This window comes from Dyella mobilis (assembly GCF_016904945.1).
Taxonomy (GTDB): domain Bacteria; phylum Pseudomonadota; class Gammaproteobacteria; order Xanthomonadales; family Rhodanobacteraceae; genus Dyella_B; species Dyella_B mobilis.
In genome coordinates this window covers 1,135,179-1,250,521 of record NZ_JADIKF010000040.1, presented here as the reverse complement: position 1 = coordinate 1,250,521, position 115,343 = coordinate 1,135,179, and the positions used below count along the sequence as shown (strand labels likewise).

The following is a 115,343-nucleotide window of genomic DNA, read 5'->3' as shown; positions in this document are numbered from 1 at the left end:
AAAAGCCGACATCGGGATCGAACAAATTGACGTAGTTCAATGAACGGTTGCGGAAATAGGTGGCGTCTTCCGTGTAATGCGTGGAGTAGGGGTCGGAAGCGTCGTGCATTGTAGCCAGTGCCTGGGCCAGATTGCCGATCGCAAAATCCGCGATATACCCATCCATCGACCACGACAAGCCTTCATCGATGCCGGTATCGGTATAGCCATTGAAGATCGAGCGCTCCAGCCCTTTGCGTCCGGTGCCTTTAAGCGGGCTGACTACGGTGGCGTCTTTCAATGCGGCTTGATAGAACGAACGGACATCAAAGTTGTGAACGCCCTTCAACCAGGCGTCGGAAAAAGCCACGTCCGCGCTGGTGCCCACCATCAGGTCGGCATAGCCGGGTGACGACCAGCGTGCGATCCAGCCGCCGTCGCGATATTCCTGCACGAAGCCGTCGATCATTTCACCAGCGAAGTGGGGCATCAGCAGCACATAGGCCGGCCACGCCGTTCGATAGGTATCCCAGAAGCCGTTATTCACGTACACCTTGCCGGCCATCACGCGCGCACCAGTTTGCGTGGGTGTGTCTGTGCCGGTCGCAGGCGAGAAAGGGCTGGCGTATTGGTAGACGGGGTTGGCTGCTGCACCCGTGTTTTCAAAGGCTGAATTGGGATACATCGAAAGGCGGTACAAGTTGGAATACAGCGTCACTCGTTCGCCATAGCTGGCACCTTGCACCTGCACGATGCCGAGCTGTTTATCCCAGATTTTTTGCGCCCGCTCACGCACGTCGTCGAAGCTTTCGCCGGGCGTGATTTCCAGTTGAAGATTGTGCTTGGCTTGCTCAAGGCTGATCAGTGAAGTCGCGATGCGCACATTCACCGTCTTGTTGCGCGAGGTATCGAAACCCAGCCACGCGGTGACGTGGTCGCGTCCTTCGCCGGTAAGGCGGCCGCTTTCGCTGACTGGCTGATCCACCTGTCCGTAGAAAAACAGCCGGGTGGCACCGGCCGACAATCTGCTCTTTACGTCGGAGTAGCCGCTGAAACTTTGATGAGCTGGATCCAGCGTGACCGCGCCTTCATCCGTGCGATTGTCGAACACCAATTGACCGCGCTGGCCGGGGAAAGAAAAGCGCAGCATCGCTGCATGGTCGGTGGGCGTCATTTCGCCGGTGATGCCGTTGTCGAACGCCACCTTGTAGTAGTGTGCGTGGGCTATTTCATGATCGTGAGTGAAGCTGAGTGCGCGCTGCTCGCGATTCGCACTGGGCGCGCCGTGGGTCGCAGCTGCCGGCATGATTTGCAATGTCTGCCGGTCGCCCATCCACGGGCTGGGTTCGTGCGATAGCGAGAAGGCTTCCAGTCGTGGGTGATTCTGCGCGTCGTTACGTTGTTGATACTGGTACATCCAGTCGGAACCGGCGTCCGTTACTGGCACCCAGAAGTTGAAGCCATGCGGCAGCGTCACGGCAGGGATATTGTTGCCGCGCGAAAACACATAGCCGGAGTTGGTGCCGCGCAAGATGGAAACGTAGTCGCTGGGGCGGAGATTCAGCGGCTCCGCGGGCGCCGGGCCAATGCGCACATCATCGAGAAAGCCCTCGAATTTCGCCGCCGGGCCATCGTGTATCAACACAATGTGCCGGATACGCTTGCCGGCTGCCACCTTGCCTACGTCAATGGCCAGGCGATTCCATTGGTTGATGTAAACCGTACGGCTTGCACCCAGTGCACGTGCATTGGCGGCAATACGATGTTGATCGCGTGCGGCTGTCGTGGAAAGCCGAGTGCCGTCATCGAAGATAAGGTCAACCGACACGTACGTGGCTGGATCGGCCAGGTCGTTGACCACGATGCAGGGAAACAGCAGGTAGGAAAGCTGCGTATCTGCGTGCACCGGCAGATCGACGTTGAACAGTGTGGCGTCCTGCTTCCCACCTTCGGTGCCCAGATAGTGCAGCGAGTGCAGGCCGGTAAAGCCGACGCCGGGCTTGGCGCTATAGGCATCCTGCGCAGACGGACCGCCGGCCAAGTCGATGTGAAAGGTCGCGTTTGCGGTGCTGGTGACCAGCGCCGGGTCGCCGGGCTCGAAGGAGCTGTAGAACGCAGGGCTTTGTGTCGCGCTGACGCCAGTGGTGGTGAACGCCAGTGCTAAGCAAAGCAGCTTGCGCTGAAATACAGTTGCGCAGGAGCTTGGCAGCTTGTCCATCGGGAATCCCTGTAACGCCGGCAAGCCTCGATTTAAATCGATCTAAACTTAAAGTGTCAAACCGCATCGCAGCAAGCTTTGCTCCCTCTCCCCGAAGGGGCGAGGGAGAAAGGCTGATCGACGCAAGATTTATCTCTCCACCATCGTCCGCATCCGCCGACATACAGAAAGCCGCTGACGCGAGATATTGAGCATGCCGGGCGAGCCTTCGTGCACGCGATCCACGCACGCCCGGCGTATGAAGTGAAAGAGCGCGAGCCGCATGGGCCGGTAACCCACACGGCTCGCTACCACAACCAACTGACTAAGGAGTTGATCATGGGTCCCCGGATCATACGGCACCTGCACGCATGCGTGCCCCCGCTGTGCCAGCTTTCGCTCACTTCACGTTCGTGCCTCACGCACGAAGCCGGGTCTTAGCGGATATCGGCCGACTGGGCGTAGGCATACGCTTACACGGCTTGCAGATTTTTCTCTGTTATCCCTCACGCCGCGCGCAATGCGCGGCGTGTCTAACGGTGTGGAGTGAAGGTATGAAAGCGATCAAGCCTGCGGCCATGACGCTGCGCGGATATGTCTTGCACGAAGAGCAATATCGGAAACTGGAGCAGTTGCGCGATCAGTTGTTTCTGATGGCGAAAGTGATTTATGCGTCGACCGAGGAAGAGGAAGACGTGTTGCTGGAAGTGCGTCGCTCCAATCTCGGGCAGTTGCTGGAAGATTTCGGCCTGCGCGTGGATGAAGTGGTGACGGCGTTGAACTGCGACGGGCATCGGTTGCAGACACCGTCACAATGGCATTGATGAAGGATTCGCGTGGCCATTCCCTCCCAGCCTCCCCCTGCTTGCAGGGGGAGGAGCCGAGTGCACCCGAGCGCCGATGCTTCTGATTTATGCGCTGCAAAGCCAATGCCGTCCACGTACCGATTGCGAATACCAACGCAGGCGTATTGAGAAAATATTGATAAGGCTAAATCGCCTCCCGCCGAACGTCCGAACTGAGGCTAGTCCTATTCTTCGTCATGCGAGCAGCACCTACTCTCAATGCCGTACCCCATAACGGGTGCGCGCACGTGTCACGCGTTGATGTGTGCGAGGGACCGCAGGCACGTGCGTTATCGCAGTCATAGATCATCTGTATCTGCTGACAACGGCGGTAATGATGGAGCGCGAATCGCATCTGCGTGCTTGTGGGTCTGAATTATCGAGCGGGCCGTATGCCCCCTTTATTTTCCTATCCGCCTATTGCGCAAATACGGCACGGCGGACCGACAGACGAGGTAGCGACATGTCCTTGAAGAGCGGTAAGCGCCGGTTGCGGCGATTGCCTTTGTCCCTGGCTGTAACGGGCGCGATGTCCACGTGGGTGATGTGTGCCACGGCGGTGGCTGGTGCGGCACCTACTAGCGATAGCATTGAAATTCGGTGCGACAGCGACGTTGCTGAATGCAAAGAGACAGGTTTTACCCGCGCTTCGAATCGCTCGTCGAGCGGCGGAGCCATTTTCAACGCAGGTTACTTTGGCAATGGGGATGGTGTTTCCATGGGTGTGCCTGGCTACACAGCCACGGCCACCCTGGTCGGCGACATCGCGCTGGGTTCTAGTGCCTACGCTGCCGGATCGGAGACGATGTCTGCCATTGCGATGGGAAATTCAGCGGACGCTAGTGCAAGCAACGCGGCTTACGGTTGGGGGAGTGTGGCGAATGCCGCTGGAATGACCGATGGTGTGGCACTTGGTGATTTCTCGACCGTAAATCGCAGCCATGCGATTTCAGTCGGCTCAGCGTCACTTCAGCGCCGCATCCAGAATGTTGCCTATGGCGTGAAAGACACCGACGCGATCAATGTCAACCAATTGACGGCGCTGGTGAATACGCTGGGTGCAGATATCGACAGCGGCACGGGCGCCGTGATCGCTCCAACTTTCACCGTCGGTGGCGCAACGCAAGCCAACTTTTCCACGGCCGTGGGAACGCTGGATAGCTCCATCACAGCGACCAACGCTGCCATTGCTAAATTTGCAAGCGATTTCAGCGATGGTGCCGCGGGTCTGGTACAGCAGGTGTCGGCCGGCGCGCCGATCACGGTAGGTGCGAACATCGACGGAGAGCTGGTGAATTTCGTCAACAATGGATTTGCGACGCGCACGCTGACCGGCGTGAGCGCTGGCGAGCTGAGCAACACCAGCACCGATGCCGTGAACGGATCACAGCTGTTTGCGACCAACCAACAGGTTGGCACGAATACTTCCAACATCAATAACCAGACTCAGCGTCTGGTGGATATCAGCAACGGCGCCGCGGGTCTGGTACTACAGAATGCCGATACCGGTGCGCTGAGCGTGGGCACGGACACCGCGGGCATCCTGGTGGATGTCGCTGGTACGGCTGGCGGACGTGTATTGACTGGCGTTGCCAAGGGCAATGTGGCATCGGGTAGCACCGATCTGGTAAACGGTGCGCAGCTGTATGCGATCAACCAGCAGATCAGTTCGCTCGATGTGCGTGCAACTAGCGTTATAGGCAATATCAGCGACATCCAGAATGACCTTGCCGATCTCTCTCCGGGCTTCGCTGACTTCATCACCTATGACGATGCCAGCAAGAGTCGCCTTACGCTGGCGGGTGCCGATGGCACTTTGCTGAGCAACGTATCCGCGGGCCTGATCGCGGCGGGAAGCATGGATGCCGTGAACGGCGGCCAGCTGTTCGATTTCAATGCGCTGTTTGAAGGGGAATTGGGAGATCTGAGCGATCGTGCAGACGATCTGGCGTCGCAGTGGGATGGTGTGGAGAAGGGCATCGCCGACGGTACGCTGCAGCCGGGTCATTTCGATGGCGACGCGGGCGGAAAGGTGATCAGCGGCGTAGCACCGGGTATTGCCGACACGGATGGCGTGAATGTAGGCCAGATGACCGACATGTTGGCGAATGCTGTGCAGCAGGCGCAGAACTACACAGATCAGCAGGCAGCGGCATTCAGCGGTTCGCTGAACAGCTTCAAGCAGGAAGTGGATCAGCGTTTCAAGAAACAGGATGAGCGCCTGGATCGTATTGGCGCGATGAACGCCGCCAGCACCCACATGGTCATTAATGCCTCCGGTGCCACCACCACGAGCGGCCGTGCCGCGATCGGTGCGGGTATGCAGAACGGAAAGGGAGCTGTAGCTCTAGGTTATGCCCGGCCGATTGGCGAGCGCACGAGCGTGAGCATCGGCGGTACGTTCAGCGGCCCCGAGAAGCAAGCCGGTGTTGGTGTTTCTGTTTCCCTTTAATTCCCCTGCCGTCGATGACGGCATTACCCATCGAATCAAGCAGAGGTTTTTGAGCTTATGAACGTGAAGAATGAAAAGCGCCGAATCGGCCGTTTACCCTTGTATGTTGCGATGCTCGCGGCGTTGCCGATGAGCAGCCTTAGTATGTCGGCGGTTGCCACGGATGTTGGCAATGAGGCGCGTTGCAGTGCAGAGACGTCGGACGATCAATGCAGCGGCGATACGCTTTCCAGCGGCGGTTTTCGCGCGAACAGCGGGGCCATTGCTCCCATTGGCATCAATGGCGGAGGCTTCGACGGTAGGGGCACTGGTATCGCCATTGATGCAGACGGTGGAACTTCATCCACTAACACTGCGGCGGATATCGCTATTGGCAATGGCGCTACGGCAGTGGGTGTCAACGGGAGTGGTTCTGCCATTGCCATAGGTGCGAATGCCAATGCGGGGGCCCTTTTCTCCGTCGCGCTGGGCGAAAACGCATCCGCAACGGCCGAGTACAGTGTGGCGTTGGGGTCCAATTCGGTCGCCGATTCCAATAATACGGTGTCAGTCGGTGACGCTGGCTCGGATCTGTACCGCCAGATCGTGAATATGGCCGCTGGTGTGGAGGCAAACGATGCGGTGAATGTGAGCCAGCTGACGCCCGTCATAACCTCCATCGGCGGCAGCATCGATAGCGCCACGGGTGAAGTGACGATGCCGACCTTTACCGTGCAGGACGATAACGGTATCTCCACAGTGGCTGACGCAGTGACGGCACTCGATAGCGCCGTTTCGGCCAGCAACGCCAGCATCACCAGCCTTACCGATCAGGTCAACGACGGTACGCTGGGTCTGGTGCGGCAGTCTGCGGCAGGTGCACCGATCACGGTGGCCGGCAGCAAGGACGGTACGGTGGTGGATTTCACCAACAATGCCAATGCAACCCGGACGCTGACCGGCGTGAGCGCGGGTAATCTGGCGGCGAACAGCACCGATGTGGTGAACGGCTCGCAGCTGTTTACAACCAACGGGAACGTGCTGACCAATACCACCAATATAGCCAGCCTGCAGTCGCAGATCGACAACCTGGGTAGTGGCGAGACCGGCCTGGTGCAGCAAGTTCCCTCCACCAACATCATTACGGTGGGGGCGGGGACCGGCGGTACGGTGGTGAGCTTTGCCAACAATGCGGGCAACGGGCGCGTGGTGACGGGCGTGGCCGATGGCGCCCTGGACGGGAGCAGCGTCCAGGCTGTGAACGGTTCGCAGCTCAATGACACCAACCAGGCAGTGACTGCGCTGGACACGCGCGTGAGCGCTGCCGAAGGCGATATCACCAACATCAAGGACACGTTGAAGAACCTGGGCGACGGCCTGGCTTCGGGTATCCAGTACGACGATGCGACCACCAAGTCGCAAGTGACCTTGGGTGGTGCAAGCGGTACGGTCATCGGCAACGTGGCGGCCGGTTCGATTGCTTCGGGCAGCATGGAAGCGATCAACGGCGGCCAGCTGTCGGCAATCCAGGACAACCTGCAGAGCCAGATTGGCGGTTTGAATGATCGTATGAACGATATCGCCGATGGCCTGGGTAACGTGGGCAGTGGCTTCGATGGCGATTTGAACAACGAGCGCATCACCAACCTGGCGCCGGGCATTGCCGATACGGATGCCGCGAACCTGGGGCAGGTCAAAGAAGCCGCAGCGAACGCCGTATCCACGGCCAATGCCTACACCGATACCAAGTTCAATGCCTTGAACCAGGACCTGCAGAACTTCAAAGGCGAAGTGAACGATCGCTTCAACCGTCAAGACCAGCGTATCGATCGTATTGGCGCGATGTCGGCGGCCAACACGCAGATGGCGATCAACGCTGGCGGAGTGGAAAGCACCGGCAAGGGTCGCCTGGCCGTGGGCGTGGGCCTGCAGAACAGCAGGGCTGCCTTGGCGGTGGGCTATGCCAACAAGGTCAGCGATCGCGTGCGCATGAGCTTCGGAGCTGCGGTGAGCGGTTCGGAAGCCTCGGTCGGCGCGGGTGCGGGTTTCGATCTGTAAGCTTTGCTGGATACAACCTGGTTGTTTCAAGCCGGCGTCCCAGGGCGCCGGCTTTTTTGCTTTGCACCCTCTCCCCTTCGGGGAGAGGGCCGGGGTGAGGGGCGGGGCTCGTGCCGGACTTCATCATCGTGGAAGAGCGTTTGCAAAGGGATTCGCGATACTTAGGAATACGAGTCGCAAGAGTGGCCCCTCACCCTAACCCTCTCCCCGGAGGGGCGAGGGAGCAAATCGCGGGCTCGTGTCGATTTCATGCGGTATCGTTCGACGCATCAGTTGCAACGCAGTCATCTCGCCACAGGAATCAGCATGTCCGACGCATCGCAAGCTCCCGCATCCCTGCACCCCGACCGCCGATGGCTGGCGCTGATCGTGCTGTGCATGGGTGTGCTGATGATCGTGCTGGATACCACCATCGTTAACGTGGCGCTGCCGTCCATCAAGGCTGACCTTCGTTTCGGCGACACCGAGCTGGCCTGGGTGGTGAATGCCTACATGCTTACCTACGGCGGCTTTCTGCTGCTGGGCGGACGCCTGGGTGATCTGTATGGGCATCGCCGATTGTTTCTGATCGGTATCGGCGTGTTCACGCTGGCCTCGCTGGCTTGCGGCTTGTCGACCAGCCAGTTCGCGCTGGTGATCGCGCGCAGCGTGCAAGGTTTGGGCGGTGCCGTGGTGACGGCGGTGGCGCTGTCGCTGATCATGGATTTGTTTACCGAGCCAGCGGATCGCGCCAAGGCGATGGGCGTCTATGGCTTTGTCTGCGCGGGCGGCGGCAGCCTGGGCGCGATGCTTGGGGGTGTGTTGACCAGCAGCTTGAGTTGGCATTGGGTATTTCTGGTCAATCTGCCGATCGGTATCGGTGTGGTGCTCGCGTCGTGGCGGCTATTGCCTGCGTCGTCGGGTACGTCGGCCTCGCGCCACCTGGATATGTGGGGAGCGTTGACCGTAACGGCGGCGTTGATGCTGGCGGTCTACGCCATCATCAATGGCAATCAGGTGGGCTGGCTCGCCCAGCGCACACTTGCCCAGCTTGTCGTTGCGCTGGTGTTGCTCGGCGCGTTCTTCGGCATTGAGGCGCGCGTACAGGTGCCGTTGATGCCCTTGCGTCTGTTTCGGCTGCGCAACCTGATGGTATCGAACGCGGTGGGCGTGCTGTGGGCAGCGGCGATGTTTGCCTGGTTCTTTTTGTCTGCACTCTATATGCAGCTGGTGCTGAGGTATGGGCCGATGGAGGTAGGCTTGGCCTTTTTGCCGGCTAATCTGATCATGGCGCTGTTTTCCCTGGGCATCTCGGCACGGCTGGTGACACGCTTCGGCATTCGCCGCCCGCTGGCGATGGGTCTGGCCCTGGCGGCGTGCGGGTTGCTGTTGTTTTCACGTGCATCCGTGCATGGCGATTTTGTCACTGATATTCTTCCGGGGATGGTCTTGCTCGGCATCGGTGCCGGCGTGGCGTTCAATCCCGTTCTGCTCGCGGCGATGAGCGATGTGAGGCCGTCGGAATCCGGCTTGGCTTCCGGCGTGGTCAATACCGCTTTCATGATGGGCGGTTCATTGGGGTTGGCCGTGCTGGCCAGCCTGGCTTCGTGGCGTACGCGGGGATTATTGCTGAGTGGAAGCGCGAACGTTGAAGCGTTGACCGGTGGCTATCAGTGGGCCTTTTTGGCCGGAGCGTGCTTTGCCGCGCTGGGTGCGCTGTTGGGTGCCTTGTTGTTGCGCGTGTCGCCGTCGTTCGCGCAAGACGGGATGGATGCAGCGCACTGAGCGCTTCAAATTTTCGCGTGGCCGCTGTAGGTTGGGTTAGCGCAGCGTAACCCAGCGGCCTCGCGCCTTTGCGCTACAGAATTAAAGAGCCAAAGGCCGTTGGGTTACGCTGCGCTAACCCAACCTACATCTACGACTTCGTTGAGTTCCAGTGATGTGGAATAGTGCTCTTCCTTGTGAAAGGGAGGCAAGCCACTTCGGTGTTCTGCAGGAGCAAGTACAGAGCACGTGGGTGTTTTGGATTACACGCCGGTGCTTGCCACGCTGCCGTAAATCCCGGAATAGTTGCGGGCCGCTTGTGCACTGGCTGACCGCTGCATGCCATCCAATTGCCACCACGCTGATTCCTTGATCGTATTGCGCGTTGCTGCGGGCTTGGCCGGTGCATGGGCGACAGGTGCCGTCGTGGTGGGTTTGGAGGCCGCAGTCGGTGCAACGGTATCCAGGTTCCACCAGGCGGCTTCATTGATCGTGTTGCGCGACGCCGTAGGTTTGACAGGCTGAGAGGGCGTTTCGGTCAGCGGCGTGATGGTGACGGGCTCAAAGTTGGTGGGCTTGGAATCGGCCGGTGTGGGTGCATTGGGCGACGCAACGCAGACCCCCGGCAGGACAGTGGCATTGGTTGAGCCCTTCTCTTGAGGCGGTAGCTGATACTGCACGTAACATTGCTCAGCCGCGGTATCGCCCCATTTCACCTGCAACGTGCCGTTGTCAGTCACTCCACGCACAAAGATCTTGCTGCCCTGGCCCACGGAGCCGACGCTATCGCCCTTCTCGTTGAGTACGTCGGCAGCGAAGGGGAGCGGTTGTCCATCCTTGCGGCGTGCCTTGATGATCACCGAGCGACCTTCGTCGGTCTGGTACTTGAGCTTGACGACGGCACCCAGGCGCGGCGCTACGGTCTTGGTGGTGTCCTTGAGTTCGACGTTTTCAGACATGCCTTGCGGATTGATGCCCACCGTATTGCTCTGATACGGCGTGAGGTAAGGCACCGCGGCGTAGCCCGAATTATTGATGCGCACGTTGGTGGCATTGGTGACCAACGCGCCCTTGGCACCCGGTGCTTCGACGATGCCGATCGTGCTGCCCAGCTGCGGGGTGAGCAGCACGCCGCCGGAATGCACCACCACACCGCCGCTGGCGGAGGCCGAAATCTGGTTGGTGTTGCCGGAGCGGCTGTAACCGCCCTGCACGCTGCCCGCCGCACCCTGGTAGCCGAGCGAGGTATTGAAGTAGCTGCTGCCGCCGCCCTGACTGATATTGCGATTAGCCGACACGCCGTAGGTGATGGCGCGATTTTCGCCAGCACTGCCGTTGACGCCGACCTGCACGCCCTTGTTGGAATTGCTGCCGTTGTCGCGCGACAAATAGGTGTAGAGCGATGGTGCGTTGGAGCTGCTGCCCAACGGCACCGAGATGTTCAGCATGATGCGGTTGTCGGTGCGACCAGGAATGTTGACGCCGGGGCCTGGGATGCGGCCTGGGCCATAGAACACGTCGTCCGCTTGATCCTGCTGCGACTCGAGCGGACTCTGGTAAGGGTTGTATGCCTGGGTGCGCGTGCGTTGCGCCGAGAGGCTCCAGGTTACCGACTTGAACGTATTGCTATAGCCGGCCGAGTACGACGTAGTGCGACCGGCGCCGCCCCAGTAGTCGCTGGTGCTGCCGCTGAAGAACAGTTGGCCATTGCCGACCTTTTGGTTGACGGTGAGGTCCAGTCGGCTGCGTTGGCGAGTCTGGGTGCCGAGTCCTTGACCGTACCGCACGTAATCACGGGCGTTGACGGCATCGAGCAAGCCGTAATAGCCGCTGCTGGAAAAGCGGTACGCCGCCAAAGAGAAGTTGGTGCCGGAGCCGATGACATTCTTGCTGTAGGTAACACCAAGACTCTGGCCGTTGCGCGTGCGCTGGCCTTCGGGGAATTGGGTGACCGACGCGGCAAGGTTGACCGCCACGGCGCCCACCGGCGTATTGATCGCGGTGCCGACCAGGGCTTGCGTATAGCCAGTGCTGGCTGTGCCTGCGGCATAGCCAGTAAAGGTGTTGTTGAAACCGTGCTGCCAAGTCGCCTGCGCGACCCAGGGTTTGTTGTTGCCGGTACCCGTCTGTTGCAGCTGGCCGGCCGTGGCGCTGTATTGGGTGATGCCCGGACGCAACAGCTGTGGCACGGCGGCGTACGGTACGAGAAAGGTATTCTGGCGACCGTCGGTCTCCGTCACGGTAACTTCCAGGTCGCCGCCGTAGCCGGTGGGGAACAGATCGTTGATCTCGAACGGGCCAGGTGCGACCGTGGTTTCGTAGAGGACGTAGCCGCGCTGGCGAATGGTGACGCGGGCATTGGTTTCCGCTACGCCGCGTACCGTCGGCGCGTAACCCTGCTGCGACTGCGGGTACATGGTCGGGTCGCTGAACAAGCTGACGCCACGCACGCGGAAACTGTCTGCGATCTGCCCGCTGGTAAAGGTGTCGCCCACCACCAGCTGGGACTTGATCGACGGAATATCGCGCTGCACGTAGCTGGCGATATTGGTGTAGTTCTTGCGGCCGGAGGAACTCCAGTTGAGCGAGCCCTGGTGGCGAAGATGCCAGTCTCCCAGGTTGAAGCCGGCGTTGAGACCAAGGTAGGCCTGGCTCCCGTGATATGCACCGGTGCTTCTCGAGGCGCTGAAGTTGTAGCCAAGCGTGCCGGCATTGATGCCGCTGTCCCACTGCGACGGATCGACGTAGCCGCGCGCGCTGTTGTTCATGTACAGCTGCGGCACGCTGATGGCGAGTGATTGCGTTTGTTCGTTGAAGGCGATCGAGGCGCCGGGAATGTACTTGCCGAGGTCGCCGCACAACTCGCCTTCGGGAATGGTGTGGGCAGCGACTTCTTCCGGACTGCGCTTGCCGTCGCCGCGCGCTACTTTGTCCAGGTCCACGCCAAAACGGCGCAGCGATTCACGATCGAAACAGGGTGCTGCGCTCGTCTGGCCATCGATGAGCTTGAAGACGATATCCTCGCGGCCGATCCAGGTCTGGTTGATGGAGACGTCTGCACGATAGGTGCCCGGCAACACAACGTTGCCCTTGGCGAAGCGCGAAAGGTCGACGTCGGTGCCGGTGGACAGAAAGTTTGTTTCAAATTCGGCCTCTGCCGGTGCGACAGGTGACGCAGGCGAGGCGGGAGATGCAGGAGCCACGAGCGCAGCCGGCGCTGCCGCGAAGGCCGCTGCCGGTGCAAGCGAAGCGACAATCAATGCGCTCAGAAGCTTGGGCGCCGGCCCAGTCCCGTTTTGTCTCTCTTTGTTCGCGACGTGTTGCGTGGTCATGATGACTTTTGTCCTAAAAATCGTCGGCGGGATCGGTTGAGCGCAGTGGGTACAAAGGTGCAGTTACCTCCCCGGCACACGGTGCTGGGGAAGGTCGCGGAGCGAAAAGAACAGAGGTCTGCGAATTACGGTTTGATCGATGACGTAAACGGTACAAAGCCACCGAAGTCGTTGATCGTCTTGAACTGGACTTGCGTACCGGCACCCGCAGCGACTTCCTGCTTCAGCGCAATATTGAGTGAGGCGCCTGGTGCCACCATCAAACCCTTCTCGATAGACTCGTTGAGATTGTTGGTGTCATTGCCGACACCGACGTTCTGAAACGATATGTAATACGGAGTGGGGTTCTGCACGGTCAGCGTGCTCTTGCCACTCTGGTTGCCCAGCGTCCAGATCAACTGTTTGGGTGCGTCTTCCACTTTGCCCCTCAGCCCATCCGGACGGAAAAACATCTTGATGCGGATGCGGAAGGCAAACTGCAACGTATTGGTGTCGGCGGCTTCCGCCGGCTTCGGCGGCACTTCCAGGACGTTCAGCCAGAACAGCGACTCCTTGTCGGCGGGCAAGGGTTCCTTGGTATACACGATGCGCAGCGACTGGCTGGAGCCCGGTTCCATGCGGAACACCGGTGGCGTCACGTTGAACGGCACATCGACCTGGTCAGGGGAAAGCTTTTCGTTGCCGTTGTCGATCCAGGTTTGGACCAGCCGCGGCGTTTTCTTGTCGTCATTGGTCAGGCCGACGGTGACTTCACGCGATTGCGCGGGATAGATCACGCGTGTGCCGGTAATCACTACGCCAGCATGAGCGGCGGTACCGAATAACCCCGCAAGGCACAGGCTAGCGACGGAGAGACAGCGAGTCAGGTGGCGCATAGGATGTCATCCTGATGAGGTTGGCGATAAATGGAATCGCTTTTGTTATCAGGCGAATTCCACGTGAATGTGTGATTTTGTAAGGAGATTTTTGGGTCAGGGTCGAACGCGCCGCCAGGTAGCGGCGCGTTCGCGGAACCGATCAGTTGTAAGCGATCGTGTAGAGCACTGAGCTGTTGGCCGGACCGGCGGTGACCGCAGCGGCGGTCGAGATGTACTGCGCGAAGAACGGAATGGTCGCGGTGTTGGAGGCGACAGTCACCGAACTGGAATCCGGAGCCGTGGCGAGATTGATCGCAGCTCGGGTGGCACCGTCCAGGATCTGGATCTGCACGCCCGTGGCGACACCTGTACCCGGGTCGAGCTGCAGATTACCGGTGGTCAGATCAACGCGCGGGCTGGTCGATTCATAGTGCACGCTGACGTTGGTGCCATCGGTGCAGCCGGTATCGCCAGTGCCGCCCACGATGATGTTGTAACCGGTAGAGCCGGCAACGGCGGCCACGGCGCCGAACGCCGAGCTGGCAACGGTGGGCAGGGTGACCGTGAAGTTACCACTGGTACCGCCCGGGGTGTCGCCGTGAACCGTGCAGGTGACGGCGGAGATCTGGCCATTGAAGGTAATGGTGCCGTCGGCAGCCATGGCGGAGTTGGCCGCGAAGACGCCCAGGCCGGCGATCAGTGCAGCAGAAAGAATCAGCTTCTTCATGAAAAAACTTCCTTGGTGGGTTGAGTTTATGGCCCTCCGCGGCCCGGCTTGCGGGAAGCGCAAGCCAGTCTCAATCCAAAGCATGGGGAACCAATCGGAGGGTCCGCATAGGTTGCGGCGCTGCGGTATTGGTGTCCGTAGTGCTATCCCTAATTGCGCTTCGTACAAATCAGAAAAGCATTTTGGTCCGTCATGGGCGTCGCCCAAAGCGCCGCATCATGGTGGTGTGCAGCACTAGCTTCACCGTGTTAGCAGGCAATTCGTGGGTGGGTGTTCATCACGTTAAACCCCAGTTAGGGCGTGGGCTGTTTAGATTGGCTTGATTTTGCGTTTGAAGGATGCGTGCTTTTGCACAATGGCACGTCACCTCAACACGAAAGGCCGCTTCGCAAGCGCGCCCTAATCTCCATGGCGATGAATCGACGTCCGTGCTCAGTGATGCGCGGCGGCGACAAATCATGACACGCGAGAACTCAGGTCACATCGATGAACAGACAGAAAGAAAATTACATACGACTGATGTTGTTGGATGATCACCCAGTGGTCCGCTTCGGCCTGCGTGCGCAGTTGGAGACCGCATCGGATATCGATCTGGTTGGCGACTACGAATCTACGCACGAGCTTCTGTCGGCACTTGCCGTGCGCGGTACCGATGTGTTGGTGATGGATTATGCGCTTGGGCCGCGAGAAATCGATGGCCTCAGCTTGCTGCGCATGTTGCGCTCGCGCCATCCGAACCTTCGTATTTTGGTGGTATCCGGCCACTACAACGTGGCCACGGTGGCGATGGTGATGCGTATCGGCGCGCGAGGGTTCGTAGGCAAGAATAAGTCGATGGACGAGTTTGTCGACGCAGTACGTACGGTCGCCGCGGGGCAGCGCTATGTGGATGCCGGTATGCGCTATGAGCTGGAGCAAGTGGCCGGTGATGAAGTCAGCGAGTCGAGCGGTGTGCCGATGTTTACCACGCATGCGGCACTGTCACCGCGCGAGCGCGAGGTGTTGCGTTGTGTGCTAGATGGAATGGCGGTGACGGCGATTGCGGCCAAGTTTTCGCGTAGCGTCAACACGATCAGCACGCAGAAGCAGGCAGCTTACCGAAAATTGGGTATCCGTACGGATACGGAGCTGTTCAAGATCCAGCATCAGTTGAATGGTGTGGCGCATTGAGCGTTGGTGGTGCTGAGGTTTGCTTTTCGAAAAATGGGGCGGGCCATGGCAACTAAATTTCGCTTTTTTCTTTGTGTGCAATTTCAATGAGATCAGCAAGTCATCAGGATGGCTAAAGTCATTTCTGGTTCACGCCGTCATCCCCGCGAAGGCGGGGATCCAGCGTGGTTGCCGCATCGAAGTCACTGGATCCCCGCCTTCGCGGGGATGACGAGCAAGAGGCGGAGGTGGCCTCAAGCCGCAGCGCATTTGTCAGGTACGAGCGGCAAGATGCCGCTTATTTCTCGATCCGGTAATTCAAGCTCGCGCGGTTGAATTCGGTGGCGTTCTGCGCCTCGAAGCTCCAGCGCCGGCTCAACCTATAACGCAAAGTGATCACCTGTCCCGGGTCAAAGATGCCCACGCCGTAGCTGAGATAAAGCCGCGGCGAAAGGTATTTGCCAACGGTGAAAGCAGAACTGCCATTCAGTGCATCGTTGCTGGATACGCCAATATCGTCGATGCCGAGTTTGCTGCCCACGTTCTTGGCCAGCATATTGCCCGCCGCGGAACCCAATGCCTGCGCCGCGGCATTCACCGTGCTACCTTCGCCGCCTTTTACCTGTGAAATCGGCTTGCCGGTGATTAAATAGGAAAGCGCGTCGGATTGATCCATTACCGGATTGGAAAATATCGTGGCGATCGGGCGCTGCGCCGTACCGCTGATCTGCAAACCCACCTGCTGACCTTCATCGATCGTGGCATTGGGGTTGAGGCTGCGCAGCGCGCGGATATTCAGGCCGGGGTTGTCGATTGGCGTGCTGGCGAACAACAGCTTGCCTTGCTGGATGTTGAGGTTCTGGCCGTAGGCCTTGTAGGTGCCGTTGACGGTGATCTGGCCCTGGCCGGTGGTGGCGCGCCCTGGTCGCTCATCAACGGTCAGTACGCCGCTGAGGTGACCATCCAGCCCCATGCCGACCAGATGGGCCTTGGGGCCGAGGTCGACCTTGATTGAGGCAAAGATGGGCGTGGGGCCGCTGTTGGCAGGTTGCTGCGGCTGATCGGCAATCACGATATCGGAAGATGCACTGCTTACGCCGCCACCAGGGAGTTTGTCCAGGTTGACGTCGGCGCTGTCCATACGCACGGTGCCGGTGGCGTTGATGCCTTGCGCATCGCGACGCACCAGCAGGTCTGGCGAGATCACCACTTTGGCCGCGGGAATGTCGGCCGCGGTGAACTGGCTGCCCTTAAGCGTGAGATTGGACTGGGTCTGCGCATCCAGGCCCAGCACGCCGCCGATCGTTACGGAACCCTTGCCCGATTGCACGCTGCCGCTGATGTTCAGCGCCTGCGTGTTTGTCGCGCTTAGCGCGAGTTTGCCGTTCGTCAATTTGAGCCCGGCGTCCGGCACTTCGGCGGCGAAGCCGTCAACGCCAGCCTGGCCGGTAATGCTTGGCTGGGTCAGGGTCCCGCCGAATTGAAAGTTGCCGTCGACGGCTCCCTTGACGTTGGCCAAGGCATCGGTAAACAGACTGATGAAACCCAGGTCGCCCAGATGCAAGGAGAGCTGGCCGGAGAGTGCCTGCTGTGCACCGACGATGCTGGCCTGGCCATCCAGTTTTCCATTGCCGTTGAGTGAAGCACGCACGGTGACTTGCTGGTTGTCCGGTGCCAGGCTCGCATTTACCGCGAGGCCTTCGTAAGTGAGTGCCGGCTGATCGGGATGTTCGCGGTAGATGAAGCGCCCTTGCGGCGAGGTGATCGAAGCGTTGCCGGTCAATGCGCCGGCCGCACTGCGATGAATCTTGCCGTTACCTTCCAACATGCCCTCGGCGCTGAACGGTAGATCCGCGCTGCCGGCGGCGTCGACAACCAGGGCGAGTGGTACGGCATGCAAGCGATAGCTGGCGTCGAGGTTGCCGGCCTTGTCGTAGTTGCCGCTGACGCAAAGCAGTGGATCACCTGCCGTGAGGCAGAGTTCGCCCAGGCGCGCTTGCCCGTCGTTCCATCCCAGCTGGGTGGATTGCTGCAGACGCCAACGCGGCAGGCCGTGCACATCCAGCGTGAGCGTGGAGAGCGTGCCGTTCCAATTCTGGCCTTTCAATGCACCGCTAAGCGCCAGTTCGGTGGAGAGCTGGTCGCCTTGTGCGTCGAACGTCAACTCGTGTTGCGCCGACGTGCCTTGTCCGTTCAAACGTATCTGTCGGAATGCGAGGCCGCCGAGTTGCGCGCCGCCTGCATCCAGTTGCAGTTTTCCGCCGGGGTTGCTGATGTCGGGGATGTTTGCCTGCAACTGCAATTGCTGGATGCTTTGTTCCTGCCAGGCCAGGGACTGGCCGTGCAGGCTGCCATTGATGGCGAGTTTGGGCAGCGTGCCGCGCACCTGGAACTGGCCATTCAATTGGCCGCCTGCTTGCGGCAGCCAATCGCCGAGCGAGGCGATGGCGAGTGTGATGTCGGCGTCGTTGCGGTCGCCCGGACGCGCCAACAGCTTGATGGTGCTGTTGCCGGAAGCGAGATCTAGCGTGCCGTCGAGCACGTTGTTGGGCGACAGGTGCAGGTGGCCGCTGCCGCGCAGCGGACGCTGCCGTAATTGTCCATCGAGCCGCTTGAGTTCGAGCGTGACGTCAGGATTGTTCTTGGTCAGTTTGCCTTGCGTGTTCAACTCAGCGTTGAGCATGCCTTGCCAGTCGGCGAACAGCAGGCCGGGATCGAATTTGTCGACCTGAGCTTGCAGTTGCCAGGCCACATCCGGTTGCAGTGTCAGCGAACCATTGGCGGTGAAGCTGCCTTGCGGTTGCAGCAGGCTGAGTGTGTGCAACTGGATCTGCTGCGGCGTGCCATCGAGGTTGAGCGCAAGTTTCACCGGCTTGCCGGGCGGCCCGATGCGGATATCGCCTTCGGCGTGATAGCGGTCCGCGCTGCCGTCGGCGGCGAGATGTCCCTGGCTGTCCAGTACCTGCCCGGCGAGATCTGCGGGCAGTTCGAGATTTCGCCAGTCGATGGCCAGCTTGGCGTCCACCGGATTCGCATTGACGTGCACGATGCCCGAGGCATTCACCATGCCCTTGATCTGCGGCGAAGCCAGTTGCAATTGTTCAAGAGTGAGCGTGGTGAAGTTCTTATCGAAGCTCGCCTGCAAGGGTTGCAGTTGCAGCTGATAGGCGTTGAGCCCCAGTTGCCCGGTCACGCTGCCGCTGTACTGATCGCCGCTGCCTTGCAGATGCGCAGAGAGTTGCGTCAGCGAGCTGCTGCCGAGCAGGGGTTTGGGATCGAAGGTCGGTACATCCAGCTTGGCTGTCCACGCATTGTTCTTGCGTTGGTCCAGGCCGAGCTGAAGCTGCGCGGCCATCGGTTGCGACAGTGTCAGCTGGAGTTGCGCGTTGCGGCCGTCGCTTTGCGCGCTAAGTGCACCGGCATAGGTGGTATCGCCCAACTTCCACAGCACGTCTGCCTGACCTTTGCCGCGATAGCGCCTGCCGATGCCGAGCTGGCCGGATAAATCGACGTGACCATCCGGCGCGCGCAGCGCCAGCCGACTGACGTCAAAGCCGCGGTTGGTCCAGCCGCCGGCCAGGTCGAGCTGGTTGGAGGCGAACAGCGGCTTGCCTTCCTGGGTGACGGCGACTGGGCCGATGTGTACTTGGTCCAGTACCAGCGCAATCGGCGGCTTCAGCGAGAAGCTGCCGGAAGATGAATTGGTTTCCTGTGATTTGGGCAGGGCCACATCGATGCGTTGCACCTGCAGATTGGCAATGTGCAGACGCTTGTACAGCAGCGGTGCGACGTGCCAATCCAGATGCACGCCTTCGATGCGTACATCGGTACCCGCGCCGTCGTCATATCGCAGTGCGGCCAGATCGATCGGCCCGATCAAACGCCCCTGCGCCTGCTGCACTTGCAGGGCGCCATGGGTGAGGCTTTGCGCTTGCGCGAGCGCAAAGCGCAACCCCGCGCCGGTACCCAGCAACCAGCCGATGCCGCCAGCGAGCAGCACGACGATGAGCAGCAACACGAGCGCGACGATGCGCCACCAGCGGCGGCGTGGACGAGGCGTGGAGGATGCGGGCGTATTCACGGCATGAGTCTCATAAGTCCGGCCCGATCACCAGGTGAAGTTCCACGCCATGGCGCTGCGCGTCGTTGATCGGCGTGCCGAGGTCGACGCGGATCAGCCCCACCGGCGAGCGCCAGCGCACCCCAAGGCCGGTGCCGACTTTGGGATGCACGTTCGTACCGTTGAAGGCATTGCCGGCATCGACAAAGGTGGCGATACCCCACTTGGGCGTGAAGTAGTGCTCCACGGTGGCGCTGGCGATCGCCATGCTGTTGCCGCCGATGACGCGCCCGTAACTGTTTTCAGGGCCGATCGACTGGAACGAGTAACCGCGGATCGACTGGTCGCCACCGGCGAAAAAGCGCAGTTGAGGCGGGAGCGCCTCGAAATCGTCGGTCCACACGTGGCCGAAGCTGCCGCGCAGGATCAGGCGGTTGTTGCGCCAGAAGGCGCGGATCCAGCGTGCATCGGCCGTGATTTCACTGAAGCGCGCTGAGGACAGCAGGTCGCCCGCCGTGCTGCGCGCATCGATGCTCACCGACCAGCCGCGCCGCACGAAGTCGATGTTGTCGGCTTGCTTGCGCACCAGTGAGCCTTCGGCATAGACCAGGGTGCTGCTACCGTGTTCCACGCCGGGTGTGCTTTCCGGTTCGTTGGGTGTCTTGCCCACGTCGAAGGTGCCGGTGAGTGCATGCAGGCCGACCGTGCGTACCCAGTTGTGCCACAGCTCGCTTTCGTTGGCGACGAGCTCCAGCGTGCGCGACTGCGAGGTCACGGTATTGGCGTCGCGGTAGTTGGCGCCGAAGTTGAGGCTGCGGTCGTTGTCGCCGGAAAGCGGAATGGTGTACTGGCTGGAAACGGTCTTCAACCGCTGCGCTAGCACGATGTCGTTCTTCCATTTGTGGCCGTAGCGATTCACCCAGCGCCGCTCCATGCCGCCGCGCACGCCGGCGCCGGTATCGGTGCCGAAGAACACGCCGCCGGTATAGATGGTGCGCTTGGCCGGGGCGAGCTCAACGAGAATGTCGACCACGCCGTTCTTGGCGCTGTCGGTTTGCGGCATCACATTGACGGCGGAGAAGTAATCGGCGCCGTTGAGGGCCTGCTGCAGTTTCAGCAGTTGGTCCTGATCGTAGTAGTCGCCGGATTTGAAGGGCAGGTAGCGGTAGAGAAAATCCGGCGCGAACTGCGAACCCTCGAAATGCACCTGGCCGTAGCGGTAGCGCGTGCCGACATCCCAGGCCAGTTGCACGGCGGCGCTGTGTGCGGCGCGGTTGACCACCACCCGATGCGTGGTGAGCTTCGCATCGAGATAGCCGCTGGCCGTCAATGCGTTGCTCAGGGCGTCGCGTGCCGAATCATAGGTGGCATCGTCGAGACGCTGCCCCTTGAGTTTCTCGATGCCGTGCCTGGCGGCGCGGATGGGTTTGAGTTTTGCCGCGGCGGCATCAAGCTGAATGTCTACCGAAGTGACCTTGACCGGTTCGCCGGGGACGACGTGCAGCGTGACCTTCCAGCCTTTGGCGGTTTTCTCCAGCTTGCCGGTGGTGCGTGCGTCGTAATAGCCGTAAGGCTGCAGCGCGGTACCCACTTGCGCATCCGCGCGGTCGTAGAGGCGCCGCACCTGGGCTTCGCTGGCATCACGCGTGGCGTATTGCGAGAGGCTGACGCCGGCAACCACCGCGGCCTTGAGTGGGTCATCCACGCCGTCCACGACCAACTGCACCCCGGCATGGCTCAATGCGGGGACGAGCAGCAACAGCAGGATCAGGCAGCGGCGAATGCGGCGCATGCGGTAGGGTTCCATCCTTGAATCGGCATCGCAAGTCGCAGCTTAGCGAGTTGCAGGTGCACAACACATTAAGCCAGCTCTTATTTCATAACGCGCTCCTCGCGTTCGCCTCCTCTCCCCTGCGGGGAGAGGATTGAGGTGAGGGGCCACGCTGGCGAGACGCAACATCGAAGCGAGCTCTGCTTCCTCTCCCCTTTGGGGAGAGGATTGAGGAGAGGGGGCGCTCTTGCGAAGAAGCCGCATCAAAGCACGCTTCGAGCGAGGCGCCGCGCAAGACCGGCCCCTCACCCCGGCCCTCTCCCCGGAGGGGAGAGGGAGAAAAGCTATCAGCCGGCCTTGTCGCCGGATCGATGCGCAATCCACGCGCCCAGCAGCGCCGAGACATACGGAATCGACTGCGCAGCCAGGATGAAGATCCACAACTGGCCTTCGGTGAAATGTGCCGCGGTGCTGCGCGCCATGCCGATGATGCACAGCACGAGCGCACACAGCATCAGCATTTCTTCGCGCACCGGTGCGAAGGCGGCGAAATTGCTGCCGCCCAGGCGACGGCTCTTGGCGGTGACCACGAACGAGGTTTTCTCGCGCGTGAGGCCGTGCAGGATGCCGCGTGCGATGGCGTGGCTGAGGCCCATGCTGGCGATGGAAGCCATGATGGTGTCGTACCAGCCGCAGGGAACCCGGGCGCGGTACAGCACGATGCCGAAGATCGCCTTGGCAAAGAAGAAGCCGATGATCGGAATCAGGAACAGCTGCATTGGCAGGCTGAAGAGCTGCGGCATGCCCACCATGCCGGCGGTCCAGAAGATCGCCATCAAGGTGAAGAGCAGATGCAGAGCGTCGGCGAACCAGCTGAACCAGCCGGTGAGGAAGTGAAAGCGTTGGCCGGCGCTGAGCGGGCCTTTCTTGGTCATCCAGCTCCAGCGACCCTTCAGGATCTGCATCGCACCGAATGCCCAGCGATAGCGCTGGCTCTTGTATGCCTTGAAGTCGGCCGGGGTGAGGCCCTTGCCCATCAGTTCGTCGACGTAGACCAACTCGTAGCCGGCGTGCATCAGGCGCAGGCCGAGTTCGGCGTCTTCGCAGATGGTCCATTCCGACCAGCCGCCGGTACCTTCCAGCGCCGAGCGGCGCACCATGGTCATGGTGCCGTGCTGGATGATGGCGTTGCGTTCGTTGCGGTGATGCATGCCGATGCGGAAGAAGCCGTCGTATTCCCACGCGGTCATGCGGCGGAAGCGGTTGTGCTCGAACTCGCGGTGCGCCTGCGGACACTGCACCACCGCCACCTTCGGATCGTGGAAGTAGCCGGTGAGGGTGGACAGCCAGTCGGCGCGCACTTCGTAGTCGGCATCGATCACCGCCACCACGTCGGCGCGCGGGTTGGTTTCCTTCAGGCCGAAGTTGAGCGCGCCGGCCTTGAAGCCCGGCCACGGTTCCAGGTGGAAGAAGCGGAATTTTTCGCCGAGCTTCTCGCAGTATTCCTGCACCGGCTTCCAGATCGCCGGATCCTTGGTGTTGTTGTCGATCACCAGCACTTCGAAGTTCTGGTAATCCAGCGCGGCCAGGGAATCGAGCGTGATGATCACCATCTCCGGCGGCTCGTTGTAGCAGGCCAGGTGGATGGAGACGAACGGCTGCTTCTCCACCGGATCAGGCGGCAGCATGCTGGCGTGGCGCACCCAGCTGCGCCGCCACAGCACTTCGGTGAACTCGAAGCCGTTGATCAAAAGGATCGCCAGGATCGCCACCTGGGCCGGGAACAGCAGCACCAGCATGCTCCAGTCGATCCAGTCCAGGTAGAAATTGAAGGGCAGGGTGACCGACCACACGATCAGGCCGCAGGCGAGCTGGATCAGCACGTCGAAGAACAGCCGCCCGGTCAGCTTGAAGCGGGTGAAGCGGATGCCGAACCAGATCATCGGGATGATCGCCAGCAGGCTGGCTGCCAGCGCCTTCCACGGCCAACTGGTGTCTTCCACCACCGGGCCGGTGAAGGGGAACTTGAGCTGGCGGTCGGCGTTGAAGATGCCCCAGTACGCACCGGTGCGGCCTTCGCCGAGGTTTTCCTTGAAGGGCTGGTCGAAGGCTTCGAACAGGTAGTAGTCGACGTCGTTGGCCTTGGCCCAGATCATCCACTCGCGGTCGAAGATCGCCTCGTTGGAGATGGAGGGGTAGGCGCGCTCCCGGTGATCGCCATTGGACGGCCAGCCAATCTCGCCCACCACCACGTGCTTGTTCGGGAAGCGCTGCTTGATCGCCTGATAGGCGCCTTCGGCCTGCCCGATGGCATCCTTGCGGTCCACCCCGTTCCAGAACGGGAACAGGTGGATGGTGATGAAATCGACGTGATCGGCCAGTTCCGGGTACTTCAGCCAGATGTAGTCCGGCTCGGCGATCGTCACCGGCTGGCGGATGTGCGCCCGAGCCCGGTCGAGGTAGCTCATCATCTTGTCGACCGGCATGTCGTTGCGGAACAGCGCCTCGTTGCCGATCACCACCCGCTCGATGGTGTTGGGATAGCGGTTGGCCAGCGCCACCAGCGCATCCATCTCCTTCTCGTTGTTCTGCAGGCGGGTGTCGATCCAGGCACCGGCCATCACCTTCAGGCCCTCTTTCTGGGCCAGCCGGTAGACCTGGGGGTTCTCCAGGGTGGAATAGGTGCGGATGCGGCCGGTGTACTGGCGCAGCAGCTTCATGTCCGCGTCGATCTGGTCGTCGCTGGGGAAGTCCTGCTTGAACGGGTTCTGGTAGCGCTGGAAGAAGGACACCGAGAAACCGCTGATCTGGCCGTGCCAGTCCTCCGGGCCCTTGGGCCGGTTGCCCCACCACCACAGGCCGATATTCAGGGCTGCGACCAGCAGAGCCAGCAGAATGGCAGTGAAAATCGACGGTTTAGGCTGAGTTTGGGTCGGTGTGGCGCTCAAGAAAATCCCCGTTACGGTGCCTCTTTCGAGGAATGTGAAGCTCGGGGAGCTTAACCAATTAACGGTAGTGGGCTCAATAAATTGCGCCGGGAACGGTCAGCGCGAGGTCAGGGCATGCCAGCGGGGGCAGGGGCGGGAGCTCCCATCGAAGGGTGGCATGGTGGGCGGTCATGCCTCCGTCGACGAGTTGGTCGACGCGTTACTCGGGTGACGGTGCGAATTTCGTGCACCGCCTTGGACGGGTGCTTTGTCCGCTAGCGATTCGTCTACGACACGTGCAAGCCGCGTGATGTTTGTCGAATGGAAGATCGCTCGTTCGTCGTACTGGCGAACCCGCGGTAACGGGTCGCGTGGCGTGATGTCGTAGATGCGCAGGCTTCGCAACGAATTGCGTTTTGCTTCGCAATGAATTGCGCACATCGCATGACAGGTAGAGGGCACTACACGAATCTGTATATTTGTCGTTATCTTCGATTCGGGGGAGGGCGCCGGACTTCTTCGTCAACGGATTTGTTGATACCGGCGATGCAGCGCAGGCAATGGGGTGCTTGCGCGAAACTTACAACGAGGAAATGTCATGAAGGCTCAGCAGAGGAAACTGTTGTACGTCTTGATGGTGGGTGCATTGGCAGGGGCTCTGGGATATACCGATACCGCTCTGGCGCAATCCACGGACCCGACGGCGGCGCAAACATCCGGCCCGTCGCCGCAATCCGCTCCCGCACCGCAGGCGCAAAGCGCCAATCCGCAGCAGACCAAGACCTTGCAGGGCGTGACGGTTACCGGCTCGTTGATTCGCAGCGTGGACGTGGAGCTTGCGCAGCCAGTCGTCACCATTACCTCTCAGGACATCCAGCGCCAGGGTTTTGCGACCGTGGGCCAGTTGCTGGCCAACCTCACCTCGGCGTCCACGCCGGACATCAGCAAGTCCGACCCTTATGAGGGCGGGCCCGATGTCGGCGGTACCTACATCGACCTGCGCAACCTTGGCGCGACGCGCACCCTGATCCTGCTTGACGGCAAGCGCGTGGGCACCTCCTTCGACGGCCTTACCAACCTGGATACGATCCCCACGGCCATCGTCGACCACATCGACGTGCTGGCCGACGGTGCGTCGGCCACCTACGGCTCCGATGCGATCGGCGGCGTGGTGAATATCGTCACCAAGCAGAATTTCAACGGCGGCGAACTGGATACCTACGACGGCAAATACATGCCGCACGGCGATGGCGACCAGGGGCAGTACAGCCTGTTGCTGGGCAAGACCTACGCGCACGGCTCGATCGAACTGGCCGCGCAATACCAGAAGCAGGATGCCTTGAGCGCAGCCGATCGTCCTTATAGTGCGTATCCGGAAACCAGCAATTACCCCCTCAACAATTACGTTCCGTTCGGCTCGCAAGGCCAGTACGCGGTGGATGGCGTCACCTGGAACGTGCTCAATAACGGCGGCAATCCGCAAAACATCAACGACTACCATCCGTTGATCCAGCCTTCGGGCGTCAATGGCGTGATTACCAATCCGGGCGATTACGTCAACATCAACCCCCTGCAAAGCCTGATGAGCGCGACCAGCATGAAAAACCTGTTCGCGCAGGGGCATTACGACATCAACAGCAACATCACGGCGGATTTCACCGCCAGCTTCAACCAGCAGGCCAATACGGCCCAGATGGCTGGGTTTCCGCTGACTTCTGCGGGCCTGTTCTCGCAGCAGTACCCGCAATACACCGACATGACGCTGGCGCCGGACAGCTACTACAACCCGACCAACGCGGCAGGCCAGACGCCGACTGCGCTGTACTTCCAGCGCAACGTATTGGAGGTGCCGCGCCTGAACGTCAACAAGGTGGAGAACTTCCGTTTCAGCCTTGGCGTGGAAGGCAACTTCAGCATTGGCGAGCATCTGTTCAACTGGGATGCCTATTACTGGGATACCCGTTATCAGGGCACCATTCTCAATACCGGCAATTTCGATCTGCCTAATCTGAGCAATGCGCTAGGCGCTTCCTTCCAGGGTGCAAACGGCGCCATCCAGTGCGGTACGCCCGGCGACGTCATCGCCGGTTGCGTGCCGTTGAATGTGCTGGCGCCGCAGTACAGCCAGGCGATGCTCAATTACATCCTGGTCGACAGCTACGAGCACTACGGCAGTTCGGAAAAAGGCCCGCAGTTCGATTTGAGCGGCGACCTGGTGGAATTGCCTGCCGGCGACCTGACTTTCGCCGTGGGCGCGTCGCATCGCAATCTGCATGGCTATGACACGCCGGACCTGCTGTCTGCGGAAGGCTTGACCACCAACCTCGCCGGGCAACCTACCGCCGGTGGGTACAACGTCTCCGAAGGCTGGCTCGAAGTGAACGTGCCGATACTGAAGGACTTGCCGCTGGTGCAATCCTTGAGCCTGGACGTAGCCGACCGCTTTTCCCACTACAGCAACTTCGGCGGCACCAACAACCGGCAGTTCAAGGTCACCTGGAAGCCGTTTGACGATCTGATGATTCGCGGCAGTTACGGCACCGGCTTCCGCGCGCCGACCGTGGGCGATCTCTATGGCGGTGTCACCACCACCTACCCCGGATTCAGCGATCCCTGCGACGTGGTTTACGGCCTGGCGCGCACCAACTCGACCGTGGCGAAGAACTGCGCCAACGGTATCGGCGGTTTGCCCGGGTTGAATCAGGCGGCCTTGAATGCGGCCGGGCTCGGCGGCGAATTTCCCAATGGTTTCATGCAGGAGACCGCACCCGGCGCCACGGTAACCAGCGCCGGCGGCGCAGGTCCCGTGTATGCGCCGTTCACCCAGGGTGGCAACCCCAACCTCAAGCCGGAAACGTCCAGAAGCACGCAGTTCGGCTTTGTCTACAGCCCCAGCTTTTTCACCGGCTTCAACGCCACGGTGGATTACTTCCACGCCACGGTGCACAACGTCATTTCGACCATTGGCGACAACCAGGTGCTGAACAACTGCTACGCGCTCGGCGTTCTCAGCGATTGCCAAGAGTTCCAGCGCACCCAGGCGGACAACTTCCAGGTCAGCAGCCTGTTCATGGGCGAGGAGAACCAGGGCTGGATGAACGTGGCCGGCTACGACGTGGACCTGTCGTACAAACTGCCCAAGTTCTCCTTCGGCCAGTTCACCCTGGACTCCAAATCCACCTATTACACGCACAACAACAGCGAGCAGTATCTCGGTGCGCCGGTTTCCTACAACAACGGCCTGAGTTCCTACTGGCGGCTGCGCTCCAACTTCACCATCGGCTGGTCATTCCGCGACTTCGGCGCGCAGTGGACCCTGCGCTACTACTCGCCGCTGAAAGAACCGTGCTATGACGCGCAGTCCACGGCCTTCCCGTGCACGCTGCCGAACTACTACATGACGGGCGTAGGTGTCGTGCCGGTGACGCAGATGCCGTCGGTGACGTTCAACGACCTGCAGGTGTATTGGAATGCGCCGTGGAACGGCACGATCGCGCTGGGTGCCAACAATATCTTCAACCGCGTCGGGCCGTATTCCTACGGCGGGTTCGTGGTCGCTTCCGTCAACAACACCGACTATCAGTACAACTACAACCCGTCCTACGACTATGGGCGGTTTGTGTATCTGCGGTATACGCAGAAGTTCTGATGGCAGATTCTCAGCTGTGAATCGATTTGCCCCTCCCCTGTAAGCAGGGGGAGGGGCAGTTTGCCGCACGTGGGGAGCAACTCCCCGATCACTTCAGCAGCGAACGCAACATCCACGCCGTCTTTTCGTGTTCCTTCAGGCGGCCGGTCACCATGTCGGCCGTGCCTTCGTCTCCCGCCACGTCGGCTGCCTTGATGGTGGCGCGGGAGGTGGCGGCGGCAATCTCGTGGCCGGCGACCAGTTGCTCCACCATTTCCTTCCAATCCGGCACGCCGGCTTCTTCCTTGATGGTGGTGAGCTTGCCGAACTGGCTGTAGGAGCCAGGGGCGAATACGTCCAGCACGCGGATGCGCTCGGCGATCTCGTCTGCGGCCAGCCACAATTCGTTGTATTGGGTCTCGAACATGGTGTGCAGGCTGTTGAAATGCGGCCCGGTGACGTTCCAATGGAAGCTGTGCGTCTTCAGATATAGCGAATAGGTGTCGGCCAGCAGCTTGGAGAGCTGCTTGGCGATGGTTTCGCGGTCCTTCTTGGCGATGCCGATGCTGGTGGCCATAGTTCGCTCCGTTCCTGGGGTGAGTCTTGAGTGTTTGAGCTTACCCAACCGAATTCGGCGGTGGAAATGGATAATGCAGATACTTTTGATAGTCCCGGGCTATCATGTAGGGCTGCATGAACGATACGAAACCCCTTCCTCATTCCGGTCCGCAGGATGCCCGCCTGCGTGTTCTGCGCAAATCGCTGGACACGGTTTGCAGCCGCGATTTCGGCCGGCTGCTGGGACGCTGGCGCGGTCTCTCGCGGCGCCCGGATGAAAAAAAGCTCGAGGCGCTGACCGCCGATATCGCCGCCTCCGTTGCGCGGAGGCAGCGTCGTGCGCAAGCCAAGCCCGAAATCCGGCTGGACGAATCCCTGCCCATCACCGCGCGCGCCGACGAGATCGTCAAGCTGATCCGCGAGCACCAGGTGGTGGTGATCGCCGGCGAAACCGGTTCCGGCAAAACCACCCAGTTGCCCAAGCTGTGCCTGGCCGCCGGGCGGGGCGAAGCCGGCCTGATCGGGTGCACCCAGCCTCGCCGCCTGGCTGCGCGTTCGGTGGCGCGCCGCGTGGCCGAGGAACTCGGTACCCAGATTGGCGACAAGGTGGGTTTCCAGGTGCGTTTCAACGATCAGGTGTCCGAGCAGAGCCTGATCAAGTTCATGACCGACGGCATCCTGCTGGCCGAGACCCAGGGCGATCCCTGGCTGTCCACCTATGACACGCTGATCATCGACGAAGCGCACGAGCGCAGCCTCAACATCGATTTTCTGCTGGGCTACCTCAAGCGCCTGGCCGTAAAGCGGCCGGATCTGAAGATCATCGTCACCTCCGCCACCATCGACACTGCGCGTTTTGCCGAACACTTCAGCGGCGCGCCGGTGGTGTCGGTGGAAGGGCGTGCCTATCCGGTGGAAGTGCGCTGGCGCGGCACGGATGAAGTCGCTGCCCGGCGCAACCAGCGCAGCGGCGAGATGCAGCAGGGCAGCGCCGAGCACGTGACGGCGGTGCTGGACGAAATCACCCACGACGATCCCCTTGGCGACGTGCTGGTGTTCATGCCCGGCGAACGCGAGATCCGCGATGCGCACTTGATGCTGTCGCGCCGGCAATACCGCGAGACGGAAATTTTGCCGTTGTATGCGCGCCTTTCCGCGACGGACCAGGATCGCGTCTTCAAGCCGGGACCCAAGCGCCGCGTGGTGTTGGCCACCAACGTGGCCGAAACCTCGCTTACCGTGCCGCGCATCCGCTACGTGATCGATACCGGTACGGCGCGTGTCAAACGCTACAGTCAGCGCAGCCAGCTCGAGCGCCTGCACGTGGAGCCGGTATCGCAAGCGGCGGCCGATCAGCGCAAAGGCCGCTGTGGTCGTGTCGGTCCGGGCATTTGCTATCGCCTGTACGACGAGGCCGACTACGCATCGCGTGCCGCCTATACCGATCCGGAACTGCTGCGTTCCTCGCTGGCCAACGTGATCCTGCGCATGCTGTCGCTGCAACTGGGCGAGGTGGACGAATTCCCGTTCCTGGAGTCGCCGGATCCGCGCGTGGTGGCCGACGGCTATCGCCGGCTGGCCGAGATCGGCGCGATCGACGATGCGCGGCAGCTCACGGCCATTGGTCGCACGCTGGCGCGCCTGCCGATCGACGTGCAGCTGGCGCGCATGCTGGTGGAGGCCGAAAAGCTGGGCAGCCTGCGCGAATTGCTGACGATCGTGGCGTTTCTCAGTATCCAGGACCCGCGCGAACGGCCTGCCGACGCACGCCAGCAGGCCGACCAGGCGCATGCGGCGTTTGCCGATCCCAAATCCGACCTGGTGGGCGTGCTCAACCTGTGGCGCGAGTACGACACCGCGCACGAAGAGCTGACCCAATCGAAATTGCGCGACTGGTGCTCGCGGCATTTCCTGAGTTTCCTGCGCATGCGCGAGTGGCGCGAGTTGCATCGGCAGTTGTTGCTGGTGGTGCAGGAGCTGGGATGGAAATTCACTGCTTCTTCTACCCTTCGGGGAGAGCCTTCTCTTTCTCCCTCTCCCCTCCGGGGAGAACTTCCTCATTCTCCCTCTCCCCTCCGGGGAGAACTTCCTCATTCTCCCTCTCCCCTCCGGGGAGAACTTCCTCATTCTCCCTCTCCCCCCCGGGGAGAGGGGCGGGGTGAGGGGACACGTTCGCGCGGCGCTGCTAGTGCGAAAGCAAACGCTTCCAGCAAAACTCGGGTTGAACAAGCGTCGCGCAAGCCCCGGCCCCTCACCCCAATCCTCTCCCCAGAGGGGAGAGGGAGTGAAGGCGAGGCCGAGCGCAGCTACGAATCCGTGCACCGCAGCCTGCTTGCCGGACTGCCCACCCAAGTCGGCCACAAGGACGAAAAGGGTGTGTATCGCGGAACGCGCGAGCGGCGTTTCCAGGTGTTTCCGGGTTCTTCGCTGTCCAAGACGCCGCCCAACTGGATCTTCGCTGCGCAGATCCTCGATATCGGCGGGCGCGTGTGGGGCATGATGTGTGCGCGCATCGAGCCCACGTGGATCGAGCAGCAGGCAGCGCACTTGTTGCGCAGCACGTGCCGCGATGCGCACTGGTCGCGCAAGCGCGGCACGGTGGTGGCCTATGAACAGGTCAGCCTGTTCGGGCTGGTGCTGGTCGAACGGCGCGCGGTGACCTTCCAGTTGCAGGACCCCGCACTCGCACACGAGATTTTTTTGCGCGAGGCGCTGGCTCGCGGCGACATCGACGCGCGTGCCGACTTCGTGCGTGCCAACCAGCGCGTGCTGGAAGACGCGCAGGGTATCGAAGCACGCCAGCGGCGCGAGGGATTGATTCGCCACGAAGACGAGCTGGTCGACTTTTTCCGCGGCAAGCTGCCCGAATCGGTGGCCAGCAGTCGTGCGCTGGATGCCTGGTATCGCAACGCGCGTCCGGCGGAACAGGCAGCGCTGCGCTGGTCGATCAACGACGTGATGGTGGGCGGCGCGGGGCTCGACCCGAAGGCGTTCCCGGCGGCGCTCGATATCCAGCCACAACGTTACCGTCTGGAATACCGCTTCGTGCCCGGCGATGACGCCGATGGTGTAACGCTGCATCTGCCGCTGGCCATGCTCAACGCATTGCCCACGGAGCGCTGCGAATGGCTAGTGCCGGGACTGCTCGGCGACAAGGTGGCCGAACTGATTCGCGGCCTGCCCAAGGTGCTGCGACGCAACTTCGTGCCCGCGCCGGACTTTGCGCGTGCGTTTGTGGAAGCCGAAGCGTCGCGTGACGAAGCCTTGGCAAAAGTGCTCGCTGCGTTCCTGCGCCGCACGACGGGTGTGGCCATCGATGCGGAGGATTTCGCGCCGGTCGAGCTTGCGCCGCATTTCTCCATGCGCTTCCGCCTGCACGACGAAAGCGGGCGCACGCTGGCCGCCGGGCGTGACCTTGCTGTATTGCGCGGGCAGTGGGAGGGACAGGCGCGCGAAGCCTTTTCGCGCAAGACGGATATCGAGCTGACCCGCGAAAACGTCACCAGCTGGGATTTCGAAGAGATTCCCGAGCAGGTGCGTTCGGATGGCGGCCTGCTCGCGTTTCCTGCACTGGTCGATCTTGGCGAAGCCGTGGCGCTGCGTGTGTTTGAGCGTCGCGATGAAGCGAAGGCCGCGCACGCAAAGGGCGTGGAACGCCTGTTGCGCAACGCGCTGGCTACGGACGTGAAGCAGGCGCGGCGACGCCTGCCGATCGCCAGTGCCATGTCGCTCAAATATGCTCCGTTGGGCAGCGTCGACGGATTGCGCGAGGATCTGGTCGAAGGCGGCTTTGCCGACTTGCTCGCCACCCAGGATTTGAACGCGCGCAGCGCCGCCGGCTTCGAAGTATTGCGCACGCACGCCGCACGCGAGTTGTTTGCGGCAGCGGTGGAGCGGCTCAAATTGGCCGAGCCGATCATCGAGGCGCAAGCCGAGCTCAAGCCGTGGCTGCAGCCGCCGCTGATGGGCTTTGCGCGGGCCAACTACGACGATCTTGGCGAACAGCTCGAATCGTTGCTGGCGGCGGGTTTTCTGCGCGAACTTTCCACCTCGCGGTTGGCACACTTCCCGCGCTATCTGAAAGCCATGCGCCTGCGTGCCGAGCGTTTGCGCCAGGACCCCGCCAAAGACCAGCAACGCATGTTGCAAGTGCTGCCGTATTGGCGTGAATACCTGCAGCATAGAGCTGCCGGTGATGACGGGCTGGATGAATTGCGCTGGTTGATCGAGGAGTGGCGCGTGTCGCTGTTCGCGCAGGAGCTGAAAACTGCCGAGCCGGTGTCGGCCAAGCGGCTGGTGAAAGCGCTGGAAGCCGTCAAGTAATGCAGTAGCAGTGCCCACGGACGGCTCCCCGGCGGGTTGCGCTATGCTGGTTTCCCTTCGTCACACACCCTGTCAGGAATCGCCGCAACATGGTTCACGCCACCACCAACGCTGTGGGACATCTGGCGGAATGGCAGGCGCGCGCCGGTACCTTGCCAGCGATACTGGCCGACGTGCTCGCGGTCTGTGCCCAGAACGGCGTGAACGAGCGCGAATGTGGCGACGTGCTCGATCTGCTGGCCATGCTCGGCTGCGATGCGCATACCCAGGCCGCGGCATTGTGGTTTGAAATCGCACGCACGCATCCGTTGGCGTGGGAGCAGCGCGCCAGTGCATTGCCGGAGGAGCTGCAACGACTGGTTGCCGGCCAGATGGCCGCTGAGCGCGTATGGGCGCTGCATGCGCAACGCCAGCCGGAAGGCGGCTCGGAAGGGTTGCGCCGCTTGCTGCTGGCGATCATCCGCGACTTGCGCGTGGTATTCATTCTGCTTGCACGGCAGCTGGCGCGGATGCGCGCCGCGAGCACGCTGCCGGAAAGCGAACGGCAGGAGCTGGCGCGGCTGACCCGCGATATCCACTCGCCGCTGGCCAACCGGCTGGGTATCTGGCAGTTGAAGTGGGAGCTGGAAGACCTCGCGTTCCGCTATCTGCAGCCGGACACCTACAAGCGCATCGCCAAGCTGCTGGACGAGCGGCGCGGCGACCGCGAAACCTTTATCCGCGAAGCGCTGGCGGAGCTGGGGCAGGCATTGCAGGCTGCCGAGATCCGCGCCGACCTGGCCGGACGCCCCAAGCACATCTACTCCATCTGGAAAAAAATGCAGCGCAAGGCGCTGGAGTTTTCCGATCTCTACGACATCCGCGCGGTGCGCGTGCTGGTCGACAGCGTGGGCGATTGCTATGCCGCCCTCGGTGTGGTGCATGCGCTGTGGCCGCACCTGCCCGGCGAGTTCGACGACTACGTGGCACGCCCCAAGAGCAACGGTTATCGCTCGTTGCACACCGCGGTGATCGGCCCATTCGGCAAGACGCTGGAAGTGCAGATACGCACGCACGAGATGCACCGCGCCAACGAACTGGGCGTGGCGGCGCACTGGCGCTACAAGGAAGGCGGCAGCGGCGACGCGGAGTTCGAGGCGAAGATCGCCTGGATGCGCAAACTGCTGGAGCCGCGCCACGACGAAGGCGAACTGGCTAAGGAACTGCAGACCGAGTTGCTGGAAGATCGCGTCTACGTGCTTACGCCCAAGGGCGAAGTGGTGGATATGCCGCACGGTGCCACGGTGCTGGATTTTGCCTACCACGTGCACACCGAGGTAGGGCATCGCTGCCGCGGTGCCAAGGTCAACGGCCGCATCGTGCCGCTGACCCATCAACCGCACAGCGGCGATCGCATCGAGATCCTTACGGCGAAACTGGCCGAGCCCAGCCGCGACTGGCTGTCGACACACCACGGCTATCTGCATACCAGCCGAGCGCGCGACAAAGTGCGTGCGTGGTTCCGCCGCAGTGCGCACGAAGCGAACCTGGCCGCCGGGCGCGCCCTGTTTGAGCGCGAGCTGAAGCGCCTGGCGATTCCGGAAGCCGACTTCGCCAAGCTTCCGGCGCTGTTCAATCTGCAGACGCACGATGAGCTGCTGGTGGCGCTTGCGCTGGGCGAGATCAGCCCTGGGCAGGTTTCCCGCGTATTGCAGGAGTCCCAGCAACCGGCGGAGCCGCCCGGCGTTCCGCTCGCCACGGCGCGCCCCACGGTCTTCGACCACAGTGCGATCAGCATCGAGGGCGTGGGTAACTTGCTGACGGTACTGGCGCGCTGCTGCCAGCCTTTGCCGGGCGATCCGGTGCGCGGCTTCATCACCCGCACCAAGGGCGTCTCGGTGCACCGTGCGAACTGCGCCAGCCTGGCGCGTCTGGCACGGCGCGATCCGGACCGGGTGATCGACGTCAGCTGGGGCCAGGCCGCTGCCCAGGCCTATGAGGTCACCATCCAGCTCAACGGCTACGACCGCAAAGGGCTGCAAAAAGACGTGGTCGGGCTGATCAGCAACGCCAATATCGGCATCATTGCCTCGTCCAGCCGCCTGTTCGCCCGTACCGGCGAGGTTGAGATGCGCTACACCTTGCGCGTAAGGGATTTCGAGCAATTGTCGGCGCTGCTGGACCGCCTAGCGGCCTTGCCTAACGTGGTGGAGGCAAGGCGTGTGGGGGCGGGCTGACCCCTTGCCGCCAGTTGAACGCAACATCCTGCTTTCAGCGCACCTAGCGGGTGCAATGTTAAGCTGCGCGCGTTAACCCACCTGCCTTGAGCCATGAGCGGAACCCGCAACCCGCACGATCCCTACAACGGACGCACCGAACCGAAACTGGGTGATTTGGATCACCTGGATAAGCCGCATGCGCCGACCGAGCCGACCGACGGCCTGCCACGCATGAACGTGGAGCCCGATTTTCGCCGCAACGCTGGTGCGCCGAACCGGCACAAGCGCAAGCGCGGTCCAAGCTGGCTGATGCCGGCGATCATCGTGGTTTTGCTGGTGGTGATCGGCGGCTTGTGGTTCAACCAGGGCCGTCTGCGCGGCCTGGTGCCACGCACCGATTTCGACGACGTGTTGCATCGTGCGCAAATTGCTTTGCAGCAAGGGCATCTGGACGGCACCGACGGCACCAGTGCGCGCGAGTTGTTCGAAGCCGCGCGAGCACTGGAGCCCGACAATGATGCCGCCCGGCAAGGCTTGAACGACGTCGGTCGTGCGGAGATATCGCGTGCGGATGCCGCCTTGCAGGCGGGCCACGTGGATGAAGCGCAACAGGCTTTGACCGTTGCACGCGAATTGCTCGGCGGCGGCAGCGATGTCGATCGCCTGACCCAGGCTCTCGCCAAGGCGCAAGCCCCTAGCGGTCAATCGGCCACGCTGATCGCGCAGGCGCAATTGGCCATGAGCGAAGGCAAGCTGGAGGGCCCCGATGGCGCGGCGGCACTGTATCAGCGCGTGCTTGCAGCCGAGCCCGACAATGCCGTTGCGCGCCACGGCATGGACCAGGTCGGCGATGCGATGGGCGCGCAGATTCAAAAAGCGCTCGCTGCCAACGATGCGGCCACTGCATCGGCCGGCATCGATCGCCTGTCCGCCTTGCTGCCCAACTATGCGCAGCTGCCGACGTTGCGCGCGTCCTTGTCGACCTTGCAGGCGCAGCAGGGCGCCGCGCTGACCGATGCCCTCAACCAGGGCAACGATGCGCTGCGCGCCGGGCATATCGCGGGCGATGGCCCGGATACCGCGCTCGCCCATTTCAAGGCGGCGCTGGCGATCGATCCCAACAATGCGCAGGCCAAGGCCGGCTTGGGGCAGGTCGCCGAAGCGCTGGTGGTGCAGGCCAATGCCGCCATCGACGGCGGCGATTCCGATCACGCACGGCAGTTGCTCGACCAGGCGCAAACCCTGGCGCCCGGTTCGGCCGATCTGGTAGCGGCGCGGGCGCGCCTGGGGCAACCGGCAGCGACGCCGGCCAAGTCGGACGGTGTTGCCACCGTCAATGCCGACAACGGCGACGATTCGACAGCGCCCCAGCAGGCAATGCTGTCACCGCAACAACAGTTGCAGGTGGCGAACATGGTGCAGCGTGCGCAGGCCGCCGCGCAGCGCGGCGACATCATGTCGCCGCCGGGGGATTGTGCCTATGACCTTTATCGCGGCGCACTCGCCATCGATGGCAACAACCCGATGGCGCTGTCCGGATTGCAAGCGTTGCCGGGCATGGTGCGCCAGCAATTCAGCCAGGCGCTGACCAGCGGCAATCTCAACAAGGCCGATCACTTGTACGACGCGCTGGGCAATCTATCGCCGGGCGATGCGGGCCTGCTGGCAGAACGTCAGCGCCTGGTGGACGCCTGGTTGGATCAGGCCGAGCAACAACTGGACAGCGGCGATCGCAACAATGCGGCGCAATCGCTGGAGCATGGACGCGCGTTGTCACCTAACGATATACGCGTGCAGCAACTTTCGATGCGCATGCAAGGTGGTCGATGACCGTATTGGTGTTTGGCGGTAGCAGTCAGATCGGGCATTACCTGTTGCCGCTGCTTGCCGCACGCGGTGAATCGGTTGTCGCAGTGAGCCGCGCTGCGCGTTCACCATCGCCAGGCATCGCCTGGCTGCCCGGTCAACTTCCCAGCCAGGTGCCTGCGCTCGCCGGCGTCTCAGCCGTTTTCAGCTTCGGCCCTTTGCAGCCTTTCGCCGACTGGTTGCGCGACGTGGAGCTGCCTCATGCGCCACGCGTGATCGCTACCAGTTCGATGAGTGCGGAAACCAAGCGCGATTCCGAAGTACCAGCCGAGCGCGCCATCTCGCAGCAACTGCGCGACGGCGAAAACGCCTTGGCGTCGGCTTGCGCGCAACACGGCAGCGACTGGACTGTGCTGCGCCCCACACTGGTCTACGGTGCCGGTCTGGACAAAAGCCTTACGCCGATCGCGCGCCGCGCGATGCGCACACGGGTGTTTCCGTTGCCGGCCGGGCGGGGCATGCGCCAACCGGTGCATGCGCAGGATCTGGCGCTGGCCGCACTGGCTGCGCTGGATACGTCGACCGCGGCGTCGAAGATCCTCTCCATCGGCGGCGGTGAACGCCTGTCGGCGGGCGAGATGTTTGCGCGCGTGCGGCGCAGCCTGCCGGTGGACACCCTGCCCATACCGATTCCCGCGTGGTGCTTGCGTCTGGCTCGTCGCGGCGTAGGTCGGCTGCGCGGACCGCTGAGTCGTCTGGAAGCCGATCTGATTGCCGACAATGCCGAAGTGATGCAACTGCTCGGGGTGAATCCGCGTCCGTTCCGGCCGGATGTGGAATGCTGGCAGCCACACCCCCTCGGATGATCGACGCGATGGCGTCATAGGTAATCCCCCTGGATGCCCGTGTTATGCCATTTCTGCAGGGGCTGCGTTCATCCGGCCGCCGGGTGCCGCGCCCTATGATCGCTGAACTCTGTCACCGGACACCCCCACGTTGGACTTCCTGAGCCGACTTCGATCCATCGCAAGCGCATGCTGGCCCTGGCTGCGCATTCCTTTTTGGGTCTGCACGGGCCTGCTTTTCGGTTTCGTGCTGCCGTACTCGCTGATCCTGAACAAGCGCGTGCAAAACCGGTTCAACGACCTGGTCTTTGCCGTGCCCACGCGCGTTTATTCGCAGCCGCTGCGCCTTGCCGCCGGCGTGCCGATGAACCCGGCCACGCTGGAGGTGGAGTTGACCTTCTCCGGCTATGTCTCCGACGGCCACGGCGACGTGCCTGGTTCCTGGGCCAAACGGGGCAGCACTTACTACATTTCCTCGCGCGGCTACGCCGGCCCGGATGGCGGCGAATTGCCCAAGCACATCCGCGTGGTGTTGGGACAGGGCTTGGTGGAGTCGGTCACTGACCTGCTTTCCAATAAAGAGATCCAGTCCACGCACCTGGACCCGGCGCGCATCGCCACCGTATACGGCGCCGAGCAGGAAGACCGCAGCATCGTGCAGCTGAGCGACGTGCCGCCGCTGCTGATCGGCGGCTTGCAAGCGGTCGAGGATCGTGACTTCAAGCACCACATCGGTATCGATTTCACCGCCATCTTGCGCGCGGCGTTTGCCGACCTGCGCGCCGGCCACACGGTGCAGGGTGCGTCGACCATTACCCAGCAGCTGGTGCGCAACCTGTTCCTGAGTCGTGACCAGACGATGGGGCGCAAGTTGAACGAAGCGCTGATGTCGATCCTGCTGGAAATGCACTACGACAAAGCGCGCATTCTCGATGCGTATATCAACGAGGTATTCCTCGGTCAGCAAGGCAGTCAGGCCGTGCGCGGATTCGCTGCGGCATCAGAGTTCTATTTCGGGCGTCGCCTGGAATTTCTGCGACCGCAGGAAATCGCCTTGCTGGTCGGCCTGGTAAAGGGCCCCAGCCAGTTGGACCCGCGCCGCTATCCCGATCGCGCGCTGGCGCGCCGCAACCTGGTGCTGGATCAATTTGCCAGCACTGGCCTGATTACACCGGAACAGGCGAAGGCTGCGCAGGCCACGCCGCTGGGTGTGATCGAAAACGGGCAGTTGCCGCATGACCGCTTCCCGGCCTTCATGCAGCTGGTGCGCGCGCAGATCACCAACGATTTCGACGAAGAAACGCTGCAGCAGGGCAATCTGTCGATCTTCACTACGCTCGATCCTGCTACTCAGCTGTTTACCGAGCAGGCGATCGACACCACCATCAAGAGCCTGGGCAAGCGCGGCGAGGATACGCAGTCCGCGGCAGTGATCACCGATGCGAAGACCGGCAGCGTGCTTGCCGTGGTCGGCAGCAAGGTGCCCGGCGACCAAGGTTTCAACCGCGCGCTGGACGCGCAACGGCCGATCGGCTCCACCATCAAGCCGTTCGTGTACCTGGTGGCGCTGACCCAACCCGGTCGCTGGAACCTGGCGACCGAGCTGGACGATTCGCCGATCAGCATGCGCCAGCCCGACGGCACGCCGTGGACGCCGCACAACGACGACAACCAGAGCCATGGCATGGTGCCGATGGTGGATGCGCTGGCGCATTCGTGGAACCTGGCCACCATCCACATGGGCCTGGAAGTGGGCGTGCCGCGCATCAAGGCCTTCCTGGATTCGTTCGGCCTGACCAAGATCCAGCCGGGCCCTTCGCTGCTGATCGGCGCGATCGACCTGGCGCCGATCCAGGTGGCGCAGCTCTATCAATACCTCGCTTCCGATGGCCATGCCTTGCCCTTGCTGGCGGTCAGCGGCGTGGTCGACGGCAATGGCCACACCATCAAGCGCTATGAAGTGCAGAGCGGGCAGGGCGAATATCAGCCGGCTGTGCGACTGGTGACCTGGGCCATGCAGCAGGTGGCGATCTACGGCACGGCGCATACGCTGGCGGAGATCCCCAGCCTGTCCTGGCTGCACGTAGCCGGCAAAACCGGCACCAGCAACGATCTGCGCGACAGCTGGTTCGCCGGCTTCACCGCGGACCGCCTGGGCGTGTTCTGGATGGGCCGCGACGACAACAAGCCCAGCCACCTGTTCGGCGCCACCGGCGCGCTGCGCGAATGGCAGGAGCTGTTCCGCAAGCTGCCGGCCCAGCCGTTGTCGGCGGCCCCGGGCGAGGGCCTGGAAATGGCCTGGATCAACCCGGCTGACGGCAAGCGCAGCGACCCGCAGTGCGAGGGCGCCAAGCAGGTGCCGGTGATCGCCGGTTCGCTGTCCAGCGATTCGGAGGGGTGTTTCTGGCAAAAGGTGGGTAATCTGTTCGGCTCCGGCTCCAGTACCCCGGCGCCGGCCGACGCCAATCCAGCCACCGCCCATTAATTGCTGAGAATGATCATGCCGTTCCGCTCGTTTCGCGCCTTTCCGCTCGTGCCCGCCGCCCTGGCGGGTGTCCTGCTTGCCGCCTGCGGCCAGCCGGTGCCAGAAGCACCCAAGCAGCCGCCGGGAAAATCCAACGCCACGATGGTGGCCGAGATCCACGCTGCCGGCGATCGCGACAAATCGGTGATCAACGTGCATCCGCTGGTCGATCCCGGCGTGGTTGCCCTGCAGCAGGGCGCGCGCGACGACGAGCGCAGCGGCCAATTCGATGCGGCGCAGACCAAGCTGGACATGGCGCTGAAGCGCAGCTCCAATTCGCCGGACGTACTGCAGGACCGGGCCGAACTGGCCATCTACATGGGCAACTATGACCTGGCCGAAAAGCTGGCGCAGCAATCCTGGTCGCTCGGCTCCAAGCAAGGTCCGCTGTGCGCACGTAACTGGCAGACCGTCGTGGAGATCCGCCAGCACGCCAATGATGCCGCCGGCGCCGCTGCCGCCAGCAAGAGCGTCAGCGATTGCCGCGAAGCCGGCATCCAGCGTTTCTAAATCCCGTGCAACAGCCACGGATCGGTCTGGTCGGAAGCCAGGGCTCTTACGGGCGCTGGCTGCGCACTTTTTTTGAGCAGCGCATGGGGCTGCGCGTGCATGGCCGCGATCCGGTCGGCGATACCGGTTTATCCGAGCGGGAGCTGATCGAAACCGTCGACGTGCTGGTGTTTTGTGCGCCGATTCGCCACACGCCCGCCGTGATCCGTCATTACGTGGAGCAGGCGGCGGGCATCGAACGCGATCAGTTGTGGCTGGACATCACTTCCACCAAGGTGGCCCCGGTGGCCGCCATGCTGACTTCGCTAGCGGAAGTCGTCGGCCTGCATCCGATGAGCGCGGCGCCGAAATCCGCCACCTTGCGCGGTCGCGCGATGGTGGTGTGCGAAGCGCGCCTGGATCGCTGGCGTCCGTGGCTGGAACGTTTCCTCGTCGCCAGCGAAGCCGACTGCGTGCGCGCCGAGGCCGAGCAGCACGACCGCGTGATGGCGATTGTGCAAGGCATGGTGCATGCGTCGCACGTAGCGCAGGGCGCGGTATTGCGCGAGCTGGCTCCGGCGGTCGGCGGCCTGGACGGCATACGCCCTTTCAGTTCGGTGGGTTATGAGCTGGACATGGCCGTTACGCGGCGCATCCTCGCCGGCAATCCGGCGATCTATCAGGACATCCAGTTCGAGAATCCCTACGTCGCGCCGATGCTGGAGCGATTGTCCGGGCATTTGAATACGCTCTGCGATCTGGTGCGCAACGGCGATGACGCCGCCCGCGACCGGATGCGCGAGCAATTGCTGGACCGCAGCCGCAGCTACGTCGGTGAACGGGCCGCGGCAGAAGGCAGTTATGCGTTCGAGCGTCTGGGCTATCTGCTTGCGGACCTGCACGAACCGCGATTTATCAGCGTGTTCCTGCCGATGGACAAGCCAGGATCGTTGCGCGCCTTGCTCTCGGTATTCGAGCAGCGCGGCATCAACCTGGACTCCATCCATTCTTCGCGCAGCGCCGAAGGCGAGTTGCTGTTTCGGATCGGGGTGGACCGGGCATGCGATGCGTCGACTCTGCGGGAAGCAATGAAGGCGATCGAGGCAGAAGGGATTGGCCGCGTAGTGGAAGCTTCCGAGGGCGTTGCGTCCAACTCGTAATCAGGCACTAGTACGTGCGAAAGAGCACGGGCTGCCGGCGAGTTTGTTTTGCAGGCAGGATGGGCTCGACCAAGCGCGTTCCCCTGCGCATCGCGGTAGGCGATACTCTGCGGCATGACCGAATCCGATGACATCGGCGCGCTGCTCGGCGCCGACGGCCCGTTTGCCCGCGAACTACCGAATTTTGCGCCGCGGCCTGCCCAGCAGGCGATGGCGAAGGCGGTGGAGCATGCGATTGCCGAATGTGAAACGCTGATTGCTGAGGCCGGCACCGGTACCGGCAAGACCTACGCTTATCTGGTGCCGGCGATGCTTTCCGGCCAGCGGGTGATCGTTTCCACCGGCACCAAGGCCTTGCAGGATCAGCTGTTCTTTCGCGATCTGCCGAAAGTGCGCTCAGTGCTGGGCGCGCGACTGAAGGCGGCACTGTTGAAGGGGCGCGCCAATTATCTATGCCTGTACCGGCTGGATCAGACGGTGCGCGAGGGCGCCAGTTTCGATCGCACGCAAGCGACGCAGCTTGCCGCGATTCGTGCATGGTCGGCGCGCACGCGCCGTGGCGATCGTATGGAACTGGCGGAAGTGCCGGAGGATTCGCCGCTGTGGCCGCGCGTTACCTCCACGCCGGAAAATTGCCTTGGCGTGGAATGTCCGTTTTACGACGACTGCCACGTGGTCACCGCGCGCCGCGAAGCGCAAGAAGCGGATCTGGTGGTGGTCAATCACCATTTGCTGTTTGCCGATCTTGCTTTGAAACAGGAAGGATTCGGTGAAATCCTGCCTGGCGCGCAGGCCTTCATCCTGGACGAGGCGCACCAGATTCCCGAACTCGCGGGTCAGTTTTTTTCGCAGAGCCTCAGCGCGCGGCAACTGACGGAGCTGGCGCAGGATGCCCTGGGCGAATGCAACGGCATTACCGGCGCGATCGGTTTGCTGCTGGAGCCGATCGAGGCATTGCAGGAAGCGGTGCGGAAATTGCGCCTGGCCTTGGAGCCCTTGCCCGCACGCGGACCTTTCCACGAGTTGCTCAAGCGCGAAGGTGTGCCGGATCTGCTGCGCGACGTGAGCGAACTGCTCGCGGCGCTCACCGATGTGCTCGCTTCACAGGCGGAGCGTTCGCGCGGTTTCATGAATGTGCACGAGCGCGCCGGCAGCCTGACCGAGCGTCTGGATCGCATCATCGAGGAACATTCCGAACAGGACGTGCGCTGGTACGAATTGTTTCCGCGCGGGTTCGCCTTGCACGCCACGCCGCTGGATCTGGCGGCGCCCTTGCGCACCATGCGCGAGCGCACACGTGCGGCGTGGATCCACACCTCGGCCACCTTGTCGGTAGCGGGCCACTTCGAGCATTTCGCGCGTCAGCTCGGCCTGGACGATCCGCAGACGATGAGTCTGGAAAGTCCGTTCGATTACGCGAAGCAGGCGTTGTGCTACCTGCCTGAAGGATTGCCTGACCCTGCTGCACGCGATTACACCGAACGCGTGATCGATGCCGTGATGCCGGTGCTGGAAGCCTCCAACGGCCGCGCCTTCCTGTTGTTCACCTCGCATCGCGCGTTGCGCCGCGCGGCTGAGTTGCTGGCCGATCGTGTGCCTTGGCCGTTGTTCGTGCAGGGCACCGCGCCGCGTCATCAGTTGCTGGAAGAATTTCGCGCCAGCGGCCATGGCGTGCTGCTGGGCGCTGCGAGTTTCTGGGAAGGTGTGGATGTGGCCGGCGAAGCGCTGTCGGTAGTGGTGATCGACAAGCTGCCGTTCGCCGCGCCGGACGATCCGGTGCTGCAAGCACGGCTGGAGGCGCTGGAGCAGGCGGGCATCAACCCGTTCATGGGTTGGCAGGTGCCGACGGCGGTGATTGCGCTGAAGCAGGGTGCCGGGCGCCTGATCCGCGACGTGCACGACCGCGGCGTGCTGGTGCTGTGCGATCCGCGCCTGACCACCAAGGGCTATGGCAAGCTGTTTCTCGCCAGCCTGCCGCCGATGCCGCGCACGCGCGAGTTGAAGCAGGTGCGGGGGTTCTTTGAGCAGGCAGCCGGAAGTGCTGAAGAGTGAGACGGGAGAGAAGGGCGTGAGCGGCCAAGAATCGGGCTTTCTCTCACTTCTCACTCATCTCCACTCACTCTCGCCTCCTCCATGCATACGTATTCAACCGGACAACCCGCGCACTCCTGAGCAGAATCGATCCACTTCTGAAACCATCATGCGGGGAGCATGATTGCCATGAATCTCAATAAAGACACATCCGCCGATGCGGCGCTTGGGGAAGCGTCGCGAACCACGGCGCGGGTCGTGCTGATCGCGGCCGCAGCGGCCATCGGCGGTTTCCTGTTCGGCTTCGATACCGCGGTGATCAACGGCGCCGTCGACGCGGTACGCGCGGGTTTTGGCCTGGGCGTGGCGCAGATCGGCTTTGCCGTGTCCTGTGCATTGCTGGGTTCGGCGCTGGGTGCCTGGTATGCCGGCCCGCTGGCCGACCGCATGGGCCGCGTGCGCACCATGCAGGTAGCGGCGTTGTTCCTCTTGCTCAGTGCGCTGGGTGCCGGGTTGGCGCACAACGTGTGGCAGCTGGCGATCTGGCGCGTAGTGGGCGGCATCGGTGTGGGCATGGCTTCGGTGATCGCGCCGGCGTATATCGCGGAAGTATCGCCGGCCAACGTGCGCGGGCGGTTGGGTTCGATGCAGCAGCTGGCGATCGTGCTGGGCATTTTCGTGGCGCTGCTCAGCGATGCATGGCTGGCGAGCACGGCCGGGGGCGAATCCCGCGTGTTGTGGCTGGGGTTGGAGGCGTGGCGCTGGATGTTCCTGGTCGCATCGGTGCCTGCGCTGATCTACGGCGTGCTGGTGCTGGGTGTGCCGGAGTCGCCGCGTTACCTGGTGGCGCGCGGGCGCCTGCCGGAAGCGAAAATAGTGCTGGCCAAAGTGCTGGACATGCACAGCGATGCTTCGCTGGATGCGAAAATCAGCGATATCGCGCATAGCTTGCGCGCCGAATACCGTCCCAGCCTGCGCGATCTGCGCGGCCCCAAGGGTGGATTGTTACCGATCGTGTGGGTCGGCATTTTGCTGTCGGTGTTTCAACAGTTTGTCGGCATCAACGTCATCTTTTATTACTCCAAGACGCTGTGGCATTCGGTCGGTTTCAGCGATGCCGATTCGTTCACCATTTCGGTGGCCACCTCGATCCTCAATGTGCTGGTGACCCTGGTCGCTATTGCCCTGGTCGACAGGATCGGTCGCAAGCCGTTGCTGCTGATCGGCTCGGCCGGCATGACCGTTACGCTCGGCATGATGGCCTGGTGTTTCTCACAGGCAGCCGGCAGCGGTGCAGCGCTGAGTCTTCCTGCGCCTTGGAACATCGTTGCACTGGTGGCGGCCAATGCCTACGTGGTGTGCTTCGGCCTGAGCTGGGGGCCGATGGTGTGGGTATTGCTGGGCGAGATGTTCCCCAACAGCATTCGCGCGATCGCACTGGCAGTGGCGGCAGCCGCGCAATGGGTGGCCAACTTCGCCATCACCAGTACCTTTCCCTGGCTGGCGGAAGTCGGTCTCAGCTTTGCCTATGGACTGTATGCGCTGTTTGCCTTCCTTTCCTTGTTGTTCGTGATGAAGGCCGTGCGCGAAACGCGCGGTATCGAGCTGGAAGACATGCGTGCGTGACGATGTCATCGCCGTGACGTGAGCGAGGTGTGAAACGGGGGCGAAAACGCTCCCGTTTTTTTATGTATTAACACGGTTGCATTTGTGCATTAACACGTTCGCGATGGATCACCAGAAGGCCTGTTTTTGGCTGATTTTCCGGGCAATGCAGAGTTTCGGCCCTCACGTATTCACGTCGACATCACCCCGGCGAGAGCACATCTGCGCATCGCCATGCGTACGCGTACGTATGTGCGTCACGTCACGCTTGTCTGGTCCTGTCTCGGAGGGTGATATGCGACATGCAGCGGTCTCGTTCGTTTTGTTGGCATCGATGTTCGTGTTGGGGGCTCCGGCGCAGGCGCAGAGTCTTCCCGGTACGCTGACTTCCATTTCCACGCCCGATGGTTATCAGCTCCAGGCGTATGTCGCAGTGCCCAGCGGGCAAGGCGGCGGGCCGTTTCCGTTGGTGGTGATGCCGTCGAGCTGGGCCTCCTCGTATACGGAATACGTGGGCGAGGCCAATGTGCTTGCCAATGACGGCTACGTGGTAATCAGCTACAGCTCGCGCGGTTTCGGTACGGGCTGCGCGGCGAATCCGCAATGCGGCTATATCGACATTGCCGGGCCGCTTACGGTGGGTGACGTCAGCACGGTGATCACCTGGGCGTTGAACAACACGCCATCCAATCCGAATGAAATCGGCGTATCCGGGATCTCTTACGGTGCGGGTACCAGCCTGCTCGCGGCGGAGCACGATCCGCGCATCAAGGCGGTAGCGTCGATGAGCACGTGGGCGGACTTGCTGGCCTCGCTCGATGCCAACCAGACGCCCAGCCTGCAGGGCATCGGCGTGCTGTCGCTGGCCAGCTATCTCGGCAAGCCGGGCGCACTGATGGCGCAGGTCAATCAGGATGTGCTTGCCGGCAACTATGCCGGTTCCGTGCAGGCGGTGCTGGGCGATCCCAATACGCCGGCGCGCTCGCCGATCAATGATGTGGCGCAGATCAACGCGAACGGTACGGCCGTCTTCGTGGCCAACGATTTCGAAGACAGCCTGTTCGTGCCGAGCCAGGTTGTCAATTTCTAGAACCAGCTCACCGTGCCGAAGATGATGATGCTCTCGCATGGTGATCACACCACGGCGGAGCTGCTGGGCGCCTACGGTTTTCCCAATGAAATCTATACCGCCGTCAACCAGTGGTTTGATCATTACCTCAAGGGGGTGAACAACGGCATCGATAGTCAACAATCGGTTCAGCTGAAATCGCAGACCGGTACGTGGAGCACGTTTGCGGACTGGAGTGCCGTGCAGCAGGGCGCCGTGACGTACAACCTCACGCGGCCGGTTTCTTGCGGCCTGCTGTATCAATGCACGGGCAGTCTGGCGACAGGTACTGCCAGCGGCTGGCAATACGGCATCACCGGCGGTTACCTGACCGCGGCGACGACTGGCGTGGCTTTTGTCAGCGGTGCTTTGACCGGCTTTTTGAATCTGCCGCCTGCCGTGGCCCTACCGCTGGTCAATCGCTGGAATGCGGGTGTGTGGGTGGGTCAGCCGGCTACGCAGGCACAAAATCTGACGGGCATGCCGTCATTGCAGGTAACCGTAACGCCGACCAGCAACCAGCTCACGCTGGTGGCATATCTCTACGACGTCAACGCCTCGGGTATCGGCCAGCTGATGACGTGGAAGCCGTATACGATCGGCAACGCCATGGTTGGCGTTCCGCAGACCATCGCCATGAATCTTGAAGCGACCGACTGGCAGATCAATCCGGGTGATCAGCTGGCGCTGGTGATCGATACGGCGGATCTGCGCTATGCGGGTGTGACGCCGTTGAACAGGGATGTGACGTTCAGCGCCTCGACGGCGGTGCCTTCCACGCTGACGGTGTCGCTGCATTGATCCATGCTCCCTCCCTCTGCTTGGGCAGGGGGAGGGAGCAATCAGGCAGCGTGAAGCGTGCGGCTGTACGCGTGTACTTCGTCCACCAGCACCTTTACGTGCTCCGGATCGACTTCCGGCGTCACGCCGTGGCCGAGGTTGAATACGTGTCCCGGATGCTTGCCGTAGCTGTCGAGCACTTTGCGCGCTTCGCGGCGGATGATTTCCGGGCTGGCGCGCAATACGGCCGGATCGAGGTTGCCCTGCAACGCCACTTTGCCGTTCACGGCGACACGCGCATCACCGATATCGATGGTCCAGTCCACGCCAAGCCCGGCGCAGCCGGTGTCGGCCATCGCGGCCAGATGACTGTTGGCGCCCTTGGAGAACAGGATTATCGGCAGATGACGTGCGTGTTCGTCCGCTTTCAACGCGTCGACCACTTGCTCCAGATAGCGCAGTGAAAACTCGCGAAACGCAGCGGGCCCCAGCATGCCGCCCCAGGTGTCGAACACCATCAGCGCTTGCGCGCCCGCGGCGGCTTGCGCACACAGATAAGCAGCGACGGAGCGTGCCAGCGTGCCGAGCAGCGCATGGGCGGTGGTCGGCTCGTTCCAGCACATCGCCTTGAGTGTGGCGAAGTCTCGCGAGCCCTGGCCTTCGACCATGTAGCAGGCGAGCGTCCAGGGGCTGCCGGAGAAACCGATCAACGGCACGCTGCCGTCCAGTTCGCGCCGAATCACGCGCACCGCATCCATCACGTAGCGCAACTCGGTTTCCATGTCGGGGACGCCGAGTTTGTCGACATCGGCGCGCGTACGCACCGGATGCGCAAATTGCGGACCTTCGCCTTGCGCGAACGAGAGGCCAAGCCCCATCGCATCGGGAATGGTGAGGATGTCGGAGAACAGGATCGCCGCGTCCAAATCGAAACGCCGCAGCGGTTGCAGGGTGACTTCGCAAGCCAGTTCGGGGTTCTGCGCCAGCGCCATGAAGCTGCCGGCCTTGGCGCGGGTGGCACGGTATTCCGGGAGGTAGCGGCCGGCCTGGCGCATGATCCACACGGGCGTGGTGTCGACGGGCTCGCGGCGCAAGGCGCGCAACAAGCGATCGTTCTTCAGGGGAGTTTGCATTTATCGGCGTCCGTAAGGGCCATCCAGCCCTTGGGCAAACATCACGCGAAAGCCGCGCTTGAGCTGGGCGTCGCGCATTTTCTCGAAGGCGGCGATGGCTTCGTCGCGTTCCAGGTATTGGTCGCGCTTGAGGGTGGCACGGCCGCCCTGTACGCCTGATTCGCGGTACAGCGTCCAGCCGCCAAGCAGATCCTCTTCCAGCACGATCTGGACGTAGCGCGGCGGCTCGGCCGAGGCGGGCATGGTTTGCAGGTAGAGGCGCATAGCGGCACGGATAAGCGGCATGTGTGCCGCGACCCCGCCATTCTAGGGGCAGGGAGGGGGCTAGCCTAGCAAAGGATGGAAAAGCCCCCAAAACACCCGGCTCAAAGACCTCTTGAGGCGGATGAGCGTATCGCCGCGTTAGCGGGTATGCACGCCGATTGCTTCGTCCAGCACTGCCAGGACATCCGATTCGCCGACCCCGGATACGATTTCCGCCTGCCCGATGCCGCGCCACAAAATCAGACGCAGCAAGCCGGCGGTGTTCTTTTTGTCCAGATGCATCAAAGCCAGCAACTGGCGAGCATCGAAACCGGCCGGTACGCACGTCGGCAAGCCGACTTGGTGCAGCAGTGCGCCCAATCGTTCGGTATCGGCAGCGGCGCTCATGCCCAATCGCTCGGACAGCCTGGCTGCCAGTAGCATGCCGATCGCTACGCCTTCGCCGTGCAGCAGCGTGGTGTAGTGGCCCGCCGTTTCCAGTGCATGACCGAAAGTGTGGCCGAGATTGAGCAGGGCGCGTTCACCCTGCTCGGTTTCGTCGCGCGCTACCACGCCTGCCTTGTAGCGCACCTTGGCGGCGATCGCCTGTATCAGCCTCGCTTCGTCGCGGCGGTGCAGGGCATCGGCGTGCAGTTCGAGCCAGGTGAAGAGCTCGGGATCGCCAATGGCTGCCCCTTTGATGATCTCCGCCAGGCCGGCGCGGTATTCGCGCTCAGGCAGGCTGTCGAGCGTGCCGATGTCGGCGATGACGGCGCGTGGTTGATGGAACGCGCCGACCAGGTTCTTGCCGGCGGGCAGATTTACCCCGGTCTTGCCGCCGACTGAAGAGTCCACCATCGACAGCAGCGTGGTGGGCATCTGGATGAAATCGATGCCGCGCATCCAGCAGGCTGCGGTGAAGCCGGCCAGGTCGCCCACCACGCCGCCGCCCAGTGCGATAACGCACGCATCGCGCGTAGCGCCCAGTTGGGACAGGGCATGGAGCGCATGGCCGACGTTGGCGAAGGTTTTGTGCGCTTCGCCGTCCTCCAGTTGGAACGACGACCATTTCAGGCCATCGAGCCCGCGGGAAACACGCTCGAGGTATAGCGGCGCCACGGTGTGATTGCTGATCACCAGGACGTGCCGGCCACGCACGGCAGCGCGCCAGCGTGCGTGATCGTCGAGCAGGCCGCGGCCGATCCACACGGGGTAGCTGCGTTCGCCGAGCGTGACGTCGATGGTTTCGGTTGTAACAGTGCGGGTCATGCGGCTTGCCGGTTCCAGTGTTGATCGATGAGTGCAACGCAGCGCTTGGTAGCGGCGCTCAGTCCTTCGTGCTCGCCAAGGTGCGGAATGATCAGGTCGGCGATTTCTTCGTAAAGCGCCGTGCGCGTTGCGGCCATGGTTTCCAGCTTCCGTTGGCGATCCGGGTCTGCCAGCAGCGGGCGGGTGGTGTCTTGCGCAAGGCGTTGCAATTGCGCCGGCACGCTTACCTGCAGCCATGCAACGTAGCCACGTTCGGCCAGATGCTTGCGGTTGCCTGGATCGAGCACGGCGCCGGCACCGCTGGCCAGCACGATGCCCTGGTGGTGGCTGTATTCCTCAAGTGCGGCCTGCTCACGCCGGCGAAAGCCTGCCTCACCCTCGATCTCGAAGATGGTGTTGACAGGAACGCCGGAACGGCGCTCGATTTCCTGGTCCAGGTCCACGAAAGGCAAGCGATAGCGTATCGCCAGCTGCCGGCCGATCGAGGTTTTGCCGGCACCGGTCGGGCCGACCAGGAACAGGTTGCAGGAGGGATTCATGGGCCGATTTTAGTATGGGATGCATGCTTCCGTGCTATGAAATGTCACTCGGCCAACGGGTTGGCGGCAAGACCCGCCTGTCTCGTCGTTGTCTTCGTAGAATAGGCACGAGTTTGAGGATGATCCATGGCTGAGCGGGTTTTGTTGGCAGGGTGCGGCGATCTGGGGCTGCGCGTTGCGGAGGGGCTGAAGGCGCGTGGCGACGAAGTCTTCGCTTTGCGTCGTCATCCAGTGGTCGAGGATGATGAAGCCGTTCGTTGGATACAGGCAGATCTGACTCGCCCGGAGACCCTTTCCGGGCTGCCCGATGGCATCTCGCAGTTGATCTATCTGCCGGCACCCAAGGCACGTGAGCGGAGTGCCTATCGCGCGACCTTCGTGGATGGGCAGCGCCATCTGCTATACGCACTTGATACGACGCGGCTGGAGCGGGTGCTGCTTGTCTCGTCCAGTGCCGTCTATGGCGAACACCATGGGGACTGGGTGGATGAGCAGACCCCACCCGCACCGTTGGCTTTCAATGGCGAGGTGCTACTGGAAGCCGAACAATGGCTATCGGCGCAACCCTTTCGATCAGTGGTGTTGCGTTTAGCCGGGCTATACGGGCCAGGCAGACTGCAATGGGTGGAGCGTTTGCGCACGGGACAGGCGCAGGTTTCGCGCGAGCCCCAGCATTGGGCCAATCGCATGCACATCGATGACGCTGCAGCGGCCATCGTACATCTGCTGGCATTGTCGGAGCCGCAAGCGTTGTATTTAGGCGTGGACGACACGCCGTTGCCGCTGGATGTTCTATACGACAGCGTTGCAGCGTTGGTAGCCGCCCCATTTGCTGCTCAGGGGGCTGCGCCCGCGGGTGTCGGTAGCAAGCGGCTCAGCAATGCACGTCTGCGAGCCAGTGGCTTTTGTCCGTGCTGGCCGGATTCGCGTGTTGGCTACAGCGAATTGCTGTCCTCTCAGGTAGCGGGGAGTTGAGCTTATTCACCATGGTGTGCGCGTTTGATTTCTCTGATCCGATATCCCCAAAAAAAAGCGCGCCTTCCGGCGCGCTTTTTTTTGGAGTGATTTACATGGGCGCTATCAGTTATGCGACAGCTCCTCCTGGTGCAACACGACATGGCTCGCCCTTGCATCGATTTCGGCATGAGCGCCACCCGGTTGGGCGTGGGTAAGGTCGCTCACGTCTAGATGGACCGTGGCAGGATCCGCGTGATGCGAAGTGCCTCGGGTATCTGCCAAGAACAATGCATCGTCATGCGTGACGAGCAAGTCTGCGATTTGCAAGGACACCGCACTCTCGCCACTGTGGCTCATCGGTTGCACCGCCAGTTGGAAAGGCTCGCTGATTTGGCCATCACTGTGAAGCGTCAGCGAGTGTTCGCCTGCGGACAGTTCCTTTGAATATACCGGCCAGGTGGTTGGACTGAATTCCCAATGACCATTGGGTCCTACTATGACTTGTGCGAGGTAATGATTCCCGTCGTAGATATCCACGACGCTGTTGGGCGTACCAGTGCCTTGCAGTCCGGGTTGGGTCACGTCGGAGATTGCACCGCTGGCCAGCACGCCATCATGGTCATACGCAGCGGTGATGGCTAACGCCAGTGGTGCCACCGGCGAAGTGGCTTGACTGATGACATCCACCGAGAAGGACGGGGTCGTCTGTTGTGGATGGCTTAGTGGGCTGGCCACAAAGTCGTAGTGCGATTCGGATGGCAGCACGCGGAGCGTCCAGATGCCGTTTGCGTCGGTGGTCGTCGTGCCAATCCACGAACCATTGGCCTGGTTGAATACCTCGACGAGGGTGCCTGGATCAGCATGGCCAACGACCTGCATGAAGCTATCGGCACTGTAACCACCGTGAACGGCACCGCCGGCTTCCACCAGATGTACCTGATCGCCGCCGCGATCCAAGACACCCTCGATAGTAACGCTGCCATTGGCGGGCGGTACCAGCGATGGATCCAGGGGATTGACGTTGGTGTGCGCAACGTCCACCGAGAACGATTCGCTGCTGTAGTAGTAGGTCGATGCGACCAGCTGATAGTGACCGTCGGCAAGGATTTCGCTGCTCAGCGTCCAGTTGCCGTTTGCATCGGCCTTGACGGTGCCAATGACCTGTTGGGTGAGCTGGTCGGTGATGGACACCGTCGCATACGGCAACGACTGGCCGTGAATCAGCGGATTGAAGTCGTGCGACACACCGCCATTGACCACGTCTTGCGCACTGTCGCCACTGCGATCGACCAGGCCATCGATGGTGACGTGCACCGGGGACGGCGTGACCGGATCCACTGGTGTGATTGGATCGGTGGGTTCAATGGGCTGAATCGGTTCGACAGGGCTTGTGCCTGAGCCGGTCCAGTCAAAGGTGACGGTATCAAGCACGTTGGAGCCAGCGTTGATGGTGATTTTCTCTGGGGCTGTCTGCAGGTCCTGCGACCAATGGCCGTTTTGGTCCGCGGTCACTTCATATACGGTGACCGAGGCGCCAACGTAGACGCCCATCTGGAAGACCGCACCCGGTGTCGCCTCGCCTTCCGCGTGATAGACCGCTTGATCAGCGGTGACGTTCAGGCTGACATGGAGATCGATCGGTGCGGTAACGTATTCGAATGGCTCGCTGGCGACATCGCCCTGCGAGACCACCACAGTATGCGTACCGCCACTCAGATCACCCTGCAAACCGTAATGGCCGAACGAGGTTTGCCAATGGCCCATCGTGTCCGCTTGTACTAAACCATAATCGCGGCCATCGACAAGAATCTTCACCCAGGTATTGGGCGCTGCCGTACCTTCCAGGGTGGCCGCGCCGTTGACAGCCAGCTTGTCGCCATCGTGATGCGCACCCGCATCGTCCTTAATAGCTGTGATCGACAGTGAAGCCGGATCCGTGGGCTGGGTGGGGTCGATGGGGGTGGGGTCTGCGGGTTGTGAGGGCTCGGTGGGCGGCTCGACCGGATCGACGATCGGTGGGTTGATGCCCGTGCCGATGTCAACGGGATAGATAGCGCCATTGGTATCGCCATTGACTGCGGTGACGTAGAACTCGTGATGACCGTTCGACAGTTGAGCAGCGGCATACGTAGACCAGAAGCCGTCTTCGTTCGCGAAGGCTAGACTGACTGTCCCCGTCACGCGGTCAAACACGTTCACGCTGGAGCCGGCCGGCGCAGTGCCATAGAAATACAGAAGGTGGTTGTCCGTGCTGCCGCCAGCCGGGATTTCCTGTCGCTCGTGATCGCCGATGATGACGAAGATGCCATCCAGGGTCGGTGCCGGCCGCGACGGCTCCACCGGCAGCGAGGGATCGGTGGGCTGATCTGGATTGCCGGGCTGATCCGGATCGGTGGGAACAACCGGCTCGGTGGGCGGTACCACCGGATCGACGATCGGTGTGTCGTTGGAGACATTCAGCGTAAAGGCTGCCTGGCCGTCGGGTGTCAGCGAGAAAGCGTGCTGTCCCGTGCCTTGCAGACCGAAATACACGCTCCAGTTGCCGTTGTTGTCGGTGTAGACGGTCGCGAACGGCCGGCCGTTGTCATAGAGGGTAACGGTCGTGTAGGGCTGGGCGGTGCCGGTCAATGCAAAGCCGCCTTCGTGCACGGTGTCGCCGCTATACACATCGTGGCCATCGTTGTTGGCGGACGTGATGGCCGGTGCCGGCCATGCCTCGACGTTCAGTGCAAAGGCGTTGGCGCCGCTGGGGTCGAGGCTGAGTTCGTGTTGTCCGGTGCCCTGAAAGCCGACATAAGCGTTCCAGTTGCCGTTGTTGTCGGCGTAGGCCGTCGTCATTGGCTGGCCGTTGTCGTAGATGGTGACTGCCGTGTAGGGCTGGGCGGTACCGGTCAATGCAAAGCCACCTTCATGGATGGTGTCGCCGCTATACACATCGTGGCCATCGTTGTTGGCGGACGTGATGGCCGGTGCCGGCCATGCTTCGACGTTCAGCGCAAAGGCGTTGGCGCCGCTGGGGTCGAGGCTGAGTTGGTGCTGTCCAGCGCTCTGGAGACCGAAGGCCGTGTTCCAATTGCCGTTGCTGTCAGAATAGGTTGTCGTAATCGGCTGGCCGTTGTCGTAGATGGTGACTGCCGTGTAGGGCTGGGCGGTACCGGTCAGTGCAAAGCCACCTTCATGGATGGTGTCGCCGCTATGCACGTCGTGGCCATCGTTGTTGGCGGACGTGATGGCCGGTGCCGGCCATGCTTCGATGTTCACAGTAAAGGCGTCGGCGCCGCTGGGGTCGAGGCTAAGTTGGTGCTGTCCAGCGCTCTGGAGACCGAAGACCGCGTTCCAATTGCCGTTGCTGTCAGCATAGGTTGTCGTAATCGGCTGACCATTGTCGTAGATAGTGATGGCGGTGTAGGGCTGGACGACGGTACCAGTCAGCGCAAAGCCGCCTTCATGTGCGGTATCGCCGTCATGAATGGATTGACCATCGTTATTGACTTGCGTGATCGTGGCGGCCGGTGGCTGCACAGGATCCGTAGGCAGGGTCGGCTCCACCGGTTCGACGGGATCCGTCGGATCGACAGGCTGAACCGGCTCTACCGGCTGCACGGGGTCCGTAGGGGCTGTCGCATCGCTGGATACGATGTATTCAAATGGCTGGCTGGCGTGACCATCTTGCATCACGATCAGCGTATGCGCGCCTTCGGAAAGATTGCCCGCCAGAAGCCACACGTCGCTCGTGATCTGCCAGTGGCCCTGAGCATCCACGGGAGGGGTTCCCACCTGCTGGCCGTCGACAAAGAGTTGCAAATAGCCATTGGGCGCCGCTACACCGGAAATCGTGAAGCTGCCGCCGCCGATCGTATCGCCGTTGTGGTGTTCACCGCCGTTGTCATGGATGGACGTTACGCCAAGCGGTTTTGGCGAAGGTGTCAGGCCTTGTTCGTTCAACACGAAGGGGTCGCTGACGAAATCATGGGGGCCGTCTGAAAGCATGGCGTAGAAGCTGCTTTGCGCACCCTGCGGGAGATCCGCGGACAGCGGCACGCTCCAGGCGCCATCCGGCTGCACGATCGCTTTGCCGAGCTCCGTATAGCTGTTTCCGCCCTGGGTAAACATGATGTAAACCGTGGCGCCGGGCTGGCCACCGTGGCCGGTAATGGTGGGGCGCGGATCGTCGGTGCGCATGCCGGATGAGAGTTCGGTGCCGCTGGCATCGTAGACGTGCTTAATCACCGGATGGCTCACCGGCTTGGTGATGTCTACCGGGATGTCGGGTGCCGGATATTGCGGGGCATTGCCTGCCATGATTCAGTCCTTGTTGAATTTTAAAAACCATCAAATCGAAGGCCGCTGAAACGGTGCGTATTCACGTCACGTTGCTAGGCAAAAAGACCTTCATTGCGCACGTTAATTTGGCGTGCTGAGGATTTATATGGGACTGTTTTTATTGCTAAGTTAGCCATCGAGGATTCGGGCGAAGCTGACGACGATGTACGAGGCGATCCAGGTCGTTGTGTCATGGGTGTCGCCAAATGCGAATAGGGCACTACCATTGAACGCATCATCGCGTTGGAGCGCTGTTTGTCTGCTGATCTTTGACTCGTGATGGAGTGCGCTGCGGACAGCTTGAGATGAAGATTATGTAAGCCGTTTCTAAAGATGTGCGGCGGCCGAATACTTACCTATACCCACCGGTGTTCAGCCAGTTCACCAGGTCGCCGGCAGATGCGTATTCGCGCATGACGGCTTGATAAGCGTCGAAGCGGCTGCCGACTTCACCGATGCGATTATTGTAGTAGTCGCTTTCTGCACTGAGCACATCCAGCAGCGAGCGCTGGCCAAGCTGGTACCACTGTTCGAAGAAACCCTTGCGAATGCGGTCGGTTTGTTGGGACAGGGCATCGTATTCCCTGGCGCGTTGGAACGATGAGCGTGCATCTTCGTCGGCAGTGCGCAATTGGTATTCGTAATCGAGCTTTTGTTGCTCGGCGTTGTGCCATTGTGCTTCGGTGCGATATTGGGCAGCCGCTGTTGCGGCGCGCTGCGAACCGCCGCTGAAGAGCGGCCAGCTGACCTGCAGGTAGGTAGCCCATGGCTGGCGGAACCCGGCGTCGTCACGACCGGTATTGCCAGTAACGACCCAGCTCAGCTTGGGTTTGCTCGAGGCGCGCGTAGCATCGGCGTTGAGGTCGGCGGCGCGCGCTTGTGAGGCCGCCTGGCGGACTGCGGGATGCTGCTCGGCCTTGGCCAGCAGATTGGAGAGGTTGGCTCGTTCAATGGGCCAGTCCGATCCCCGTGGAAGTGATACGGGGTGATTGCCGATCAGCTTGTGTAGTGTCAGTTCGGCATCGCGCGCTTTGGCGGCCGCCGCATCGCGACTGGTTTCCGCTTGCAGAAGGCGCGCCTGCGCCTGGGTCAGTTCGCTGGCACGACCGCGATCAGCCCTGACGATCTGAGCCAGCATGTCGCACAGGCGCTGCATGCGGTCGACATAGTGCTGGTACAGATCGACCACGTTGCGCTGCCGTGCCAGCTCCAGCATGGTGTTGACGACTTGATAGGCAAGGTCTTCCAACTGTGCCTGGTAGTGCTCATCGTTCGCCGTGGCCAGTTCCTTGCGGCTTGCGACGGTTTTGCTGTTTTGTCCCCAATCGAACACCGTGGTTGAGAGGTTAAGGCCGATGGAATTTCCGGGATTTGGCGGCACGTCGCGCTCGGATCCAAAATATTTTTCACGCGTTTGCGCAGTAATCGACAGCTGTGGCCAGCGCTGGCCCTTGGCTTGATCGACGTCCGCTTCTGCGGCCAAATATTCGGCGTAAATTTGCTTCAGTTGCGGTGTGCGGCTAGCCGCCTGCCGTACGGCATCGCCAAGCCATTGCTTCAAGCCGATTTCGGTCAGGGCATTGCAATCGCTGTCGCGCACGGAGCGGTCGTCGAGCATTTGCACCAGCAGGCCGGCGCGCTTGTCTTTCAGATTTTCGGCTGGCGGATGTCTGTCGAACGCAGGTTTGTCGGGTACGTTGAGATTGAGCGAAGGTGCCGGTGGCGCCAGTGTTTGCGCGGTGGGCGCCACCGGGGCGACGACCTGGCCGGTCAGCAGCAGGCGTTCGTTTTCGGCGGCTGTCTGTGCCAGATTGGCCTGGTTTTGCGCGGTGATTCCTCGGGTCAGGCGTTGTTGCTCATCCTTCAACGCGGAAAGCGCGAGAGAAGCTTCAGCGGCGGCATTGCTTGCAGGCTTGGTACTGGGGACCGGAGGCGTGATGGATGCAGGCGCCGGTGGCTTCGCCACTGCCGGCTCTGGCGGCGTGACGACGGCCGGTCGGTGCCATACCTGCATGAATTCGTCATGAGTCGCATGAGCCAAAGGCGGCGACAGAATCAGGCCGATACAGAGCGGCAATGCCGCTTGACCACGCCTGCGGGTCGAAGGGCGCTTTAATTCGCTCGTCACGGCTCAGCGCTCCCGGAAGGCTTCGCGAGCCTTGAAGATTGGCTTCATCAGGTAGTCGAAGATGGTTTTTTCACCGGTGCGGATATCCACGGTGCCGGTCATGCCGGGAAGAATCGGAAAGGTTTTCCCTCCGGCATGTAGTGCGTTGCTGTCGGTTATTACGTCGACGCGGTAATAAGTGGCATCGGGACGTCCGGCGGCGGCTTTCTGGTCGTCCTTGAGGGTGTCTGGGCTGACGAAGGTCACCTTGCCTTTGAGACCGCCGTAAATGCCGTAGTCATACGCCGTAATTTTCACCATGGCCGGCTCGCCCGCATGCACGAAGGCGATGTCGGAAGGCTTTACGCGTGCCTCGAGTAGCAAGGTGTCTTCCAGTGGCGTGATTTCCATGATGTGCTCGCCGGGCTGGATCACACCGCCTAGCGTGGTGATGCTGACCTTCTTGACGATGCCGTCGACCGGCGCGGTGACGTCGGTACGCAGCAGCACATCGGCGCGGCCGACCACGTTTTCCTGGGTTTGCGACAATTCCAGTTCATCGCGTACCAGTTCGGCTTGCGCGTCGGCCTTGAAGCGGTTTTGCTGGTCGACGATCTGCGCCTTGGCATCGGAGGCCTGGCGTTTCATGCGCAACAATTCCACCTCGGAAAGCAAACCTTTTTCGGCCAGAGGTTCGGATAGCGCCAGTTCCTGCATTTGCAGGTCGTAGCTCTTCTGCAAGGCCGCGACGGCCTCGTTGAGGGCTTTCCTGCGCGCATCGTAGGCGTGGGTTTCCTGCTCGATCTGCGCTTTGCCGGCCTCTTTCACGTCGCCGGGAAAGGTCAGCGGCGTGCCATAGGCCTCGGCGCGCAGGCGTGCAATGGTGGCCTTCAGGCCGATCGCCTTGGCCCAGGCTTCGCGATAGCTGGTTTCAGCACGGGTCGGGTCGATCTTGGCCAGCAGCTGGCCCTTCTTCACGGTATCGCCTTGGCGCACGCTGAGCGTTTCGAGTATGCCGCCTTCCAGGCTTTGAATGACCTGGTCACCGCTGCGTGCGACCACGGTGGCTTCGCCACGGGTGACTTCCTCCACGTGGGCAAAGCGCGCCCAGACCAATCCGCCCACCAGGATCACGAAGATCAGGTACAGCACGATCTTGGTGCCGGCGGTGGATTGGGTGAGCAGTGACTGTTGCAGGTCGTCGATGAAGGCGGCATCGGCGCGCGACACGCGCGGCTGGACGCTGCGTTGCCGCAGCTTGTCTAGCAGTTTCATGGTGCAATCCTTTGCGCCCCGGTGACCTTGTTGGTAGCGGCGAGGCTCGCCAATACCTGTTCTTTCGGTCCGTCCTTGACCACTTTGCCTTGATCGACCACCACCACGCGTTGGACCAGCGACAGCAGCGAAGGGCGATGCGTCACGACGATCATCGTCTGGCCTTCGGTGGCGCGGGCCAGATGCTCCAGGAACTGTGTTTCGGTCTGCGCGTCCATCGCACTGGTGGGTTCGTCCAGCAACAGCAGCTTGGGCCGCGCAAGCAACGTACGCGCAAGCGACACCAGTTGGCGCTGGCCGCCAGACAGGCCGCTGCCGTTTTCGCCTACCGGCAGATTGATACCCAACGGATGGCCGGCGGCGATCTGGTCCAGGCCGGTCAGGCGCAGCACGCGCAAAAGTTCTTCAGAAGTGGCGTCGGGTCGCCCGATCATCACGTTCTCGCGCAAGGTGCCGTAGAACAGCTGCGCTTCCTGGCTGACGAAGCCGACCGCGCGGCGCCAATCGGCGGGATCGATCTGTGCGACATCGATATCGTCGCTGAAGATTTGTCCCTGCGTGGGGCGGTACAGTCGCGCAATCAATCGCAGCAGGGTGGATTTGCCGCTGCCGATGCGCCCCAGGATGGCTATGCGCTCGCAGGGCCGTACTTGCAGGTTGATGCCGGTGAGGATCGGCGGATTGGCGATCATGCCGGTCTGCGGATAAGCGAAACCGATGTCCTTGAGCGTGACTTGCCCGCTGAGCGAAGGCTGGTGCAGGTATTCCTGCGTGGCGTCGCGATCGACCGGCATCTCCATCAGGTCGTTGAGCGACTGCATCGCCGCCTTGGCTTGCTGGAAGCGCAAGGCCAGGCCCAGCACCTGGCTGAGCGGCGCGGTGACACGGCCGGCCAGCATCACCGTGGCAATCAGCGCACCCTGCGTCAGCGAACCGTCGCTGATCAGATACACGCCAAAAATCACGATCGCGATGGTCTGGAACTGCTGCAGGAAGGTGACGAAGCTGGTGGCGCCGCTAGACAGCTCGCGTGCTTTCATCGACGAAGCGGCGGTCAGTGCGCTGAATTCGTCCCAGCGCTTCTGCATGCGGCCTTCACCGCTTACCGCCTTGAGCGTTTCCATGCCCTCGATCGATTCGATCAGGATGCCTTGCTTGAGCGAGGCTTCGCGCAGGTTCTCGCGCATGGTGCGAGCCAGCGGCCATTGCATGACGATGCTGACGATCAGGATGATCGGCACCATCAAAAGCGGAATCCAGCCCAGCGGCCCGCCGACGGCGAAGATCACGCCGATGAACATCAAGACAAACGGCAGGTCCGACAACGCCGACAACGAGGCGGAGGTGACGAAGTCGCGCACCGATTCGAACTCGCGCACACGGTTGGCGAACGAACCGGCCGAGGCAGGCTTGCGTTCCATCTGGATCGCCATGGCCTGATGGAACAGCATGCTGCCCATCAACAGGTCGGCCTTCTTGCCTGCGACATCGAGCAGGTGTGAGCGGATGAAGCGCGACGCGGCTTCGAAAACCATCGCGATGCCCACGCCGATGGCCAGCGACCACAGTGTTACGAACGCCTGGTTCGGCACCACGCGATCGTAGACATTCATGGTGAAGAAGATGCTGGCCAGCCCGAGCACGTTGATCAGCAGGGCGGCGAGCGCGGCGCTGGCGTAGTAGCGACGGAAACGCCAGAGTGTGCCGTAGAGCCAATGGCCGACGCTTGGCCTGGTTTCTTCGCCGGCACGTTTGTCCACCTTGGCACGCGGCTTCACGAAAATCGCGTATCCGGCGTAGAACTCCTTCATCTGATCCTGGGTGTACTCCACCGGCTCGCTGCCGACGTCGGGCACGATCAATTGATACAGCAGTTTGCCCTTGGCTTCCGGATCGGGATCGGCGCGCCGGCCGAGCAAAACGCAACTGCCAAAACGGCTATGCAACAGGATGACCGGCAAGACGTGCGGCACGATGGCGTGCAGCGGGCGTTCGAACAGGCCTGCGGCGAGGTCGGCATTGCTCAGTGCCGCCAAAGCCTGCGACGGCGATAGCAGGCCTGCTCGGGGTAGTCCCGCGAGCAATGCGTCGCGGGATGGACCTTGGCCGTAGTGATCGCAAATCCACAACACACTTTCGAGCAGGCTGTCGTGGTGGGTCGTGTCGGCAGGGGGCAACGTCGGGTCGGCACTGCCCGTTGACGAAGGAGTCATGGCCTTCCTTTGCTTGAGATCGTCCGCGGTATGCGTCACGCGCACACTGTCTGGACGCGTTTCCTTGCGTCAGCGATCGCCGTCGACGTTAGCTTGTGGTGCGGGGGTGCGCTGGCTGTCTTCGTCGTAGAGCGCGAGATTGGATTCCATGCCGTACTTGATGAGATCGGCATCGCGTCGGATGCCCAGCCGGCGCATGGCACTCATCTTCTGCGTGCTGACCGTCTGTTTGCTTCGATGCAGGCGGTCGGCGATTTCGCTCACGGTGAGCCCGGACACGAACAGGCGGATGACTTCGAGTTCGCGAATGGTCAGGTTGTTGACCGGGGCCGCGGAAGGGTCGGCACCGATGCCGTGCATCTTCACGATGGTCTGGATGCTGGGCGAGAAAAATTTCTTGCCGGAGAGCACCGCATAAAGGCTTCCCGCGACATAGGTGAGCGAATCGGACTTGCTCAGGACGGCGTCTACGCCTTGCGCGATCAGCGAGCGGATTACGCCGGGATTGCTCATCATGGTGATGGCGATCAGGTGGGTCTTGGGGTAGCGGCGCTTCAGGAATCCAAACAGTGCAATGCCATCGCCGTGGCTGCCGCCGGGCATCGCGTAGTCGGATACGACGACGTCGACGGGATGCTGGTTGAGCAGCTTCATCAACTCGGTGGAGTTCTCCGCCGTGCCTATCACGGCCACTCCGGCTTGCTTCTCCAGTTCGTATGCCAGGCCGGAAAGAAGCAGGGGATGATCGTCTGCGATTGCGACCCGGATGGGGCGGCCGTGGATGTTGAGTGGATCCAGGTCGTTTTTTTCACTGGAGAGATTCACGTGCGAGGCTCCTTGGTTGTGAAGATGTCTTCCATGACACACGACGGTGTAAGAACTTCGACAATTCGCTGCAGCGATATCGAAGGTTACTTCGAGTGGCTTCAGTGAGGGTCGCCGTCGTGCATCAAACATACATCCGTGTGTGCACCCATTAGGTCATTGGTGGCGGAGAGTGCGGTTGCGTGGCGTGCGTGCCGCGTTGTGATATTTGATGACCATGCACTAGTAAAGAAATGAGAAGTGCGAACGAATTATGTGGATTGACCTAATGGGGTCCAATAGTTTTGCCCTTAAATTCCCGGTGCAATGGTTATAAGGTTAAGCTCCGTTTGTGATAACGATCCGCACGTACGCGAATGCATGGAGCGTTTTGCTGCATAGCATTGCAAGCCCATTTGCGCAGCGCACAGCGGATGCCTGGGAATGGAATGAACTTTGGGTCTGGTGCCCCACTGTCCGGCGTCATCGCTCGGACGTGCACGCCCTCACTCTTCCTTGGACGGCGCGCAAACGGCTTCCATCACGGGCCGCGAAAATAGAGCGTTGGCAGGCGCTAGCTGTGGTTGAGGCCGGTGACGTGGTGCTTGGTGTCGTATTCGACACAGGTGTCGGCCAGGACCGGCAAGGTGGCCAGGGCGTGGCGGCTAAGCCGTTCGAAGTGGGCAAGGAAGCGCTGCATCGCCTGGGTGTCCATGGCCAAGGGCGCGCCGCGGGCGAGCAATTCCTTTTCGGTTTCGCTGCGCCAATGGCGTACGACTTCCCAGTTGGGTGCCTGCAATACGATCAGGGCATCCAGTTTTCGCCACAGCGGTTGATAACCGCGCAATTGCTTGTTGACCCAATGGCGCCAGCGGCCGTCTTCGTCTTCGCTGCGTTCCAGCTCGTTGATCGGCTGTTCCAGAGCGCTTTCCAGTTCGGGGCGCAGGCCCAGCGCCCAGCCTTCCACCACAACCAGCCGGGGCGGCCGCGTGACGCGCGGCCAGCGCGAGGGCGGCATGCGGGTATCGCGCCCCTTGTCGAAACGTGGCCAGCTGACCGGGAGTTTGTCCGAAGCGTTCGGCAGTGCGGCCAGCACGGAAAGCAGCAGCTCGATTTCGTGGGTGCCGGGCACACCGCGTGTGCGCAGCAGGGGGTGGATCTGCTGGGCCATCGCCTCGCGTTCACTGCGGGAGTAATAGAAATCGTCCAGCGAGAGGATCTCGGTGGGCCAGTCGCGCTGCTCAGCCTGGGCCTTGATCACCCGGGCCAGGGTGCTCTTGCCGCTCCCCTGTAGCCCCGAGAGGCCGAGCACGTACGGCCGGCGGGCCCGCGCGATGCGGCCGGCGTAATGATCCAGCAGATGCCCTGCGAGGGCCTGATTCTGCGTGCTAGCATCCTCCGTCATTGCATCATGATGACGTGCGTGAGCCACGATTCAAGACCCTATGCTGAAACCCGAGATTCTTGACACTTTCCATACACTGCTGGATCAGGCGGTTGCCAGTGGCGATCCTGAGCCGAGCGCCATGAATTTGTCCAGCGTCGATGCCGCCGGGCGGGTCAGCTCGCGCATCGTATTGCTGAAAGGAGCGGATCAGCGCGGCTTCCGTTTCTTCACCAATTACCAAAGCGACAAGGGCGTGCAACTGGATGCCCACCCGCAGGTGGCCCTGTGCTTCCACTGGAAGCGTTTGCGCGAAGGCGTGCAAGTGCGCGTCGAAGGTGTGGTGCGCAAGCTGCCGGCGGAAGAGTCGGATGCTTATTTCGTCAGCCGCCCGCGTGGCAGCCAGATCGGTGCCTGGGCCTCGTTGCAATCGCAGACCTTGCCGGCGCGTGAAACATTCGAGCAGCGCGTGGCGCATTTCGAGCAGCAATACGAAGGTCGCGATGTGCCGCGTCCACCGCATTGGGGCGGCTACGTGGTCGAGCCGGACATGATCGAATTCTGGTACGGCGCAAATTTCCGGCTGCACGAACGCGTGCGCTGGGATCGCCACGGCCAGACCTGGACCAGTCGCCTGCTGTATCCCTGAGGGCATCTGCCATGAGCCGAGCCACCCCTGCGGAGCACGTCGCTCAGAACGCTTTCACCGTCCATGCGCGCGGGCGCGGTTTCAGCGAGATCACTGACAAGGTGGCGGAACTGGTGGCGGCCAGCGGCGTGCATACCGGCATGGCCAATGTCTTCACCGCGCATACCAGCTGTTCGCTGCTGATAAGCGAAAATGCCGACCCCGCGGTGCGGGCGGACCTGGAACGCTGGTTCGCCCGTGCGGTGCCGGACGGCGATCCGCTGTTCCAGCACGATGCGGAAGGCCCCGACGACATGCCCGCCCACGTGCGATCGATCCTCACTGGCGTGAGTCTCACGATTCCCGTGCACGGCGGCAAACTGCTGCTGGGAACCTGGCAGGGAATCTACCTGTGGGAGCACCGGAAGGATCCGCATCAACGCAAAGTCACCGTCACCGTGTTTGGCCATTAAAAAGCGAGAAATGAGTGGTTGATTCCTTTCCCCAGCGCATCGTCTGCCTCACCGAAGAACCGACCGAAGTGCTGTACGCGCTGGGCGAGGAACATCGCATCGTAGGCATTTCCGGGTTCACCGTGCGCCCGCCGCGTGCGCGCAAGGAGAAGCCCAAGGTCTCCGCGTTCACCAGCGCCAAGCTGGATGAAATACTGGCATTGAAGCCGGACCTGGTGATCGGCTTTTCCGATATCCAGGCCGATATCGCGCGCGACCTGATCCGTGCGGGTGTCGAGGTGTGGATCAGCAACCATCGCAGCGTAGACGGCATCCTCGCCTATATCCGCCGGCTGGGCGCCATGGTCGGCGCTTACGAAAAGGCCGAGCGCTACGCGCAGCGCGCCGAGGCGCACCTGGCCGACATTCGCGCGGCCGCCGCGCAACTGCCGCGACGGCCCAAGGTGTATTTCGAAGAGTGGGACGAGCCGATCATCACCGGCATTCGCTGGGTGGCGGAGCTGATCGGCATGGCCGGCGGCGACGACGTGTTTCCCGAACATTCGCGCGAATCGCTGGCCAAGCATCGCATTCTCGCCGATGGTGGCGAGGTCGTGCAGCGCGCGCCGGACATCATTTTCGGTTCGTGGTGCGGCAAGCGTTTTCGGCCTGAAAAGGTGGCGGCGCGATCCGGCTGGGAAACCATTCCGGCGGTGCGCCACGGCGACCTGCACGAAATCAAATCGCCGATCATTCTTCAGCCGGGCCCGGCGGCGCTGTTCGATGGCCTCGACGCCATCCACGCGGTGATCGCCGACTGGGCTGCTCGTTATCGCGAGGCGTGACCGGGCAGGCAGGGCGCTGCCGCGCGCTTCAGCGCCAGGGTTTGCCGCGCATCCGGCGTGAATTGAGCGACCAGCGGTGGCGTCTGTGCATCGTTGCTCGATTGCGCCCAGGTCAGCGTTTCGCCGGGCTCGCCAAGTGCCGCGGCGACATCCGTAGCAGTACCGCGCTTGCCGGGTACGGTGGCAATGCTGAACACGAACGCGCCATCCCGTTCGCCACTGCGCCAACCCGAAACGGGTACAGGTGCAAACCGATGCGTGGCCACCTGTAGCCGTGCGCTCGGTTGGAATGAGGCGGGAGCCCGCGGGCCTTCATAGGCATCAAAGGGAAAATCCGGCGCAGCCTCCATGCCCAATGCCAACTGCATGGAGAGTGCGGCACCGGTGCCGCGGGTGCAGATCAGCGTGAACCAGGCCGGGTGGTCGCCGCTAGCGGTGGTGACGGTGCCGTGCACCGTCACCAGCGGCGGTTGCAGTGCCTGTGCCCCGGCGGTGGATGCCAGGAGCAGGCACAGCCATGCCGCATGTCGGATCATCCGTTGCCCAGGGAGAGCCGTGCGCCGAGATCCAGCAGTGGCTGGGCGAGCAAGATGCGTGCAAGCAGCAGCACGATGACCACTACCGTCGGCGAGAAATCGATGCTTCCGGCCACCAGCTTGCCGCGCAGCGGGCGCAGCAGCGGATCTGCGATGGCGCCGGCAAAGCGCATCAGCGGCTGGTAGGGGTCGGTCGACAGCATGCTCAGCAGCGACCAGCCGAAGATCACCACGATGTAGAACAGCAGCACGAAATCGACCAGATCGGCCAGCGACATCACCAGCAGTCCCAGCACCTGCGGGAAAATACCGCCCAGCGCCAGGATCAGCACACGCTCGATCAACAGCGCGAGCCACACCATCAGCAAGGCGGCCAGGTTGATGTAGCGCCAGTTCGGCAGCACCTTTCGGATCGGCGCCAGCACCGGATTGGTGTAGCGATAGATGAATTGGCTGAGCGGGTTGCGGAATTCGGCACGGGTCGCTTCGGCCAGCAATCGGCACAGGAAAAGCGTAGCGATGGCGCCGAAGGCGAACTGGATCAGCATGGACAGGGCGTTGGCCAGGTAGGACATCAGATCATTCCTTATCCAGGGCGGCGGCCAGTTCTTCGCCGCGGCGCGTGGCGGCGGCCACGGCTCGGGCGATGACACGGGGCAACTGGTCGGCGCTGAAGCTTTCCAGCGCGGCCTGGGTGGTTCCGTTGGGGGAGGTGACGCGCTGGCGCAGGGTGGCTGGTGCCTCATTGCTTTCCACCAGCATGCGCCCGGCGCCGAGGCAGGTCTGCGAAGCCAGGATACGCGCCGTTTCGCGCGGCATGCCTTGTGCGACGGCGGCATCTTCGAGCGCTTCGACGATGGCGAAGAAGTAAGCCGGGCCGGAGCCGGAGATTGCCGTGACGGTGTCCATCAGCCTTTCGTCATCGATCCAGCGGGTAATGCCGGCGGCGTCCAGGATGTGCTGTGCCTGTTCGCGTTGCTGCGGCGTGACGCGCAGGTTGGCGCACAGGCCGGTGGCGCCGGCGCCGATCAACGCCGGCGTATTGGGCATACAGCGCACGATCGGCAGCAGGTTGCCGAACCAGCGCTCCAACTGGTCGATGCGCACGCCAGCGGCAATGGAGATCAGCAATGGGCGGTTGCGCTGCAAGGTGTCGCGCAGTTCGGCGTAGATCGCCGGCATGATCTGCGGCTTCACCGCCAGCACCAGCACATCGGCATCCTCGGCGGCGGCCCGGTTGTCGGCAAAAGTGGTGACGCCGAAATCGCGCCCCAGGGATTCGCGCGCCTGCGCCAGCGGCTCGGCCACACGCACATTGGCGGCGGCGGTGCCGGTGTTGAGCAGGCCGCCGATCAGGCTGCGGGCCATGTTGCCGCCGCCGATGAATGCAATTCTTGTCATGTTGCGGTTATCCGGGGTCTTCAAGGGGCATACCTTACTGAAGGCGGGGAACGGGGAACAGGGAACGGGGAGCATTGAGTTCGGTACTAGCAAGCATGCGCATCCCCTCTAGTGCCCGTGACCGATTCGAAGTTGGCGGCAAGGGCGTGTCGTACCCTGCACGTTCCCCGTTCCCCGCTTTAATGTGCTCGCGCCCGCATTTAGGCGATTGAAAGACTGGCTGTTTTACCACCGCCCCGAGTAGTATCGAGGCGGCTGCAAGGGAGCGGGGGGAGCGGCGGGGCAGGCATGCCCGCGCCGGTGCGTCCGTCCTAAGGTGACCTACCGTCGTCCTGTTTGTGGCTGCACTTCTATAACTGACGATCGGTTGAGGGGAAACATCCGATGGATATCGCCGAACTGCTTGCCTTCTCGGTGAAGAACAAGGCGTCCGACTTGCACCTGTCCGCGGGCCTGCCGCCGATGATCCGCGTGGATGGCGACGTTCGCCGCATCAACATCCCGGCGCTGGAACACAAGCAGGTGCACGCGCTGATCTACGACATCATGTCGGACAAGCAGCGCCGCGACTACGAAGAATTCTACGAGACCGATTTCTCGTTCGAGATTCCCGGCCTCGCGCGCTTCCGCGTCAACGCGTTCAACCAGAACCGTGGCGCTGGTGCGGTGTTCCGTACCATTCCTACCGAAGTGCTGACCCTGGATGACCTGGGCTGCCCGAAGGTATTCCGCGAACTGATCGAGCAGCCGCAGGGCCTGATCCTGGTGACAGGGCCGACCGGCTCGGGCAAATCGACCACGCTGGCGGCGATGGTCGATCACATCAACAAGAACGAATACGGTCACATCCTCACCATCGAGGATCCGATCGAATTCGTGCACACCTCGCAAAAGTGCCTGGTCAACCAGCGCGAAGTGCACCGCGACACGCACGGCTTCAACGAGGCGCTGCGCTCGGCACTGCGCGAAGACCCGGACTACGTGCTGGTGGGCGAGTTGCGCGACCTGGAAACCATTCGCCTGGCGCTGACCGCCGCGGAAACCGGCCACTTGGTGTTCGGCACCCTGCATACCAGCTCGGCGGCCAAGACCATCGACCGCATCATTGACGTGTTCCCCGCCGGTGAAAAGCCGATGGTGCGCTCGATGCTGTCCGAATCGCTGCGTGCGGTGATTTCACAGTCGCTGCTGAAAAAGGTGGGCGGCGGCCGTATTGCTTCGCACGAGATCATGGTGGGCATCCCTGCCATCCGCAACCTGATCCGCGAGGACAAGGTGGCGCAGATGTATTCCTCGATCCAGACCGGCCAGCAATACGGCATGCAGACGCTGGACCAGAACCTGCTCGACCTGGTGAAGCGCGGCCTGGTGACGCGCCAGCAGGCGATCGGGTATGCGAAGAACAAGGAAGTGTTCAAGTAAGACAGAAGCGGGGCGTTTGCGGCCTCGTTCTGATGCAGGTTCTTAGGGGAGAGCGCCATGAGCGAATTCGACTTCACATCATTTTTAAAGCTGATGGTCCACAAGAAGGCTTCGGACCTGTTCATTACCGCCGGCGTGGCGCCGTCGATGAAGGTGCAGGGGCGCGTCGTGCCGATCACCCAGAGCCCGCTGTCGGCGCAGCAGTCGCGCGACATGGTGATCAACGTGATGACGCCGGCGCAGCGCGAGGAATTCGAAAAGACCCACGAGTGCCAGTTCGCGATTTCCGCGCAGGGCGTGGGGCGTTTCCGCGTGTCCTGTTTCTATCAGCGCAACTGCGTGGGCATGGTGCTTCGCCGCATCGAGTCGAAGATTCCCTCCATCGAAGAACTGGGCCTGCCGCCGGTCATCAAGCAACTGGCCATGACCAAGCGCGGCATCATCATCTTCGTGGGTGCGACCGGTACGGGTAAGTCGACCTCGCTCGCGTCGATGGTGGGCTACCGCAACCAGAATTCGACCGGTCACATCATTACCATCGAAGACCCGATCGAATACGTGCACAAGCACGAAGGCTGCATCATCACCCAGCGCGAACTGGGCATCGATACCGACAGCTGGGAAAACGCGCTGAAGAACACCTTGCGCCAGGCACCCGACGTGATCCTGATCGGCGAAGTGCGTACCCGCGAAACGATGGAGTACGCGATCAACTTCGCCGAAACCGGCCACCTGTGCCTGTGTACGCTGCACGCCAACAACGCCAACCAGGCGATTGACCGCATCCTGCACTTCTTCCCGGAAGACCGGCGCCAGCAGCTCTTCATGGATTTGTCCTTGAACCTCAAGGGCATCGTGGCGCAGCAGCTGATTCCGACGCCGGACGGCAAGGCGCGGCGCGTGGCGATGGAAGTGATGCTGGGCACGCCGCTGGTGCAGGACTACATCCGCCAAGGCGAGATCCACAAGCTCAAGGAAGTGATGAAGGAGTCGACCAACCTCGGCATGATGACCTTCGACCAGAACCTGGTGCAGCTCTACCAGGCCGGCGAGATCAGCTACGAAGATGCCCTGCGCCACGCCGACAGCGCGAACGAAGTGCGCCTGCGCATCAAGCTGTCGCAGGGCGGCGATGCGCACACCTTGTCGCAGGGTCTGGAAGGTGTCGAGCTGGAGGAAGATCGCTCCAACCAGCAAGGTGGCAGCGGGTTCCTGCGTCGTTGAATTTGCGGTCGCTGGCCGGCTGCCCAACGCAAAAAAAAGGAGCCGAAAGGCTCCTTTTTTTGTTGCGATCAACGGATCACTTCAATTCCGTGTGCGTGGTGATGATCAATCCCTGATCGCCCATCTTCACGCTGCCGCCGATGGCCTTGATGTGCGCGGCTTCCGATTCCATCGCCGCGAACTGCGCCTTGGTGCTGGCCAGGGTCGCATCGGTGTTCTTCTGGTCGCCCTGCGGGTCGCTGCTGTCCGGGTTGGCGGCGGCCGCCATGCTGGCTGCGGTTTCCGCGCGCTGCTCCAGCAGGTGAATCCAGTTGGCATACATGTCGCCGTCCAGATGCATGCGCATCAGGTCGCCGGTGTCGCCGCCGGGCTGCTTGAGCAGGTCGGCCAGCTTGTCGCTCTCGTCGGCGCCGCCCATGGCAACGCCCAGCGATTTGGCGCCCATCGCGGCCCAGCCCGATTCGCCCAGTGCATTGGTGAGCTGGGCGGGCAATGCCGCCGGCTTGCCGTCGTCGCTGAGTTTTACGCCGGCGATCAGCGGGCTGGTGACCTGCGCCATGGCCAGCAGGCCGGCGGGGTTGTTGGTGCCGATGACCACGCGGCCGGAAAACTTCGGCATGCCGCCATTGGGGTTGGGGGTGTAGCTGTCGAGCGCCACGTGCAGGCCCAGCAAGTCGCCGATCGGCGGTACGGCCGCCTTCTGCACGGTTTCGCCGAGACTGCTGAAGCTTTCGTTGAGGTTTTCCAGCATCGGGCAGCTGAACGGCTTGGCCGCTACCGCATCGGCCTGGGCGCCCCAGAAGCTGCGCAAGGTGCTCATCGGCAGGGCCACGCTCACTTCAAAAGGAGCGGTAGGTTCGCTACCGAGGCCCGGCAATTCGACTTTCAGTCCGTTGAAGGCGCTGATGATGTCGCCGGCCAGCGAGACATCGAAGCGCATGTCGCGATGTTTGTCGTCGAGCGTGGTGTAGCCCATGCTCACTTGCGGCACGCGGGCGGCGATGCGATTGGCATCGGTCTGGCAGGTGGCCGGTACCTGGATCAGGTTGGCTACCGGTTCGCCGGTCTTGGCCGATTCGGTTTGGGCGCGGGCCTTGAGCAGGGCAAGCGCCAGCGGGTCCTGCCCGCCGGTAGCCAGCGGCAGCAGCTTGGTCAGGTCCACCTCGCCTACGGCCCATTTGGCGTAGCCCTTGGCCTTGGCCAGCTCGGTGAGGGTATCGCTGTCCTGCAGGCTCTTGGCCGGGCGGTCCAGGCCCAGCACCTGGCGCAGCAAGGGCTGGGCGGCGTCGTCCGGCAACATGGCCAATACGGCCTGCTTGCCGACCACGGCGATGATGAATTGCAGGTGGGAGGTCGGCGCCACGTAGCGCTGGTAGCTTTGCGTACCCAGCGTAACCACGTCGAACTTCTTGCCGTAGTCGCTCTGGATCTTGGTGACGAAATTCTGGAACGCCTGGGTATCGGCCAACGACACGCGCAGCACCGGCGAAAGGCCCATGCCGTAGAACGCGGCATATCCCTTGGGATCGATGCCGATGTTCTGGATCACCTGGGCCGTGGTCTTGCCGTCGAATTCGCCAGCCACCGTGCGCAGGTATTTGGCCATGTCCGGATCGGTGGCCTGCAGCTGGTCGGCTTGCGCCTTCATCTGCGCGACCTGCGCGGGCATTTCGGCATCGACCTGGGCGAAGATCGCCTGGCGCGTGTCGTTGTCGAGCGCGTCGAGATTGGCCAATACGTAAGGGGTATCCGCCGGCACGAAGGCCAGGGGGGCATCCTTGTCTTTGTGCGAGCAGGCGGCCAGCATCAAGCCGGACAGCGCCAGCGCCAGCACGCGCTTGTGTCTACGCATAATCATCCCCGGAAGGTGTCGTTTTAACGGCGGCATTATGCCTGCTTTACGGCTGCAACGCCTGCCCGGGATGAGACACTGCGCCTTTATCGCGCCAGCATTTCGCCCAGCACGGCCATGCGCACGAAGACCCCGTTGCCCACCTGTTCCAGGATGCGCGACTGTGGTCCGTCGGCGACATCGGGCGCAATTTCCACGCCGCGGTTGATCGGTCCGGGGTGCATTACCAGGCAACCGCGCGCGGCCTTCGCCAGACGGCGGGTATCCAGGCCGTATTCGCGGAAGTAGGCGGCCTCGTCGGGCAGCTCGATGCTGGCCATGCGCTCTTTCTGCAGGCGAAGCATGATCGCCGCATCGGCGCCTTCGATGGCCTGGTCGAAGTTGTCGTAGAACTTGCAGGTGGGGAATTCGGCCTGGTCGGGCATCAGCGAGGCCGGACCACAGAGGCGGATTTCCTTGGCGCCGAGCTTGCTGAAGGCATGCACGTCCGAACGCGCCACGCGGGAGTGTTTTACGTCCCCGCAGATCACCACGGTGAGCCGGCTGAAATCCGGCCGGTGCTGGCGGATGGTCAATGCATCGAGCAGGCCCTGGGTAGGGTGCGCGCGGTTACCGTCGCCAGCGTTCACCACCGATACGCCGCTCATCGCGTGGCGCACCAGTTCGTCCGGCGTGCCCGAGACCTTGTGGCGCACGACGATCGCGTCCAGGTGCATGGCTTCGAGCGTGTGCAGGGTGTCGAACAGCTCCTCGCCCTTGGCGGTGGAAGAGAACGCGATGTCGAAGTTGATCACGTCCGCACCGAGCCGGCGCGCAGCCAGTTCGAAGGAGGTGCGCGTGCGCGTGGACGGCTCGAAGAACAAGTTGAGGATGGTACGCCCGTTGAGCAGATCCAGCTTGCGCGTGCCGTGCGCGCAGGCATCGCGCATGGTGATGGCGCGATCGAGCAGGCGCTCGATGCATTCGCGGGGCAGGTTTTCCAGCGTGGTGAGGTGGCGCAGGCGTGGAATCATGGTGACCAACTGGCTCTTGTTATTCGAGATGTGGGGAACGGTTCAAGGAACGCCGGCTGTTTCGTGCAACCAGCGCTCGAGAATCACCGCGGCGGCTTCGGCATCGATCTGCGTAGCGTCGCGGCGGCGCTTCAGCCCGGCAGCGCGCGCGTGGGCAAAGCGTTGCGAGGCTTCGCGTGAGCTGTTGCGTTCGTCGATCAGCAGCACCGGCACCTGATAGCGCTCTTGCAGGTGTTCGGCAAAGCGGCGCGCTCGCTTGCTGGCGGGCTGTTCATCGCCTTCCAGGGTGAGCGGCAGGCCGACCACCAGCGCATCGGGCTGCCATTCGCTGCGCAGCGAATCCAATGCAGGCCAATCGGGCACGTCGTCGCGCATCGCTATAGTGGTGATGCCGCGAGCGCTTGCCGTCAGCCGGTTGCCGACCGCGACGCCGATCAGTTTGCTGCCGACGTCGAAGCCGAGCGCGCAACTCATGCGTGGCCCGCGTAGCCAGGCAATTGAAGTGGGTCAACGCCGACCAGGCCGGCGGCTGCGCTCCAGCGCTCCTCCAGCGGAGTGTTGAACACCACCCGTTCGTTGGCCTCGGCAGTCAGCCAGGTGTTGTCTTTCAGCTCCTGCTCCAGCTGGCCGGCGCTCCAGCCCGAGTAGCCCAGTGCCATCAGCGCCTGTCGCGGGCCTTCGCCGGCCGCCATGGCGACCAGGATGTCGCGCGAGGTGGTTACCGACCAGTCGCCGTTGATGCGATAGCTGGATTCCCAGTGGCCGTGCTCGCGGTGCAGCACGAAGCCGCGTTCCTGCTGCACCGGTCCACCGATCAGTACCGGTGCGTCGGCCAGTTCGTGGTCGGCGCAATCGAGCTTCATTTGCGCCAGTACGTCGCCGAAGCGGTATTCGGAAAGCTGGTTGACCAGCAACCCCACTGCACCGTCTTCGTCGTGCTGGCAGACGAAGGCCACGCCGCGGGAAAACGGCGGCTCGGCCAAGCTGGGCATGGCGATCAGGAACTGTCCGGCAAGCGAGGGGGGCGTGATGGGTCGCATGATTCCATTGTAAGCGCTGGGGCCGGTTCCGTCTGCTGAACCGAAGGGATCATGACAGGCGCAGGTTATCGGAGTGTCATCTGAATGTGATTAGGATGGTCGTTCGTCCGACACTCGCGGCAAACCCGGGTTCCCATGAAGCCTTCCCGTTGGCTGGTCCTGTTCGCATCCATTCTGGCGGTTCCGACCGTGGCGATAGCCAGGCACGACCGCGCCGGCAGCGGCCTGGCCGATGCCACCGTCATGATCATTCGCCATGCCGAGAAGCCTGTAAGCGGTCCTGGGCTGACGCCGCAAGGCGAGGCGAGGGCGCAGGCGTATGTCGGGTACTTCGAGCATTTCGAGCTGGATGGAAAGCCCATGCCGCCGGATGCGCTGTACGCGACGGCCGATTCGAAATCGAGCATGCGCCCGCGCCTGACCATCGCGCCGTTGAGTCAGGCGCTGGGGCTGTCGATCGACAGCCGCTTCACCGATAAACAGACCAGGGAAATCGCGGACGCACTGCGGACCGAGGCGCACGGGAACCGCGTGCTGATCGCCTGGCACCACGGCGAGATTCCCAGGCTGATTCGCGATCTGGGCGGAAACTCGACGGCGCTGATTCCTGGCGACAAGTGGCCTTCGGATGTGTTCGGGTGGGTGGTGGTGCTGCAGTACGATCACCAGGGAAAGCTGGTTTCCTCGCAGGTGGTGCACGAACACCTGATGCCTGACGACCAGTGAGTTGCCGGCACCCAGAACGGTAGGCAATTACCGTGTCTTCAGCACATCCCCGGGCTGAAACTGCCACGTCCGCGTGATGTAGAGAATATCCACCTTTTCCTTGTTGTCCGGCGGCAGTGGAGGAAACGGCGCGCACAGCCTCACGATGGCTTCGGCCGCCTTGTCGATGATCGCGTGGCCGGAGCTTTGCGTAACGTCGATGCTGTGCACGGTGCCGTCGCGATTGAGGCCGACGGTAAGGATCACGTCGCCATGCAGATGCTGTTCGCGTGCCTGCTCGGGATAGTTGAGATTGCCCACCCGCTCGACCCGATCCACCCAGCCGCGCATATAGGCCGCGTACGCGTATTCCTTGGTGCTGGCGGAGATGAACTTCTTGTGCGGGCGCTTGGCGTACGCCTGGCTCTGATCGCGCACTTCCGCCGCAAGCTGCGCGGCCTCCTGTTCGATGCGGTCTTCGTCTGCGCTCGATGCGGTGTCGCGCGCATCTTTGGCAGTGTCGCTGTTGACGCTGAAGTCCGCGTTGCCGCTGGTGGTCAGCATGCGTTGATCGGTCGCCTGCTGTGGCGAGGGCGTGGCGGCGTCGACCTGTTGCGGCGCCGTGCCGGGCGTGGGCTTGGGTAACAAGCCGGAGATGGGCTGCGAGGGGCGCGAGGCCTTGTTGCTGTCGCCGCCGCCCTGGTTGTTGGCCTGACCGAGAAAGTCGGCCTTGTCCGGTGCTTCGTTGTTGGCCACGTTGACCAGAGTCACGTCCAGCGTAGGCAGGGCGGGACGGGTGGCGACATAGCTGATGCCGATGCCGAACAGCAGCAGGCCATGTACCAGCAGCGAGAAAATGAAAGTGGCCCCGATCTTGTTGTCGCCGGGACGGTGGGCAACGGCATTCAAACGGTTTTCTCGATCGCGTCGAACAGCAATCCGGCAATATTAAGCCCGAACTGCTTGTCCAGTTCGCGCACACAGGTCGGCGATGTGACGTTGATCTCGGTCAGGTAGTCGCCGATCACGTCCAGGCCCACGAAACGCAATCCGCGGCGGCGCAGCTCGGGGGCGACCTCGGCGGCGATCCAGCGGTCGCGCTCGCTCAGCGGCACGCCTTCGCCGCGGCCGCCGGCGGCGAGGTTGCCGCGGAATTCGTCGCCCTGCGGGATGCGCGCCAGGGCGTACGGCACCGGTTCGCCGTCGATCAGCAGGATGCGCTTGTCGCCGGCGCTGATCTGCGGGATGAATTTTTGCGCGATGGCGAATTGACGGCCTTCGCCGTGCGCGTTGCCGCCGATCAGCGTTTCCAGCATCGAGTTGAGATTCTTGTCGCCGGCCTTCACCCGGAAGATCCCGCGGCCACCCATGCCGTCCAGCGGTTTGAGCACGGCATCGCCGTGTTCGGCCACGAATTGGCGCAGTTCGGCCGGGTCCCGGGCTACCAGGGTGGGCGCCATGCACTGAGGGAACTGGGTGGTGAACAGCTTTTCGTTGCAATCGCGCAGGGCTTGCGGGCGGTTGATCACCTGCACGCCGGCGCGCTCGGCCGCTTCCAGCACCATGGTGTCGTAGATGAACTGCGCGTCGACCGGCGGGTCCTTGCGCATCAGCACGACGTCCAGGGTCCGCAGGTCGGTCCAGCGGGCCTCGCCGAGGGTGAACCAGTCGCTCGGGTCGTCCTTTACGGTCAGAGATCGCAGGCGCGCCCAGGGGGCGCCGTCGCGCAGGGCCAGGTCGCCTTGTTCCAGGTAATAAAGGTGATATCCGCGCCGGGCGGCCTCCAGCAGCATGGCGAAGGTCGTGTCCTTGGCGATCTTGATGGCGCCGATGGGGTCCATCAGCACGGCGACCGAGCGGGGCATGGGGAGTCCGGTAACCAGGGGAGGGGTGTGCATGGTCGCCGAGGAGGTCCGGGTGCGGCAAGGCGCCTCGTGCCTCGGCGAGGCGTCGGGAAAGGCGCGGATGGTCATAAATGTGCCAACTTGCGTCACACGTCCGGTCGTCGCGGGTTCCGCTGCCCAGGCCTGGCGGCGCGCCAGCCCTCCCTGGCGCGCGGGAAAAGCCGGTGCGGGGCAACGGGCGCAGTTTGCACGCCCCTTGCATGGTTCAAGATTTGACGGTGATCAAGATCACGTTTGTAAAGATCGACCAAACTACAGGGGTGGGCGCTAAGAGTGGTTGCTGTAAGCGATTTTTCCTTGACGGAAGACCGTGCAGGCAGTAAACAGCAACGACGGAGCGCCCTGACGAAGATCAGGCGTCTTAATAATGTTCTGCAGGATTTTTCATCAGCATCGGGTGGCGGCCCTTGGCCTTCATCTGCATGCCGTACCTGAGCCTGGGGCAGGCCACAGGGGGGTTAAGTGAACTTGAACGTAGGTACGAACGGCTTGGCCGGTCTGAAGGTCATGGTTATCGATGACTCCAAGACCATCCGCCGAACGGCGGAAACCTTGCTGAAAAAGGAAGGCTGCGACGTGCTGACCGCCGTCGACGGCTTCGAAGCGCTGGCCAAAATTTCTGACCAGAAACCGGCGATCATCTTCGTGGACATCATGATGCCGCGACTCGACGGTTATCAGACCTGCGCGCTGATCAAGAACAATCCGCAATTCCGATCGACGCCAGTGATCATGCTGAGCTCGAAGGACGGGCTGTTCGACAAAGCGCGCGGTCGCATCGTCGGCGCCGAGCAATATCTCACCAAGCCGTTCACTCGCGATGAACTGCTGGGTGCTATCCACCGCCATGTCACCTCCACGGTTTAACCTCCGTGAAGACAAGCTCTAAAGGGGGAGCTGTGGCCAATATTCTCATCATCGACGATTCGCCGACCGACGTGCGCGTGTTCACCACGCTGCTCGAGCGGGCGGGGCATCGGGTCGATGCCGTCAACAATGCCGAGGACGGCATCGAGCGCGTGCGTATCACGCGCCCGGATCTGGTCATCATGGACGTCATCATGCCGGGCATGAACGGCTTCCAGGCTACGCGCACGCTCACGCGCGATCCGGAAACCGCTGGCGTACCGATCGTCATCATCACCACCAAATCAATGGAAACCGACCGCGTGTGGGGCATGCGCCAGGGCGCCAAGGCTTTCATCACCAAGCCGGTGAACGAGAAAGAACTCCTCGCCTGTATCGACGAGCTGCTGCCCAAAGCGGCCTGAGGTGACGAACGTGAACGCAACAGTCGCCCAGAGCCCGTTCGAAATCCTTGCCCGCTACGAGCGTCTCTCGCTCGCGCATGCGTCCGGCACGCAGGAGCGCTTCGAGGCGCCCGGGCTGTGGCGCGGCATCGGCTACCGCTCGGGCAGTCACTTGTTCGTGAGCGGTATCGAAGAGATCAACGAACTGCTGGCCGTGCCCACGCTGACCCCGGTACCCGGCACCAAGCCGTGGCTGATGGGCGTGGCGAACGTGCGCGGCAACCTGATGCCGGTGATCGATCTGGCGCGATTCCTGTTCAGCGAACGCACCCAGCATTCCGAGCGCACGCGCCTGCTTGTGATTCGCCAGGGCAACGGCAACGTGGCGCTGATGGTGGACGAAGTATTCGGCCAGCGTACGGTGGATGTGGAACAGCGCCGCGAAGCGGAGCCGGAAGACGACCCGCGCCTGACGCGGTTTGTCGAGGACCGGGTGGAAGTGGACGGGCAGCGCCTAGCCATGTTCAGCATGGGCCGATTGGTGCGCGCGCCGGATTTTCGCCAGGCGGCGACCTGATGGGTGCGAAGGGCCGGTGCCGGATTGTGGGCCGGATAAGAGGCGAGGGGCCTCGGTATTTTCGAGCCGGCGAGCGGGTAGCCGGTGAGCTGTGACGGATGAGGTGAAAGCATGAGTACTACAGGGGGCGTCGGCAAGGAACGGATCTACACCGTTCTGTTCATCTGTCTCGTGGTGTCGATTGGTGTGGCGGTCGTGGACTTCTTCCTGCTGAACGCCAAGAACGGCGAGGATCGGCAGGCCATCGCGTTGACCACGCAGATTCAAGTGTTGTCGCAGCAGACGGCCAAGTACGCGCTGGAAGCGTCCGGCGGTAACGCCGATTCGTTTGCGGAGCTGGAAAATGCTCGCGACACCATCGATTCGGCCGTCCATCGGCTGCTTAGCGGCGACCCCAAGACGGGGATGACGCCGTATGCGGACGTCAATCCCAAGCAGACCACGCCGGCGGGCCGTGCCGTGAACAAGCTGGCGGGCGCATGGAAGTCGCTCGACGCGGATATCGGCAGGATCCTTTCCAACAAGGCGGTCGTGCTCGATTCCTCGCAGCGCGCCGACGACCTGTCCAAGCAGTTGCCGCTGCTCAACTCCAACATGGAGCAGGTGGTCAACATCCTGCAGCAGCACAAAGGCACCAGCGTCGACGAAATGCTGGGCGCCTCGCGCCAGATGGTGCTGGCTGACCGCATCATCCGTCGCGTGCAGGAGGTGCTGCAGGGCGGCGAGTCCGAGCAGGCTTCCGCCGATGGCCTGTCGCGCGACGCGCAGAGCTACGACGAAGTGCTCAAGGGCCTGCTGCAAGGCAATCAGGCCATGGGCGTGCAACAGCTGGGCGATGCCAATGCGCGCAAGATCCTGTCCCAGATGCAGGGCGACTGGGACAAGCTGAGCGACCCCGTTTCCAAGCTGGTGGCGGCTGCAAGCAACATCGCCGAAGTGAAGAGCGCCGGCAACCAGGCCTCGCTGGATTCGTCCAACGTGCTGCTGCGCGCCAACGACGTCGCCGACATGATCGGCCAGCTGCCGCTGCGCCGCTGGTTCCCGAACGTGGCGCTGGGCGTGATCTTCGCCTTGGGCGCGCTGGCCTTCGCCTGCGCCCTGGTGTTCCAGTTCTACTTCGACCAGCGCCGCCGCTTCCGCGAGAGTGCCGAGCTGAACCAGCGCAACCAGGAGGCCATCATGCGCCTGCTGGACGAAATGGGTTCGCTCGCCGAAGGCGACCTGACGGTGAAGACCACCGTGTCCGAAGACATCACGGGCGCGATCGCCGACTCGGTGAACTACGCTATCGACGAATTGCGCACCCTGGTGACGACGATCAACGAAACCTCCGAGCAGGTGTCGTCGTCGGCACAGGAAACGCAGACCACCGCACGCCATCTGGCGGATGCCGCGCAGACCCAGGCGCACCGCATCAGCAACGCCACCACCGCGATCAACCAGATCGCGACCTCGATGGACGACGTGTCGAAGAACTCCGCCGAATCAGCCGACGTGGCCGAACGCTCGGTGCAGATCGCCTCGCACGGTGCCGAGGTGGTGCGCGAAACGATCTCCGGGATGGACTCGATCCGCGACCAGATCCAGGAAACCTCCAAGCGCATCAAGCGCCTGGGCGAGTCGTCGCAGGAAATCGGCTCGATCGTGGAACTGATCAACGACATTGCCGAACAGACCAACATCCTCGCCTTGAATGCCGCCATCCAGGCGGCCTCGGCGGGTGAAGCGGGCCGCGGCTTCGCGGTGGTGGCGGACGAAGTGCAGCGACTCGCGGAACGCTCCGCGAGCGCCACGAAGCGAATCGAAACGCTGGTGCAGACGATTCAGTCCGACACCAACGAAGCGGTGAATTCGATGGAGCAGACCACCGCCGAAGTGGTGGCCGGTGCGCGCAAGGCGGAAGACGCCGGCAGCGCGCTGGGCGACATCGAGCGCGTTTCGCACGATTTGTCCGCGCTGATTCAAAACATTTCCGCCGCCGCACGTCAGCAGTCCATCGCGGCGACGGATATCTCGCAATCCATGAACGCGATCCAGGAAATCACCTCGCAGACGTCGCAGGGCGCAAGCCAGACGGCGGAATCGATTGGTTATCTGGCACAGCTGGCAAGCGATCTGCGCCGTTCGGTGGCGCACTTCAAGTTGCCGGGTTGATTCGGGTTGGCATCGGTCCACAAACAATGAGGGCAACCTCGACGGTTGCGTTGTGCGTTAGGAACGCAGCCGCTGAGGGGGGCGCATGAGACTTCAAGATCACATCGATTTCACAACCCTGCAGTGGGTCAAGCCCGAGCTTGACGAGACGCTTGCGCTCGCGCGCCAGGCGCTCGAAACCTACGTGGACAATCCCGGCGAGCGCCAGGCCATGCGCTCGTGCGCAGACAGCCTGCACCAGGTGCAAGGCACCCTGCGCATGGTCGAGCTCTACGGCGCGGCCATGGTCTCCGAGGAAATGGAAACGCTGGCCATCGCGTTGCTCGAAGACCACGTGCTGCACCGGGAAGATGCATACGCCGCGCTGATGCGCGGACTGATGCAGTTGCCCGACTATCTGGAACGCCTCTCCAGCGGCCACCGCGACGTACCCGTCGTGCTGCTGCCTCTGCTCAACGAGTTGCGTGCCAGTCGCGAGCAGGAAGCGCTCAGCGAATCGGCGCTATTTACGCCCAATCTCGATACCCCGCTGCCGGCCCAGGCGCCGGCTGCTGCCCATGCCGCCGACGCCGCGCGCCACAAAGCCGAAATCGGCGAATTGCGCCTGCGCTTCCAGCAACAGATGCTGGCCTGGTTCCGCGGCCAGGGCGAGCAGAACCAGCTTACGGCGATGCGCAAAACGCTTACCGCGATTACCGCGCGCTGCGTAACCACGCCGGGCCGCCGCCTGTGGTGGATCGCTTCGGGTGTACTGGAAGGTCTCGATCAAGGGGCGCTGAAAAATCATGCCGCGGACGTGCGCCAGTTGATCGGCCGCGTCGACCGCAGCATCCGCCAGTTGATCGAGCAAGGCGAAGACAGCCTGCAAGGTGGCGACGCCGACGATCTGTCGCGCAAGCTGCTCTACATCGTGGCGCAGTCCAAGCAACGCAGTCCGCAGATGACGTTGCTTGCGCAGACCTACAATCTCGAAGGCCTGGTGCCCGATGCCACCGAGCTCGAGCACGCCCGCGGCTCGATGGCGGGCCACAACCGCGCACTGCTGGATTCGGTGGCGCGCGCGTTGAAGGACGACCTGCTGCGCGTCAAGGAATCGCTGGACCTGTTCCTGCGCCAGGCCGACGCGGATCCCTCGCGCCTGGGCGAGCAGGCCGAAGTGCTGGAGCGCGTGGGCGATACGCTCGGCATGCTGGCGCTCAACGTGCCGCGCCGGGTGATCAACGAGCAGCGCCGCGTGCTCGAAGAAGTGGCCAACCGCCTGCGCAGCCCTGACGAAGAATCGCTGCTCGACGTGGCCGGCGCGCTGCTGTACGTGGAAGCCTCGCTGGACGATCACATCGAAAGCCTGGGAGCGGACAACGCCCCGGCCGAAGAACAATCGCCCAGCATGCTGCCGCGCAGCGAGGCGCGACACATCCTGGCCGCGCTGATGAACGAAGCCGTGGCCAACACCGGCAAGGTGAAGAACGGCATCGTGGCGTTCGTGGAGTCGGGTTGGCAGCACGAGCAGCTCGATGGCATGCCGGCCCTGATGGACGAAGTCGCCGGCGCCATGCGCATGCTCTCCTCGCCGCGCCCTGCACAGATTGCCGAAGGCGTGGGTCGCTTCATCGGCAATGAACTGTGCGTGGACCAACGCGTGCCGAGCAGCGCGCAGATGGACCAGCTCGCCGATGCGCTGGCCGCCCTGGAGTATTACCTCGAAGCCGCGCGCGAACATCGTGGCGGACTCGAACACATCCTCGACGTTGCCGAACACAGCCTCGGCGGATTGGGTTACTGGCCGCCGCCGCTGGCCAAGGCCATGCCCGAACCGGTCGAGCAGGCGCCCGCGCGTGCCGAAGCACCGGCGCCGGTCCTCAACGAGCCGGTCAGCCTGGCGCACGGCGAAGATCCGAGCGATTTGTTCCTCGGCAGCAGCGAAACGCCGGCACCGCATGCGCACGACATCACCGGCCTGCACCTGGTCGAGACCGAATCCACGTCGCACGCCTCGGCAGGCGACGGCGATGGCCATTGGATCGAGGTCGAAGAAGAAATCGAAGAGCAGGTCGCCGTGGCCGATCCGTTGGCAGCGACGGCCGGCTTCCAGGCCAGCACCGAAGGTATCGACGACGACATCCGCGAAATCTTCCTGGAAGAAATGCAGGAAGAGATCAACAACCTGCACCAGGCCCAGCACAGTTGGATGGCCGATCCCAGCCAGCTCACCGAGCTGACGCCGATCCGCCGCTCGTTCCACACGCTGAAGGGTTCCGGCCGCCTGGTCGGCGCCAGCGTGCTGGGCGAATTCTCCTGGCACATCGAGAACATGCTCAACCGCGTGTTGGATGGCACGATCCCTCCGCACGACGGCGTGCAGGCGCTGGTTGGCCATGCCATCCACGCGCTGCCGCAGCTGCTGGGGATGCTGAAGGACGGCGTGCTGCCGACGGCGCCGCTCAGCGCGATCATGCACACGGCCGATCAGCTTGCTGCCGGCGAACAGGCAGGCGTGGAGCAATTCACGACTGGCGGCAGCACCGAAACCGTGCGTCGCACCGTGCGTCGCCGGGTACCGCGCGTGGATGCCTCGATCGAAGCCATTCCGGTTGCCACCCATACCGAACATTCCGTGGCCGCTTTGCATCCGGTGGAAGCGGAGTCGGTATCGCACGTGGAATCCGTGCACGAACCGGTATTGCCGCCCGTCGATCCGGTGCTGCTGGAAATTCTACGCAGCGAAGTGGCGCAATACCTGCAGATCATCCGCAATGCAGTGACCTTCGCTGGCGACGAATTGCCGGTGGAAGACAGCCTGCTGCGTGCCGTGCACACCTTGCACGGCGCGATCGCGATGGTCGAGATTCCGCTGCTGATGCATCTGCTGTCGCCGCTGGAAAGCCTGCTCAAGCGTCTGCGCGCCGCCGGTCAACCGCTGTCGACCGAAGGCGTGCGCCTGCTTCGTCAAAGCGCCGATGTGGTTGACGAGGTGATGGCGCAGTTCGATGCGCCCCATCCGCAGCTGCCCGACGCCTCCGCGCTCATCCAGCGGCTGGAGCAATTGCGCGATCATCAGCCCGAACCGCAGATGGCGCACGTCGTGTTCGAGTCCCGCCATGCCGAGTCGGAATCCCTTGCCGGGGATTTGCATCCGGAAGAACACGCCGAACACATCGAATTCGAGCATCCTGCAAGCACCGCACACGACGCGGCGGCCGAACACGTCGAAGCGGCGTCCGCGGACGAAGACGAACCGGCCCAGGCGCCGGCTCACCACGGCGAAGAGCCGCTGGCCGATCACGACGAGGCCGATTGGCTTGCAGCGTTGTCTGCCTTTGAGCCGGGCGAAGCCGCCGAGCCGGCCAAGGAAGAAGCGAAAGATACGGTTCAGCCGCTGCAACACCGCGAACCTGCGCCCAGTGCGGAAGAGGAAGATTTCGCCGCACTGCTCGCCAGCCTCGAAGCGTTGGAGCCGGATCACCTGGCTGCCGCCGAGCCCGTCAACGAAGACGCTGCACCGGTGGAGCACAGTCTCGACATCGATCCTCTGGCCGCGAACGAGCCGGTCGAGGACGAGGCACCGAATGCACTGCTCGACGCGGTTCCGGCCGCCGAAGAGCCGGCTGCGGAAGAAAAGGCTGATACCGAAGAGGTCAGCGCCGAACAGGCACGCGTCGATGGGACTGACGTCGAAGAAGCCGGCAGCGTAGAGGCTGGTATCGAAGAAGCCGCCCATCACGAACCTGCTCCGCACGTCGAGCCCTTGCTCGATGAACCTGCGGCAGAAGTTTCAAGCGAACCCGAGCCGGTCGCGGAAGCCGATGCTACGCATCAGGCGGAACCCGCGATGGCCAGCGACGCTGTCCACGAGGCGGAAGCCGCCGCTGCACCGGAGGCTTTGCTCGGCTTCGGTCACATCGATCCGGATCTGCTGGAAATCTTCAGCGAAGAAGCGCGCGAAATCCTGGACGACGCCGACGGCATTCTGGCCAAGTGGCATGCCGAACCGGCCGAGGTTTCCCACGTGCATGGCTTGCTGCGTGCGCTGCACACCCTCAAGGGTGGCGCACGCATTGCTGGCGTCACGCCGATCGGCGATCTCAGCCACGCGATCGAAAGCCTGCTGGAGCGTTCGCACAACATCGATCCGCAGCGCACCGGTCCGCTGATCGGTACGCTCGAGGCTGCGTTCGACCAGTTGCACGGCATGACGCAGCTCGTGTCGCAAGGCAAGGGCATTGCGTACCCGCAAGCCATGATCGAGCGCCTGCAAGGCGGCACGGCGACCACTGAGGCACCGGTCGGCGAAGCTGCAGCCGAAGCGCACGTGCAAGAGCCGGTCGCCGCCGTGCGGCCTCCGCTGCCGGAGGTCGAGCTGCCTTCGCTGCTGCCCGCCGAGGAACAACTTTCCGAAGAAGCGGCACGCACCGCGCAGGAACAGATCCGTGTACGCGCCGATCTGCTCGACAGCCTCGTCAACAACGCCGGCGAGGTGGCCATCTATCGTTCGCGCCTGGAGCAGCAGGTTTCGGCCTACCGCTTCAACCTGGTCGAACTGGAACAGACGGTATCGCGTCTGCGCGGCCAGTTGCGCATGCTGGAAATCGAAACCGAAGCGCAGATCATCGCGCGCTTCCAGCGTGAACACCGCGAAGCCGGCATGAACGTGTTCGATCCGCTCGAGCTCGACCGTTTCTCCCAGTTGCAGCAGTACTCGCGTGCGCTGGCCGAATCGGTGTCGGACTTGGTCTCGATCCAGAACATGCTGGACGAACTCACCCGTCAGGCGGAAACGCTGCTGATCCAGCAGTCGCGCGTGAGTTCCGAACTGCAGGAAGGTCTGCTGCGCACCCGTATGCTGCCGTTCGACACCATGGTGCCGAACCTGCGCCGTACGCTGCGTCAGGCCGCACAGGAAGAAGGCAAGAGCGCCCAGCTGTACGTGGAAGGCGCGCACGGCGAAATGGATCGCAACCTGCTCGATCGCATCAAGGCGCCGTTCGAGCACATGTTGCGCAACGCCGTCGCGCACGGTATCGAATCGCCGGACGATCGCCGCAAATTCAACAAGCCCGAAGAAGGCGCCGTGCGCATTCGCGTGGCGCGCGAAGCCACCGAGGTGGTGGTGCGCGTCAGCGACGACGGTCGCGGCCTGGATCGCGAAGCGATCCGCAACCGCGCCATCGAGCGCGGCCTGGTGCGTTCGGAAACCCGCCTCAGCGACGACCAGTTGCTGGCCCTGATCACCCAGACCGGCTTCTCCACTGCCAGCACCGTGACCCAGCTGGCCGGTCGCGGCGTGGGCATGGACGTGGTGGCCAACGAGATCAAACAGCTCGGCGGCTCGCTGGCGATCGAATCGCGCCAGGGCGAAGGCACCACCTTCGTGCTGCGCCTGCCCTTCACCCTCGCGGTGACACAGGCGATCCTGGTACGTATCGGCGAATCCACTTTTGCCATTCCGATGACCTCGGTGCAGGGCGTGGCCCGCATCAGTCCGGACGAGCTCGCGCAGCGGATGTCGGAAGACAATCCGCAGTTCGAGTACAACGGCGAGGAATTCGGCATCCACGATCTGTCCGAACTACTGGGCCTGGCCGCCGGGCACGTAGGCGACGAAGAACAACTGCCGCTGTTGCTGACCCGTTCGGGCGACCTGCGCGCCGCGATTCGCATCGACGCCGTGATCGGTTCGCGCGAAATCGTGGTGAAGTCGGTCGGTCCGCAGGTGAGCTCGGTGCCGGGCATTCTCGGCGCCACCATCATGGGCGACGGCTCGGTGCTGGTGATTCTGGACCTGGCCCCGCTGGTGCGTCACGGCCTCAGCCGCCGCGAACAGCGGCTGGCCGAGGGCGCGTCGTATGCGACCGTCGCACCAGTGATCGAAGACGTGCGTACGCGTCCGCTGGTGATGGTGGTGGACGATTCGATCACCATGCGCAAGGTCACCGGACGCGTGCTGGAACGCCACGAATACGAAGTGGAAACCGCGAAGGACGGCCTCGACGCCATCGAGAAGCTGCACGAGCGCGTGCCCGACCTGATGCTGCTCGACATCGAAATGCCGCGCATGGACGGCTACGAACTGGCGACGCAGATGAAGGCCGATCCGCGCTTCCGCGACGTGCCGATCATCATGATCACCTCGCGTACCGGCGAAAAGCACCGCCAACGCGCTTTCGATATCGGCGTGGAGCGCTATCTCGGCAAGCCGTACCAGGAAGCCGAGCTGTTGGCGCAGATCAGCGAAGTGCTGGAGCTGCACGTGCGGGAGCCGGTGAATGAGTAAGCGCCTCGCGCTTTTTTTCGATGACGCTGAGCTGGGTGGTCTGTTGCGTACCGCGCTCTCCGAGCACGGTGCGCTGATTGCACACGAAGGCCCGCTGAGCAGCTTCGAGGAAACCAAGCTGCGCGAGACCGGCGTGGATGTGCTGGTGGTCAATCTGGATGATGCCGTCGACGATGCCACGCTCGATCGCATCTACGGGTTGATCGAATCCGGCGACATCCCGGTGGTGTTCAACGATGCGCAGGCCAGTCGCGCTCTCGAAGGCTGGGATCGCGCTCGCTGGGCCCGTCACCTGGCGGCCAAAGCGCTCGACAGCGGAACCATCGATCCGCCGCGGCCCGAGAATGCGCGGGAGATCGACACACCCGTTGCGCCACAGCCCGAAGAACAGCCGACGTGGCACGAACCGCAAGCGGAACTGCCTGCTGCAGAGCTGGAGCCGGAGACGGAACCCTCGTTGGAGCCGGTCGCGGATACGTGGACGGGCGAGCAAAGCCACGAAGCTCCCTTGGAGCATGGCGAACTTGAAGCCGAGTCGGAGACGCTGGCTGCCGAGCTGGAGGCTCTGCTCGCTTCCGGCGAAGTGGCTGAACAGGTGGAGGAGCAGTTCGGTTCCGGCCTGAAGTACAGCGCCGATGACGAGCTGCCAGCGCTGCACGATGGCCATTTCGGCTGGGAAGATCCGACCCCGGCCCCCGTCGCTGCCCCTGCGGCGAAGATTTCCGCCGAACCCGAGCCGGTAGCCGAGCTTTCCGAGCACGCCCCCGTTGCCGCCGCACCAGCGTTCCACATCAACCTGGACCATCTCTCGCTCGCCGACGTGGGCGAGGAGTTCAAGGCGCCTGAGATCGAACGCGCGACCCTGGCACAGCAGACCATGGCGCCGACCGCGCCGGAATGGGGGTTCGTGGAAGAAGACGAGACCTCGACCGAGGCTGCCAAGCCTCATCAGCCGGTTGCCCTGGAGAAAGTCAGCCCCGCCGATTTTCTCGCGCCCAAGGTCGAGTCGACGGACGAAAGCGAGGCTCCGATCGAACCGGGCATGAGCCTGGAATTGGTGTCGCTCGAAGAAGCCGTGGCGCTCAAGCACGAATACGAGCCCTACGAGACGCATCTGCACGAACTGGATACGGCATTTGCACATTTGCTGGTGCTTGGCGCTGCACGCGACAGCGAAGTTTCGTTGTCCGCCTTCCTCGGTCAATTGCCTGGCGACCTGAAGCTGCCGATCTTGCTGACCCAGCACCAGAACCAGGGTGCGGCTGAAGAATTAGCGCAGTCGCTGGCCACGCAAAGTACGTTGCCGGTGAAAGTGGCTGCAACGGGAATGCGCGTACGAGCCGGCGAAGTGCTGGTGGTGCCGCGTGGACAACAGGTGCGGATACGACGCGACGGACACCTGGAAATGGTGGCCGCGAACGAGGACAGCAGCGAACAGGCGCCTTCGATCGACAGCAGCTTCACGATGGCGGCGAACGTGTTCGGCCGCGACGCACTGGCGATCGTCTTCGCCGGCAATGCCACTGATGCGGTGGCCGGCGCGCAGGCCATTCACGACCGCGGCGGTCAGGTGTGGGTCGAATCTTCAGTCCAGGATCGCTACAGCGACATGGTCAATGGTGTGCTGGCCGAGCGGCTGGCGAGTTTTTCAGGTTCGCCGCAGGAGTTGGCGGTGCGCCTGGTCGAGGACTTCCGATGAGCGAACAACCACTACCCCGCGAAATCCGCTGCGTGCTGGTACCGGTGGGCGATCTGCGCCTGCTGCTGCCCAATGCCACCGTGGCGGAAGTGATCACGCTCGCCACGCCCGAGCCGGTTGCCGGTGCACCGGACTGGCTGGTGGGGCGCATCGCCTGGCGCGGCTGGCGCGTGCCGTTGATCTCGTTCACCAAGCTCACCGGTGCACAGGAAGGCGATACCGAACTGAGTGTGCGCGTGGCCGTGCTCAAGGCCTTGGGCGACAATCCGGAACTGCCTTTCGTGGCAGTGCTGACGCAGGGTTTCCCGCGCCTGACGACGCTCAATGCCGAGCTGATCATTCCCACGCACGACGGCAAGCCTTTGCCGCGCGGTGTGAAAGCGCAGGTGCTTGTGCGCGATGACGTGGCGATGATTCCAGACCTGGAAGGCATCGAAAGCGACGTTTACGAGTTGCTGCAGCAGGCGAGCTAAATCCAGCTCGGGCTGATCGGGCGCACGGCGACGTTCAAAAATCGCCGTGTAACGCCTGCAACGCAGCAAGCGCTGCCAATCCCGCCGTTTCCGTACGTAAAATACGCGGCCCCAGGCGCAGCCCCTGGAAGCCTGCACCCTGCAATGCCGCCACGTCGCGGTCGCCAAGCCCGCCTTCCGGACCGACCACCAGCGTTCCACCGGCGGCGCCGAACCGCAGTTCCCGTGCGCGCAGCGCCCCTTCCGGCAATAGGGCCAGGCGCTGCGTCCCGTCATCGGGCAGGCCTTTGAGCCAATCCTGCAGCGGCTGCGCAGGAAGCACCTGCGGAATGCAAACGCGTCCGCTTTGTTCGCAGGCGCTGGCGGCCACGGCACGCCAGTGTTGCAGGCGCTTTTCGGCGCGGGAAGCGTCCAGTTTCACTTCGGAGCGCTCGGTAAACAAAGGCACGATGCGCGCCACGCCCAGTTCGGTGGCCTTTTGCACGATCAGGTCCATCTTTTCGCCGCGCGCCACGCCTTGTGCCAGGGTGAGCGGCAGCGGAGATTCGTTGTCGATCCGTTCGCGATCGTCGATGCGCACGACGACATCGCGTTTGCCGACCGACAGCAGTGTCGCGGTGTAGTCGTAGCCATCGCCGTTGAACACGGTGAGCAGGTCACCGGCGTTCATGCGCAGAACGCGCGCAACGTGCTCGGCCGCCTGCGCGGGCAGGGCCAGTTCGGAGGCGGGCGACAGCGGTTGATCGATGTGGATGCGGATGGTGCGCACGCGAGCCTGGATGAGCGGATTCGATGACTGGATAGACCGTCCAGCATACAACGGACCGTCCGCCTGGGCGGCCTTTTTGTTCATGCAGGTGAACGCATATGGCCGTCTTTATGGCCGGCTCTTGCGGCTGGACGGGGGTCGTATCAGCATGGGTGTTGACCCACAGCAGGCTCGCCGTCCCCGCCCTGCGAGCAGGAGGTTGCCATGTCCAAGTTCGTTACCGTCGTCGTGCTGCTGGTCGCGGCCGGCTTTGCGACAGCGGCTCGCGCCGCCCCGCAAAATGCGCCGCAAGATACCCCCAAGGACCAGTCGACGGCGCCCCAGACTTCCCAACCCGTCCACGCCTCGCCGATCAAGCCTGGCGACCGCAATTGCATCCGCGACACGGGCAGCCTCATTCCTCCCAAGAAGGGGGAATGCCTGCCGGTGATGGGTCGTTCGTACAGCCAGAAGGACATCCAGGCGACCGGGCAGACCCAGCTGGGGCCCGCGCTGCAGCAGTTGGATCCTGCCATTACCGTTAGCGGACATCACTGAGGCCGCTGCAGACACACCAATGCGAGGGCTCGGCCCTTCACGCCCCGTTTTTGACGGCTAGCGCAATGCCTTCGCGTGCCACGCGCACCAGGTGATCGATGTCGCCTTCGTTCACCACGTACGGCGGCATGAAATAAATGATGTTGCCTAACGGCCGTAGCAGGGCACCGTTTTGCAGGCCATGCAGGTAAACGTGCAGGCCGCGTCGTTCCTCGGCGGGAAAAGGACGGCGCGTGCTCTTGTCCGCCACCAGTTCCACTGCTGCGATCATGCCGTGCTGGCGCACATCGGCGACGTGCGGATGGTCGCGCAACGGTTCCAGTTGACGCGCTAGATGCGCCGCGAGACCGCGGTTACGTTCCAGTACGGGCTCGTCGCGAAAGATCGCTAGGGTTTCCAGCGCCGCGCGGCAGGCCAGCGGATTGCCGGTGTAGCTGTGCGAATGCAGAAATGCCTTGCCGGCGTTGTATTCGGCGTAGAAGGCTTCGTATACGCGAGGCGTGGTCAATACGGCGGAAAGGGGCAGGGTGCCGCCGGTGAGTCCCTTGGACAGACACAGGAAGTCCGGTGCGATACCGGCCTGCTCGCAAGCGAACATCGTGCCGGTGCGGCCGAAACCCACCGCAATTTCGTCGGCGATCAGGTGTACGTCGTAGCGATCGCACAGCGCGCGCAAACCGCTGAGGTAGCTCGGGTGGTACATGCGCATGCCGCCGGCACATTGCACCAGTGGTTCGACGATGACGGCGCAGGTTTCGCCGGCGTGCCGTTCAAGCAGATCGCGCATGGCTTCCAGCCGGCGTGCGGCGGTTTGTTCCGGCGATTCGCCCGGCTCGCCTTCATAGGCATCCGGCGAAGGGGCAAGGATCGGCGTAAGCAGCAATGGCGCATAGGTCTTGCGATACAGCGCCACGTCGCTGACCGAAAGAGCACCGAGCGTTTCGCCGTGATAGCTGCCAGTGAGCGCGATGAAGCGCGTTTTCTCGCCGTGTCCCTGGTTGAGCCAGTAGTGGAAGCTCATCTTCAGCGCGACTTCGACCGCGGCCGAACCGTTGTCGGCAAAGAACACCTTTTCCAGGCCCGGCGGCGTGATGCGCACCAGTTGCTCGGCCAGCTCGATCGCCACGGGATGGGTGAAGCCCGCGAAGATGACGTGCTCCAGCGTTTTCGCCTGTTCGGCGAGCCCCGCGGCAATGCGGGGGTTGGCGTGACCGAACAGATTGGTCCACCAGGAGCTGATCCCGTCCAGGTAGCGACGGCCGTCGGCATCGATCAGCCACGGGCCCTCGCCTCTGACGATCGGTACCATGGGAACCCGTTCGTGGTCGTGCATCTGGGTGCAGGGATGCCAGATGTGTTGCAGGTCGCGCGCGGCGAGTGCGGCGTTGGTAGGGGAGGCTTGGGTCATCCGGCTATGATCGGGGCAGTGGCGGCGCTGCTCAAGCCGTCCCGTCCTCTCGCGGAACATCCATGAAACGTTTGCGTGCGCCGCTGATCGGCCTGGCGGCTGTAATACTCGTGTTGGCGCTGCTGGTGTGGTTCATGCCGGCGCAACTGGCCCTGTTGCTGATGTCCTCGCGCTTGCGCGGCGTACGGCTGCAGCAGGTCTCCGGCACCGTGTGGCAAGGTCGCGCCGGCCAGGTCGTGGCGGCCAATGGCACGGACCTGGGCCAACTGGACTGGACGCTTTCGCGCCGGGCCTTGCTGGGAGACGTGCTGCTGGGGCTGGATCTTCGTCAGCCTCGCTTGCAGGTGCAGGGACAGATGCATTGCCTTTCCGATACGCAACAGGACTGGCACGACATCGTCTTGCACCTGGATCTTTCCATGCTGGGCCAACAGCCGGTGCTGCACGGGCAACCGTCGGGACAACTGGATCTGCACGTCGATCACGCGTTGTTGCAGAGCAATTGGCCTATGGATGTGGACGCTGCCGGTACCTTCTCGCACGTTGCGCTTCGCACCGCGCAGGGCACGGTGCCGCTGGGCGGTGCACGGCTGGTTATCCGTGCGCAGGCCGGCGTATTGCGCGCGACATTGGACGATGACGGCAGTGGTCCCTTGCAGACGGCTGGACGGCTATCTTTCAGTCCGCTGGGCTGGGATCTGCAGTTCAACATGCGGCCGCGCAGCGGCAATCCGGCGCTGCTGCAATGGCTGCGAGGATTCGGCGGCCGTACTACGGACGGCAGCGTGCAACTCCGCTATCGTGGCGGTCTGGCTCAACTCCACACGACGGGACATCCATGAACGACCAGCCATGGGACGTGGCGCTGAAGGCGGCACGCGACGCTGCGGAAGCAGCGGCCGAGGTGATACGCCACTACTGGCTGCGCGGCGTACAGGTCGAGATCAAATCCGATGCCACGCCGGTGACGATCGCCGACCGCGAGGCGGAGCAGGCGATTCGCGCCGTGCTGGCGCCGGCCCTGCCTGGAGCGGCGATTTACGGCGAGGAATTCGGCCTGGATGGCAGCCGCGACGGCTTGCTGTGGCTGGTCGATCCGCTGGACGGTACGAAGAGCTTCGTACGCCGCACTCCGTTCTTTTCCACCCAGATCGCCCTGATGCACCGTGGCGAGCTGGTGCTTGGCGTATCGAGTGCCCCGGTCTACGGCGAAACGATGTGGGCCTGCGGCGGCGGCGGCGCCTGGTTGAACGGCGAGCGGGTGCAGGTGGCGTCGACCGCCGACCTGTCCCAGGCCTCGATTTCCACCGGCAACGTGAAAACCCTGACGGCCGATGCGCGCTGGCAGGTGCTGGGCGCGATGATCCGCGACAGCAACCGCATCCGCGGTTACGGCGATTTCTGCCATTACCACCTGCTGGCACGCGGCGGCCTGGATCTGGTGATCGAATCGGACGTCAACATCCTCGATGTGGCCGCACTGGCGGTGATCGTTCGCGAGGCGGGCGGCGTGTTCACCGATCTGGAGGGGCGGGGGCTGACGCTCGAGACGCAGAGTGTGCTGGCGGGTACGCCGGGCATCCACGCCAAGGCATTGACGCGCTTTCGGGAATCGTAAATCGGGGTCGGGGGTCGACAAGTGTCGCTGCCATTCGCCGCTTCCATCTATGCGGCGACTCCCGATTCCCTATTCCCGGATTCCTTTACAATCCCCCGATGCCACGCTATCCCATCATTCATGCCAAGCGCGATTCGGATACCAGCAGCTTTCTGCGCGTGGAGCGGGTCGACCTGGAATTCTCCAACGGCGAGCACCGCGTCTACGAGCGCCTGAAAGGCAGCGGGCTGGGCGCGGTGATCATCGTGCCGATGATCGACGACGAAACCGTGCTGCTGGTGCGCGAATACGGCGTGGGCGTGGAGCGCTACGAACTGGGCCTGCCCAAGGGCCGGCTGGATCGCGACGAGACCGTCGAGCAGGGCGCCAACCGCGAGCTGAAGGAAGAAGTCGGCTACGGCGCCCGTTCGCTGAAAATTCTGCACAACCTTTCGCTGTCGCCGTCCTACATGACGCATATGGCGCACGTCGTGCTGGCGCAGGACCTGTATCCCGAAAGCCTCCCCGGCGACGAGCCCGAGCCGCTCGAAGTGGTGCCGTGGAAGCTCGCCGATCTGCATACCCTGGTCTCGCGTGACGACGTCACCGAAGGCCGCTCCATCGCCGCGTTGTTCATGGCGCGCGAATTCCTAGCCGGACGTCTGCAACGAACGTGAGCGATACTCTCGATCTCCCCCTGTTACTCCAGATCGGTCAATTGGCACGCCGTGCCGGCGAGGCCATCATGGAGGTCTACCGCCAGGACTTCGACGTCGAGGTCAAGGCGGATCATTCGCCGCTCACCGCCGCGGATCTTGCCGCGCAAAAGGTGATCGCGGCTGGCCTGGCCGAGCTCGATCCGGTGCTGCCGGTGGTATCGGAAGAGGCCAGCCACATTCCCTGGGAACAGCGCCGCGGATGGTCGCGCTACTGGCTGGTCGATCCGCTGGACGGCACGCGCGAGTTCGTCAAGCGCAATGGCGAATTTACCGTCAACATTGCATTGATCGAGCAGGGCGAGACGGTCATGGGCGTGGTGCTGGCGCCAGTGACCGGGGACCTGTTTGCCGCCGCGCGCGGACACGGCGCCTGGTGGCAGGTGCAGGCGGATGCCGAATGGGAGCGCATCTTTACCCGCACGCTGGCCAATCCGCCGGTGGCCGCTGGCAGCCGTTCGCACGGCGATCAGGCCGAAGCGGTGATGCGCCGGCTGCTCGGCGAGGACTACCTGCTGCAACCGCTGGGTTCCTCGCTGAAGTTCTGCCTGCTGGCCCGCGGCGCTGCCGACGTGTATCTGCGCCGCGGCCCGACCAGCGAATGGGATACCGCCGCCGCACAGTGCGTGCTGGAAGAATCCGGCGGTGCCGTGCTCGACCTGAGCGGCAAGTCGTTGCGCTATAACCGCGGCGAATCGGTGATCAACCCGGAATTCCTGGCGGTGGGCGACAGCGGCATCGACTGGGCATCGCGCATGCGCGATGCCGGCCTGCCATGAGCACGACGACCCGCCACAGCCTCGCCGATCTCCTTGCCATCATGGCCCGCCTGCGCGATCCCGAGCGCGGCTGTCCGTGGGACGTCAAGCAGGATTTCAGCACCATCGCGCCTTATACCGTCGAGGAAGCCTACGAGGTGGCCGACGCCATCGACCGCCGCGACTGGCCGGACCTGCGCGACGAGCTGGGCGACCTGTTGCTGCAGGTGGTCTTTCACGCGCAGATGGCGCAAGAGCAGGGGCTGTTCGATTTCGACGACGTGGCGCACGCGATCAGCGACAAGATGCTGCGTCGCCATCCGCACGTCTTCGGCGACGTCACCTATGCCGACCTCGACGAGCAGAAGCGCGCCTGGGACGAGATCAAGGCAAGCGAACGTGCGGCCAAGGGCGATACCCACGATTCCAGCGTGCTGGCCGGCGTTTCGCGCGGGCAGCCGGAGTGGCAGCGCGCGCTCAAATTGCAGCAGCGCGCCGCCACGGTGGGCTTCGATTGGCCGGATCACCGGCCGGTGATCGAAAAGCTGCATGAGGAGCTGGCCGAAGTGGACGCCGAGTTCGCTGCCGGTGCCGATCCGGCCAGACTGGAGGACGAAATCGGCGACGTGTTGTTCGTGGCCGTCAATCTGGCTCGGCATGCCAGGGTGGATTTTGCACGGGCGCTGAAGCACGCCAATGCAAAATTCGAACGGCGCTTCCGCAGGATGGAACAACTGGCCGCGGAAGACGAGCGTGCCTTGCAAGCCATGGACTTGGCCCAGCAGGAAGCCCTTTGGCGCCGGGCAAAGGCGGAGGAACCCAAGCTTTAGGCACTTACGCGCGTTCGCCGCGGCACGGTAAGACGGAGGCGGCACTTTTGTCATCCACGGGGAGATGCCGGTTGTTGCAACCTTTCCCCGCCGGCAGGCATCAGAGCATTCGTACAACGACCGGAGATTCCCATGCGCCGCACCCTCGTTCTCTTGATGCCTTTACTGCTGCTTCCTCTGGTCGCAGCCGCGGACGAATGCCGCTATTCGGCGCCGCGCAATCTGCACGACGACCTTTCCGGCGTGCGCGGCGTGCAGATCGAGTTGCACAGCCACGACATGCATCTGATGGGTAGCGGCAATTCCCGCTCGCTCGAAGTCACCGGGCGCGCCTGCGCTTCCTCGGAGTCCAAGCTCAGCAACCTGCAGGTGACCTCGCACCGCGAAGGCGATCAGTTGATCATCGACGTGGGCGGCAACAACAACATCGATGTCAGTTTCTTCGGCGTCTCCTATGAAAACCTGGATTTGCAGATCCAGCTTCCTTCGAGCATGCCGGTCACGGTCAACACCGGATCCGGCGATGCCTATGTCAGCGGGCTTTCCCAGGTCAATGCACAGACTGGATCTGGCGATCTGCACATCAACGATATCTCCGGCGCGGTTACCGTGACCGCCGGTTCGGGCGACGTGGAAGTGGCCAATATCGGCAGCCTGCGTGCCGGCTCCGTCGGCTCCGGCGATCTGAAGGCCACCACGGTCAGGAGCGACGTGCACATCGGCAGCGTAGGTTCCGGCGACGTGGAGCTGGATCAGGTCAGCGGCAGCGTGGACGTCGGTACGCTCGGTTCCGGCGACCTCACCGTGCGCAATGTCCGCGGCAACCTTACCGTGGGTGCCAAGGGCAGCGGCGACGTCACTCACTCCAACATCGGCGGCAGCGTCAACGTGCCGCACGATGACGACGACTAAGCCAATAATCTCGTCACCAGATACACCAGCGGCGCGCAGATCAATAGAAACGGAATCGAAACCTGGTGAAACAGCCGCATCGCGCCTGGCTGTTTCGCCAGGCGCAGGGCGATCAGGTTGGCCAGCGAACCGATCGCGACGCCGAAGCCGCCGACATTGACGGCCACCGCCAGCGCCATCGCATTCGGTGCACGATCAAGCAGCAACACGGTAGCCGGCACGTTGCTGATCAACTGCGAACTCGCGATACCGCTCAGATAAAGCGCCCACGGCCGGTCGAAGGCGATGCCGTCGAGCAGCCGGCCGATGGCCGGCAAAGCCGCGAAATGGCCCAGGCCCAGGAAGATGGCGGCGAACGTCGCCATCAGGAACCAATCGATCCGCGCCAGGCTGCGCGTCGAAAAAAACGCAAACGCCAGCACCAGCAGCAAGGCGCCAAGCGGTGCGCGGCCGTATTCCATCATCAGCACCATCACCGCCAGGCCAGCCAGCGAGAGCGTGGCCAGCCACGCCGAGATTCGATGCCCATCGAGGCGCTCGGCTTGCAGTTGCACGCGATCCCTGGGCAGCCAGCACCAGGTCAAAGCAGCCACCAGCACAAACATCACCACGGTCGTTGGTGCCATGGCGCCGACAAAATGCAGGAACGGTACCTGTGCGTGTTGCCAGATCAGCAGGTTCTGCGGATTGCCGATCGGGCTGAGCGTGGAGCCGGCGTTGACCGCCAAGGCTTCCAGAATCGCCATGCGCAACGCCGGAAGGTTGGACATGCCGGCGATGGCGACGGTCAATGGCACGACAAGGAACAGGCTTACGTCGTTGGTCAGCACCGTCGACAACACGGCCGTCATGCTTACCAGCAGCAAGCCCACGCCGCGCAACGTATGCACGCGTGCGACCAGGGCGCCGGCCACGTGCTGAACCAGCCCGCTGTCGCGAATGCCCTGGATCGCGATCAGCAAGCCTAGCAAGCCGCACAGCGTTGGCCATTGCAGCCATTGCTGATAGCGCGCCATGGGCTGCGGGTCGATCGCTGCGAGAATCAAGGCGATCACTGCGAACAACCCCAGCAGCCATTCGCGTTTCAGGCGGTTGCGCCACGTGCTCGTGGTTTTGCGTGACTGGCCGCCTGAAATAGGCATTACCACTCGCTCAAGTCTTCAAGCTCATACAGCCGTTTCCAGCTGGGGCGTGCGCGAACCCGATCCGCCAACTGCTTCAATGCCGGCCATTCGGTGGCAGGGCGCGGCATGTTGCGCGACCAGCGCATCAGCATTGTCAGGAGCAGGTCCACCCCGGAAAAATTCGCGCCGAGCACATAAGGGCCGTGCGCGGAAAGATGCGCTTCGAGCTGATCCCACGTGTTCTCGATCTTGCGTTGCAATGCCGCGCGGATTTCAGGCGGATGTTCCTGCGCACCCAGTTCCTGCGGATAGAACCACAAGCGATAGGTCGACATCAGCGTGTTGCTGAGAAAAACCGTCCACTGCAGCCAGGTATCGCGCTCGGGCGTGCCGAGCGGTGGAATCAGTTTGGCTTCCGGATGGCGTTCGGCCAGCACGGTGAGCAATGCCGCCGATTCGCAAACCGGGCGGCCATCGATCACCAGCGTGGGCACCTTGCCGGCTGGGTTGAGCTTGAGGTAATCGCCTCGAGCCTGCGCTTCCGTCTTCAGGTCGACCAGTTCCAGCCGATAGTCCGCACCGATTTCCAGCAGGGCCAGATGCACGACCATGCTGGCGGTGCCCGGCGAGTAATAGAGGGTATACACGAGCGCGTTCTTCCTGGTGGGAGAAGAACATCGTACATGCTTCCCGTCTTTACTCGGCGCGGAGCAAGCGCATCGGCGGCGTGCGGGTGACTTTGCGCGTACCCGCCAGCCCCAGCACCATCACCAGCAAGGCGGCCAGCAGCGCGGCCAGTGCCAGCGGCGCCGGATGCGGCATGAAATCCTTGAGGTGAAACACGCTGCGTCCCAGCCACCATCCGCCCACCGTTGCGCCGAATGCGGCAGTGATGCCCGCGATCAGGCCCAACAACGCAAACTCGCAGGCCGCGGCGACGCGCAGCACGCCGCGGCGCGCACCCAGCGTGCGCAGCAGGGCCGCTTCGTGGCGTCGTTCCTGGCCGCTGGTAGCCAACGCTGCGGCCAGTACGAGCGCGCCGGCAAGCAAGCTGAAACCCAACACCCAGCGCACGGCGGCGGTCACGCGCTGGACGATCTCGCGCACGCGATCGAGCAGGGCATCCACGTCGATCAGGCTCAGGTTCGGATAAGCGCGGGAGAGCCCGGCCAGCGCTTCGGTGTGCCCGCGCGGCAGATAGAAACTGGCGATCCACGTATGCGGCAGCGCGCTAGCGTGCTGCGGATCCATCAACAGGAAGAAATTCACCCGGAAAGACGTCCAGTCCACTTTGCGGAAATTGGCCACTTTCGCATCGAGCTGGCCTTCGCCCACGTCGAAACGCATGGTGTCGCCAAGTTTCAATCCGTATATGTCGCGCCACATCACGTCCACCGAAACTTCGGGCTCATTCGGATGAGGCGCAAACCACTGGCCGGCGATCAGTGTGTTGGATGCAGGCAGCTGATCGGACCAGGACAGGCGCAGTTGGCGATCGTTCCATTCCTTGGCGCGCGGGTCCTTGAAGTGGATCGTGTCGATCGGCTGGCCGTTGATGGCGGTGAGCTTGCCGACCGCGAGCGGCATCAGGTTGAGCTGGTTGGCGCCCATGCCGGCAAGCGCCTTGCCGAAATCGGCGCGTTGATCGTCCTGCAGATTGAGCACGAACCAGTTAGGTGTGTCCGAAGGCAGCTCCTGCCGCCAGCCATCGAGCAGCGCAGGCGCCACGATGGCGAGCAGCAACAAGGCCGTAAGGCCCAGGCTGAGTGCCGTGGCTTGCACGATGCTCAGGCCGCGCCGGCGCGCGAGCGCGGCAATGCCCAGGCGCAGTGCGGGGTGGCCGCCCGGTGCGATGCGCCTGGCCATCCACAGCAGCAGAGCGGCGAGCAGGGCTGCCACGACGGCCACGCCAAGCAGGCTTGCGGCGAGAATGCCGGCCAGCGTGGCCGAGCCGCTGAGGCGCCAGATCAGTGCGAGCGCCACCGCGGCCGGGATCAGGTACAGCACGTCGAAGCGCCGGATGCGGCGAGCGAGGCTGGCCCGGAAGACCGCGGCCGGCGGCACATCGGCCAGGCGCACCAGCGGAGGCAGGGCGAAGCCTGCCAGCACCGCCACGCCCATGCCGGCAGCTGCCAGCGAGGGCAAAACCGGCAATATCGTTGGCACGCCGGCAAACAGTTGGCTGGCGAACATCCACGCGCCCTGCGCAAAGGCCAGCGCCAGCAGCACGCCGACGATCGCGGCCGGCAACGCCAGCCCGCCCAGTGTGCCCAGCAACAGGCCGAACACTCGCCGGCGCGAGGTGCCCAGTGCGCGCAGCAGCGAGATTTCCGCGGTTTTGCGCCGCGCATAGCGTTGGGATGCGAGCGCAATGGCAACACCGGACAACAGTGCGGAGAGCAATGCGGTCAGGCGCAGAAAGGAGCCGGCACGATCAAAGGCGTTGCGCATCCGCTCCTGGGTTTGCTCGGGAGTAATCAGTTCGCCGCCTTGCGGAAGCGTGGCCGTCTTCGCCCAGTTGCGCCAGCCCTGCACGGCGCGCGGCGCACCGGCCAGCAACAGGCTGTGGCGTGCACGGCTGCCGATGCCGAGCAGGCCGGCTTGGCGGGCATCGTCCAGATTCATCAGCGCGCGCGGCGCCATCGCGATCAGTTCGCCCCCATCGGGCTGTTGCACCAATTCGCCGGCAATGCGCAGATCCTTGCCGCCGAGCTGCACGGCGTCGCCGACGCGGCGATGCAAAGCGACCAGCGCGCGATGATCGAGCAACACCGTGCCTGCTGCCGGTCCGTGGCCTTGCACGGCACGTCCGCTCGCGTCGCCGATCAGCAAGGTGCCGCGCAGGGGATAGTCGGTATCGGTGGCCAGCACATCCAGCAACTGGCTCTGGTCTTGTGCAAAAGCCACGCTCGGAAAACTGGCGGTATGGCTGATCGCCAGGCTGCGCTCGCGGCCCGCGGCAGCAAACGAATCGGGAATGTCCTGCGGTGCCGACACGCCCACGTCACCGCCGATCAATTCGGCTGCGCTGGCCAGCAGACCGCGCTCCATCCGTGTCGTAAGCGTGGCGACTACACCCAGCGCCACCACGGCCAGCACCAGCGAAGCGGCTAGGGTGCGCAGTTCAGGCAAATGCCATTCGCGGCGCAGGCTGCGCAGGGCCAGGAGCAGGATTTTCATGCCAGCGGCTCCAGCCTGCCTTCCTGCAGCTCCACTCTGCGCACGCAGCGTTCGGCCAATTGCAGATCGTGCGTCACCAGTACCAGCGTGGTGGCGTGATCGCGATTGAGGGCGAACAGCAGGTCGCAGACGTGCCGTCCGGTGCGCCGGTCGAGATTGCCGGTGGGCTCGTCGGCGAACAGAATGCGCGGGCCATGCACGAAGGCGCGTGCGATCGCCACGCGTTGCTGTTCGCCGCCGGAAAGTTGCGCCGGGTAATGCTTGCGGCGTCCGCTGAGTCCCACCGCTTCGAGCGCTTCGTGCGCTCGTTCGCGGGCGTCCGGATTGCCCTCCAGCTCCAGCGGCAGCATCACATTCTGTTCGGCGGTCAGCGCCGGCAGCAGGTGAAACGACTGGAACACGAAACCGACCAGGCGCCGGCGCAAATCCGCGCGCGCTTCCTCGTCGAGCCGTTCCAGCTCGTGGCCATCCAGCCTGATGCTGCCGTGCGTGGGTGTGTCCAGGCCGGCGAGCAAGCCGAGCAAGGTGGTCTTGCCGGAGCCGGAAGCGCCGACGATGGCAAAGCTTTCGCCGTGGCTGACCTGCATCGCCACGTTGCTGAGGATATCCAGCCTGCCCTCGGGGCCGTTGACGGACTTGCTAACATCGCGCACTTCGAGGACACAACCCTCTGCGGCCGGACGAGAACCACCACTCATGCGTCGTTTCCTTTGTCTGCTCGTTCTGCTTTGCGGTATCGGTACGTTGGCGGCTGCGCCGGCGAAAACCCTGGTCGTGCTGGGCGACTCACTGTCCGCCGCGCACAACATTCCCGTAGAAGCGGGCTGGGTGCATCTGCTGGAAGTTCGTTTGAACCAGATGGAGCCGGGTTGGACGGTCGTCAATGCCAGCATCAGCGGCGAAACGTCGCTGAGCGGGCGCCATCGCCTGCCGGCGCTGCTGGCGCAATACCACCCGCGCATCGTGGTGATCGAACTGGGCGCCAACGACGGCCTGCGGGGCCTGGCGCTACCCGATCTGCGCAACAACCTTGCGGCCATGATCGATGCATCCCAGCACGCCGGAGCCAAGGTTTTGCTGCTGGGCATCGAGCTGCCGGTGAATTACGGGCCGCGCTATCGCGATGGCCTGCGTGCGATCTATGCCGATCTGGCCCGTGAAAAGCACGTTGCGCTGGTGCCGTTCCTGCTCGAGGGGGTGGCGCTCGATCCTTCGCTGATGCAGGAAGACGGCCTTCATCCGGTGGCGGCCGGAGAACCAAAAGTGCTCGATACGGTGTGGTCGCAGCTCGGTCCGTTGCTGAAATAAGGCACTTACACGCGCTTTTGCCGCTGCCACCACGTTTTTGTCCTTTTAAATTCACGTTGTGCTTACGCCATGGACCGTTAGCCTTCACAAATGTGAAGACTTTGCGGTATCCAACGAGGCGAACATGAGTTCACGTGACGAGCATGCCGGACTGATCCTGCTGGTTGAAGACAATCGCCAGATTGCCGAGATGGTGGGAGAGTTCCTCGAGCGCCGTGGCTATTCCGTTGATTTTGCTCAAGATGGTGTCAGCGGACTGCATCTGGCCGTGTCCAACAGCTACGACGTGGTGGTGCTGGACCTGATGCTGCCGGGCATCGATGGCCTGGATGTTTGCCGCAAACTGCGCTCCGACGCGAAGAAATCCACACCGGTGCTGATGTTGACCGCGCGCGACACGCTGGAGGACAAGCTGATCGGCCTGGAAGCCGGGGCCGACGATTACCTGGTCAAGCCGTTCGAGGTGCGCGAACTGGAAGCGCGCCTGCGGGCACTGATCCGCCGCGATCGCCGCCAGGTATCCAGCGAAGTGCTCACCGTCGGCGACATGACCCTGGACACCGCCACCCTTCGCCTGACCCGCAGCGGGCAGGAGCTCACGGTTTCACCGATCGGTCTCAAACTGTTGGCGATACTGATGCGCGAATCGCCGCGGGTGGTGAGCCGGCGCGATATCGAGCGGGAGATCTGGGGCGACACTCTGCCGGACTCCGACACCTTGCGCTCGCACCTCTACAACTTGCGGCGAGTGATCGACAAACCGTTCCAGAGCCCGCTGCTGCACACGATCCATTCGGCCGGTTATCGCCTGGCCGACCTGAATTCCGAGACGACCGCAACAAGCCACTTCGCCTGACGCCCAACCCCACATACCCATGACCAAAAAGGGTGCGCCAACCCAACGCGCGCGGTCTGCGCGCGGCGGATTCCATCGCCGTCTGCTGCTGATTTTCGGCCTGCAGCTGGTAGCGATCGTGTTGGCGTGCCTGATGGGTTATTACGACGTGGCACCGGTAGGTGCGGTGCTTGCGTTGATCGTGATCGTCAGCTCGCTCGCATGGCTGGCGGCGCAACGGGCGTGGCATTCCGTCAGCGTGCTGGCGCAACTGGTGGGCAGCTGGCACGAAGGACAGGTCGATCCTGCGGCGTTGCGGCCGGATCGGCTGCCCCGCCACGTCGATGCCGACGTGGCCATGCTGGCGCACAGCTTTCATCGCTTTGCCAACCGCATCGCGGGCTACAACGAACGGGAGCGCAACTTTACCCGCGATGCCAGCCACGAGCTGCGCAGTCCACTGACCGTGATCAAGATGTCCACCGACATGTTGGCGGACGAGCCTGGACTGAGCGATTTCGGCAAGCGCTCAGTGGAGCGCATCCGCCGCGCCACGCGCGAGATGGAAGCGCTGGTGGAGGCCATGCTGATCCTCGCGCGCGAAGCCGACAACGGCCAGAGCGAACAGGATTTCGTGGTGAACGACGTGCTGCGCGACGAATTGATCGACGCGCGCGAAATGCTGCATGGCCATCCCATCGAATTGCAGTTCGAAGAACCGGCCGCGTTCGCCTTGCATGGTTCGCCGCGTGTGTTCGCCGTGCTGTGCTGGCAATTGATTCGCCATGCCAGCCAATACACGGGGCAGGGCACGGTCTTGGTCACGGTATTGCCGGGGGTGGTGAGCGTTTGCGCCACCGCCGGTACCGATCACGATCCGCATCTGCCAGGGCAGCAGGGTTTCGAATACGCCATCGCGCGGCGCATCAGCGAACGCTTCGCCTGGCCGCTCGATCTGCGCGTGCAGGGCGGCAACAGCTACGTGGCGGAGATTCGTTTCCCGCAGCCGCTGCCGGTGCCTGCCTAAGCTCCTGCTCCCTCTCCCTTTTGGGGAGAGGGTTGGGGTGAGGGGCCATTCTTGCGATGACCCACGCTTAAAATTCGCTCAGAAAAACGTCTGCATCAGCGTGACCCCTCATCCGACCCTTCGGGCCACCTTCTCCTCGCTCCTCAAAGCCGAGCACGTCCACGTGCTCTCCCCGCGTACCCCGCGGGGGAGAAGGAAATGCAAGGTCACCTCAACGCAATGACGGATGCACCTCGAACGCACACCCTGTCTTGGCCTTCACGTCATCCACCGTTACGCCTTCGTGCACTTCGATCAGCGTAAGGCCCTTGCCCTTCGCCACTTCGAACACGCACAGGTCGGTGATGATCAGGTCCACCACCTGCTTGCCGGTGAGCGGCAGGTCGCACTCGTTCTTGATCTTGGGCGAGCCGTCCTTCGCGGTGTGTTCCATCAGCACCACCACGCGACGCACGCCGCTGACCAGGTCCATCGCGCCGCCCGGACCTTTCACCATCTTGCCCGGCACCATCCAGTTGGCGAGATCGCCGGTGCAGGACACTTCCAGCCCGCCCAGGATCGACAGGTTGATGTGACCGCCGCGGATCATCGCGAAGGATTCGGCGCTGGAGAAGTAGCTCGAGCCCGGCAAGGTGGTGATGGTCTGCTTGCCGGCATTGATCAGGTCCGGATCGACGTGCGCATCGTCGGGGAACGGGCCGATGCCCAACAGGCCGTTTTCCGACTGCAGAGTGACGTCCATGCCTTCCGGAATGAAGTTGGCCACCAGCGTGGGAATGCCGATGCCGAGGTTTACGTAGAAGCCGTCGCGCAGTTCCTTCGCGGCGCGCTTGGCCATGGCCATGCGGATCGGGCTTTCCTTGCCGGTGTTGGCACCGGCGATGGTGCGGAATTCGATGCGCTTCTCGTACTTCTCGCCCTGGATGATGCGGTCGACGTAGATGCCCGGCACGTGGATCTGGTCGGGCTCCAGCTGGCCCACTTCCACCAGCTCTTCCACTTCGGCCACGCAGACCTTGCCGCAGGTGGCGATCATCGGATTGAAGTTGCGTGCCGTCTTGCGGAACACCAGATTGCCCAGTCGGTCGCCCTTCCATGCCTTGACGATGGAAACGTCGGCGTGGATGGCTTCTTCAAGCACGTATTCCTTCTCGCCGAACTTCTTGGTTTCCTTGCCTTCGGCCAGCTTGGTGCCATAGGCCGTACGCGTGTAGAAGCCCGGAATGCCGGCGCCGCCGGCGCGCAGTTTCTCGGCCAGAGTGCCCTGCGGCACCAGGTTCAGCTCCAGCTCGCCGGCCAGCACCTGGCGCTCGAATTCCTTGTTCTCGCCCACGTAGGAGGCGAATACGCGGCTCACTTGGCGGGTCTTGAGCAAAGGCCCCATGCCGAAGTCGTCCACGCCGGCGTTGTTGCCGACGATGGTCAGACCCTTGGTTCCGGCGCCAAGCAGCGCGCCGATCAGGTTTTCGGGGATGCCGCACAGGCCGAAGCCGCCTGCCGCGATGGTCATGCCATCGAACAGCAAGCCATCCAGCGCTTTTGCCGCAGTTGCATAAACCTTGTCCATGAGGGTGCCTTCTAGCTGGGGAGATATAGCTGCGTAGGATACGACGGATCGATGTCCGGACATGCTGTACGAAGGTCGCAGGCATTCAGGGATGCGTCGAGCAAATCTGCGGCGCGTGATTGATCCATGCGTAACCGTATGCCTGCTGAAGCGGCTGGAGCTCGTCTCGAAGTACCCGCGAGGGCTGGCGCTGATGGGCGTCAACGTCATTGCTTGCAAGCGGGAACGATCATTCGTCAGCCACGTGGTGACCGCGAGCCACTGCACGTTGGCCCTTCTTTTGGCTGGCTATACTGATGCCATCACGGCACCGTTTTGGGGAGAGTGATGGGATGATCCATCGCCTGTTTGTTGCACTGGCCAGTTTCGGAATCGTTGCCATGACACATGCCGCTACACCCGTCCTGGTGATTCACGGCGGTGCCGGCGTGGTCAAGCGGGACATGACCGCGGCCAAGGAAAAGGCGGTGCGCGCTGCCATGACCAAGGCGCTGCTGGAGGGGTATGCCCAGTTGAAGGCGGGCAAGCCGGCCATCGATGCGGTGACCACGGCGATCACCGTGATGGAAGACGATTCCAACTTCAACGCTGGCAAGGGTTCGGTGTTCACGCACGACGGCAAGAACGAGCTCGATGCCGCGGTGATGGATGGAGATTCCTTGCGTGCAGGATCGGTTGCCGGTGTGCATCGGGTAAAGAATCCGATCCTGCTTGCGCGTGCGGTGATGGAACACTCCTCGCACGTGATGCTGGTCGGCGACGGTGCGGAGGAGTTTGCCAAGGAGCAGGGCATCACCCTGGTCGATCCGTCGTATTTCCGCACCGAAGAGCGTTGGCAGCAACTGCAGAAAGCCTTGAAGGAAGATGCGCAGAAGCAACCGCCTGCGGATGTTGAAACGGCCAAGCATTTCGGCACGGTCGGTGCCGTGGCGCTCGATGGCGAAGGCCATCTTGCCGCCGGCACGTCCACCGGCGGCATGAACGACAAGCGCTGGGGCCGCGTGGGCGATTCGCCGATCATCGGTGCGGGCACTTACGCCAATGCGCAATGCGCCGTTTCCGGCACCGGCTGGGGCGAGTTCTACATGCGTACCGTGGCAGCGCACGAAATCTGCATGAAGGTCTCGATGCTCAACGAGCCGATCCAGCGCGCCGCGGCGGAAGTGATCAACCAGGAGATTCCATCCATGGGCGGCAACGGTGGTGCCATCGCGCTCGATGCGGACGGCAATATCGCCATGCCCTACAACACCGACGGCATGTTCCGCGGATGGATCGGTGCGGACGGCGTTCCGCACGTGGCGATCTACGACGACGAACCTGATCCGTCGAACCACCCGCCGGCACCGGCCACTTCGGCGGCGGAGTAGCGTTCTTTATTGTTTCGGGCACCGCGGCAGTCTGCCGCGGTGAATGAGCTGCTCAGCCCCCGTGTTCCGGCCGCTCGCGTACCGGATGCTTGCTCAACTTGCGTTGCAGCGTGCGGCGGTGCATGCCCAGGCGCCGGGCGGTCTCGGAAATGTTGCCTTCGCATTCGGTGAGCACGCGCTGGATGTGCTCCCATTCCAGACGGCGCAGGGCCAGCGGTGCCTCGGGCGCGTCGATCACTTCGTCTTCGCCGCTCGCCGTACCGCTATCGCCTTCGAGCAGGGCGCGAACCACCGCATCGGCATCCACCGGCTTGGACAGGTAATCGTGCGCGCCGCGCTTGATCGCCTCGACCGCCGTGGCGATTGAGGCGTAACCGGTCAGCAACAGGATGCGCATGTCCGGCACCAGTTCGTGCAGCTCGGGAATCAGGCGCAGGCCGTTTTCCTCGCCCAGCTTCAAGTCGAGCACGCAGTGGCGAGGCTGGTGGCGTCGCGATAGGGCACGGGCTTCGTCGGCACGGCTGGCGGTGAGAACTTCGAAACCGCGGGAGGTGAGGGCTCGGCTGAGTACGCGTACAAAGGTGGCATCGTCGTCCACGATCAACAGTGGGCGGGTATTGCTTGCCTGATTCGGGGGGATCATCTGCTGCTACCGGTCGTATTTGCCCGCCTATTTTGCCGGATGTGGAGGCCCATTGCGCGCCTCCGGGCACAGGCGGCTCATTCGGTGATGGCCGACAACGGCAGGCGCAGCCGCATTTCCGCTCCCGTTTCGCCGTTGGTGGCGGTCAATTCGCCATTGAGACGCTCCGCCGTGGCTTCGGCCAGCGCCAGGCCGATGCCCAGGCCGCTCAACTTGCCGCTCTCGCCGATCGATGCCGTGCCGCCGACGGGATAAAAGCCAGGGCCGTGGTCGCACACGATCCATTCCAGCCAGGGCGCGGCGCGGCGCACTTCCAGCGTAACGCTGTGGGAGCCGCGCATGGCCGATGCATCCACCGCATTGTTGAGCAGATTGATCAGCGCATGGCGCAAGCCCGGCGGACTGCGCAACACCAGGGGCTCCAGTTCCGACGGCACGGACAGTTCGAATTCGGCCTCCGGGCGCAACAATTGGAAACGCTCGACGACGCCATGGATGAAGGCTTGCAGCGTCAGCTGTTCGGGTTCCTGCGAGAGCTGCGTTTTGCCGAACGCCACCATCTCGCGCAGAATGGTGCGGCAGCGTTCCACCTGTCCCTCCAGCAAAGACAGGTCGTCGTCCAGCACGCTGTCGCTGGCGTGCTCCCTGCGCAACTCTGGCAACAAGGTGCGCATGGTCGAGAGCGGGGTATTGAGCTCGTGCGCCGCACCCGCGGCCTGGGTGGCGATGGCGAGAATGCCTTCGTCGCGCAAGGCGCGTTCGCGTACGCGCTGCACTTCCAACTGCTGCATGCGCACGGCATTGGCCAGCCGGTTGATGAAGAAGCCGAGCAACAGGGCGGTGACCGCGAAGTTCACGCCCATGCCGGCCACGTGCAGCGAGTAACCGTGGTCGGTGCCCATCAGCTCGTTCATCGGCAACGGCACGTACCAGAGCAGCAACACGATATAGGCCGCACCGGCGATGGCGGCGACCGAAAGCACGGCGCGCACCGAAAGCGCCGCGGCGCTCAAGGCGATGGGCACCAGCAGGAGCGTGATGAATGGATTGCTGGCGCCGCCGGTGAAATAAAGCAGATAGCCGAGCACCAGCGTATCGGCGGCAACGTGACACACCGTCTCCCATTCGCGCACCGGCCAAGGCTGGCTGATGCGCCACGCGGCGAACACCGCGAACACGGCAAGCAGGTCGATGCCCAGGAACAGCGACAGCGCGGAAATGTCGATCCGCATCCACCAGGAGCAGATCATCACCGCCATGCTTTGGCCCGCAATGGCACACAGGCGCAGCCAGGCGAGCGTGCGCGTCAGCGCGAACGGACCGATCGGTTGCTTGAGCTGATGTGGCGGCATGGAAGTAGGTCAGTAGCATCTTTCCGCGCGATGCGCAGGGAGAGCTAGTGTTGCATGCCCGGGTTCGTGTGCAAGCGCAAGCAACTCCGCCCAATCCTCCCCTGCGATGCAGGGGAGGAGAGGTACGGCATCAGGGCGTGTTGAACTCTTCGCTGCGCACGGCCGGCAGCGGGTCGTGATTGGTGGCGGCATCGGAGTGGCTGGCTGACAGGCGGTTCATCATCGGCAGCACGGCAACGGCAACCAGGGTGCAGCCCACGCCGACGAAACCGAGTTTGTTGAACAGGTTGGTGTAGATCGCCAACGATTGCACCGGATCGGTGAGGCCTTCCGGGATGTGTGCGTAGTTGGCCACCACGCTGCCCAGGTATTGCGAGATGCCGGAGGCGACGAAGTAGGTGCCCATCATCAGGCCGCCCATGCGCTCAGGCACGTAGCGGGCGATCATCGCCAGGCCCAGTCCGCTCACCAGCAGCTCGCCCAGCGAATACAGGCCGTAGCCCCACACCATGATCCACGACGACACCTGGCCGTTGACCGCCCACTTGGCGCCGATGCCGTAGATGAAAAAGCCGGCCGCGACGGCCGCAAAGCCCCAGGCGAACTTGGCCGCCACCGACGGATCCTTGCCGATGCGTCCGAGTGAGTTGTAAATGAACACCAGCACCGGACTCAGCAGCACGATCCAGATCGAGTTGAGGTTCTGGTATTGCTCGGGAATCCAGGTGATGTGAAAGCCGAGCAGATTGAAATCGAGATCCACGTTGCGCTGCGCGAACAGGTTCAGCGAGGTGGACATCTGCTGGTAGAAGATGAAGAAGAAGATCGTCTGCACTACCAGCACCAGTGCGGCGATCAGGCCGGCGCGCTCGCTTTTCTGGCTGATCGAGATCATGTAGGCAAACACCACGAACATGCCTACACCTGCCACCACCACGCCCCACTTGGCGACGGTTTCGCTTTGCAGGATCAGGATCGAGCCAAGCACCGTGGCAATCGCAGCGACCATCACGGCCAGCAGTCGCTTCTTGTTGACCGGTGCGTCGTCGGCGGGTGAGCCGATGTGCGACAGGGTGCGGCTCATCACCAGGTAGTTGGCGAGGCCGAGCATCAGGCCGATCGAGCAAACGCCGAAAGCGGTGTGCCAACCCATCGAATCGCCGTATTTCGTTGCCACCACGTCGCGGATCCACGGCGTAAGCGTCATCGAGATCATCGAGCCGATGTTCACCGCCATGTAGTAGATGGTGAATGCGCTGTCGATCTTGGAGTCTTCGCCGTCGTAGATCTTGCGTACGAGGTTGCCGGAATTGGCTTTGAAGAAACCGTTGCCGACGATGATTACGCCCAGTGCCGCATAAGTGAAAACGGCATGGTCCGATGGTACCCACAGCAAAGCGTAGCCCACCGCCAGAATCACCGCGCCCATCAGCATCGTGCGGCGCGTGCCCAGCAGCTTGTCGCCCACCCAGCCGCCGATCGCGGGCGTGGCGTAGATCAATGCCGCGGCCGCGCCCCATACCAGATTGGCCTTGGTGTCGATGAAGCCGAGCCTCTTCATCATGAAGGTGACCATCAACACCTGCATGCCGTAGAAGCCGAAGCGTTCCCACATCTCGATCAGGAAGACCGTGCTGAACGAGCGGGTTTGTGAAACGGGGCGAGTCTGAGTTGCCATTAGGTATTCCGTGAACGTGTACTACGAGGCCTGAATCGACCTGTTTCTGCACCCCCTTGAGCGGGCACAATTAACGAAGGGTAACCGATTCGTCATTTGCTTGAAGTTGCAATGCGGCATGCAAAATCCTGCGGGGGGCCGGGGCGCCGTCCCGCTTGTGGCATGATTCGCGCTCGTTGCCGCCCGCAGGGGAGTTCCGCCCGCCATGCCGAAAAACGTCGTATTCCCCTCGCCGGCTCGCCGTTCCCGCCATGCCCGGTAGTGGATTCCGGGGCGACCCACGCCAGCTCTGGCGCGCTTTTCGCTGGTCGATGAACGGCCTGCGGGCCGGCTGGCGCCACGAGGCCTCGTTCCGGCTGGAAGCGATGCTCACGGTAGTCCTGCTACCCGTCGGGTTGTGGGTGGGGCACGGGGCGCTGGAGAAGATTGCGCTGGTCGCGCCGGTCATCCTGGTGCTTTCGGTGGAACTGCTCAACTCCGCCATCGAGGCCGTGGTAGACAAGGTGAGCCCCGAATTCCACGAGCTGGCCGGCCGCGCCAAAGACATGGGCTCCGCCGCGGTCTTCCTGTTGCTGGTGCTGGTTGTGCTGAGCTGGGGGCTGATCCTGGGGCCGCGCTGGTTCTAGTGCTGACCGGCCCCGGCCGGCACGGGACAAGCGGGGCGAACCCGCGGCACCCACCCCAAGTGAAGCGCCAAGGCGGATCGCCCCGCTCGCCGCTAGCTTATGTGCTGACTCGTGGCCTTAGCTGTAGGGATGGGCTCGTTTGGTGTACGTCAAAGATTGCATCCATGTAGTCCTAATGCTGCAATGAGGACTCACTGGAAGGGAGCACTCCGATGAAGGTCGTACGCTTACTACTGTTAATGCTGTTGGTCGCCGCGTTGTCCGGCTGCGGCTACAACTCGATCCAGCAACAGGACGAGGCGGTAAAGGCACAGTGGTCCGAAGTGCTCAACCAATATCAGCGCCGCGCCGACCTGGTACCGAACCTGGTCAATACCGTGAAGGGTTATGCCGCGCATGAAGACAAGGTCTTCAGCGAAGTGGCCGATGCGCGCTCGCGCATAGGTACGATCCAGGTCAATGCCGACGATGCGGCGTCGCTGGCGAAATTCCAGGCGGCGCAGGGCCAACTGGGCGGTGCGCTGTCGCGCTTGATGGCGGTGAGCGAAAACTATCCCAACCTCAAGGCCGACGGCCTGTTCCAGAATCTGCAGGCGCAACTGGAAGGCACCGAGAATCGCATCACCGTGGCACGCAACCGCTATATCCAGGCGGTGCAGCAGTACAACACGATGATCCGGACTTTCCCGAACAATCTCACCGCCAAGATGTTCGGCTACCAGACCAAGCCGAATTTCAGCGTCGACAACGAAAAGGCGATTTCGACCGCACCGACCGTCGATTTCGGTACGTCCGCGCCGAGCAATCCGGCGCCCGCCTCGTCGGCACACTGACGTGATGCGGCGTTGGGCGCGCCTGTGGCTGGTATGGACGATAGCGTTGCTGTCGCCCTGGCCGCTGCACGCCGACGATCTGCCCGCGGTGCCGACGCTTGCGCGTCACGTGACCGATCTCACCGGTACGCTCACGCCTCAGCAGGTCGATCAGCTCGATGCGCAACTCGTCGGCCTGGAAAAACAGAAGGGCGCGCAATTGGTGGTGCTGATGATCGGCACCACCCAGCCTGACGATATCGACGACTATTCCTTGCGCGTGGCCGAGCAGAACAAGCTGGGCCGCAAGGGCGTCGACGACGGCGTATTGCTGTTTATCGCCAAGAATGACCGGCAGGTGCGCATCGAGGTGGGTTACGGCCTGGAGGGGGCGATTCCCGATGCAGCGTCCGCACGCATCATTCGCGAATACATCGCGCCGAAATTTCGCACCAACGATTACGCCGGCGGCATCAGCGATGCCGTGGGTGCGCTGACGCTATTGATCGACGGCGAGCCTTTGCCGCCGCCGGTACGCGGCAAAGAAAACCAGGGGCGGGGCGTCGACTTCCAGGGACTGTTCTTCCTGGCCATTTTTGCGGTGCTGTTCATGCGCGGCGTGTTCGGGCGTGCGCCCGCGCTGGTGCGCGCGCCGCTGGGAGGCTTCGTCGTGGGCGGATTGCTGTGGATGCTGGCTTCGGCGGGTATTGGCGTTTTCGGCGGCATCATCGGCGCACTGGTGATGCTGCCGCCACCAGGATCCGGCCGTTCCATCGGCGGTGGCGGCTGGGGCGGCTTCGGTGGAGGAGGTTTTGGCGGAGGCGGTTTCGGCGGCGGTGGCGGTGGTGGATTTAGCGGTGGCGGCGGCAGCTTCGGAGGCGGTGGCGCCTCGGGGAGCTGGTGACATGACGCGGACGCAGCGCCTGGTCGCCAACCTGTTTGATGGCTGGTTCCAATTACACCGGCGGTTTCCCACCGAGCTGCTCGACGACATGACCACCGCGATTGCAGATGGCGAGCATCGGCATCTGGGTGAGCTGCGCTTTGCGATCGAATCGCGCCTCGCGCCGCAGAGCGTGTGGGCCGGCCTGGATGCGCAGACGCGCGCGCGGCAAGTGTTCGGTCAACTGAACGTGTGGGATACCGAACACAACTGCGGCGTGCTGATTTACTTGCTGATGGCCGAGCATCGCATCGAGATTGTCGCGGATCGAGGCATCGCGCACCGGGTGAAACCCGAGGAATGGATTTCGATCTGCGGCGCCATGCAGGAGAGTTTCGCAGCCGGGCAGTGGCGTGCCGGCGCCTTGCGCGGCATCACCGAAGTCCATGCCCTGTTGGCCAAGCATTTTCCCAGTCACGGCAAGGCGCGGCCGGACGAATTGCCGGATCGGCCGGTGTTGCTCTGATATTCCCTCGAGTTTCGGTACGCGGGCTTCATTCGGTCAATGCGCATTGAGCGGCCTGATCGGGAGTCGGCGTGGCGCCCCGGACGCGTCCGCGCCGCGCAATGATCACAGCCAATGCCTGCGAGTAATCTCCTTGCAGGCAAATGACCAGCGTTTGATTGGTATTGCCGATGGTGCCATCCCATTTGAACTGCAGGGACTTGAGGTTGCTGGTGGCGATGATGTTGATGCGGTTGGAATGCCTGCCGCCGGCGTATAACGGGGCGCCAGCCGGTTGACCTTCAGCCTTGCGTTCGCGCCCGATGAGCCAGCCTTCGTTCCAGCGATTGTCGTCATTGCAGGTCAAGGCATCGCGACTGGGGCAGAAGACGATGCGCGTCTGTTCGTTTATCGCCAGATTCCGCGCATGCTGCAGCGCTGCGATGTATTCGGTCTGCGCCTGGCGCAGCTCGTGACGATCCAGCAGGTGGCGGAAGGACGGCACGGCGGTCGCGAGCACAATCGCCAGCACCACCAGTGTCACCATCTGTTCGATCAGCCCGAAACCGCCGGGCAGGCAGCGATATCGCGAATTGGCGGTCCGTGGGTTCATCCGCTCATGGTAGGCCGCGCCGTCGGCGGCCCCAGCGGCCGGGGCAGCCGCGTTCCGTCAGGGGCTGCTGACAGGCGGTGTCAGCATGCAGCATTTAAAATGGCGCTCCGCGCCCGCAGAGTAAGGCCATGACTGATCGCGACCGCTTCGAACTCGTTTCCGCCTACCAGCCTGCCGGCGACCAGCCCGAGGCCATCAAGCGCCTGGTCGAAGGCTTTGACGCGGGCCTGGCGGCGCAAACCCTGTTGGGCGTCACCGGTTCGGGCAAGACCTTCACCATCGCCAACGTGGTCCAGCAGGTGCAGCGCCCCACCATCGTATTGGCGCCGAACAAGACCCTGGCGGCCCAGCTATACGGCGAGTTCAAGGAGTTTTTCCCGCACAACGCGGTGGAATACTTTGTCAGCTACTACGACTACTACCAGCCGGAAGCCTACGTCGTCGCATCCGACACCTATATCGAGAAGGACGCCTCGATCAACGATCACATCGAACAGATGCGGCTGGCGGCCACCAAGGCCCTGCTGTCGCGCAAGGATGCGTTGATCGTCGCCACCGTGTCGGCGATTTACGGCCTGGGCGATCCGGAAGATTACCTGTCGCTGCGCCTGATCCTGGCGCGTGGCGAACGCATCGAGCAACGCGCGCTGATCCGTCAGCTCACCGAGCTGCAGTACACGCGCAATGAAATGGAATTGCGCCGCGGTACCTATCGCGTGCGCGGCGAGGTCATCGACGTTTTTCCCGCCGAATCGGAGACCGAGGCGCTGCGCATCGAGTTGTTCGACGGGGAAGTGGAAAACCTTTCGCTGTTCGATCCGCTCACCGGCGAGACCATCCGCAAGGTGCCGCGCTACACGGTGTATCCGCGTACGCACTACGCCAGTACGCGCGAAAGCGTGCTCAATGCGATCGACACGATCAAGGAAGAGCTCAAGGAGCGGCTGGAATACCTCTACAAGGAAAACCGCCTGGTGGAGGCGCAGCGCCTGGACCAGCGCACCCGCTTCGACGTCGAGATGATGGCCGAAGTCGGTTTTTGCCAGGGCATCGAAAATTATTCGCGCCACCTCACGCGCCGAGCACCGGGCGAGCCGCCGCCGACGCTGTTCGATTACCTGCCGCCGGATGCGTTGCTGGTGGTGGACGAGTCGCACGTTACCGTGCCGCAGCTCGGCGCGATGTACAAAGGCGACCGTTCGCGCAAGGAAACCCTGGTCGAATTCGGTTTCCGCTTGCCGTCGGCCATGGACAACCGTCCATTGCGTTTCGAGGAGTTCGAGCGGCGCATGCCGCGTGCCATTTACGTTTCCGCCACGCCGCGCAGCTATGAACTGGAAAAGTCCGGCGATGCCATCGTGGAACTGGTGGTTCGTCCCACCGGCCTGGTCGATCCGGAAGTGGAAGTGCGCCCGGTGCGCACCCAGGTCGACGACCTGCTGGGCGAGGCCAAGAAACGCATTGCGATG

At 62.9% G+C, this 115,343-nt stretch carries 86 protein-coding genes (2 of these 86 cut by a window edge); 48 read left to right on the top strand and 38 right to left on the bottom strand.

Features of this window, described 5'->3' with window-relative positions; all coding sequences use genetic code 11:
• On the bottom strand, positions 1-2,197 hold the 5' portion of the coding sequence (locus tag ISS99_RS21955; RefSeq protein ID WP_204633721.1) for a GH92 family glycosyl hydrolase. Its footprint begins 1,163 nt before the window's first position; 2,197 of the gene's 3,360 nt are visible here — the first part of the coding sequence; the start codon lies at positions 2,195-2,197; its stop codon lies beyond the left edge, outside the window.
• A gap of 533 nt (positions 2,198-2,730) precedes the next feature.
• Here ISS99_RS21955 and ISS99_RS21950 point away from each other — a divergent pair.
• The 4 genes from ISS99_RS21950 (at position 2,731) to ISS99_RS21935 (ending at position 9,274) form a co-directional block, all read left to right on the top strand.
• Positions 2,731-3,000 (top strand): XAC0095 family protein, encoded by a 270-nt coding sequence (locus ISS99_RS21950; protein WP_204633720.1) that lies wholly within the window; start codon positions 2,731-2,733, stop codon positions 2,998-3,000.
• A 358-nt stretch (positions 3,001-3,358) separates the two neighbouring features.
• Positions 3,359-5,473, top strand: a complete 2,115-nt coding sequence (locus ISS99_RS21945) for a YadA-like family protein (protein WP_204633719.1) — start codon at positions 3,359-3,361, stop codon at positions 5,471-5,473.
• Positions 5,474-5,602: 129 nt separating this feature from the next.
• A complete protein-coding gene (locus ISS99_RS21940; RefSeq protein WP_204633718.1) occupies positions 5,603-7,510 on the top strand; it encodes a YadA-like family protein in 1,908 nt (635 codons plus the stop codon).
• Positions 7,511-7,816: 306 nt separating this feature from the next.
• On the top strand, positions 7,817-9,274 hold the full coding sequence (locus tag ISS99_RS21935; RefSeq protein ID WP_204633717.1) for a DHA2 family efflux MFS transporter permease subunit: 1,458 nt from the start codon (positions 7,817-7,819) through the stop codon (positions 9,272-9,274).
• A gap of 242 nt (positions 9,275-9,516) precedes the next feature.
• Here ISS99_RS21935 and ISS99_RS21930 read toward each other — a convergent pair whose 3' ends face one another.
• The 3 genes from ISS99_RS21930 to ISS99_RS21920 form a co-directional block, all read right to left on the bottom strand.
• The gene (locus ISS99_RS21930; protein WP_204633716.1) at positions 9,517-12,456 is read right to left on the bottom strand and encodes a fimbria/pilus outer membrane usher protein; all 2,940 of its coding nucleotides are present in this window, start codon (positions 12,454-12,456) and stop codon (positions 9,517-9,519) included.
• Between the two features lie 254 nt (positions 12,457-12,710).
• Complete coding sequence (locus ISS99_RS21925) at positions 12,711-13,460, bottom strand: fimbrial biogenesis chaperone (protein ID WP_204633715.1); 750 nt, start codon at positions 13,458-13,460, stop codon at positions 12,711-12,713.
• Between the two features lie 142 nt (positions 13,461-13,602).
• Positions 13,603-14,169 (bottom strand): fimbrial protein, encoded by a 567-nt coding sequence (locus ISS99_RS21920; RefSeq protein WP_204633714.1) that lies wholly within the window; start codon positions 14,167-14,169, stop codon positions 13,603-13,605.
• Positions 14,170-14,655: 486 nt separating this feature from the next.
• Here ISS99_RS21920 and ISS99_RS21915 point away from each other — a divergent pair, with 486 nt between their 5' ends.
• Positions 14,656-15,339 (top strand): response regulator, encoded by a 684-nt coding sequence (locus ISS99_RS21915; protein ID WP_204633713.1) that lies wholly within the window; start codon positions 14,656-14,658, stop codon positions 15,337-15,339.
• Positions 15,340-15,616: 277 nt separating this feature from the next.
• Here the strand turns inward: ISS99_RS21915 and ISS99_RS21910 are convergent, their stop codons facing one another.
• The 3 genes from ISS99_RS21910 to ISS99_RS21900 form a co-directional block, all read right to left on the bottom strand.
• Positions 15,617-19,399 carry a translocation/assembly module TamB domain-containing protein gene (locus tag ISS99_RS21910; protein ID WP_204633712.1) on the bottom strand — a complete coding sequence of 1,261 codons (3,783 nt, stop codon included), beginning with the start codon at positions 19,397-19,399 and terminating at the stop codon, positions 15,617-15,619.
• 10 nt (positions 19,400-19,409) lie between these two features.
• On the bottom strand, positions 19,410-21,170 hold the full coding sequence (locus ISS99_RS21905; protein ID WP_204633711.1) for an autotransporter assembly complex protein TamA: 1,761 nt from the start codon (positions 21,168-21,170) through the stop codon (positions 19,410-19,412).
• 326 nt (positions 21,171-21,496) lie between these two features.
• Entirely contained in the window at positions 21,497-24,097 is a 2,601-nt protein-coding gene (locus ISS99_RS21900) for a glycosyltransferase (protein WP_204633710.1), read from the bottom strand.
• Between the two features lie 577 nt (positions 24,098-24,674).
• On the opposite strand from ISS99_RS21900, the gene ISS99_RS21895 reads away from it, so the two are divergent.
• On the top strand, positions 24,675-27,725 hold the full coding sequence (locus ISS99_RS21895) for a TonB-dependent receptor plug domain-containing protein (RefSeq protein WP_204633709.1): 3,051 nt from the start codon (positions 24,675-24,677) through the stop codon (positions 27,723-27,725).
• 88 nt (positions 27,726-27,813) lie between these two features.
• Here ISS99_RS21895 and ISS99_RS21890 read toward each other — a convergent pair whose 3' ends face one another.
• On the bottom strand, positions 27,814-28,281 hold the full coding sequence (locus tag ISS99_RS21890; RefSeq protein ID WP_204633708.1) for a Dps family protein: 468 nt from the start codon (positions 28,279-28,281) through the stop codon (positions 27,814-27,816).
• A gap of 116 nt (positions 28,282-28,397) precedes the next feature.
• Between ISS99_RS21890 and hrpA the strand changes: the two genes are divergently transcribed.
• The 11 genes from hrpA to ISS99_RS21835 all read left to right on the top strand — a co-directional run bounded on the left by hrpA (position 28,398) and on the right by ISS99_RS21835 (position 47,152).
• Positions 28,398-32,585 carry an ATP-dependent RNA helicase HrpA gene (hrpA, locus tag ISS99_RS21885; RefSeq protein WP_204633707.1) on the top strand — a complete coding sequence of 1,396 codons (4,188 nt, stop codon included), beginning with the start codon at positions 28,398-28,400 and terminating at the stop codon, positions 32,583-32,585.
• Positions 32,586-32,674: 89 nt separating this feature from the next.
• Entirely contained in the window at positions 32,675-34,801 is a 2,127-nt protein-coding gene (locus ISS99_RS21880; protein WP_204633706.1) for a RelA/SpoT family protein, read from the top strand.
• A gap of 93 nt (positions 34,802-34,894) precedes the next feature.
• Positions 34,895-36,613: a tetratricopeptide repeat protein gene (locus tag ISS99_RS21875; protein WP_204633705.1), complete on the top strand. Its 1,719-nt coding sequence runs from the start codon at positions 34,895-34,897 to the stop codon at positions 36,611-36,613.
• A complete protein-coding gene (locus ISS99_RS21870; RefSeq protein ID WP_204633704.1) occupies positions 36,610-37,455 on the top strand; it encodes an SDR family oxidoreductase in 846 nt (281 codons plus the stop codon). The genes ISS99_RS21875 and ISS99_RS21870 overlap by 4 nt, the downstream gene beginning before the upstream one ends.
• A gap of 130 nt (positions 37,456-37,585) precedes the next feature.
• Positions 37,586-39,919 (top strand): penicillin-binding protein 1B, encoded by a 2,334-nt coding sequence (gene mrcB, locus ISS99_RS21865; RefSeq protein WP_204633703.1) that lies wholly within the window; start codon positions 37,586-37,588, stop codon positions 39,917-39,919.
• Positions 39,920-39,934: 15 nt separating this feature from the next.
• Positions 39,935-40,468: a tetratricopeptide repeat protein gene (locus tag ISS99_RS21860; RefSeq protein WP_204633702.1), complete on the top strand. Its 534-nt coding sequence runs from the start codon at positions 39,935-39,937 to the stop codon at positions 40,466-40,468.
• Between the two features lie 5 nt (positions 40,469-40,473).
• Entirely contained in the window at positions 40,474-41,607 is a 1,134-nt protein-coding gene (locus ISS99_RS21855) for a prephenate dehydrogenase (RefSeq protein WP_204633701.1), read from the top strand.
• 114 nt (positions 41,608-41,721) lie between these two features.
• Positions 41,722-43,659 (top strand): DNA repair helicase YoaA, encoded by a 1,938-nt coding sequence (gene yoaA, locus ISS99_RS21850; RefSeq protein ID WP_204633700.1) that lies wholly within the window; start codon positions 41,722-41,724, stop codon positions 43,657-43,659.
• A gap of 168 nt (positions 43,660-43,827) precedes the next feature.
• A complete protein-coding gene (locus tag ISS99_RS21845) occupies positions 43,828-45,264 on the top strand; it encodes a sugar porter family MFS transporter (RefSeq protein WP_204633699.1) in 1,437 nt (478 codons plus the stop codon).
• Positions 45,265-45,538: 274 nt separating this feature from the next.
• Positions 45,539-46,333 (top strand): alpha/beta hydrolase family protein, encoded by a 795-nt coding sequence (locus ISS99_RS21840; protein ID WP_204633698.1) that lies wholly within the window; start codon positions 45,539-45,541, stop codon positions 46,331-46,333.
• Positions 46,334-46,354: 21 nt separating this feature from the next.
• Positions 46,355-47,152, top strand: a complete 798-nt coding sequence (locus ISS99_RS21835) for a CocE/NonD family hydrolase C-terminal non-catalytic domain-containing protein (RefSeq protein ID WP_239538541.1) — start codon at positions 46,355-46,357, stop codon at positions 47,150-47,152.
• Positions 47,153-47,193: 41 nt separating this feature from the next.
• Here ISS99_RS21835 and hemE read toward each other — a convergent pair whose 3' ends face one another.
• The 4 genes from hemE to ISS99_RS21815 all read right to left on the bottom strand — a co-directional run bounded on the left by hemE (position 47,194) and on the right by ISS99_RS21815 (position 50,315).
• Entirely contained in the window at positions 47,194-48,264 is a 1,071-nt protein-coding gene (hemE, locus tag ISS99_RS21830; RefSeq protein ID WP_204633696.1) for a uroporphyrinogen decarboxylase, read from the bottom strand.
• A complete protein-coding gene (locus tag ISS99_RS21825) occupies positions 48,265-48,528 on the bottom strand; it encodes a WGR domain-containing protein (protein WP_204634018.1) in 264 nt (87 codons plus the stop codon).
• Positions 48,529-48,666: 138 nt separating this feature from the next.
• The gene (gene aroB / locus ISS99_RS21820; RefSeq protein WP_204633695.1) at positions 48,667-49,776 is read right to left on the bottom strand and encodes a 3-dehydroquinate synthase; all 1,110 of its coding nucleotides are present in this window, start codon (positions 49,774-49,776) and stop codon (positions 48,667-48,669) included.
• Complete coding sequence (locus ISS99_RS21815; RefSeq protein ID WP_204633694.1) at positions 49,773-50,315, bottom strand: shikimate kinase; 543 nt, start codon at positions 50,313-50,315, stop codon at positions 49,773-49,775. Before ISS99_RS21815 ends, aroB begins: the two co-directional genes overlap by 4 nt.
• Positions 50,316-50,441: 126 nt before the next feature.
• On the opposite strand from ISS99_RS21815, the gene ISS99_RS21810 reads away from it, so the two are divergent.
• On the top strand, positions 50,442-51,290 hold the full coding sequence (locus tag ISS99_RS21810) for an NAD-dependent epimerase/dehydratase family protein (protein WP_204633693.1): 849 nt from the start codon (positions 50,442-50,444) through the stop codon (positions 51,288-51,290).
• Positions 51,291-51,395: 105 nt separating this feature from the next.
• Here ISS99_RS21810 and ISS99_RS23605 read toward each other — a convergent pair whose 3' ends face one another.
• The 6 genes from ISS99_RS23605 to ISS99_RS21780 all read right to left on the bottom strand — a co-directional run bounded on the left by ISS99_RS23605 (position 51,396) and on the right by ISS99_RS21780 (position 63,399).
• On the bottom strand, positions 51,396-55,574 hold the full coding sequence (locus tag ISS99_RS23605) for a hypothetical protein (RefSeq protein WP_204633692.1): 4,179 nt from the start codon (positions 55,572-55,574) through the stop codon (positions 51,396-51,398).
• Between the two features lie 373 nt (positions 55,575-55,947).
• The gene (locus ISS99_RS21800) at positions 55,948-57,723 is read right to left on the bottom strand and encodes a TolC family protein (protein WP_204633691.1); all 1,776 of its coding nucleotides are present in this window, start codon (positions 57,721-57,723) and stop codon (positions 55,948-55,950) included.
• 3 nt (positions 57,724-57,726) lie between these two features.
• On the bottom strand, positions 57,727-58,977 hold the full coding sequence (locus ISS99_RS21795) for an HlyD family type I secretion periplasmic adaptor subunit (RefSeq protein WP_204633690.1): 1,251 nt from the start codon (positions 58,975-58,977) through the stop codon (positions 57,727-57,729).
• Positions 58,974-61,190: a type I secretion system permease/ATPase gene (locus ISS99_RS21790; RefSeq protein ID WP_204633689.1), complete on the bottom strand. Its 2,217-nt coding sequence runs from the start codon at positions 61,188-61,190 to the stop codon at positions 58,974-58,976. The genes ISS99_RS21795 and ISS99_RS21790 overlap by 4 nt, the downstream gene beginning before the upstream one ends.
• 69 nt (positions 61,191-61,259) lie before the next feature.
• On the bottom strand, positions 61,260-62,015 hold the full coding sequence (locus ISS99_RS21785) for a response regulator (protein WP_204633688.1): 756 nt from the start codon (positions 62,013-62,015) through the stop codon (positions 61,260-61,262).
• Positions 62,016-62,568: 553 nt separating this feature from the next.
• Positions 62,569-63,399 (bottom strand): kinase, encoded by an 831-nt coding sequence (locus tag ISS99_RS21780; RefSeq protein WP_204633687.1) that lies wholly within the window; start codon positions 63,397-63,399, stop codon positions 62,569-62,571.
• Between the two features lie 40 nt (positions 63,400-63,439).
• Here ISS99_RS21780 and pdxH point away from each other — a divergent pair, with 40 nt between their 5' ends.
• Genes pdxH through ISS99_RS21765 form a run of 3 tightly spaced genes read left to right on the top strand, consistent with a single transcriptional unit; the run spans position 63,440 to position 65,303 of the window.
• Positions 63,440-64,027, top strand: a complete 588-nt coding sequence (gene pdxH, locus ISS99_RS21775) for a pyridoxamine 5'-phosphate oxidase (RefSeq protein ID WP_204633686.1) — start codon at positions 63,440-63,442, stop codon at positions 64,025-64,027.
• Positions 64,028-64,038: 11 nt separating this feature from the next.
• The gene (locus ISS99_RS21770) at positions 64,039-64,479 is read left to right on the top strand and encodes a secondary thiamine-phosphate synthase enzyme YjbQ (protein ID WP_204633685.1); all 441 of its coding nucleotides are present in this window, start codon (positions 64,039-64,041) and stop codon (positions 64,477-64,479) included.
• A 14-nt stretch (positions 64,480-64,493) separates the two neighbouring features.
• Positions 64,494-65,303 (top strand): cobalamin-binding protein, encoded by an 810-nt coding sequence (locus ISS99_RS21765; RefSeq protein WP_204633684.1) that lies wholly within the window; start codon positions 64,494-64,496, stop codon positions 65,301-65,303.
• Here the strand turns inward: ISS99_RS21765 and ISS99_RS21760 are convergent.
• Genes ISS99_RS21760 through proC form a run of 3 tightly spaced genes read right to left on the bottom strand, consistent with a single transcriptional unit; the run spans position 65,288 to position 67,240 of the window.
• Entirely contained in the window at positions 65,288-65,839 is a 552-nt protein-coding gene (locus tag ISS99_RS21760) for a hypothetical protein (protein WP_204633683.1), read from the bottom strand. The genes ISS99_RS21765 and ISS99_RS21760 overlap by 16 nt on opposite strands.
• Complete coding sequence (locus ISS99_RS21755) at positions 65,836-66,414, bottom strand: YggT family protein (RefSeq protein ID WP_204633682.1); 579 nt, start codon at positions 66,412-66,414, stop codon at positions 65,836-65,838. Before ISS99_RS21755 ends, ISS99_RS21760 begins: the two co-directional genes overlap by 4 nt.
• 4 nt (positions 66,415-66,418) lie before the next feature.
• On the bottom strand, positions 66,419-67,240 hold the full coding sequence (gene proC / locus ISS99_RS21750) for a pyrroline-5-carboxylate reductase (protein WP_204633681.1): 822 nt from the start codon (positions 67,238-67,240) through the stop codon (positions 66,419-66,421).
• A 384-nt stretch (positions 67,241-67,624) separates the two neighbouring features.
• On the opposite strand from proC, the gene ISS99_RS21745 reads away from it, so the two are divergent.
• On the top strand, positions 67,625-68,662 hold the full coding sequence (locus ISS99_RS21745; RefSeq protein WP_204633680.1) for a type IV pilus twitching motility protein PilT: 1,038 nt from the start codon (positions 67,625-67,627) through the stop codon (positions 68,660-68,662).
• A gap of 57 nt (positions 68,663-68,719) precedes the next feature.
• Entirely contained in the window at positions 68,720-69,886 is a 1,167-nt protein-coding gene (locus tag ISS99_RS21740) for a PilT/PilU family type 4a pilus ATPase (protein ID WP_204633679.1), read from the top strand.
• A gap of 76 nt (positions 69,887-69,962) precedes the next feature.
• Here ISS99_RS21740 and ISS99_RS21735 read toward each other — a convergent pair whose 3' ends face one another.
• The 4 genes from ISS99_RS21735 to ISS99_RS21720 all read right to left on the bottom strand — a co-directional run bounded on the left by ISS99_RS21735 (position 69,963) and on the right by ISS99_RS21720 (position 73,791).
• Complete coding sequence (locus tag ISS99_RS21735; protein WP_204633678.1) at positions 69,963-71,738, bottom strand: outer membrane protein assembly factor BamD; 1,776 nt, start codon at positions 71,736-71,738, stop codon at positions 69,963-69,965.
• 86 nt (positions 71,739-71,824) lie between these two features.
• On the bottom strand, positions 71,825-72,751 hold the full coding sequence (locus ISS99_RS21730) for an aspartate carbamoyltransferase catalytic subunit (protein WP_204633677.1): 927 nt from the start codon (positions 72,749-72,751) through the stop codon (positions 71,825-71,827).
• Positions 72,752-72,793: 42 nt separating this feature from the next.
• The gene (ruvX, locus tag ISS99_RS21725; protein ID WP_204633676.1) at positions 72,794-73,225 is read right to left on the bottom strand and encodes a Holliday junction resolvase RuvX; all 432 of its coding nucleotides are present in this window, start codon (positions 73,223-73,225) and stop codon (positions 72,794-72,796) included.
• Entirely contained in the window at positions 73,222-73,791 is a 570-nt protein-coding gene (locus tag ISS99_RS21720) for a YqgE/AlgH family protein (RefSeq protein WP_204633675.1), read from the bottom strand. Before ISS99_RS21720 ends, ruvX begins: the two co-directional genes overlap by 4 nt.
• Before the next feature lie 135 nt (positions 73,792-73,926).
• Between ISS99_RS21720 and ISS99_RS21715 the strand changes: the two genes are divergently transcribed.
• Complete coding sequence (locus ISS99_RS21715; protein WP_204633674.1) at positions 73,927-74,517, top strand: flagellar basal body-associated protein FliL; 591 nt, start codon at positions 73,927-73,929, stop codon at positions 74,515-74,517.
• 27 nt (positions 74,518-74,544) lie between these two features.
• On the opposite strand, the gene ISS99_RS21710 is transcribed toward ISS99_RS21715, so the two are convergent.
• Positions 74,545-75,405 (bottom strand): TonB family protein, encoded by an 861-nt coding sequence (locus ISS99_RS21710; RefSeq protein WP_204633673.1) that lies wholly within the window; start codon positions 75,403-75,405, stop codon positions 74,545-74,547.
• A complete protein-coding gene (gene gshB, locus ISS99_RS21705; RefSeq protein ID WP_204633672.1) occupies positions 75,402-76,361 on the bottom strand; it encodes a glutathione synthase in 960 nt (319 codons plus the stop codon). Before gshB ends, ISS99_RS21710 begins: the two co-directional genes overlap by 4 nt.
• Before the next feature lie 546 nt (positions 76,362-76,907).
• Between gshB and pilG the strand changes: the two genes are divergently transcribed.
• The 7 genes from pilG to ISS99_RS21670 all read left to right on the top strand — a co-directional run bounded on the left by pilG (position 76,908) and on the right by ISS99_RS21670 (position 88,824).
• Positions 76,908-77,267, top strand: a complete 360-nt coding sequence (gene pilG, locus ISS99_RS21700; RefSeq protein ID WP_204634017.1) for a twitching motility response regulator PilG — start codon at positions 76,908-76,910, stop codon at positions 77,265-77,267.
• 32 nt (positions 77,268-77,299) lie between these two features.
• Complete coding sequence (locus ISS99_RS21695) at positions 77,300-77,671, top strand: response regulator (protein ID WP_204633671.1); 372 nt, start codon at positions 77,300-77,302, stop codon at positions 77,669-77,671.
• Between the two features lie 10 nt (positions 77,672-77,681).
• The gene (locus ISS99_RS21690; protein WP_204633670.1) at positions 77,682-78,227 is read left to right on the top strand and encodes a chemotaxis protein CheW; all 546 of its coding nucleotides are present in this window, start codon (positions 77,682-77,684) and stop codon (positions 78,225-78,227) included.
• Positions 78,228-78,338: 111 nt separating this feature from the next.
• Complete coding sequence (locus ISS99_RS21685; protein WP_204633669.1) at positions 78,339-80,381, top strand: methyl-accepting chemotaxis protein; 2,043 nt, start codon at positions 78,339-78,341, stop codon at positions 80,379-80,381.
• Positions 80,382-80,466: 85 nt separating this feature from the next.
• Positions 80,467-86,652: a FimL-related protein gene (locus ISS99_RS21680; protein WP_204633668.1), complete on the top strand. Its 6,186-nt coding sequence runs from the start codon at positions 80,467-80,469 to the stop codon at positions 86,650-86,652.
• Positions 86,645-88,351 carry a chemotaxis protein CheB gene (locus ISS99_RS21675; protein WP_204633667.1) on the top strand — a complete coding sequence of 569 codons (1,707 nt, stop codon included), beginning with the start codon at positions 86,645-86,647 and terminating at the stop codon, positions 88,349-88,351. Before ISS99_RS21680 ends, ISS99_RS21675 begins: the two co-directional genes overlap by 8 nt.
• Complete coding sequence (locus ISS99_RS21670) at positions 88,348-88,824, top strand: chemotaxis protein CheW (protein WP_204633666.1); 477 nt, start codon at positions 88,348-88,350, stop codon at positions 88,822-88,824. Before ISS99_RS21675 ends, ISS99_RS21670 begins: the two co-directional genes overlap by 4 nt.
• Before the next feature lie 34 nt (positions 88,825-88,858).
• On the opposite strand, the gene ISS99_RS21665 is transcribed toward ISS99_RS21670, so the two are convergent.
• Complete coding sequence (locus tag ISS99_RS21665; protein ID WP_204634016.1) at positions 88,859-89,593, bottom strand: 16S rRNA (uracil(1498)-N(3))-methyltransferase; 735 nt, start codon at positions 89,591-89,593, stop codon at positions 88,859-88,861.
• Between the two features lie 204 nt (positions 89,594-89,797).
• Between ISS99_RS21665 and ISS99_RS21660 the strand changes: the two genes are divergently transcribed.
• The gene (locus tag ISS99_RS21660) at positions 89,798-90,130 is read left to right on the top strand and encodes a hypothetical protein (RefSeq protein ID WP_204633665.1); all 333 of its coding nucleotides are present in this window, start codon (positions 89,798-89,800) and stop codon (positions 90,128-90,130) included.
• A 37-nt stretch (positions 90,131-90,167) separates the two neighbouring features.
• Here the strand turns inward: ISS99_RS21660 and ISS99_RS21655 are convergent, their stop codons facing one another.
• Positions 90,168-91,538: an adenosylmethionine--8-amino-7-oxononanoate transaminase gene (locus ISS99_RS21655; RefSeq protein ID WP_204633664.1), complete on the bottom strand. Its 1,371-nt coding sequence runs from the start codon at positions 91,536-91,538 to the stop codon at positions 90,168-90,170.
• Positions 91,539-91,600: 62 nt separating this feature from the next.
• Here ISS99_RS21655 and gspN point away from each other — a divergent pair, with 62 nt between their 5' ends.
• From gspN to ISS99_RS21625, 6 genes are all read left to right on the top strand, one after another.
• Complete coding sequence (gene gspN / locus ISS99_RS21650; RefSeq protein ID WP_204633663.1) at positions 91,601-92,380, top strand: type II secretion system protein N; 780 nt, start codon at positions 91,601-91,603, stop codon at positions 92,378-92,380.
• Entirely contained in the window at positions 92,377-93,156 is a 780-nt protein-coding gene (locus ISS99_RS21645; RefSeq protein ID WP_204633662.1) for an inositol monophosphatase family protein, read from the top strand. The genes gspN and ISS99_RS21645 overlap by 4 nt, the downstream gene beginning before the upstream one ends.
• A gap of 98 nt (positions 93,157-93,254) precedes the next feature.
• Complete coding sequence (nudE, locus tag ISS99_RS21640; RefSeq protein WP_204633661.1) at positions 93,255-93,812, top strand: ADP compounds hydrolase NudE; 558 nt, start codon at positions 93,255-93,257, stop codon at positions 93,810-93,812.
• Positions 93,809-94,630: a 3'(2'),5'-bisphosphate nucleotidase CysQ gene (gene cysQ, locus ISS99_RS21635; RefSeq protein WP_284343654.1), complete on the top strand. Its 822-nt coding sequence runs from the start codon at positions 93,809-93,811 to the stop codon at positions 94,628-94,630. Before nudE ends, cysQ begins: the two co-directional genes overlap by 4 nt.
• A complete protein-coding gene (gene mazG / locus ISS99_RS21630) occupies positions 94,627-95,439 on the top strand; it encodes a nucleoside triphosphate pyrophosphohydrolase (RefSeq protein WP_204633660.1) in 813 nt (270 codons plus the stop codon). The genes cysQ and mazG overlap by 4 nt, the downstream gene beginning before the upstream one ends.
• 132 nt (positions 95,440-95,571) lie before the next feature.
• Positions 95,572-96,351: a DUF4097 family beta strand repeat-containing protein gene (locus ISS99_RS21625; protein WP_204633659.1), complete on the top strand. Its 780-nt coding sequence runs from the start codon at positions 95,572-95,574 to the stop codon at positions 96,349-96,351.
• On the opposite strand, the gene ISS99_RS21620 is transcribed toward ISS99_RS21625, so the two are convergent.
• Genes ISS99_RS21620 through ISS99_RS21605 form a run of 4 tightly spaced genes read right to left on the bottom strand, consistent with a single transcriptional unit; the run spans position 96,348 to position 101,353 of the window.
• Positions 96,348-97,493 (bottom strand): SLC13 family permease, encoded by a 1,146-nt coding sequence (locus ISS99_RS21620; protein ID WP_204633658.1) that lies wholly within the window; start codon positions 97,491-97,493, stop codon positions 96,348-96,350. The two genes, ISS99_RS21625 and ISS99_RS21620, sit on opposite strands and share 4 nt — an antisense overlap.
• Positions 97,493-98,122 carry a glutathione S-transferase family protein gene (locus tag ISS99_RS23705; protein WP_204633657.1) on the bottom strand — a complete coding sequence of 210 codons (630 nt, stop codon included), beginning with the start codon at positions 98,120-98,122 and terminating at the stop codon, positions 97,493-97,495. The genes ISS99_RS21620 and ISS99_RS23705 overlap by 1 nt, the downstream gene beginning before the upstream one ends.
• A gap of 49 nt (positions 98,123-98,171) precedes the next feature.
• On the bottom strand, positions 98,172-100,655 hold the full coding sequence (locus ISS99_RS21610) for an ABC transporter permease (protein ID WP_204633656.1): 2,484 nt from the start codon (positions 100,653-100,655) through the stop codon (positions 98,172-98,174).
• Positions 100,652-101,353, bottom strand: coding sequence for an ABC transporter ATP-binding protein (locus ISS99_RS21605; protein WP_204633655.1), 702 nt, complete (start codon positions 101,351-101,353; stop codon positions 100,652-100,654). Before ISS99_RS21605 ends, ISS99_RS21610 begins: the two co-directional genes overlap by 4 nt.
• Between ISS99_RS21605 and ISS99_RS21600 the strand changes: the two genes are divergently transcribed.
• The 3 genes from ISS99_RS21600 to ISS99_RS21590 all read left to right on the top strand — a co-directional run bounded on the left by ISS99_RS21600 (position 101,352) and on the right by ISS99_RS21590 (position 103,825).
• On the top strand, positions 101,352-101,963 hold the full coding sequence (locus tag ISS99_RS21600) for an arylesterase (RefSeq protein ID WP_204633654.1): 612 nt from the start codon (positions 101,352-101,354) through the stop codon (positions 101,961-101,963). The two genes, ISS99_RS21605 and ISS99_RS21600, sit on opposite strands and share 2 nt — an antisense overlap.
• Positions 101,964-102,087: 124 nt before the next feature.
• Positions 102,088-102,819 (top strand): response regulator transcription factor, encoded by a 732-nt coding sequence (locus tag ISS99_RS21595; RefSeq protein ID WP_204633653.1) that lies wholly within the window; start codon positions 102,088-102,090, stop codon positions 102,817-102,819.
• A 19-nt stretch (positions 102,820-102,838) separates the two neighbouring features.
• Positions 102,839-103,825, top strand: a complete 987-nt coding sequence (locus ISS99_RS21590) for a sensor histidine kinase (protein WP_204633652.1) — start codon at positions 102,839-102,841, stop codon at positions 103,823-103,825.
• A gap of 211 nt (positions 103,826-104,036) precedes the next feature.
• On the opposite strand, the gene ISS99_RS23590 is transcribed toward ISS99_RS21590, so the two are convergent.
• Positions 104,037-105,392: a 3-oxoacid CoA-transferase gene (locus tag ISS99_RS23590; protein ID WP_204633651.1), complete on the bottom strand. Its 1,356-nt coding sequence runs from the start codon at positions 105,390-105,392 to the stop codon at positions 104,037-104,039.
• A gap of 61 nt (positions 105,393-105,453) precedes the next feature.
• Between ISS99_RS23590 and ISS99_RS21580 the strand changes: the two genes are divergently transcribed.
• Both ISS99_RS21580 and ISS99_RS21575 read left to right on the top strand, forming a co-directional pair.
• The gene (locus ISS99_RS21580; protein ID WP_204633650.1) at positions 105,454-105,720 is read left to right on the top strand and encodes a hypothetical protein; all 267 of its coding nucleotides are present in this window, start codon (positions 105,454-105,456) and stop codon (positions 105,718-105,720) included.
• A gap of 4 nt (positions 105,721-105,724) precedes the next feature.
• Positions 105,725-106,762 (top strand): isoaspartyl peptidase/L-asparaginase family protein, encoded by a 1,038-nt coding sequence (locus tag ISS99_RS21575; protein WP_204633649.1) that lies wholly within the window; start codon positions 105,725-105,727, stop codon positions 106,760-106,762.
• Between the two features lie 52 nt (positions 106,763-106,814).
• Here ISS99_RS21575 and ISS99_RS21570 read toward each other — a convergent pair whose 3' ends face one another.
• The 3 genes from ISS99_RS21570 to ISS99_RS21560 form a co-directional block, all read right to left on the bottom strand.
• Positions 106,815-107,405: a response regulator transcription factor gene (locus ISS99_RS21570; protein ID WP_204633648.1), complete on the bottom strand. Its 591-nt coding sequence runs from the start codon at positions 107,403-107,405 to the stop codon at positions 106,815-106,817.
• Positions 107,406-107,482: 77 nt separating this feature from the next.
• Positions 107,483-108,757 (bottom strand): ATP-binding protein, encoded by a 1,275-nt coding sequence (locus ISS99_RS21565; protein WP_204633647.1) that lies wholly within the window; start codon positions 108,755-108,757, stop codon positions 107,483-107,485.
• A 130-nt stretch (positions 108,758-108,887) separates the two neighbouring features.
• Positions 108,888-110,435, bottom strand: coding sequence for a peptide MFS transporter (locus ISS99_RS21560; protein WP_204633646.1), 1,548 nt, complete (start codon positions 110,433-110,435; stop codon positions 108,888-108,890).
• 251 nt (positions 110,436-110,686) lie between these two features.
• Between ISS99_RS21560 and ISS99_RS21555 the strand changes: the two genes are divergently transcribed.
• From ISS99_RS21555 to ISS99_RS21540, 4 genes are all read left to right on the top strand, one after another.
• On the top strand, positions 110,687-111,061 hold the full coding sequence (locus ISS99_RS21555) for a diacylglycerol kinase (RefSeq protein ID WP_204633645.1): 375 nt from the start codon (positions 110,687-110,689) through the stop codon (positions 111,059-111,061).
• 212 nt (positions 111,062-111,273) lie between these two features.
• The gene (locus ISS99_RS21550; protein ID WP_204633644.1) at positions 111,274-111,894 is read left to right on the top strand and encodes a LemA family protein; all 621 of its coding nucleotides are present in this window, start codon (positions 111,274-111,276) and stop codon (positions 111,892-111,894) included.
• Positions 111,895-111,898: 4 nt separating this feature from the next.
• Complete coding sequence (locus ISS99_RS21545; RefSeq protein ID WP_204634014.1) at positions 111,899-112,777, top strand: TPM domain-containing protein; 879 nt, start codon at positions 111,899-111,901, stop codon at positions 112,775-112,777.
• A gap of 1 nt (position 112,778) precedes the next feature.
• On the top strand, positions 112,779-113,282 hold the full coding sequence (locus ISS99_RS21540; protein WP_204633643.1) for a TPM domain-containing protein: 504 nt from the start codon (positions 112,779-112,781) through the stop codon (positions 113,280-113,282).
• Between the two features lie 28 nt (positions 113,283-113,310).
• On the opposite strand, the gene ISS99_RS21535 is transcribed toward ISS99_RS21540, so the two are convergent.
• Positions 113,311-113,874, bottom strand: coding sequence for a GspH/FimT family pseudopilin (locus ISS99_RS21535; protein WP_204633642.1), 564 nt, complete (start codon positions 113,872-113,874; stop codon positions 113,311-113,313).
• 128 nt (positions 113,875-114,002) lie between these two features.
• Between ISS99_RS21535 and uvrB the strand changes: the two genes are divergently transcribed.
• On the top strand, positions 114,003-115,343 hold the 5' portion of the coding sequence (gene uvrB, locus ISS99_RS21530) for an excinuclease ABC subunit UvrB (protein WP_204633641.1). The gene runs 693 nt beyond the window's last position; only the first 1,341 of its 2,034 coding nucleotides appear in the window; it begins with the start codon at positions 114,003-114,005; its stop codon lies off the right edge, out of view.

Excerpts from the sequence above, each read along its gene's own strand:
- mazG (WP_204633660.1), top strand. The coding sequence starts at position 94,627 with ATGAGCACGACGACCCGCCACAGCCTCGCCGATCTCCTTGCCATCATG.
- pilG (WP_204634017.1), top strand. The coding sequence starts at position 76,908 with ATGGTTATCGATGACTCCAAGACCATCCGCCGAACGGCGGAAACCTTG.
- ISS99_RS21840 (WP_204633698.1), top strand. The coding sequence starts at position 45,539 with ATGCGACATGCAGCGGTCTCGTTCGTTTTGTTGGCATCGATGTTCGTG.
- ISS99_RS21540 (WP_204633643.1), top strand. The coding sequence starts at position 112,779 with ATGACGCGGACGCAGCGCCTGGTCGCCAACCTGTTTGATGGCTGGTTC.
- ISS99_RS21670 (WP_204633666.1), top strand. The coding sequence starts at position 88,348 with ATGAGCGAACAACCACTACCCCGCGAAATCCGCTGCGTGCTGGTACCG.
- ISS99_RS21675 (WP_204633667.1), top strand. The coding sequence starts at position 86,645 with ATGAGTAAGCGCCTCGCGCTTTTTTTCGATGACGCTGAGCTGGGTGGT.
- ISS99_RS21880 (WP_204633706.1), top strand. The coding sequence starts at position 32,675 with ATGGTTCACGCCACCACCAACGCTGTGGGACATCTGGCGGAATGGCAG.
- ISS99_RS21645 (WP_204633662.1), top strand. The coding sequence starts at position 92,377 with ATGAACGACCAGCCATGGGACGTGGCGCTGAAGGCGGCACGCGACGCT.
- ISS99_RS21905 (WP_204633711.1), bottom strand. The coding sequence starts at position 21,170 with ATGCGCCGCATTCGCCGCTGCCTGATCCTGCTGTTGCTGCTCGTCCCC.
- ISS99_RS21935 (WP_204633717.1), top strand. The coding sequence starts at position 7,817 with ATGTCCGACGCATCGCAAGCTCCCGCATCCCTGCACCCCGACCGCCGA.
- ISS99_RS21920 (WP_204633714.1), bottom strand. The coding sequence starts at position 14,169 with ATGAAGAAGCTGATTCTTTCTGCTGCACTGATCGCCGGCCTGGGCGTC.
- ISS99_RS23605 (WP_204633692.1), bottom strand. The coding sequence starts at position 55,574 with ATGGCAGGCAATGCCCCGCAATATCCGGCACCCGACATCCCGGTAGAC.
- ISS99_RS21660 (WP_204633665.1), top strand. The coding sequence starts at position 89,798 with ATGTCCAAGTTCGTTACCGTCGTCGTGCTGCTGGTCGCGGCCGGCTTT.
- ISS99_RS21625 (WP_204633659.1), top strand. The coding sequence starts at position 95,572 with ATGCGCCGCACCCTCGTTCTCTTGATGCCTTTACTGCTGCTTCCTCTG.
- ISS99_RS21735 (WP_204633678.1), bottom strand. The coding sequence starts at position 71,738 with ATGCGTAGACACAAGCGCGTGCTGGCGCTGGCGCTGTCCGGCTTGATG.
- ruvX (WP_204633676.1), bottom strand. The coding sequence starts at position 73,225 with ATGAGTTGCGCGCTCGGCTTCGACGTCGGCAGCAAACTGATCGGCGTC.
- ISS99_RS21925 (WP_204633715.1), bottom strand. The coding sequence starts at position 13,460 with ATGCGCCACCTGACTCGCTGTCTCTCCGTCGCTAGCCTGTGCCTTGCG.
- ISS99_RS21680 (WP_204633668.1), top strand. The coding sequence starts at position 80,467 with ATGAGACTTCAAGATCACATCGATTTCACAACCCTGCAGTGGGTCAAG.
- ISS99_RS21620 (WP_204633658.1), bottom strand. The coding sequence starts at position 97,493 with ATGCCTATTTCAGGCGGCCAGTCACGCAAAACCACGAGCACGTGGCGC.
- ISS99_RS21915 (WP_204633713.1), top strand. The coding sequence starts at position 14,656 with ATGAACAGACAGAAAGAAAATTACATACGACTGATGTTGTTGGATGAT.
- ISS99_RS21570 (WP_204633648.1), bottom strand. The coding sequence starts at position 107,405 with ATGATCCCCCCGAATCAGGCAAGCAATACCCGCCCACTGTTGATCGTG.
- proC (WP_204633681.1), bottom strand. The coding sequence starts at position 67,240 with ATGACAAGAATTGCATTCATCGGCGGCGGCAACATGGCCCGCAGCCTG.
- ISS99_RS23590 (WP_204633651.1), bottom strand. The coding sequence starts at position 105,392 with ATGGACAAGGTTTATGCAACTGCGGCAAAAGCGCTGGATGGCTTGCTG.
- ISS99_RS21605 (WP_204633655.1), bottom strand. The coding sequence starts at position 101,353 with ATGAGTGGTGGTTCTCGTCCGGCCGCAGAGGGTTGTGTCCTCGAAGTG.
- ISS99_RS21780 (WP_204633687.1), bottom strand. The coding sequence starts at position 63,399 with ATGACGGAGGATGCTAGCACGCAGAATCAGGCCCTCGCAGGGCATCTG.
- ISS99_RS21825 (WP_204634018.1), bottom strand. The coding sequence starts at position 48,528 with ATGCGCCTCTACCTGCAAACCATGCCCGCCTCGGCCGAGCCGCCGCGC.
- ISS99_RS21795 (WP_204633690.1), bottom strand. The coding sequence starts at position 58,977 with ATGAAACTGCTAGACAAGCTGCGGCAACGCAGCGTCCAGCCGCGCGTG.
- ISS99_RS21810 (WP_204633693.1), top strand. The coding sequence starts at position 50,442 with ATGGCTGAGCGGGTTTTGTTGGCAGGGTGCGGCGATCTGGGGCTGCGC.
- ISS99_RS21950 (WP_204633720.1), top strand. The coding sequence starts at position 2,731 with ATGAAAGCGATCAAGCCTGCGGCCATGACGCTGCGCGGATATGTCTTG.
- ISS99_RS21835 (WP_239538541.1), top strand. The coding sequence starts at position 46,355 with ATGATGATGCTCTCGCATGGTGATCACACCACGGCGGAGCTGCTGGGC.
- ISS99_RS21745 (WP_204633680.1), top strand. The coding sequence starts at position 67,625 with ATGGATATCGCCGAACTGCTTGCCTTCTCGGTGAAGAACAAGGCGTCC.
- ISS99_RS21845 (WP_204633699.1), top strand. The coding sequence starts at position 43,828 with ATGAATCTCAATAAAGACACATCCGCCGATGCGGCGCTTGGGGAAGCG.
- ISS99_RS21890 (WP_204633708.1), bottom strand. The coding sequence starts at position 28,281 with ATGGCCACCAGCATCGGCATCGCCAAGAAGGACCGCGAAACCATCGCC.
- ISS99_RS21565 (WP_204633647.1), bottom strand. The coding sequence starts at position 108,757 with ATGCCGCCACATCAGCTCAAGCAACCGATCGGTCCGTTCGCGCTGACG.
- ISS99_RS21740 (WP_204633679.1), top strand. The coding sequence starts at position 68,720 with ATGAGCGAATTCGACTTCACATCATTTTTAAAGCTGATGGTCCACAAG.
- aroB (WP_204633695.1), bottom strand. The coding sequence starts at position 49,776 with ATGACCCGCACTGTTACAACCGAAACCATCGACGTCACGCTCGGCGAA.
- ISS99_RS21655 (WP_204633664.1), bottom strand. The coding sequence starts at position 91,538 with ATGACCCAAGCCTCCCCTACCAACGCCGCACTCGCCGCGCGCGACCTG.
- ISS99_RS21860 (WP_204633702.1), top strand. The coding sequence starts at position 39,935 with ATGCCGTTCCGCTCGTTTCGCGCCTTTCCGCTCGTGCCCGCCGCCCTG.
- ISS99_RS21590 (WP_204633652.1), top strand. The coding sequence starts at position 102,839 with ATGACCAAAAAGGGTGCGCCAACCCAACGCGCGCGGTCTGCGCGCGGC.
- ISS99_RS21550 (WP_204633644.1), top strand. The coding sequence starts at position 111,274 with ATGAAGGTCGTACGCTTACTACTGTTAATGCTGTTGGTCGCCGCGTTG.
- yoaA (WP_204633700.1), top strand. The coding sequence starts at position 41,722 with ATGACCGAATCCGATGACATCGGCGCGCTGCTCGGCGCCGACGGCCCG.
- gshB (WP_204633672.1), bottom strand. The coding sequence starts at position 76,361 with ATGCCCCGCTCGGTCGCCGTGCTGATGGACCCCATCGGCGCCATCAAG.
- ISS99_RS21770 (WP_204633685.1), top strand. The coding sequence starts at position 64,039 with ATGAGCCGAGCCACCCCTGCGGAGCACGTCGCTCAGAACGCTTTCACC.
- ISS99_RS21535 (WP_204633642.1), bottom strand. The coding sequence starts at position 113,874 with ATGAACCCACGGACCGCCAATTCGCGATATCGCTGCCTGCCCGGCGGT.
- ISS99_RS21580 (WP_204633650.1), top strand. The coding sequence starts at position 105,454 with ATGCTGTACGAAGGTCGCAGGCATTCAGGGATGCGTCGAGCAAATCTG.
- ISS99_RS21945 (WP_204633719.1), top strand. The coding sequence starts at position 3,359 with ATGGAGCGCGAATCGCATCTGCGTGCTTGTGGGTCTGAATTATCGAGC.
- ISS99_RS21560 (WP_204633646.1), bottom strand. The coding sequence starts at position 110,435 with ATGGCAACTCAGACTCGCCCCGTTTCACAAACCCGCTCGTTCAGCACG.
- ISS99_RS21555 (WP_204633645.1), top strand. The coding sequence starts at position 110,687 with ATGCCCGGTAGTGGATTCCGGGGCGACCCACGCCAGCTCTGGCGCGCT.
- ISS99_RS21790 (WP_204633689.1), bottom strand. The coding sequence starts at position 61,190 with ATGACTCCTTCGTCAACGGGCAGTGCCGACCCGACGTTGCCCCCTGCC.
- hemE (WP_204633696.1), bottom strand. The coding sequence starts at position 48,264 with ATGCAAACTCCCCTGAAGAACGATCGCTTGTTGCGCGCCTTGCGCCGC.
- ISS99_RS21730 (WP_204633677.1), bottom strand. The coding sequence starts at position 72,751 with ATGATTCCACGCCTGCGCCACCTCACCACGCTGGAAAACCTGCCCCGC.
- ISS99_RS21685 (WP_204633669.1), top strand. The coding sequence starts at position 78,339 with ATGAGTACTACAGGGGGCGTCGGCAAGGAACGGATCTACACCGTTCTG.
- ISS99_RS21600 (WP_204633654.1), top strand. The coding sequence starts at position 101,352 with ATGCGTCGTTTCCTTTGTCTGCTCGTTCTGCTTTGCGGTATCGGTACG.
- hrpA (WP_204633707.1), top strand. The coding sequence starts at position 28,398 with ATGAACGATACGAAACCCCTTCCTCATTCCGGTCCGCAGGATGCCCGC.
- ISS99_RS21895 (WP_204633709.1), top strand. The coding sequence starts at position 24,675 with ATGAAGGCTCAGCAGAGGAAACTGTTGTACGTCTTGATGGTGGGTGCA.
- ISS99_RS21755 (WP_204633682.1), bottom strand. The coding sequence starts at position 66,414 with ATGTCCTACCTGGCCAACGCCCTGTCCATGCTGATCCAGTTCGCCTTC.
- ISS99_RS21940 (WP_204633718.1), top strand. The coding sequence starts at position 5,603 with ATGAGCAGCCTTAGTATGTCGGCGGTTGCCACGGATGTTGGCAATGAG.
- ISS99_RS21575 (WP_204633649.1), top strand. The coding sequence starts at position 105,725 with ATGATCCATCGCCTGTTTGTTGCACTGGCCAGTTTCGGAATCGTTGCC.
- pdxH (WP_204633686.1), top strand. The coding sequence starts at position 63,440 with ATGCTGAAACCCGAGATTCTTGACACTTTCCATACACTGCTGGATCAG.
- ISS99_RS21715 (WP_204633674.1), top strand. The coding sequence starts at position 73,927 with ATGAAGCCTTCCCGTTGGCTGGTCCTGTTCGCATCCATTCTGGCGGTT.
- ISS99_RS21760 (WP_204633683.1), bottom strand. The coding sequence starts at position 65,839 with ATGATCCGACATGCGGCATGGCTGTGCCTGCTCCTGGCATCCACCGCC.
- ISS99_RS21870 (WP_204633704.1), top strand. The coding sequence starts at position 36,610 with ATGACCGTATTGGTGTTTGGCGGTAGCAGTCAGATCGGGCATTACCTG.
- gspN (WP_204633663.1), top strand. The coding sequence starts at position 91,601 with ATGAAACGTTTGCGTGCGCCGCTGATCGGCCTGGCGGCTGTAATACTC.
- nudE (WP_204633661.1), top strand. The coding sequence starts at position 93,255 with ATGCCACGCTATCCCATCATTCATGCCAAGCGCGATTCGGATACCAGC.
- ISS99_RS21815 (WP_204633694.1), bottom strand. The coding sequence starts at position 50,315 with ATGAATCCCTCCTGCAACCTGTTCCTGGTCGGCCCGACCGGTGCCGGC.
- ISS99_RS21545 (WP_204634014.1), top strand. The coding sequence starts at position 111,899 with ATGCGGCGTTGGGCGCGCCTGTGGCTGGTATGGACGATAGCGTTGCTG.
- ISS99_RS21595 (WP_204633653.1), top strand. The coding sequence starts at position 102,088 with ATGAGTTCACGTGACGAGCATGCCGGACTGATCCTGCTGGTTGAAGAC.
- ISS99_RS21875 (WP_204633705.1), top strand. The coding sequence starts at position 34,895 with ATGAGCGGAACCCGCAACCCGCACGATCCCTACAACGGACGCACCGAA.
- ISS99_RS21610 (WP_204633656.1), bottom strand. The coding sequence starts at position 100,655 with ATGAAAATCCTGCTCCTGGCCCTGCGCAGCCTGCGCCGCGAATGGCAT.
- ISS99_RS21720 (WP_204633675.1), bottom strand. The coding sequence starts at position 73,791 with ATGCGACCCATCACGCCCCCCTCGCTTGCCGGACAGTTCCTGATCGCC.